This window comes from Vagococcus changpingensis (genome assembly GCF_058211775.1).
Genome location: NZ_JBYVZB010000003.1, coordinates 1 through 115,343, shown reverse-complemented (window position 1 = coordinate 115,343; position 115,343 = coordinate 1). Strand labels below are relative to the sequence as shown.

General features: G+C 33.5%; 94 protein-coding genes, 1 rRNA gene and 1 other RNA gene (1 of these 96 running past the window's edge). 65 read left to right on the top strand and 31 right to left on the bottom strand.

All coding sequences use genetic code 11. The annotated features are described in order from the left end of the window. Positions 1 to 614, bottom strand: partial view of a DUF871 domain-containing protein gene (locus tag AC37UB_RS07045; RefSeq protein WP_490685517.1) — the 5' portion only. It extends 451 nt beyond the left edge of the window; 614 of the gene's 1,065 nt are visible here — the first part of the coding sequence; it begins with the start codon at positions 612 to 614; its stop codon lies beyond the left edge, outside the window. Positions 615 to 822: 208 nt separating this feature from the next. Here AC37UB_RS07045 and msrA point away from each other — a divergent pair, with 208 nt between their 5' ends. Then, positions 823 to 1,338: a peptide-methionine (S)-S-oxide reductase MsrA gene (gene msrA, locus AC37UB_RS07040; protein ID WP_241699441.1), complete on the top strand. Its 516-nt coding sequence runs from the start codon at positions 823 to 825 to the stop codon at positions 1,336 to 1,338. 38 nt (positions 1,339 to 1,376) lie between these two features. Here the strand turns inward: msrA and AC37UB_RS07035 are convergent, their stop codons facing one another. After that, positions 1,377 to 2,018, bottom strand: coding sequence for a copper homeostasis protein CutC (locus AC37UB_RS07035; RefSeq protein WP_242093759.1), 642 nt, complete (start codon positions 2,016 to 2,018; stop codon positions 1,377 to 1,379). A 119-nt stretch (positions 2,019 to 2,137) separates the two neighbouring features. On the opposite strand from AC37UB_RS07035, the gene AC37UB_RS07030 reads away from it, so the two are divergent. The 4 genes from AC37UB_RS07030 (at position 2,138) to recD2 (ending at position 6,861) form a co-directional block, all read left to right on the top strand. Beyond that, positions 2,138 to 2,998 carry a methyltransferase domain-containing protein gene (locus AC37UB_RS07030; protein ID WP_490685516.1) on the top strand — a complete coding sequence of 287 codons (861 nt, stop codon included), beginning with the start codon at positions 2,138 to 2,140 and terminating at the stop codon, positions 2,996 to 2,998. Positions 2,999 to 3,193: 195 nt separating this feature from the next. After that, the gene (gene trmL / locus AC37UB_RS07025) at positions 3,194 to 3,700 is read left to right on the top strand and encodes a tRNA (uridine(34)/cytosine(34)/5-carboxymethylaminomethyluridine(34)-2'-O)-methyltransferase TrmL (RefSeq protein ID WP_490685588.1); all 507 of its coding nucleotides are present in this window, start codon (positions 3,194 to 3,196) and stop codon (positions 3,698 to 3,700) included. A gap of 11 nt (positions 3,701 to 3,711) precedes the next feature. Then, positions 3,712 to 4,332 (top strand): histidine phosphatase family protein, encoded by a 621-nt coding sequence (locus AC37UB_RS07020; RefSeq protein ID WP_242093755.1) that lies wholly within the window; start codon positions 3,712 to 3,714, stop codon positions 4,330 to 4,332. A gap of 18 nt (positions 4,333 to 4,350) precedes the next feature. After that, complete coding sequence (recD2, locus tag AC37UB_RS07015) at positions 4,351 to 6,861, top strand: SF1B family DNA helicase RecD2 (protein WP_490685515.1); 2,511 nt, start codon at positions 4,351 to 4,353, stop codon at positions 6,859 to 6,861. 26 nt (positions 6,862 to 6,887) lie between these two features. On the opposite strand, the gene AC37UB_RS07010 is transcribed toward recD2, so the two are convergent. Both AC37UB_RS07010 and AC37UB_RS07005 read right to left on the bottom strand, forming a co-directional pair. Beyond that, positions 6,888 to 7,841: a diacylglycerol/lipid kinase family protein gene (locus AC37UB_RS07010; protein ID WP_242093753.1), complete on the bottom strand. Its 954-nt coding sequence runs from the start codon at positions 7,839 to 7,841 to the stop codon at positions 6,888 to 6,890. Positions 7,842 to 7,889: 48 nt separating this feature from the next. Beyond that, positions 7,890 to 8,348 (bottom strand): GNAT family N-acetyltransferase, encoded by a 459-nt coding sequence (locus AC37UB_RS07005; protein WP_242093751.1) that lies wholly within the window; start codon positions 8,346 to 8,348, stop codon positions 7,890 to 7,892. A gap of 153 nt (positions 8,349 to 8,501) precedes the next feature. On the opposite strand from AC37UB_RS07005, the gene AC37UB_RS07000 reads away from it, so the two are divergent. After that, positions 8,502 to 9,020, top strand: coding sequence for a QueT transporter family protein (locus AC37UB_RS07000; protein WP_117973272.1), 519 nt, complete (start codon positions 8,502 to 8,504; stop codon positions 9,018 to 9,020). Positions 9,021 to 9,064: 44 nt separating this feature from the next. Here AC37UB_RS07000 and cbpA read toward each other — a convergent pair whose 3' ends face one another. Further along, positions 9,065 to 9,709 carry a cyclic di-AMP binding protein CbpA gene (cbpA, locus tag AC37UB_RS06995; protein ID WP_117973271.1) on the bottom strand — a complete coding sequence of 215 codons (645 nt, stop codon included), beginning with the start codon at positions 9,707 to 9,709 and terminating at the stop codon, positions 9,065 to 9,067. Between the two features lie 160 nt (positions 9,710 to 9,869). Between cbpA and rpmG the strand changes: the two genes are divergently transcribed. The 5 genes from rpmG (at position 9,870) to nhaC (ending at position 13,538) form a co-directional block, all read left to right on the top strand. Next, the gene (gene rpmG, locus AC37UB_RS06990) at positions 9,870 to 10,022 is read left to right on the top strand and encodes a 50S ribosomal protein L33 (protein ID WP_117973270.1); all 153 of its coding nucleotides are present in this window, start codon (positions 9,870 to 9,872) and stop codon (positions 10,020 to 10,022) included. Positions 10,023 to 10,046: 24 nt separating this feature from the next. Next, positions 10,047 to 10,223: a preprotein translocase subunit SecE gene (gene secE, locus AC37UB_RS06985; RefSeq protein WP_117973269.1), complete on the top strand. Its 177-nt coding sequence runs from the start codon at positions 10,047 to 10,049 to the stop codon at positions 10,221 to 10,223. A gap of 105 nt (positions 10,224 to 10,328) precedes the next feature. Beyond that, positions 10,329 to 10,871 carry a transcription termination/antitermination protein NusG gene (gene nusG, locus AC37UB_RS06980; RefSeq protein ID WP_117973268.1) on the top strand — a complete coding sequence of 181 codons (543 nt, stop codon included), beginning with the start codon at positions 10,329 to 10,331 and terminating at the stop codon, positions 10,869 to 10,871. A gap of 60 nt (positions 10,872 to 10,931) precedes the next feature. Then, a complete protein-coding gene (locus AC37UB_RS06975; RefSeq protein WP_117973267.1) occupies positions 10,932 to 11,807 on the top strand; it encodes an alpha/beta fold hydrolase in 876 nt (291 codons plus the stop codon). Positions 11,808 to 12,158: 351 nt separating this feature from the next. Beyond that, positions 12,159 to 13,538 carry a Na+/H+ antiporter NhaC gene (nhaC, locus tag AC37UB_RS06970; protein ID WP_370448237.1) on the top strand — a complete coding sequence of 460 codons (1,380 nt, stop codon included), beginning with the start codon at positions 12,159 to 12,161 and terminating at the stop codon, positions 13,536 to 13,538. Positions 13,539 to 13,556: 18 nt separating this feature from the next. Here nhaC and AC37UB_RS06965 read toward each other — a convergent pair whose 3' ends face one another. Further along, a complete protein-coding gene (locus AC37UB_RS06965; RefSeq protein WP_347247403.1) occupies positions 13,557 to 14,108 on the bottom strand; it encodes an ECF transporter S component in 552 nt (183 codons plus the stop codon). Next, complete coding sequence (gene thiD, locus AC37UB_RS06960; protein ID WP_490685514.1) at positions 14,105 to 14,938, bottom strand: bifunctional hydroxymethylpyrimidine kinase/phosphomethylpyrimidine kinase; 834 nt, start codon at positions 14,936 to 14,938, stop codon at positions 14,105 to 14,107. Before thiD ends, AC37UB_RS06965 begins: the two co-directional genes overlap by 4 nt. A gap of 123 nt (positions 14,939 to 15,061) precedes the next feature. On the opposite strand from thiD, the gene AC37UB_RS06955 reads away from it, so the two are divergent. From AC37UB_RS06955 to AC37UB_RS06940, 4 genes are all read left to right on the top strand, one after another. Further along, complete coding sequence (locus AC37UB_RS06955) at positions 15,062 to 16,501, top strand: aminotransferase-like domain-containing protein (protein ID WP_117973264.1); 1,440 nt, start codon at positions 15,062 to 15,064, stop codon at positions 16,499 to 16,501. 236 nt (positions 16,502 to 16,737) lie between these two features. Next, the gene (locus tag AC37UB_RS06950) at positions 16,738 to 18,411 is read left to right on the top strand and encodes a ribonuclease J (protein WP_241699433.1); all 1,674 of its coding nucleotides are present in this window, start codon (positions 16,738 to 16,740) and stop codon (positions 18,409 to 18,411) included. 200 nt (positions 18,412 to 18,611) lie between these two features. Then, positions 18,612 to 19,928: a DRTGG domain-containing protein gene (locus AC37UB_RS06945; protein ID WP_490685513.1), complete on the top strand. Its 1,317-nt coding sequence runs from the start codon at positions 18,612 to 18,614 to the stop codon at positions 19,926 to 19,928. Positions 19,929 to 19,938: 10 nt separating this feature from the next. Further along, positions 19,939 to 20,892 carry a DHH family phosphoesterase gene (locus AC37UB_RS06940; protein WP_490685512.1) on the top strand — a complete coding sequence of 318 codons (954 nt, stop codon included), beginning with the start codon at positions 19,939 to 19,941 and terminating at the stop codon, positions 20,890 to 20,892. 46 nt (positions 20,893 to 20,938) lie between these two features. Here AC37UB_RS06940 and AC37UB_RS06935 read toward each other — a convergent pair whose 3' ends face one another. After that, on the bottom strand, positions 20,939 to 21,457 hold the full coding sequence (locus AC37UB_RS06935; RefSeq protein WP_490685511.1) for a GNAT family N-acetyltransferase: 519 nt from the start codon (positions 21,455 to 21,457) through the stop codon (positions 20,939 to 20,941). A 235-nt stretch (positions 21,458 to 21,692) separates the two neighbouring features. On the opposite strand from AC37UB_RS06935, the gene AC37UB_RS06930 reads away from it, so the two are divergent. Beyond that, positions 21,693 to 22,409 carry a YebC/PmpR family DNA-binding transcriptional regulator gene (locus AC37UB_RS06930; RefSeq protein WP_117973260.1) on the top strand — a complete coding sequence of 239 codons (717 nt, stop codon included), beginning with the start codon at positions 21,693 to 21,695 and terminating at the stop codon, positions 22,407 to 22,409. Positions 22,410 to 22,431: 22 nt separating this feature from the next. On the opposite strand, the gene AC37UB_RS06925 is transcribed toward AC37UB_RS06930, so the two are convergent. After that, on the bottom strand, positions 22,432 to 23,208 hold the full coding sequence (locus AC37UB_RS06925) for a DUF6681 family protein (RefSeq protein ID WP_117973259.1): 777 nt from the start codon (positions 23,206 to 23,208) through the stop codon (positions 22,432 to 22,434). Next, positions 23,209 to 23,679, bottom strand: coding sequence for a hypothetical protein (locus tag AC37UB_RS06920; RefSeq protein ID WP_241699432.1), 471 nt, complete (start codon positions 23,677 to 23,679; stop codon positions 23,209 to 23,211). 591 nt (positions 23,680 to 24,270) lie between these two features. On the opposite strand from AC37UB_RS06920, the gene AC37UB_RS06915 reads away from it, so the two are divergent. Together AC37UB_RS06915 and AC37UB_RS06910 are read left to right on the top strand one after the other, a co-directional pair. Then, a complete protein-coding gene (locus AC37UB_RS06915) occupies positions 24,271 to 25,347 on the top strand; it encodes a S66 family peptidase (protein WP_490685510.1) in 1,077 nt (358 codons plus the stop codon). 255 nt (positions 25,348 to 25,602) lie between these two features. Next, complete coding sequence (locus AC37UB_RS06910) at positions 25,603 to 25,872, top strand: AIM24 family protein (RefSeq protein WP_490685509.1); 270 nt, start codon at positions 25,603 to 25,605, stop codon at positions 25,870 to 25,872. Positions 25,873 to 26,024: 152 nt separating this feature from the next. On the opposite strand, the gene groL is transcribed toward AC37UB_RS06910, so the two are convergent. Then, entirely contained in the window at positions 26,025 to 27,653 is a 1,629-nt protein-coding gene (gene groL, locus AC37UB_RS06905) for a chaperonin GroEL (RefSeq protein ID WP_241699430.1), read from the bottom strand. A gap of 26 nt (positions 27,654 to 27,679) precedes the next feature. Further along, positions 27,680 to 27,964: a co-chaperone GroES gene (gene groES / locus AC37UB_RS06900; protein WP_490685508.1), complete on the bottom strand. Its 285-nt coding sequence runs from the start codon at positions 27,962 to 27,964 to the stop codon at positions 27,680 to 27,682. A gap of 156 nt (positions 27,965 to 28,120) precedes the next feature. Here groES and AC37UB_RS06895 point away from each other — a divergent pair, with 156 nt between their 5' ends. Then, on the top strand, positions 28,121 to 28,711 hold the full coding sequence (locus tag AC37UB_RS06895; protein ID WP_117973254.1) for a CPBP family intramembrane glutamic endopeptidase: 591 nt from the start codon (positions 28,121 to 28,123) through the stop codon (positions 28,709 to 28,711). A gap of 35 nt (positions 28,712 to 28,746) precedes the next feature. Here the strand turns inward: AC37UB_RS06895 and AC37UB_RS06890 are convergent, their stop codons facing one another. Continuing rightward, positions 28,747 to 29,382, bottom strand: a complete 636-nt coding sequence (locus AC37UB_RS06890) for a redox-sensing transcriptional repressor Rex (RefSeq protein ID WP_071457448.1) — start codon at positions 29,380 to 29,382, stop codon at positions 28,747 to 28,749. 183 nt (positions 29,383 to 29,565) lie between these two features. On the opposite strand from AC37UB_RS06890, the gene AC37UB_RS06885 reads away from it, so the two are divergent. Continuing rightward, a complete protein-coding gene (locus AC37UB_RS06885) occupies positions 29,566 to 31,503 on the top strand; it encodes an ABC transporter ATP-binding protein (RefSeq protein ID WP_490685507.1) in 1,938 nt (645 codons plus the stop codon). Between the two features lie 144 nt (positions 31,504 to 31,647). On the opposite strand, the gene AC37UB_RS06880 is transcribed toward AC37UB_RS06885, so the two are convergent. From AC37UB_RS06880 to queG, 3 genes are all read right to left on the bottom strand, one after another. Further along, positions 31,648 to 33,639, bottom strand: a complete 1,992-nt coding sequence (locus tag AC37UB_RS06880) for a bifunctional metallophosphatase/5'-nucleotidase (protein WP_490685506.1) — start codon at positions 33,637 to 33,639, stop codon at positions 31,648 to 31,650. A 148-nt stretch (positions 33,640 to 33,787) separates the two neighbouring features. Next, positions 33,788 to 35,287: a glutamate/gamma-aminobutyrate family transporter YjeM gene (gene yjeM / locus AC37UB_RS06875; protein WP_490685505.1), complete on the bottom strand. Its 1,500-nt coding sequence runs from the start codon at positions 35,285 to 35,287 to the stop codon at positions 33,788 to 33,790. A 159-nt stretch (positions 35,288 to 35,446) separates the two neighbouring features. Beyond that, positions 35,447 to 36,625 carry a tRNA epoxyqueuosine(34) reductase QueG gene (gene queG, locus AC37UB_RS06870; RefSeq protein ID WP_241699427.1) on the bottom strand — a complete coding sequence of 393 codons (1,179 nt, stop codon included), beginning with the start codon at positions 36,623 to 36,625 and terminating at the stop codon, positions 35,447 to 35,449. A 105-nt stretch (positions 36,626 to 36,730) separates the two neighbouring features. Here queG and AC37UB_RS06865 point away from each other — a divergent pair, with 105 nt between their 5' ends. Both AC37UB_RS06865 and pepF read left to right on the top strand, forming a co-directional pair. Continuing rightward, positions 36,731 to 37,876, top strand: coding sequence for a competence protein CoiA (locus tag AC37UB_RS06865; protein ID WP_490685504.1), 1,146 nt, complete (start codon positions 36,731 to 36,733; stop codon positions 37,874 to 37,876). A gap of 24 nt (positions 37,877 to 37,900) precedes the next feature. After that, positions 37,901 to 39,715 (top strand): oligoendopeptidase F, encoded by a 1,815-nt coding sequence (gene pepF, locus AC37UB_RS06860; protein WP_490685503.1) that lies wholly within the window; start codon positions 37,901 to 37,903, stop codon positions 39,713 to 39,715. Between the two features lie 37 nt (positions 39,716 to 39,752). Here pepF and AC37UB_RS06855 read toward each other — a convergent pair whose 3' ends face one another. Together AC37UB_RS06855 and AC37UB_RS06850 are read right to left on the bottom strand one after the other, a co-directional pair. Next, entirely contained in the window at positions 39,753 to 40,352 is a 600-nt protein-coding gene (locus tag AC37UB_RS06855; protein WP_490685502.1) for a DsbA family protein, read from the bottom strand. 105 nt (positions 40,353 to 40,457) lie between these two features. Then, positions 40,458 to 41,039: a CYTH domain-containing protein gene (locus tag AC37UB_RS06850; protein WP_117973247.1), complete on the bottom strand. Its 582-nt coding sequence runs from the start codon at positions 41,037 to 41,039 to the stop codon at positions 40,458 to 40,460. 135 nt (positions 41,040 to 41,174) lie between these two features. Here AC37UB_RS06850 and yjbM point away from each other — a divergent pair, with 135 nt between their 5' ends. The 5 genes from yjbM (at position 41,175) to AC37UB_RS06825 (ending at position 45,903) form a co-directional block, all read left to right on the top strand. After that, positions 41,175 to 41,849, top strand: a complete 675-nt coding sequence (gene yjbM, locus AC37UB_RS06845) for a GTP diphosphokinase (protein ID WP_147590036.1) — start codon at positions 41,175 to 41,177, stop codon at positions 41,847 to 41,849. Further along, the gene (locus AC37UB_RS06840; protein WP_117973430.1) at positions 41,839 to 42,657 is read left to right on the top strand and encodes an NAD kinase; all 819 of its coding nucleotides are present in this window, start codon (positions 41,839 to 41,841) and stop codon (positions 42,655 to 42,657) included. The genes yjbM and AC37UB_RS06840 overlap by 11 nt, the downstream gene beginning before the upstream one ends. Beyond that, the gene (locus AC37UB_RS06835) at positions 42,654 to 43,538 is read left to right on the top strand and encodes an RluA family pseudouridine synthase (RefSeq protein ID WP_241699423.1); all 885 of its coding nucleotides are present in this window, start codon (positions 42,654 to 42,656) and stop codon (positions 43,536 to 43,538) included. The genes AC37UB_RS06840 and AC37UB_RS06835 overlap by 4 nt, the downstream gene beginning before the upstream one ends. Before the next feature lie 14 nt (positions 43,539 to 43,552). Further along, positions 43,553 to 44,923 carry a magnesium transporter gene (mgtE, locus tag AC37UB_RS06830; protein WP_241699422.1) on the top strand — a complete coding sequence of 457 codons (1,371 nt, stop codon included), beginning with the start codon at positions 43,553 to 43,555 and terminating at the stop codon, positions 44,921 to 44,923. Between the two features lie 77 nt (positions 44,924 to 45,000). Continuing rightward, a complete protein-coding gene (locus AC37UB_RS06825) occupies positions 45,001 to 45,903 on the top strand; it encodes a magnesium transporter CorA family protein (protein ID WP_490685501.1) in 903 nt (300 codons plus the stop codon). A 334-nt stretch (positions 45,904 to 46,237) separates the two neighbouring features. Here the strand turns inward: AC37UB_RS06825 and rpsD are convergent, their stop codons facing one another. Next, the gene (rpsD, locus tag AC37UB_RS06820) at positions 46,238 to 46,849 is read right to left on the bottom strand and encodes a 30S ribosomal protein S4 (RefSeq protein ID WP_117973242.1); all 612 of its coding nucleotides are present in this window, start codon (positions 46,847 to 46,849) and stop codon (positions 46,238 to 46,240) included. Between the two features lie 381 nt (positions 46,850 to 47,230). Here rpsD and AC37UB_RS06815 point away from each other — a divergent pair, with 381 nt between their 5' ends. Further along, on the top strand, positions 47,231 to 48,025 hold the full coding sequence (locus AC37UB_RS06815) for a formate/nitrite transporter family protein (protein WP_490685500.1): 795 nt from the start codon (positions 47,231 to 47,233) through the stop codon (positions 48,023 to 48,025). 48 nt (positions 48,026 to 48,073) lie between these two features. Here AC37UB_RS06815 and def read toward each other — a convergent pair whose 3' ends face one another. Further along, entirely contained in the window at positions 48,074 to 48,637 is a 564-nt protein-coding gene (def, locus tag AC37UB_RS06810) for a peptide deformylase (RefSeq protein WP_071457433.1), read from the bottom strand. Positions 48,638 to 48,868: 231 nt separating this feature from the next. Between def and gnd the strand changes: the two genes are divergently transcribed. From gnd to pnp, 3 genes are all read left to right on the top strand, one after another. Further along, positions 48,869 to 50,290 carry an NADP-dependent phosphogluconate dehydrogenase gene (gnd, locus tag AC37UB_RS06805; protein WP_490685499.1) on the top strand — a complete coding sequence of 474 codons (1,422 nt, stop codon included), beginning with the start codon at positions 48,869 to 48,871 and terminating at the stop codon, positions 50,288 to 50,290. A 153-nt stretch (positions 50,291 to 50,443) separates the two neighbouring features. Beyond that, entirely contained in the window at positions 50,444 to 50,713 is a 270-nt protein-coding gene (gene rpsO, locus AC37UB_RS06800) for a 30S ribosomal protein S15 (protein ID WP_071457431.1), read from the top strand. Positions 50,714 to 50,872: 159 nt separating this feature from the next. Next, complete coding sequence (gene pnp, locus AC37UB_RS06795; RefSeq protein WP_117973239.1) at positions 50,873 to 53,038, top strand: polyribonucleotide nucleotidyltransferase; 2,166 nt, start codon at positions 50,873 to 50,875, stop codon at positions 53,036 to 53,038. Between the two features lie 48 nt (positions 53,039 to 53,086). Here the strand turns inward: pnp and treR are convergent, their stop codons facing one another. Further along, positions 53,087 to 53,809: a trehalose operon repressor gene (gene treR / locus AC37UB_RS06790; protein ID WP_117973238.1), complete on the bottom strand. Its 723-nt coding sequence runs from the start codon at positions 53,807 to 53,809 to the stop codon at positions 53,087 to 53,089. A gap of 310 nt (positions 53,810 to 54,119) precedes the next feature. On the opposite strand from treR, the gene treP reads away from it, so the two are divergent. Continuing rightward, positions 54,120 to 56,081 carry a PTS system trehalose-specific EIIBC component gene (treP, locus tag AC37UB_RS06785; RefSeq protein ID WP_117973237.1) on the top strand — a complete coding sequence of 654 codons (1,962 nt, stop codon included), beginning with the start codon at positions 54,120 to 54,122 and terminating at the stop codon, positions 56,079 to 56,081. Positions 56,082 to 56,098: 17 nt separating this feature from the next. Then, positions 56,099 to 57,724 (top strand): alpha,alpha-phosphotrehalase, encoded by a 1,626-nt coding sequence (treC, locus tag AC37UB_RS06780; protein WP_117973236.1) that lies wholly within the window; start codon positions 56,099 to 56,101, stop codon positions 57,722 to 57,724. 42 nt (positions 57,725 to 57,766) lie between these two features. On the opposite strand, the gene AC37UB_RS06775 is transcribed toward treC, so the two are convergent. After that, on the bottom strand, positions 57,767 to 58,717 hold the full coding sequence (locus tag AC37UB_RS06775; RefSeq protein ID WP_490685498.1) for an AEC family transporter: 951 nt from the start codon (positions 58,715 to 58,717) through the stop codon (positions 57,767 to 57,769). Between the two features lie 189 nt (positions 58,718 to 58,906). On the opposite strand from AC37UB_RS06775, the gene AC37UB_RS06770 reads away from it, so the two are divergent. Continuing rightward, positions 58,907 to 60,703, top strand: a complete 1,797-nt coding sequence (locus AC37UB_RS06770) for a heavy metal translocating P-type ATPase (RefSeq protein WP_117973234.1) — start codon at positions 58,907 to 58,909, stop codon at positions 60,701 to 60,703. Positions 60,704 to 60,747: 44 nt separating this feature from the next. Here the strand turns inward: AC37UB_RS06770 and AC37UB_RS06765 are convergent, their stop codons facing one another. The 3 genes from AC37UB_RS06765 to AC37UB_RS06755 form a co-directional block, all read right to left on the bottom strand. Next, on the bottom strand, positions 60,748 to 61,530 hold the full coding sequence (locus AC37UB_RS06765; RefSeq protein WP_490685497.1) for a PHP domain-containing protein: 783 nt from the start codon (positions 61,528 to 61,530) through the stop codon (positions 60,748 to 60,750). A 64-nt stretch (positions 61,531 to 61,594) separates the two neighbouring features. Further along, a complete protein-coding gene (locus AC37UB_RS06760) occupies positions 61,595 to 62,773 on the bottom strand; it encodes a GGDEF domain-containing protein (RefSeq protein WP_117973232.1) in 1,179 nt (392 codons plus the stop codon). Between the two features lie 11 nt (positions 62,774 to 62,784). Beyond that, complete coding sequence (locus AC37UB_RS06755; protein WP_117973231.1) at positions 62,785 to 64,290, bottom strand: AcpB/EbpR/MafR family transcriptional regulator; 1,506 nt, start codon at positions 64,288 to 64,290, stop codon at positions 62,785 to 62,787. A 255-nt stretch (positions 64,291 to 64,545) separates the two neighbouring features. Here AC37UB_RS06755 and AC37UB_RS06750 point away from each other — a divergent pair, with 255 nt between their 5' ends. Then, positions 64,546 to 65,247, top strand: coding sequence for a zinc metallopeptidase (locus tag AC37UB_RS06750; protein WP_490685496.1), 702 nt, complete (start codon positions 64,546 to 64,548; stop codon positions 65,245 to 65,247). On the opposite strand, the gene AC37UB_RS06745 is transcribed toward AC37UB_RS06750, so the two are convergent. Next, positions 65,244 to 66,104 (bottom strand): helix-turn-helix domain-containing protein, encoded by an 861-nt coding sequence (locus tag AC37UB_RS06745; protein WP_117973229.1) that lies wholly within the window; start codon positions 66,102 to 66,104, stop codon positions 65,244 to 65,246. The genes AC37UB_RS06750 and AC37UB_RS06745 overlap by 4 nt on opposite strands. A gap of 83 nt (positions 66,105 to 66,187) precedes the next feature. Between AC37UB_RS06745 and tadA the strand changes: the two genes are divergently transcribed. Both tadA and ffs read left to right on the top strand, forming a co-directional pair. After that, positions 66,188 to 66,718 (top strand): tRNA adenosine(34) deaminase TadA, encoded by a 531-nt coding sequence (gene tadA, locus AC37UB_RS06740; protein WP_490685495.1) that lies wholly within the window; start codon positions 66,188 to 66,190, stop codon positions 66,716 to 66,718. Between the two features lie 7 nt (positions 66,719 to 66,725). Further along, an RNA gene (ffs, locus tag AC37UB_RS06735) (signal recognition particle sRNA small type) lies at positions 66,726 to 66,825 on the top strand. 78 nt (positions 66,826 to 66,903) lie between these two features. Here ffs and AC37UB_RS06730 read toward each other — a convergent pair. Further along, entirely contained in the window at positions 66,904 to 67,326 is a 423-nt protein-coding gene (locus AC37UB_RS06730) for a cupin domain-containing protein (RefSeq protein ID WP_117973227.1), read from the bottom strand. Positions 67,327 to 67,602: 276 nt separating this feature from the next. Here AC37UB_RS06730 and fadE point away from each other — a divergent pair, with 276 nt between their 5' ends. The 21 genes from fadE (at position 67,603) to efaA (ending at position 94,402) form a co-directional block, all read left to right on the top strand. Further along, positions 67,603 to 68,805, top strand: coding sequence for an acyl-CoA dehydrogenase FadE (gene fadE / locus AC37UB_RS06725; RefSeq protein ID WP_490685494.1), 1,203 nt, complete (start codon positions 67,603 to 67,605; stop codon positions 68,803 to 68,805). Positions 68,806 to 68,976: 171 nt separating this feature from the next. After that, positions 68,977 to 69,879, top strand: a complete 903-nt coding sequence (locus tag AC37UB_RS06720; RefSeq protein WP_117973225.1) for a LysR family transcriptional regulator — start codon at positions 68,977 to 68,979, stop codon at positions 69,877 to 69,879. A 263-nt stretch (positions 69,880 to 70,142) separates the two neighbouring features. After that, on the top strand, positions 70,143 to 71,324 hold the full coding sequence (locus AC37UB_RS06715) for an acetyl-CoA C-acetyltransferase (RefSeq protein ID WP_242093736.1): 1,182 nt from the start codon (positions 70,143 to 70,145) through the stop codon (positions 71,322 to 71,324). 26 nt (positions 71,325 to 71,350) lie between these two features. Further along, positions 71,351 to 72,469, top strand: a complete 1,119-nt coding sequence (locus tag AC37UB_RS06710) for an acyl-CoA dehydrogenase family protein (protein WP_117973223.1) — start codon at positions 71,351 to 71,353, stop codon at positions 72,467 to 72,469. Between the two features lie 18 nt (positions 72,470 to 72,487). Further along, complete coding sequence (locus tag AC37UB_RS06705; RefSeq protein ID WP_117973222.1) at positions 72,488 to 73,342, top strand: 3-hydroxybutyryl-CoA dehydrogenase; 855 nt, start codon at positions 72,488 to 72,490, stop codon at positions 73,340 to 73,342. Between the two features lie 14 nt (positions 73,343 to 73,356). After that, the gene (locus tag AC37UB_RS06700; RefSeq protein WP_117973221.1) at positions 73,357 to 74,142 is read left to right on the top strand and encodes an enoyl-CoA hydratase-related protein; all 786 of its coding nucleotides are present in this window, start codon (positions 73,357 to 73,359) and stop codon (positions 74,140 to 74,142) included. 40 nt (positions 74,143 to 74,182) lie between these two features. Continuing rightward, a complete protein-coding gene (locus AC37UB_RS06695; RefSeq protein ID WP_490685493.1) occupies positions 74,183 to 75,469 on the top strand; it encodes an acetyl-CoA hydrolase/transferase family protein in 1,287 nt (428 codons plus the stop codon). A gap of 22 nt (positions 75,470 to 75,491) precedes the next feature. Next, entirely contained in the window at positions 75,492 to 76,355 is an 864-nt protein-coding gene (locus AC37UB_RS06690; protein WP_490685492.1) for a YtnP family quorum-quenching lactonase, read from the top strand. A 27-nt stretch (positions 76,356 to 76,382) separates the two neighbouring features. Continuing rightward, a complete protein-coding gene (locus tag AC37UB_RS06685) occupies positions 76,383 to 77,039 on the top strand; it encodes an MIP/aquaporin family protein (RefSeq protein WP_490685587.1) in 657 nt (218 codons plus the stop codon). Positions 77,040 to 77,340: 301 nt separating this feature from the next. Beyond that, positions 77,341 to 79,947 (top strand): magnesium-translocating P-type ATPase, encoded by a 2,607-nt coding sequence (gene mgtA / locus AC37UB_RS06680; protein WP_490685491.1) that lies wholly within the window; start codon positions 77,341 to 77,343, stop codon positions 79,945 to 79,947. 439 nt (positions 79,948 to 80,386) lie between these two features. After that, positions 80,387 to 81,499 carry a pyruvate dehydrogenase (acetyl-transferring) E1 component subunit alpha gene (gene pdhA / locus AC37UB_RS06675; RefSeq protein WP_490685490.1) on the top strand — a complete coding sequence of 371 codons (1,113 nt, stop codon included), beginning with the start codon at positions 80,387 to 80,389 and terminating at the stop codon, positions 81,497 to 81,499. 3 nt (positions 81,500 to 81,502) lie between these two features. Then, the gene (locus tag AC37UB_RS06670) at positions 81,503 to 82,480 is read left to right on the top strand and encodes an alpha-ketoacid dehydrogenase subunit beta (RefSeq protein WP_117973216.1); all 978 of its coding nucleotides are present in this window, start codon (positions 81,503 to 81,505) and stop codon (positions 82,478 to 82,480) included. Between the two features lie 48 nt (positions 82,481 to 82,528). Beyond that, positions 82,529 to 84,136, top strand: coding sequence for a dihydrolipoyllysine-residue acetyltransferase (locus tag AC37UB_RS06665; RefSeq protein ID WP_117973215.1), 1,608 nt, complete (start codon positions 82,529 to 82,531; stop codon positions 84,134 to 84,136). A 12-nt stretch (positions 84,137 to 84,148) separates the two neighbouring features. After that, positions 84,149 to 85,555 carry a dihydrolipoyl dehydrogenase gene (gene lpdA, locus AC37UB_RS06660; protein WP_241699409.1) on the top strand — a complete coding sequence of 469 codons (1,407 nt, stop codon included), beginning with the start codon at positions 84,149 to 84,151 and terminating at the stop codon, positions 85,553 to 85,555. A 135-nt stretch (positions 85,556 to 85,690) separates the two neighbouring features. Further along, the gene (locus AC37UB_RS06655) at positions 85,691 to 86,857 is read left to right on the top strand and encodes a SulP family inorganic anion transporter (protein WP_490685489.1); all 1,167 of its coding nucleotides are present in this window, start codon (positions 85,691 to 85,693) and stop codon (positions 86,855 to 86,857) included. A 426-nt stretch (positions 86,858 to 87,283) separates the two neighbouring features. After that, entirely contained in the window at positions 87,284 to 88,882 is a 1,599-nt protein-coding gene (pyrG, locus tag AC37UB_RS06650; RefSeq protein ID WP_117973212.1) for a CTP synthase, read from the top strand. Between the two features lie 276 nt (positions 88,883 to 89,158). Beyond that, positions 89,159 to 90,676, top strand: a complete 1,518-nt coding sequence (locus AC37UB_RS06645) for a DUF1846 domain-containing protein (protein WP_117973211.1) — start codon at positions 89,159 to 89,161, stop codon at positions 90,674 to 90,676. 85 nt (positions 90,677 to 90,761) lie between these two features. After that, entirely contained in the window at positions 90,762 to 91,451 is a 690-nt protein-coding gene (locus tag AC37UB_RS06640; protein ID WP_071457402.1) for a CPBP family intramembrane glutamic endopeptidase, read from the top strand. A gap of 377 nt (positions 91,452 to 91,828) precedes the next feature. Further along, the gene (locus AC37UB_RS06635; RefSeq protein ID WP_233519182.1) at positions 91,829 to 92,611 is read left to right on the top strand and encodes a metal ABC transporter ATP-binding protein; all 783 of its coding nucleotides are present in this window, start codon (positions 91,829 to 91,831) and stop codon (positions 92,609 to 92,611) included. Beyond that, complete coding sequence (locus AC37UB_RS06630) at positions 92,611 to 93,468, top strand: metal ABC transporter permease (RefSeq protein WP_117973209.1); 858 nt, start codon at positions 92,611 to 92,613, stop codon at positions 93,466 to 93,468. Before AC37UB_RS06635 ends, AC37UB_RS06630 begins: the two co-directional genes overlap by 1 nt. Then, the gene (gene efaA, locus AC37UB_RS06625; protein WP_304466100.1) at positions 93,455 to 94,402 is read left to right on the top strand and encodes an Mn/Fe ABC transporter substrate-binding lipoprotein EfaA; all 948 of its coding nucleotides are present in this window, start codon (positions 93,455 to 93,457) and stop codon (positions 94,400 to 94,402) included. Before AC37UB_RS06630 ends, efaA begins: the two co-directional genes overlap by 14 nt. Before the next feature lie 46 nt (positions 94,403 to 94,448). On the opposite strand, the gene AC37UB_RS06620 is transcribed toward efaA, so the two are convergent. Further along, a complete protein-coding gene (locus AC37UB_RS06620) occupies positions 94,449 to 97,145 on the bottom strand; it encodes an alpha-mannosidase (protein ID WP_490685488.1) in 2,697 nt (898 codons plus the stop codon). A gap of 17 nt (positions 97,146 to 97,162) precedes the next feature. Then, on the bottom strand, positions 97,163 to 98,464 hold the full coding sequence (locus tag AC37UB_RS06615) for a glycoside hydrolase family 125 protein (protein WP_490685487.1): 1,302 nt from the start codon (positions 98,462 to 98,464) through the stop codon (positions 97,163 to 97,165). A 146-nt stretch (positions 98,465 to 98,610) separates the two neighbouring features. On the opposite strand from AC37UB_RS06615, the gene AC37UB_RS06610 reads away from it, so the two are divergent. Together AC37UB_RS06610 and AC37UB_RS06605 are read left to right on the top strand one after the other, a co-directional pair. Beyond that, a complete protein-coding gene (locus AC37UB_RS06610) occupies positions 98,611 to 99,666 on the top strand; it encodes a GntR family transcriptional regulator (protein ID WP_490685486.1) in 1,056 nt (351 codons plus the stop codon). A gap of 26 nt (positions 99,667 to 99,692) precedes the next feature. Further along, on the top strand, positions 99,693 to 101,354 hold the full coding sequence (locus AC37UB_RS06605) for a protein O-GlcNAcase (protein ID WP_490685485.1): 1,662 nt from the start codon (positions 99,693 to 99,695) through the stop codon (positions 101,352 to 101,354). Between the two features lie 15 nt (positions 101,355 to 101,369). On the opposite strand, the gene AC37UB_RS06600 is transcribed toward AC37UB_RS06605, so the two are convergent. Beyond that, a complete protein-coding gene (locus AC37UB_RS06600) occupies positions 101,370 to 103,556 on the bottom strand; it encodes a GH92 family glycosyl hydrolase (RefSeq protein ID WP_490685484.1) in 2,187 nt (728 codons plus the stop codon). A gap of 122 nt (positions 103,557 to 103,678) precedes the next feature. Beyond that, positions 103,679 to 104,995 (bottom strand): APC family permease, encoded by a 1,317-nt coding sequence (locus AC37UB_RS06595; RefSeq protein ID WP_347247404.1) that lies wholly within the window; start codon positions 104,993 to 104,995, stop codon positions 103,679 to 103,681. A 187-nt stretch (positions 104,996 to 105,182) separates the two neighbouring features. On the opposite strand from AC37UB_RS06595, the gene AC37UB_RS06590 reads away from it, so the two are divergent. From AC37UB_RS06590 to AC37UB_RS06570, 5 genes are all read left to right on the top strand, one after another. Further along, positions 105,183 to 108,749: a PD-(D/E)XK nuclease family protein gene (locus AC37UB_RS06590; RefSeq protein ID WP_241699398.1), complete on the top strand. Its 3,567-nt coding sequence runs from the start codon at positions 105,183 to 105,185 to the stop codon at positions 108,747 to 108,749. Beyond that, positions 108,742 to 112,488, top strand: coding sequence for a helicase-exonuclease AddAB subunit AddA (addA, locus tag AC37UB_RS06585; protein WP_490685483.1), 3,747 nt, complete (start codon positions 108,742 to 108,744; stop codon positions 112,486 to 112,488). Before AC37UB_RS06590 ends, addA begins: the two co-directional genes overlap by 8 nt. A gap of 66 nt (positions 112,489 to 112,554) precedes the next feature. After that, positions 112,555 to 113,400, top strand: a complete 846-nt coding sequence (locus tag AC37UB_RS06580; RefSeq protein ID WP_117973200.1) for a DUF975 family protein — start codon at positions 112,555 to 112,557, stop codon at positions 113,398 to 113,400. Between the two features lie 243 nt (positions 113,401 to 113,643). Continuing rightward, the gene (gene dinB / locus AC37UB_RS06575) at positions 113,644 to 114,765 is read left to right on the top strand and encodes a DNA polymerase IV (RefSeq protein WP_490685482.1); all 1,122 of its coding nucleotides are present in this window, start codon (positions 113,644 to 113,646) and stop codon (positions 114,763 to 114,765) included. A 377-nt stretch (positions 114,766 to 115,142) separates the two neighbouring features. Next, positions 115,143 to 115,343: ribosomal RNA gene (locus AC37UB_RS06570) — 16S ribosomal RNA — on the top strand; the annotation flags it as partial.

The window sequence follows — 115,343 nt, the reverse complement described above, 5'->3', positions numbered from 1 at the left end:
AAAGCACTTGCTAGAGGGTGGATATAACGATGTTCCTCTAGTGTAGGTAAGCCTTCATAAAGTGGACCTCGTAGATCATTATCACCTGGAACGAAACCTTGAATAGTAAATCCATTTTCTTTTAGCCACTGATTTTTTTCTAAATACCAGGTTTTATCTAATCCAGTTTCTGGTCGAGGATAGTAGTTATGCCATGCTTCTAAGTGTTTGAAATTTGCTTTGTGTTTGATTAGGTCATCAATATCATGTTGTGTAATAGTACTAGCATTTAATCCAACTGTCATATGATGAGAGCACTTGGCGATTGTATCATTTGAAATATGGTAATCCATTCGAAGAGCTGTCACACCAATATGTTTTAATTCATCAAGACGATCAATAGAAAATCCTGCTTTAGACAAAGCATCACCTGATATGTCAATCATTAAGTTAAGATTGTTTTTTTTAGCTTCCGTGCCAAGTTCAATTAGTCTGGAATAGTAGGTAGCGGCATCATCTTCTGGAATATGTAGCGAAGTGAAAATACCTGTAAATCCAATTGTTTTCATTTTTTCTATGTAACTCTTTTTTTCATTCGATAAAGGTTGATTCATAAAAATAGAAAAACCAAACATTATTTTTTAAACTCCTTTCTTGATTGTATTCGTTTTCATATGAGATAAGATTATTATACCTTATTGAAATTTTTTTTCAATTAAAATATTATATATTATAAAATAATATTCCTTTAAAAGAAGGAATATTTTGTGAATAAATCATATTATGTGACGAATAAAAGAAGATTGTTTAAAATGGTTAGAAAAAGATAAGGAGATGATTTTAATGGAAGAAAAAGCAATATTTGCTGGTGGATGCTTTTGGTGTATGGTAAAACCATTTGATGAGTTACCTGGAATTATTAAAGTAGTTTCGGGGTATACAGGTGGTCATACAGTTAATCCAACGTATGAACAAGTGTGTAGTGGAACAACAGGTCACACAGAAGCTGTTGAAATTACATTTGATCCTGAAATAATTAGTTATAAAGACTTGGTTGAGATTTATTGGCATCAAACAGATCCAACAGATGCTATGGGGCAATTTGTTGATAGAGGTGATTCTTATCGTCCAGTTATTTTTTATGAGAATGATGAACAATATGAGATAGCAAAAGAATCAAGAAAAGAGCTAGAGGAAAGTGGAAAATTTGATCAACCCATTGTAACGCAAATAGAAAAAGCTAAAACTTTTTATCCTGCAGAAGATTATCACCAAGATTTTTATCAAAAAAACGAAGAGCATTATCAAAATTATCGACGAACTTCTGGTCGTGATCAGTTTATTGAGAATAATTGGTAAAAGAAAAAGTGCTTTGCGTCTAAAACGCAAAGCACTTTTTAAAAATGAAAATCAACAATTCGAGTTCCGTGTACCTCTTTTACATTTAAAAAGGAAGTCACTGTATCAATATTCTTATAAGTAATTCCACCACCAGGTAGAATTGTAATTCGGTTATTAGCGTAGGAAATTAAATCATTAAGGTATTCTAAATGTTTTTCAATTGGTACGACACTTGCTCCACCATGAGTTAAAATCCGAGTAACGCCATGTTGGCTTAACCAGTCAATGGCTTCAAATTGGTCATCACGCTTCATTAAGTCAAACGCCATATGAAAGGTGACTTGCATACCTTCAGAAGCTTCTAATAAGATTAACATAGCCTCTTCATCGATTTTATTTTGTTCATTTAGACAACCAAATACTACCCCATCAACACCAAGTTGTCTTGCTTCTAAAATATCTGCTTCCATAATTTTTAATTCAATGTCAGTATAGACGAAATTTCCACCACGAGGTCTGATAATCGCCATCACAGGAACGCCTTTTTCACTACAGTAGGCCATGGTTTCTGCCAAGACACCCTTACTAACTGTTGTCCCACCGACAGCTAAATTGTCACAAAGTTCAATGCGTGTTGCACCTGAAGCAATCGCATTTGGAATATTCGTAAAGTTTTCAGCACAAAATTCTTTAATCATCACAAACAAATCCTCCGAGTTTCATTCATTCATTCTTGTAATATTAGTATAGCATAAACCATCATTTGTCGATGAAAATTATGGTATGATAGTCGTAACATTTATTTAGGAGTTTAAATATGCTAAAAAAGAAAAAAGAGTATGCGATAGATCACTTAAAAACGACAGTGGGTGCAATGGCATGTCCCAAATGTCATAGTGCATTTGAATTATTAGATAATGGCTTAGTTTGTCAGAATAATCATCATTTTGATTTGTCGAAAAAAGGAACGATCCATTTTCCACTTCACCATATGGAAAGTGATTATGATCATCAGATGCTTGAACATCGACGCAATATGATTCAAAAGGGATTATATCAGCCAATTGAAAAGGAAATAGCCCGTATTATTTCAAATCAAGGGGAAATTGGTTTAATAGTGGATATGGGAGCTGGAGAAGGAAGTATCTTAGAGAGGCTAATCAGAAACAATGATATTTCTGGCACTAAGATGGGATTTGATTTGTCCAAGGATGGTATGGTATTAGCAAGTGACTTTTCAAAAGAGGCTTTTTGGTTCATTGGAGATGTCACAAATATGCCATTTAAAGACGAGAGTGTAGATACTTTATTAAATATTTTTTCACCTAGTCACTATGAAGAGATGAGTCGTGTTTTAAAAAAAGAAGGGCTAGTGATTAAAGTTATTCCAGAAGAACATTATTTAAAAGAATTACGTGAGCTATTTTATTATGATGAGCAAGCTAAACAACAATATAGTAATGAAAAAGTGTATCAAAAATTTTTAAAAGATATGCAGTTAATAGAAGAAAAAAGAATAACCTATCAATTTGTTGTGGAAAAAGAAGATTTTCAAGATGTTTTGATGATGTCACCAATGCATTGGGGAGCCAGTATTCAGGCAAAAGAGCATGCTCGTGATAATTATTTTCAGAAATTAACAATAGATGTGAAAATATTGGTTGGTAAAAAATATTGATTTCCAAAACTAAGGTTGTTTTTTATAGTTGTTAGTGCTACAATAGCATCAAGTCATTTTCAGCGGTTTTTATCAGATTCCTGTTCTGATAAAAGTTGGTGAGATGGCAAACCGCCAACGTAGCGACTCGCAGTGAACTAACACCGAGACGATACGTTTTTTTTATGCAAAAAAATAGGAAAGAAGAGACCCAAAATAATGAATCATATCGTATTATTTGAGCCACAAATACCGGCAAATACCGGAAATATTGCACGAACTTGTGCTGCAACAAATTCCCCATTACATTTAATTGAGCCATTAGGATTTTCAACAGATGATAAACATTTAAAACGAGCAGGGCTTGATTATTGGAATGATGTGAATATTACATATCACAAAAGCTTAGATGCTTTTTTAGAAACATTAGGTGATTCGCCACTACATTTGGTCACAAAATTTGCTAGAAATACTTATAGCGATGTGGCGTTTAATGATGGGCGTGACCATTATTTTATTTTTGGAAAAGAAACAACAGGATTACCAGAAACATTTATGAGAGACAATGAAGAAAAATGCATCCGTATTCCAATGAATGATGAACACGTTCGATCATTGAATTTATCGAATACCGTTGCGTTAGTTGTTTATGAAGCATTAAGACAACAAGAGTTTCCCAATTTAGAAGCAGTCCATATCTATGACAATGATAAATTAAGCTAGGAGTTAGTTGAATGAAATTATATTTTGTCCGTCACGGAAAAACAGAATGGAATTTAGACGATCGGTTACAAGGAGTGAAAGACTCTCCTTTATTACCACAAAGTTATGAAGACATGAAAAAATGTGGTCAAGCGTTAAAAGAGATTCCGTTTAAAGCAGTGTATACAAGTCCTATTAAACGAGCAAAAGAAACGGCTGAGGGCATTGTGTCACAATTTGGCTATGATGTCCCTATGTATGAAAGACCAGGCTTTGTAGAGCTTAGTTTTGGCGATTTAGAAGGAGAAAAGTTTTTAACAGCAAAGGAAACGTTTCCTAATGAGATGTTTTATTTGAGAAATCACCCAGATAAGTATGATCCATCCGCTTTTAATGGAGAAAATTATGACTCGATGATTAAAAGAAGCACGACTGTTGTAAAAGAAGCAATAGAAGACAATGAAACAGGGCCATTGTTGTTTGTTGGGCATGGTGCCATGTTAATTGCCTGTATGCGGACGCTTTTAGGTGTACCAATTGAACGTATTCGTGAAGTTGAGGGAATGTTAGATAATAATAGTGTGACAGTTTTATCATTTAATGATGGAGAATTTACTTTAGATGATTGGAACAATACAGATTTCTTATCATGATAGATGGAGGTGACGACAATGGAAGAGATGCCAAAGACGCCTTTTCTAAAGGGAGTGGTTGAAGCAATTTTTTTTGAAAATGCCACAAATTTTTATAAGGTCATGTTGGTAAAAGTAAAAGAGACTAACACAACTTATGATGGTGATGAGATTGTTGTCACTGGAACATTTGGTCAGATTCAAGAGGGAGAACTGTATTGTTTTTATGGAGAAATCGTTAATCATCCAAGGTATGGAGAACAATTAAAAGTAGAACGATATGAACAAGATAAACCAACCTCAACAGAAGGATTGATAAACTATTTATCAAGTAGTAAGTTTCCTGGGATAGGGAAAAAAACGGCTCAGACAATTGTTGAGTTGCTTGGTGAAACGGCTATAGATGACATCTTAGATAATCCAGATTTACTTGATCAAGTTGCAGGACTTAATCAAAAAAAGAAAGAAACACTGGTGTCTTCTTTAAAAGAAAATTACGGCATGGAACAAATTGTTGTCGGCTTAAATCGTTATGGTTTTGGAAACCAGCTAGCTTTTACTATTTATCAATATTATAAAGGTGATACGTTAAATATTATCGAAGAGAATCCATATCAGTTGGTGGAAGATATTGAGGGAGTAGGGTTTAAAAAAGCTGATATGTTAGCAGAACGAATTGGAATTTCTGCTACTTCTTCAGAACGTATTCGAGCAGCATTGGTTCATGAGTTGTATCAAGGTTGCTTGAATGCTGGTGATACTTACATGGAAGCAAAGCAATTATTATCAGCTTCGATTCAGGTGTTAGAAAATAGTCGACCTGTTGAAATTGATCCACAATTAGTAGCAGATGAAGTAATTCGTCTAGCTGAAGAAGGTGTGATTATTCAAGAGGGAACTCGTTTGTTTGAAAAATCGTTGTATTTTTCTGAGGTTGGTACGGCTGCGTCTATCAAACGATTACTTGAAAAAAAGAAAAAGTTACCTTATAAAGAAAAAGAAATTGATGCCACGATTAAAATGATTGAAAAGCAAAATGGCATCAAGTATGGTAATAGTCAAAAAGAAGCATTGAAAGAAGCCATCATGTCACATTTTTTTATTTTAACAGGAGGACCTGGTACAGGTAAAACAACCGTAATTAATGGTTTGGTGTCTTTATATGCAGAATTAAATGGCTTTTCTCTAAATTTGGAGGATTACACGCAAAAGATATTTCCAATTCTTTTGGCCGCACCAACTGGTCGAGCAGCTAAACGGATGAATGACATGACGGGGCTTCCAGCTAGTACCATTCACCGCTTATTAGGTCTGACAGGTCGAGAAAAAGAAGGCGTAGAAGAGGCTAGAGAACTTGAAGGTGGACTTTTGATAGTCGATGAGTTGTCAATGGTTGATACATGGTTAGTTAATACTTTATTAAAATCTGTGCCAAATAATATGCAAGTTATTTTTGTAGGGGATAAGGATCAGTTGCCTTCAGTTGGACCAGGTCAAGTATTAACAGATTTATTAAGAGTAGAAGAAATACCCAAAAAAGAATTAGTGGATATTTATCGACAAGATGATGGTTCTTCTATCATTTCATTAGCACATCATATCAAAAATGGTAAGGTACCAAATGATTTAACAGAAAACAAAAAAGACCGGTCGTTTATTCAATGCCATGTTAGTCAAATCGAGTCAGTTGTTGAACAAGTGGTATCACGAGCGAAAGATAAAGGTTTTTCTAATCAAGAAGTCCAAGTATTAGCGCCAATGTATCGTGGAAAAGCAGGGATTGACCAACTAAACATTATGATGCAGCAGATTTTAAATAGCAATGATACTGGCGAAAGAAAAGAAGTAAAATGGTTGGACAAGTTATATCGTATTGGTGATAAGGTACTACATCTTGTGAATAGTCCAGAGATGAATGTTTTTAATGGTGACATGGGAGAAATTGTTGGGATTACTTATGGAAAAGATACAGATGATAAGGTCGATGAGATGACGATTTTATTTGATGAAACAGAAGTGGTTTATAAACGGAATGAATGGCAAAAAATTACATTAGCTTATGCGTGTTCGATTCATAAATCACAAGGTAGCGAGTTTCAAATGGTGATTTTACCATTAGTGAATCAATATGGTCGAATGCTTCAAAGAAAACTCCTTTATACAGCTGTGACAAGAAGCCGAGATTTTTTGATTTTACTTGGTGAACCTGATGCTTTTGTCAGAGCAATTGAAAGTCAGACATTAGAGCGACAAACAACTTTAGTGGAACGACTTGTTGAAAGCGATGAGTTATTAGTTAAACGAGCTAAAGAGGAAGAAAATTATTTAGATGAAAAAGAGCAAGAAGTTAAAGAAACTCTACATCATAAAGTAGAAGAAAAACTTGAACAGTTACCAAAAAAATCAAACGTTAAAGAAGTGTCTTTGTTTGAAAAAGTAGATGAAGAGACTCCTAAACCATATGTTTTAACACTAGATAATTATCTTACCATTGATCCAATGATTGGAATGAGTGACCAAACTCCTCACGATTTTGAAATAAAAAAATAAGCGATGGCTTTTGCCATGGCTTATTTTTACATCCAAAATAAATGTTGAGTGGTTTTAAAGTGTAGTTTAAAGTCTCTTTCTCCTAGTTCTTCACCATCTGCTTGTCCCACTTGTGCAAGAGGACAGGTTAGTGTCAATTCTGAATCGACAAAGCGATGTAGATGTGGGGAGGTTAAATGTTGTTTAAAAAATAATTTTATAATTAACCAAGCTAAAGATAAAGGGAAAATTTTTTCAACAATAATTAAGTGAACGTCATCTGTATAAGCTGAAGCGGTCGGATCAATCGCAACTCCTCCACCAAAATAAGGATGATTAGTAGTGGTACATAAAAAGGCACTTTCAAATTCTTTTTTTTCTGTGGTTGTTTCAATAATTAAGGGAAAAGAAGGTTGCTTAAACAGGGAAGATAGAGCCGCACTAACATACGATAGAGAGCCTAATTTCATCTGATTTAATAATGATTTAGCCTTTGAATGATTGGCGGTTGCCACAATTTTCGCATCAATCCCTACACCAACATTGTTTAAAATAAGACGAGTATCATTTGAGTCAACATCCATTGCCTCCATTAAACTAATTGGTTTTGGTTCGTTTACATCTAACAAGTGTGTTAAGGCCGCATTTATTTTTCTTGAAATGCCGACCCCCCGAGCAAAATCATTTCCAGAACCACTTGGGAGGTAGCCAATAGGAATAGTCGGCTCGTGTTTTAAAGCATTGACAACTTCATGTAAAGTACCATCACCACCTAATACGACTAATAAATTTTCAAATGGTTCATCTTGTTTATAAGGGGTAAGAATACCGTTTAATAGTTCTTGGACAATCTCTTTTTCATGACCAGCATATTCAGTAAAATAGGTTTTAAATGGAATGTTTTTTGCTATCAATTGTTTTTGAACTTCTTTATATTGTTTAGCTCCTTTTCCAGAACCAGCATGTTGATTAACTAATAAATGTAAGATTAATTTTTTCATAAAGTAACTCCTTAAATTCTGACGGTTCTACTAATAAACACGATATGATTAAACCACTTTCTTAAGACGTAGTTGGTCTTTTAATTGAATACCATGCTCAAAAATAGGTTCAGAATAGTTTTTGAGAAAGTAGTCAATCTGGATGTCTGTTATGCGAAAGCCGTGTTTTTGATAAAAATAAAGTTGCCAGATACTTGTAGAACCTGTACAAACTTCAAGTGTAGAGTAATGGTTTTCTTTTGCAAAATTTTCAGTAAAAACTAAGAGAGAAGACCCGATGCCTTGATGTTGATATTCTTCAAGGACAGAAATATTTAAAATTTCTAATGCGTTCCCTTTATTCTGATTTAATACTAGAACACCTACAATTTTATTATTATAAAGGCATTCGAACAAAAAAGCACGATAAATATATGAATTAATCATATCCTCATCTGGATCTGCTTGTTTTAATAAAGAGAAATGCTGTGTTGTAATCGTTTTGATTTTTTGAATAATAAGTGACATCATTTTCTTCCTTTTTGTTAGTCATGCTCTTATCATACCAAAAAACTTTGACATTTGGGTAAACAACAGGTAGGATAATATCGTTATGTTGAATAACCGCAGTTCGTTCATACCATCCTGCGATATCAAAACTAGGAAGGGAGAAAAAGAAAAATGGAAAAATCAGTATCACAATCAAAGACGACTACATTAGTTGTCAATGGGTTAATAGCAGCACTTTATGTTGTGTTAACACTTGTTGTAGCCCCTATTGCGCAAGGGCCGATTCAGTTTAGAGTATCTGAGAGTTTGAATCATTTAGTTGTGTTTAATAAAAAATTATTATGGGGTGTTCTTTTAGGAGTCGTGGCATTTAATTTGTTCTTTTCTGAAGGAGGCATGATGGATGTCTTGTTTGGTGGAGGTCAAACATTGTTGGCTTTAAGTATCACAGCTATATCTGCTAGATGGATTAAGAGTGAGAAAATACGAATGGTTATCAATACGATTGCTTTTTCAGTAAGTATGATACTAATTGCTATTATGATTTGCATTATTTCTAATCAATCGATTGGCTCAAACTTTTTCTGGGCAACATATGGCTCACTATTTTTGAGTGAATTAATTATTATGAGTATATCAGCACCAATTATGTTTGGAATTAATCGTATGGTTCACTTTGAAAAATTTTAATCATGAAAATAAAAATGCAACCAAATTTAATTGGCTGCATTTTTTTAATTTAAGGGTTGTTGTAAATCTTCGACCTGAGCGACAAAGAAATCTTTTTTGTTTAATGCTTTGATGATTAAATCACATGTTTCTTTATCAGTATCTGCTGGTAGTGTGATAATCGTTCGACGAATGTATTCATCGCGACCAACATCAAGTGTAATACAACTTGCAATATCAGAATATTTAGAAATAATTTTCGTCATGTTTGCTAGGTCACCTTTACGGCCAGTTGAAGCAATCGTTAATGCGAAGCGTCCTTCTTTAACGTTCCATGATTGAGATAAAATACCTAATAAACTACTATGTGTTAAAATGCCGTAAAATTGATCGTTGGCATCTAAAACAGCGATGTATGGTAACTCTTTAATAGTGAAAAAGATTTTGAAAAAAGATGAATTCAAATGAATAAATTTTGTCGCATTTTTTATTAAATGTGTGACAGGTAGAGTCATGTCACCGCCGTTTGATTTATGACGATATATATGCATTTTATAGATATTTCCTCTAAAGAATTTTCCAGTTTCGTCAAGTACAGGGACGCAACGAAAACCAGATTCTTCTAAGATATTCAACGCATCTTCTAGCGTACAAGTTTCACTAACGGTTGTTAGCAATCTTTTTGGAATACAGACTGATTCAATTAACATAATATGTAGCTCCCTTCATTTTTTATTATAATCTAATAATACCATAAACAAATGATTAAATAAAAGAACAATAACCTGTTCAGTAAATGAGCGTGTTTGACAAAACTTCTTTTAAACGTTATACTTTAAACGTTATTAATAAAGTGGGAGGATTCTACCCTTGGCTCAAAAAAAATCTGCACTTGCTTGTACCGCATGTGGTTCTCGTAACTATTCAAAAGCAGTTAGTGATTCACAACGTACTGAGCGTTTAGAAGTAAAAAAATTCTGTAAGTATTGTAAAAAGCATACACTTCATAAAGAGACGAAATAGTCATCATTAAGGAGGAGAAAAAGAATGAAATTTTTCAAAAGCGTTATTGAAGAAATGAAACTTGTTACTTGGCCTAGTCGTAAAAAATTAGTTAAAGATGTGATTACAGTGATTCAGTCAACTATCTTATTTGCTCTATTTTTCGCAGCGGTTGACTTTTTATTAGCAAAACTTTCATATCTTGGGCTAAAAGGTCTGTAGATATAACTAGAAAAATGCACATTTGAGTGTTACAATTAAGTTGAAAGAAAAACTTCGGCTCTCTGAGGTTTTTTTATTTTATCATGAAAAGGATGGTTGAATTCTGTGGAATCGTTTGAAAGACAGTGGTACGTATTACATACATATTCAGGTTATGAAAACAAAGTAAAAACAAATATTGAATCTCGTGCGCAAAGCATGGGGATGGAAGATTTTATTTTCCGTGTAGTTGTTCCTGAAGAAGAAGAAAGAGAAATCAAAAATGGTCAAGAGAAAGTAACAGCTAGAAAGACTTTCCCAGGCTATGTGTTAGTTGAAATGATTATGACTGATGAATCATGGTATATTGTACGTAATACACCAGGTGTAACAGGCTTTGTGGGATCACACGGTGCTGGTAGTAAGCCTGCTCCACTATTACCAGAAGAAGTGACTCATATTTTAGGTAAAATAGGAATGAGCAAACGTGTCACAGATTTAGATGTTGAGCTAGGTGAAACCGTGACAATTACAGAAGGAGCATTTTCTGGTTTAACTGGAGAGATTACTGAAATCGATTTAGAAAAACAAAAATTAAAAGTAAATATTGATATGTTTGGTCGCGAAACAAGTACAGAATTAGACTTTGATCAAGTAGATAAACTATAAAAACCGATATTTTTATCGGTTTTTATTTTCATGTTTTTTTTCTATTAAGGAGGGATTTTCATGCGTTTGAAACATTTTTTAATCCCTATGATTTTTTTATTAGTTGTTTTGACGTCTTGTCAAATAAATCAGCAGGAAAAAAAATCAGTAACGGGCGCGACTAATGAAAAAATAGAAAGTAACGTAAATTATACGAATGTCCCTACACTTTTTATCCATGGCGCTGGTGGTGGAAGAGGATCATTAGGACACATGATTAATCGTTTAGCTAGTCAAGATGTGGCGACAAAATCACTTGTTGTCATTGTGTCAAGTGACGGGAGTATTTCAACTGAAAATAAATTAGACTCAAATCAATTTTCTGAGGATAATCCAATGATACAAGTTTTATTTCGAGATAATCGAAATAATGAATGGGAACAAGCTAGATGGATAAAACTAGTATTAGAATTTTTGCAAAAAGAGTATGATATTCAAGAAGTAAATATTGTAGGACATTCTATGGGTGGAATTAGTGGATTGAGATATTTATTACAAGATAGCCAAACGACTGATTTGCCTAAAGTTAATAAGTTAGTAGCAATAGGATCACCATTTAATGAGTTTATTGATACGTTGACTAGTCAGAGTTTGGAGGATTTATTAACTAACGGACCAAATGAAAAAAGTGATCGTTACATTCTCTATGGGAATGAGTTAAGTGGGTTATCTAAAGAGGTTAGTCTGTTATTAGTTGCAGGGAAATTATCTGATGATAATTTGAGTGACAATGTAGTCCCACTTAGCAGTTCTTTTGCTGTTAATGCGATGTTATTAGAGCATGGTAATCAAGTAGAACACGTGTTGATAGAAGGAAAAGGTGCAGATCATAGTGGACTTCATGAAAATCAGGAAGTGGATGAGATAGTGAGTCAATTTTTATGGGATAAAAAATAAACTATTGACATTTATCAAATAAATAGATAGTATGAGTAAAAGTTTTACATTTTATGCAAGTAGGGAATAAGAACTGCGTTTAGAAAGTCGATGGTTGCTGAAAATCGATCCAGCTTATTTATCTGAATTACACATAAGATGAATCTAATTAAATATAACTAAAGAGATGAAGATAGATGGACTATCTTTAAATTAAGGTGGTACCGCGAAAAAAGTCGCCCTTATGTTTAAATGCATAAGGGCGACTTTTTTTATTATAAAAAAGGAGAATGGTCATGAGTTGTGGTGGGATGATACGATATCGTTGCATTTGATAAATAAAAAATTTATTAAATGAAAAGAGGTATTATCATGCAAAAGAGGATTAGTTTATTAGAAGCAAGTATTGTATTATTGATTATTCTATGTTGTATTTCAATGGGAGTTATAGTATTTAAACTCTCTCCTAATGTTGTGATATTATTTGCTATTGCATTGACCATTGGCTATATGGTCATAAAAAGAATGCCGTTAGAGTGGGTCAATGAAGGGATCGTTAGTGGTTTAAAACCAGGTATTATCCCTATCTTTATTTTTTTGTTGGTTGGTGCACTGATTGCAGTCTGGATACAAGCAGGTATTATCCCAACGATTATGGTGATAGGGTTTAAATTACTCAGTGTAAAATGGTTTATTCCATCTATTTTTCTTGTATGTGCGATAGTAGGGAGTGCAGTGGGGAGTGCATTTACTGTCATGTCAACAATCGGCATCGCCTTTTTTGGTATTGGCGTCACATTGGGACTAAATCCACCACTAATTGTAGGAGCAATTGCTTCAGGAGCAATCTTTGGAGATAAGATGTCGCCACTTTCTGAGTCAACTAACTTAGCCTCAGCTGTCGTAGAGGCAGATTTATTTGATCACATAAAAAATATGATGTGGTCTACTATTCCTGCTTTTTTAGTGTCATTGATTTTATTTACCATTATTGGTAAATCAGATGCTACAGTAGAATTAACAAACGTTAAAGAAGTGACACAAGTACTTGAAACACATTTTCATATATCCATGTGGTCGCTCATCCCTATTCTACTGATGCTAGTATGTGCTTGGAAGAAGTTACCAGCGATTATCACTATTTTATTAAATGTTATCGTGGCAGTGGTGATGATTGTAATCCAACAAGGAAATATTGATTTAGCTAATTTAGCGAGTGTCGTTGAGAATGGATTTGTATCAAAAACGGGTAATGAACAAGTGGATATGTTGTTAACTCGCGGTGGAATAAATAGCATGACGTTTACCGTATTATTAATAATTTTAACCTTATCTCTGGGTGGGATTTTGATGAAGATAGGGTTAGTTACAACAGTTATTGACTCATTGGCTAAATGTCTAGCTTCACCAAGTCAATTGATTATTGTCAGTTTGCTTTCTAGTATAGGTGTTAATATCTTTATTGGTGAACAGTTATTATCCGTTATTTTACCAGGTAATGCCTTTAAAGAAGTATACAAAAAAATGGGTTTAGACCCAGTTGTTTTAAGTAGAACGTTAGAAGACGGCGGAACGGTAATTAATTACTTAATTCCATGGGGAATAGCAGGAAGTTTTGTCGCCAATACATTTGGTGTTTCAACGATGAGTTATTTGCCATTTGTATTATTTAGTTTGTTATCACCTATTTTTTCTATTTTAAGTGCGTTAACTGGAATCGGAGTTAAGCACACAAAAAAAGTTGCCAATTAAGGCAACTTTTTTTATATCTTAGTAAAGCATCTTATTAGTTAAAGCTTTAATGGGTTTATATAGTAGTGACACAATGATAATAGCGGCAATAGCATTAATCACCGTAATATATAAAGTTGAAAAACTAGCGAATGCAGAAACGCTAAATTCATTTCCCATCATCAATTGAATTACTAAATTTTTCAGGAATGTCATCGAAATTTTTGCAATTGCAGCAATAATCATAATAACAGGGATAAACCAGGTTTTACTTTCATATTTTTCAAAACGGTGATAAGCAAATGTTAAAGTGGCACCCACAACAAAACTTTCTAAGATAAAGTAAGGTGCTTCAGCAGCAAATCCATTTAAAATATCAAAAATAGCAAATCCGATTCCTCCAGCTAATGAACCTTTGAAAAATCCAAGTGTTAAAACAGCTAATGAAAGAATAGGTAACCCAAAGTGAAAGAAAGGATTGCCCACAAGAGCTGGTAGAGGAACACGTATACTCGTTCCCACCACAGTTAATGCTGCAAATAATCCCATTAAAGTTGTTTCTTTGATACTCCATTTAGTACTTGTCATCATTTATATTCATCTCCTATAATCATTCGATCTGTTGCTTCTTGAAACGCACCATGCCAAACATATCCTGTGAAATCATTTAAATAAATTCCATGTTTTATGGCACTGGTGACATAATATTTTGCAAGTTTGACACTTGATTCGGTACTTAAACCTTTAGCCATTCCTGCTGTGATTGCTGCAGCAAATGAACATCCTGCACCATGATTAGTATTGGTCTCTAATTTATCTTCATGAATAAATAAAAATTGTTTTCCATCATAAAATAAATCAGTTGCACTATCTCCCTTTAATCGAGCGCCACCTTTGATAATAACTGATTTTGCTCCCAAATTAACTATCTTTTGTGCTGCTAATTTCATATCATCTTCAGTTTCAATAACTGACATATTGGCTAAAATACTTGTTTCAACCAAGTTTGGTGTGATGATATCAGCTAGGGGGATTAATTTCTTTATCATCGCTTCTACTAATTCAGGTTGTAAGACATCTTTATTTGTTTTGACAGCCATGACAGGATCTAAAACAATATGTGGTTGATTTACTTTTTTGATAGAGGCTTCTAATAAATCAATCACTGGTAAACTTCCAAGTAATCCAATCTTTAAAGCATCCAGTGGACCACCAGAAAAAGCTGTCTCTAATTGTTTTTCAACAATCTCAATCGGGATAGGATAAATAAAAGGTGTTTTTGTTTTAGGACTAACAGTTAAAATGCTAGTAATGGTACTTAAACCAAATGTGCCATACTCTTCAAATGTTTTTAAGTCAGCCTGGATTCCTGCGCCACCCCCAGCGTCAGATCCTGCGACTGTTAATATTTTTTTTACCATAAAAGTTTGCTCCTTAGTGATGTTGTACTAAAGTTTATCATGCTCATAAAAAAAAACTACATCCGGTTTTAGAAAACTGGACCCATCCAATTTATGATATACTAACATCAAAGAGGTGATTTTATGGAAATAAAAATCAACAAATCATCCCACACTCCTTTATATCGACAAATTATGAATCAATTAATTAATCAAATTAGTGATGGGCTTTTATATGAAGGGGATCGTTTACCATCAGAAAGAACATTAGCTAATCAGCTACTTATTAATCGAAGTACAGTCGTTCGAGCATATGATGAATTAGAAGCACAAGGATTCGTAGAAAAAAAGGCAAGTAGTGGAACGTATATTTTGAGTCAATCTGGAGAAAAACAGGAAAATCATTTAAGAAGGAGAATTCAATATAATGACGTTAAATATCAAAAAAGTGAGTACGAACAGCAATTAGAAAAATTATTGTTGAATGATAAATACAGTGTATTGGATGGTTACACTGGAGAATTACCTTATAGCTTAATCCCGAATATTAGTTTACCTAATGTTAATTGGCAATCTTTTTTATCGGAAGAAGTATCTAATTTGGGGTACCTCCCATTAAGAAACAAGATTGCCCAATTAGTGTATGATATGTATTCACATTATCCCAAATCACAAGAACTTATGTTAACTGCTGGAGGTCAACAAAGTTTGGTTTTATTGATTCAAGCTTTATTAAAGTCTGGGGATACAGTTGCCGTTGAAGATCCTTCTTTTTTTAATGGTATTTCTGTTTTAAATGCGATGTCGATAAAGGTGATTAAAATTCCAGTTGATAAAGACGGGATGAGTGTATCAGTTTTAGAAAAAATCGTGAAAAAAGAAAGTATTCAACTTGTTTTAACCAATCCTAATTTTCAAAATCCTACTGGTACCACTATGACTTTGACACGCAGAAAAAAATTGATTGAATTGTGTCAGAGGTATCGTATTCCAATTATTGAAGATGATGTGTTTGGTCAACTATCATTTCATTCGCTAAATCCATACCCATTGTTAAAAGAGCTAGAACCACAATCTGTTATTTATATAGGTTCTTTATCTAAAATATTGGGAAGTCGTATGCAATTAGGATGGATTGAAGCACCAAGCTATGTATTAGATAAAGTAGTTAAATTACGAGATGAGTATGAAACGCAGCTAAATATTTTTCCACAAGTTATGGCATCATTTGCATTAACTGATCCAAATTTTTCAAAAAAATTATCTCTTCTACAAGAAACACTTAAAAATCGAATGACTTATTTTGTTAATTTACTTCAAATGACTTTATCCAAAGATATTGACTTTACGTTACCAAAGGGTGGGTATTATATTTGGTTAACTTACAATAGGAGAATATTGACAAAAGAAGATTGGCTATTATTAATAGATAGCCGTTTGGCAGTATTACCTAGTTTTACGATTACCAAAAGCAGTCAAAGTTGTCGTGTGAATATAGCAAGATTAGATAAGAAAAAAATGGATTTATTTGTATTGAAACTGAAAGAGATCATTCTACAATGGAATAAACAAATACTAGAATGATACACTTATTTCATAATAAATGGGTAAGAAAGTATATCTTACAGAAATTTTTTGTTTTTTATGATAAAATGGTATCAACTTAAGACGTGTAAAATTTATTGATAAAAATAATTCGCACAAGAATTATGTAGGCAATTATTTTGTGGCATTATCAATAAATATAGATCGTGAACAAGAAAAATAATGAAAGTAGCTATATGAATGAATTGGTATAGCATAATTGAGGTGGAAATTTAGTGAGTCAAGTAAAAATAGTTCCTCTTGGTGGAGTCAGAGAGAATGGAAAAAGTATTTATGTAGCAGAAATTGAAGAAGAAATCTTTGTTTTAGATTGTGGATTAAAGTATCCAGAAAATGAACAATTAGGAATTGATATGGTTATTCCTGATTTTTCATACTTAATTGAAAAAAAAGATAATATTGCGGGTATCTTCTTAAGTCATGGACATGCAGATGCTATTGGAGCATTGCCCTATTTATTAGAAGAAGTTTCAGTTCCAGTATTTGGGTCAGAATTAACTATTGAATTAGCAAAAATTAATGTGAAAAATTATCCAAATACAAAAGATTTTAATGATTTTCATGTAATAGATGAAAATACTATTATAGAGTTTGCTCAATCTGAAGTGAGTTTCTTTAGGACAACACATACTGTTCCAGATTCAATGGGAATTGTCTTGACAACTCCTGAAGGACAAATTGTGTATACAGGTGATTTTAAATTTGATCAAAGTGCTAGCCCAATGTATCAAACGGACTTTGCAAGATTAGCAGAAATTGGTAAAAAAGGTGTTTTAGCCTTATTAAGTGATTCGACAAATGCTGAAAGTAATATGTTGTCAGCTTCTGAAAATGAAGTGGCTGATGAAGTTGTTGATACCTTTAGATATTGGGAAGGAAGAATCATTGTTGCTAGTGTGGCTAGTAACTTACAACGTATTCAACAAGTATTTGATGCAGCTTATTTAAGTGAACGTTTTGTTGTGTTAACAGGCAAAGACGTTGAACAAATTGTTCGGACAGCCATTCGTTTAGGAAAACTAACCTTACCAAATGACGAATTAATTATTACAGAAAAACAAATGAAAAATAAAGAGCCTCATGAGCTAGTTATTTTAGAAACTGGTCGTATGGGTGAGCCGTTAAACACATTACAAAAAATGGCTAGTGGTCGCCATCGTTTTATTCGCATTGCTGAAGGAGACTTAATCTACATCACAACAACACCATCAACTGCTGTTGAAACAATGGTAGCCAAAACAGAAGACATGGTTTATCGTGCCGGTGGAACAGTGCAAACTATTTCTGATACAGTAAAAGTGTCAGGTCATGCGAATCAAAATGATTTAAAATTAATGCTGAATTTGATGAAACCAACATTCTTTATCCCAATTCAAGGGGAGTATCGAGTGTTGGCAAAACATGCAGAGTTAGCTAATGAAATAGGCATTCCATTTAAAAATATCTTTATTTTAGGTCGAGGAGACGTTTTAGAGTTTGAAAACGGTCGTTTGCGTATGACAGGTTCCATTGAAGTTGAAAATGTCTTGATTGATGGATTAGGTGTTGGTGATATTGGAAACATTGTGTTACGCGATCGAAAAATCTTATCAGAAGACGGGATTATTATTGCAGCGATTACGATTAATCGCCGTGAGAAAAAAATTATTTCACCAGCTAGAATTACGTCACGCGGGTTTGTCTATATGAAATCAAGCAACAATTTGATGAAAGAAAGTGGCGACATAGTTGAAACCGTAGTTTTAGAAAACTTAGAGAAACAAGATTTTGATTGGGGAATTTTGAAACAAGAAATAAGAGACCAATTAAGTCGTTATCTCTATGAACAAACGAAACGTCGACCAGTTATTTTACCAGTTATTATGGAATCAAGTCAGAAAAGAAAATAAATTAAGTACAACACGTCAAAACGTGAATTTACGTTTTGACGTGTTGTTTTATATCAGTTATTTGTTTTCTGTTATAGGATTCAAATGTATTTTTAATGTGTTTTATGATAGAATATAAACATTACAAAAGGATTTGTATTAATACAGATTTTTTAAGTTAACTATAACAAGAAGAAAGCAATAAGGTGACACATATGAGCATGACAAAACATGATCAAATATTAGCACATATTGAGTCCTTGCCTGTAGGAGATAAAATTTCTGTTCGAGGCATTGCCAAAATGTTAAGCGTTAGTGAGGGAACGGCTTATCGTGCCATTAAAGAGGCAGAAAATGTGGGATTGGTATCCACTATACAGCGAGTTGGAACGATAAGAATTGAAACGAAAACAAAAGAGAACATAAAAAATCTAACCTTCAAAGAAATTGTTAAAATTATCGATGGTGATGTATTAGCGGGGAAAAAAGGATTAAAAAAACCATTAGATAAATTTATTATTGGGGCGATGACAGAAAAAAGCATGTTACGCTATATTACGCCAGGAGCTTTAATGATTGTTGGAGATAGAGAAGGTGTTCAGCGGTTAGCACTAAATAATGGTGCGGCTGTTCTGTTAACTGGTGGATTTGAAATCAGTCAAGATATTATAGACTTAGCAGATGAAGTTAAAATGCCTATTTTACGTACATCTCATGATACCTTTACTGTTGGAATGCTAATAAACCGTGCTATTAGTGATCAGATGATTAAAAAGGATATCGTGTTGGTAGAAGATATTCAAACACCTGAAAATGAAACATTCTATATGACAACGAAAGATACGGTTGAAGATTATGTTAAATTGGTTGAGAAAACTGGATACACACGTTTTCCTGTAGTAAATAAATCTAATCGCTTAGTGGGGATGGTAACAGCAAAAGACGTGTCTGATAAATCACTGACACAATCTATTGAAAAAGTTATGACGAAAGATCCACGACATGCTAAATCACATATGAGTGTAGCAAGTATCGGACATCAAATGATTTGGGATGGTTTGGAGATTATTCCTGTGGTGGAAGATGATCTAACGCTTGTCGGAATTATATCACGACAAGATGTGATGAGAACTGTTCAATTAGCACAAAAGCAACCGCAAGCTGCACATAAATTGACGGATCATATTACTAACCAGATTGTGGAAAAAGAAATGCCTGAAAAAGGAGATGCTATTTTTACATTTGTTGTCACACCACAGATGATTAATAATTTAGGAACGCTCTCTTTTGGTGTATTAAATCAAATTATTTCAAGTGTTGTTCGTTCAACGATGTTATCACGTTATAATTTTCATTCGGTTATTGAGCAAAGTAGCTTATATTATTTCAAATTAATCCAAATGGACAGTGAAATAGAAATCAGAACCCAAGTGATAGAAGTTGGTAGACGTTCAGGAAAAGTTGAAGTAAGTGTATATAAAGATAATATCGTTTCTGCAAAAGCAATTGCAGTTTGCCAGTTAATGGACCCAGTTTAGGAGGAAAAATATGACTATTAGTCAAGAAATTTTAAAAGAAATAGAACAATATGATACGATTATGATTCATCGCCATCAAAGTCCAGACCCAGATGCACTAGGCTCACAAGGTGGGTTAGGAGAAATATTAAAAGCAAGTTTTCCTAAGAAATCCATTTATTTAGTAGGTGGCCCTGTGAATGATTTAGACTACCTTGTCACGATGGATGATGTTAGTGATGAGATGTATCAAGATGCTTTAGTTATTGTGACAGATACAGCAAATGCTCCACGAATAAGTGGAGAGCAGTATTACTTAGGAAAAAAATTAATTAAAATAGATCACCATCCGGATGATGAGCCTTATGGTGATTTATCATGGGTAAACACACAAGCAAGTAGTACAAGTGAGTTGATTTATGACTTTTATGAAGAAAACAAAGAAAATCTTGTTATGACAGATAATGCTGCGAGATTACTTTATGCAGGTATTATTGGAGATACTGGACGATTTTTATACCCTGGAACAACGTCTCACACATTATGGGTAGCTAGTCAATTACTAACATACGACTTCGATGCGGCAAGATTAAGTCGATATATGGACGAAGTAGATGAAAAAATTTCGCGTTTGTCAGGATACATCTACGAAAATATGGTTTCGGATGAAAATGGTGCAGCGATGGTGTTATTAACACAGGATGCATTGAAAGAGTTTGATGTAGTTGATTCGGAAACACCAGCTATTATTCCTTTACCAGGAAAGATTCGTGGGATTTTATCGTGGGCAATTTTTGTTGAGCAGCCTGAAGGATTTTTTAGAGTTCGCTTGAGAAGTAAAGGTCCTGTGATTAATGGTGTTGCAAAACGACATCATGGTGGTGGTCACCCATTGGCTAGTGGAGCAAATGCTAAGGATATGGATGAAGTGGAAGAAATATTTGAAGAAATCAAAACAATTGTTAGTGAATATAAAATATCATAAGTAAAAAAGCGTAAAAATAAGTTAATCTTATTTTTACGCTTCTGTATTATCCAAGTATTTTTTCAACGACTAATTGTTTGCCATAGTCACCATTATGTGTAGAGATAGCTTTATAACCTTGTTTTTCCCAGAAACGAGAAGCACGTTTATCATCTTCTATAAACGTTAAATGCATGATTTTAGTTCCTATATCAGATACTGTTTTTTCTAAGGCATTATACAGTTCTTGAGCGAGTTTTGTTCCTCTGTATTCTTCTTCTAATATAAAGTAACCAAGTATGCCAGTTTCTTTTTGAGGATAATCTTCTACCCAGTCAATGAATCCCATTAATCTATCACGATCAAAGATACCATACATGTATTTTTGAGAAGGTAATACTTTGGGAGGTAACGAAGTGAAGAATTCTTTTACTTGTTCATCCGTTGGAACAGCAGTTACATAATCAGTAAAGTAGTCTTTGGTTCTTAATAAAAATTCTTTAAAGATAACCAAATCTGCTTCATTATTTCCATCAAGTAATCGAATATGAATGGATGGAAAATCAATTGTATTAAAATGTTTCATAAAATATATACCTCTTTCTATCTGTATGGAACAGTTATTACTACCTAAGAATAGCTCATATTATTGGGAAATAAAAGGTATTAGAGGAAAAAAGTTAAAAAACGTGTTGATAATCGGTGTTTTATGTTTAAGATTGAAAAAAATACTTTGCGAAATGCTAATAAGCAAGTATAATAAAACAGGACGTTTTTGCGTTACAACTGAAACAATTTATTAAGAAAGAGAAGTGAGACTATTGGGACGTAAATGGGCTAATATCGTAGCTAAGAAAACAGCTAAAGATGCAAACAACAGTAAAGTTTATGCCAAATTTGGAATTGAAATTTATGCAGCAGCAAAATCAGGTGATCCAGATCCGCACTCTAATCAAAAACTTCGTTTCGTTATTGATCGCGCAAAAACATACAATGTACCAAAACATATTATTGATCGTGCTATAGAAAAAGCAAAAGGTTCAGGAGATGAAAATTATTCTGAATTACGTTATGAAGGATTTGGGCCAAATGGTTCGATGGTGATTGTTGATACGTTGACAAATAATGTCAACCGTACAGCAGCAGACGTTCGAGCAGCATTTGGTAAAAATGGTGGGAACATGGGTGTATCAGGTGCTGTAGCATACATGTTTGACAATACAGCGATTTTTGGTTTTAAAGGCGAAGACGTGGATGAAATTTTTGAGTATCTATTAGAAAAAGATATTGAAGTCAAAGATGTGTTCGAAGAAGAAGACCAAATCATCGTTTACGGTGAATCAAGTGATTTCCACGCGATTCAAGAAGCATTAAAAGAAAAAGGAATTACAGAATTTTCAGTAGCTGAAATCCAAATGCTTGCTCAAAATGAAGTAGAATTATCAGAAGAAGATTTAGCTCAATTTGAAAAGATGATTGATGCGTTAGATGAATTAGAAGATGTTCAACAAATCTTCCACAATGTAGACATGGATTAATAAAAAAGTCAGAAGAATTGAATTATTTCTTCTGACTTTTTTTGCGTCGACTCATATGTGATACCTCTTTAGAAGACTTATTCTGACTAGATTGAGGGATGATATGTTCATCATTGTCTTTAACCCGTAATTCCAAAGTATAAGGTTCTTTGTAAATAATACCATCTTTTTCATAAGAACCACCATTAACAAAAACACCAAGTGGGATTAAAGAATCAGCCTCATCATTAATTTTAATGGTGGCAACTTTGGTTAAGTCTTTATAGCTACTACCAATAAATAATTCCCCTTTTGATATTTTATAAAATGGAATCAATGTATAATCTTCTAGCTCGTAAGCATAGTCATTTAATTTTTTTGCTTGAATGTAATTTTTATCAAGTAGATTATGAATAACAGTATCAATGACTTGATCACTATTATCTATTAATGTTAAAGTAAGCAACTTACCTTGTATTTTAGGAGTTGTTGATGAGGTTTGGACAGTCTCATCAAACGTTGCATCTTCGGGGACGATATTTTCTATTAAGTTAGTGACGTCCCATTTAACTTTTTGATTTTTAAAATAATAGATAAAGTTTAAAACTATAAAATAAGCTAATACAATAAATATTAGTAAATATAAACTCATTCTTAAGTAATTTCCATTTTGAAAATATCCTTTAACAATTCGTAAAATATAAAGTGTTGGAAAGACACTCACAACGGTTAATATTTTATTTTGTAGTCTTGGATTAATATTTAAATAATTTAAAAATTTAGTAATATTGCTTAAAATCAAGGTTAGTATTGCATCCATCTAATTATTTCCCCCAGTGACTGTTTTATTTTCATTTGTTTTAGGAGAAACTTGTTTTGTTTGAACATCTGGTGTTACGGTTTCTTCTGTTTTTTCCATATCATTTTGATTGTTCATTGACTCCTGAACATCAGAAGAAGGAGTGGTATTTTCAACCGAAGATTGTTCATCTTGTGTTTGATTTTGCTTGGTTTCTTTACTATTTCTCGTTTTATTTTGATTTTCAGATGTTGAGCTATCTGTTTGTTGAATAGGGCTATTGCTCGTTGTATCTGAATCGTTACTTTCTTTTGTTGTGTCTGTTTGATTTTGAGTTGTATGTGTTGTAGTTTGTGTTGTAGAAGTGTCTGTTTTTTTGGTTTTATAGTTACTTCCATCTACAACAGCAGTTGTTGCACTAATCCCCAAAGCAATACTGAAAATAGCAATAGGCTTCAAAAAAGGGGCAACAATTTTTTTATCTTTTGACATACATGGCTCTCCTTTCGTACTAAGTCATAATTCACTATTCTATCATAACAGATTTTTTTGTTTTTAAAAAAGTAAGAGATGGTTTTCTAATATATTTAAACTATTTTTAATAAGAGTGGCCTTATAATAACAGTCATATTTGATATTTTTTTACAAAATATGTCAGTATTTTTATGCAGTGAAGATTCCATTAAGGGTAGGAACTATCTGAAAGGATAATTCCTACCCTTTTTTTGCTGATTTTTAAGTTGAAAAAAGAGGAAAAAAGATTACTAATGACTAAAAAAGAAGGTTTTCTATATGGCATAGTGATTTTTGGTATTACTGCAATGACTATGTGTGTTTATAGTCTATACTTAGCATTTGGAGCAATTATTTACAGTAGCAGGATGTGTTTCTTGATGACGTTTATCGGGGATGTGGTCGGATAGGGGTTAGCAGTAATCTCTCGTAAAGTAACGGTACTCTTGCACTCAAAACAAGTAGAAGAGTCTGTTGAATATGATTAAACAGTAACTTTGGTGGAGACATCAAAGTTATTTTTTTATGGTATAATTTGTAGAATTAGTGACTAGTGTTAGGAGGAAAGATATGTTTAAACCAAGACGATTAAAACGTGGAGATAAAGTTGCGATTATCAGCTTATCAAAAGGATTATTGGGGGAAGAATTTGTTGAACATAACCTTATTTTAGGGAAAAAGAGATTGGAAGATTATGGGTTAGACGTTGTGTTTATGCCACATGCTTTAAAAGGGATAGATTTTGTTGATAGACATCCAGAAAAAAGGGCCAAGGATTTGATTCAAGCTTTTGAAGATGACTCTATCAAAGGGATTATTTGTGCGGTTGGAGGAGATGATACTTATCGAACACTTCCATATCTAATGGAGAATGAAAAATTTAAAAATTTAGTCAAAACTAAGCCAAAATTATTCACTGGATTTTCTGATTCTACGATTAATCATTTGATGTTTTATTGTCTTGGTTTAACCACTTATTATGGGATGGCTTTTATTCCTGATTTAGGCGAAATTAGTGATAGTATGTTGCCTTATACTGAAAAGTATTTTAGTTATTATTTTTCAGAAAGTCCGCTATATGAAGTAATAAAACCTAGTGAAGTTTGGTATGATGAACGGCTGGATTTTTCTAAAAATGCATTAGGGCAACAACGTATTAGCCATATTGAGACAAAAGGCTATGAGTTGCTACAAGGTAAGTCGGTATTTGAAGGAGAATTGTTAGGTGGTTGTATCGATAGTTTGTATGATATGTTAACACCATTTACAAATAGTGATGAACCAGAAGTGGTTGAACGATACGGTATTTTTCCAGATTTAACGAATTGGCAAGGAAAGATTTTATTTATTGAAACGTCAGAAGTGAAAGAGTCGCCAGAAACAGTTGAAAAAATGTTGGGAGTATTGAAAGACAAAGGTATATTTGATGTGGTGAATGGTGTTATTTTTGGTAAACCACAAGACGAAGTATTTTATGAAGAATACAAACAATCTTTAGTTAAAGTGATTGATAATAAAGAGTTGCCAATAGTTTACAATGTTAATTTTGGCCATGCGACGCCACGATGTGTATTGCCATATGGGGTTCGTGTACAAGTTGATAGTGAGAAACAAGAAATTAGATTGTTAGAGTTGGCGTTTATGTAAGAGGAAGGTCGATGGAGAAATTCGCTTAATAATAAAAGATTATTTAGACAAAAAAGCGGTGATTTGTGGCGCCGAATAAACAGATATCACTTTACAAGCTAGTGTTATGTAGTGGACAGTTGGAGATGTCAGTGCAACAACTGGTGTAAAAGGTGTAGGCAACTTTTTTAGTAACAATGTTCGAGGTGCTATAACGAAATAATCTGCGATTAAGTCTGAATATACAGGTAAAGGATTACTAGTGCTTGAACCAACGTGTATAAATATATTCTATTATTTGATGTAACACACTGGGATAATTCAATTGTACTTGATGATGGCTTATTCTTAGCCTGTGACTCAAGATTAAAACATAAAGCAATTATGCGTTCAAAGATGTCATCAGCTATGGTGGGAAACGAAGGATTGTTTAATTTAAATATAAAAGATAGTGGGGTTCTTTGTTTGGAATCTCCAACACCTTATGAAGAACTGATTGAAATTGAATTACAAGATGATGTATTAAAAGTAGAAAGATTAACATAATATGAGGGTTTTATCATATTATGTTATATAAAGATATAAAAAAGTTTAAAAAGAGTTATGAATAAAGTATTTTTGGATGAAATAAAAGGAACCACTTGAAACATAAAGTCTCAAGTGGTTCCTTTTATTTCAATATGTCTCCTTTAAAGAGTTTACATCATACCACCCATCATTGATGGGTCCATTCCACCAGGCATGCCGGCAGATTCTGGTTCTGGTTTGTCAGCAATAACCCCTTCAGTCGTTAAGATTAAAGCAGAAACACTTGCAGCATTTTGTAAAGCTGAACGTGATACTTTAGTTGGATCCACGATACCAGCATCAATCATGTTAACCCAAGTATCCTCTTTTGCATTGTATCCAACACCTGCATCAGCTTGTTTTAGTTTATCAACAACAACTGAGCCCTCCATACCAGCGTTTTCAGCGATTTGACGAACTGGTTCTTCTAAAGCACGGACAACAATGTTCACACCAGTTTTCTCGTCACCTGTTACATCAAGTTCAGCCACTTTTGGTAATACATTAACAAATGCCGTACCACCACCAGCAACAATCCCTTCTTCAACAGCAGCACGAGTTGCGTTTAACGCATCTTCAATACGTAGTTTTAATTCTTTTAATTCAGTTTCAGTTGCAGCACCAACTTTAATAACAGCAACACCACCAGCTAATTTAGCTAAGCGTTCTTGTAATTTTTCACGGTCAAAATCTGATGTTGTTTCAGCAATTTGAGAACGGATTAATGACACACGATTTTCAATTGCTTGTTTGTCACCATTTCCTTCAACAATTGTTGTGTTATCTTTGTCGATAACCACTTTACTTGCAGAACCTAGGGCATCAATTGTTGTGTCTTTTAAATCTAATCCTAAGTCTTCAGTGATAACAGTTGCGCCAGTTAAAGCAGCAATGTCTTGTAACATTTCTTTACGACGGTCACCAAAGCCAGGAGCTTTAACAGCAGCCACATTGAATGTACCACGGATTTTGTTTAAGACTAATGTTGGTAAAGCTTCACCATCAACATCATCAGCAATGATTAATAATGGTTTACCTTGTTGTAAAATTTGCTCTAATAAAGGTAAAATATCCTGAATATTAGAGATTTTTTTATCTGTAATTAAGATGTATGGATTTTCTAAAACAGCTTCCATTTTATCGTTGTCTGTTACCATGTATTGAGATAAATAACCACGGTCAAATTGCATTCCTTCAACAACGTCTAATTCAGTTTCAATCCCTTTAGATTCTTCGATTGTGATAACGCCATCGTTACCAACTTTTTCCATTGCTTCAGAGATTAATTCACCAATTTTTTCACTACCAGAAGAAACAGCAGCTACTTGTGCGATTGATTCTTTAGAGTCAATTTTTTTAGAAATAGCATGTAATTCTTCAACAGCTTTTTTAGTAGCAAGTTCAATCCCACGACGAATGCCAATTGGATTAGCACCCGCAGTGACATTTTTAAGCCCTTCACGAACGATTGCTTGAGTTAAAACAGTTGCAGTCGTTGTTCCATCACCTGCGATGTCATTTGTTTTAGAAGCTACTTCAGCCACCAATTGAGCCCCCATGTTTTCAAAACGATCTTCAAGTTCGACTTCTTTAGCGATAGTGACACCATCGTTTGTAATTAATGGAGAACCAAATGATTTATCTAAAACAACGTTACGTCCTTTAGGTCCTAATGTTACTTTTACAATATTTGCTAATGTATCAACACCACGTACCATTGAGCTACGAGCGTCTTCAGAGAATTTAATATCTTTTGCCATTTATTATTCACCTCATCATTTTATTTTTATTCTACGATTGCGATTATATCTTTGTCGTGTAGTACTAAGTAATCTTCACCAGAGTCACTGACTTCTTGACCGGCATATTTTTCGAATAGGACAGTTTGTCCAACGCTTACAGATACGGATAATTTTGTCCCATTTTCTAAAGTACGACCATCACCAATAGCAACGACCTCACCTGTTTGAGATTTTTCTTTTGAAGCTGATGTTAAAACTAGTCCACTGGCAGTTTTTTCTTCCGCTTCTTTTACTTTAATAACAACACGATCTCCTAATGGTTTTAACAATGTGTATCCCTCCATAATTTTATTTTTTAGCACTCTTGTTTAATGAGTGCTAATTACATCTTTTATAATACAGATAAATGTTTTTTTTTGCAAGTATTTTGATACAATAAGAAAAGATATCAAAATCAACGATAGAAAAGATAGGTGTAAGCACAGATGACATTGAATCGAAACATGATTTATACAAGTTTTCTATATTTATTTTTATTGAACAGTCATTTATTTTTTTCATTAAATAACAATCAAACTATGTTGCTTTATAGTGTCATAGTATGGTTAATTTTAGTTATTTATTTTAAAACGACAAAAAAAGATACGTTAACAAAATCAACTTCTTCTATAAAAAAAATAGCATGGTGGGGAGTTGTAGGTCTGTTGTTAAGTTTTATGGTCCAATGGGGATTTTTATTTATCACTAATATGATTTCTCCAAGTTTAAATCTCAACACAGATATATCCGGTCAATCAACTTATTTATTTTTGCTTGTCTCTATTTTATTTAATCCTATCATGGAAGAATTGGTTTTTCGGTTTAGTTTTGTCAATTGGATTGGACAAAAATTACCGATTTGGGTGGGGATTGTAGTAAGTTCGCTGATTTTTATGTTGATGCACACAAGTGGGAATCTGATGATTTACTTTGGTTTGGGTATGGTTTTTTCATATATTTATAAAAAAAGTGGAAGTATTTTAACATCTATTCTGGTACATATGGTGATGAATGGGATAGTGCTTTGGCTAAATTAAAAAAGCTTAGCGACAGCGGTCGATAAGCTTTTTATTTAGTCTTCTTTGTAGTTAGATAAGAAGTAGATTAATGTTTGCATTTCATTTGTTAGGTCAACATTTTGAATTTGCACATCCTTTGGAACGTTGATACGAATTGGTGTGAAATTCATAATGCCTTTGATTCCGGCTTCAACTAGACGGTCAGCATTTTCTTGTGCATGTGCTGGTGGGACAGTCAAAATGGCAACATCAATATGTTGTGCACGAATTTGTTCGACCATATCATTAGCATCATAGATAGGAACGCCATCAAGTATGCGACCAACAATATCAGGTTTAACATCAAATGCAGCACTGATACGAATACTATCACTTTGATGGAAACGGTAGTTCAATAATGCGTGTCCTAAATTACCAACACCGACAAGAGCTACATTTGTTAAACGATCTTCATTTAACGTTTTAGCAAAAAAAGTCATTAAACTTTCCACGTCATACCCGTAACCACGTTTACCTAGTTCCCCAAAATAAGAAAAGTCACGTCGAATAGTAGCACTGTCAACTTTCACAGCCTCACTTAACTCAGTTGAAGAGACTTTTTTCTTTCCTGAATCAAATAAAAATTTTAAATATCGATAATACAAAGGTAACCTTTTGGCAGTTGCCTTTGGAATAGTCGTGTCTTTCATAATAATTCCCCTCACTTTTCATATACCCTCATTGTTATAAAGTTCACGTTAATAGGATACCTTTACTAAGGGATAAAAGCAATTTTTACGCTTATATTTGAGTAATTCTGAACGATAAATATACCAAACATATCTTATGTTTTATGATAAACTGTTCTTATAAGTTAAAAGATGGAGGACGTCATGATTTTATTACAAGCTAACAATGTCTCTAGATTATTTGGAGATGACGTATTATTTGAAAATATACAATTAGATATACAAGATAAAAGTCGAATTGCGCTTGTTGGACGTAATGGTGCAGGAAAATCGACATTATTAAAAATATTAGCTGGCATTGAAGAGCCAGATACAGGTTTAGTTACGAAAACAAGAGATTTAACAATGGGTTATTTAGACCAACATACTGGTTTAGAATCAGATAAAACGATTTGGGAAGAGATGCTTAGTGTCTTTGACTATGTTCAAGAGATGGAAAAAAACTTACGACAATTAGAAAAAGACATCGCCGACCCAAACATTCATGATGATGATGACAAATACCAACAAGTACTAAAAGATTACGATAAATTACAACATGAGTTTAATGAAATGAATGGTTATGGTTATGAGTCTGAAATAAAATCTGTTTTACATGGATTTCGTTTTGATGAAAGCTATTTTGATGTCCCAATTCAAAATCTATCAGGTGGTCAAAAAACTCGTTTAGCATTGGCTCGTTTGTTATTGGAAAAACCTAATCTACTCATTTTAGATGAGCCGACTAACCATTTAGATATTGATACATTAAATTGGTTAGAAGGGTATTTACACGGCTATCGTGGGGCTATTTTGATGGTATCCCATGACCGTTATTTCTTAGATAAGATTGTGAATGAAGTATATGATATTAGTCGAAGAAAAATTAGTCATTATAAAGGTAATTATTCGAAGTTTTTAGAAATGAAAGCTGAGAGATTAGAACAAGAAGAAAAAGAATACGAAAAACAGCAGGATAAAATTGCAAAACTAGAGGACTTTGTGGCACGAAACATTGTACGCGCATCAACAACAAAACGAGCACAAAGTCGTCGTAAACAATTAGAAAAAATGGAAAAATTAGAGAAGCCTTTAGGTGATGAGAAATCAGCTCATTTTCTATTTAAAATCAATCGCACGTCAGGTAGAGAAGTGCTAACGCTGGATGATGTGGCAGTGGGGTATGATGATCTTATTTTGAGTGAACCTATTAATCTAGCTTTGCGTAAACAAGAATCCATTGCTTTAGTTGGCCCAAATGGAGTTGGTAAATCAACATTATTAAAGAGTATTATTGGAGATATTCCATTTATTAAAGGAACAGCTGATATTGGCCATAAAGTAGATATTGGTTACTATGACCAAGAACAAGGAAAACTTAGTGGAAGTCAAAGCGTGTTGGAAGAATTATGGCGTGAGCATCCAACGACACCAGAAAAAGATATTAGAACACTTTTAGGTAGTTTTTTATTTTCTGGAGAAGACGTTAAAAAAACGATTAACTTATTAAGTGGGGGGGAAAAAGCGAGAGTAGCATTAGCAAAATTAGCGATGCAAAAAGATAATTTCCTTATTCTTGATGAGCCGACTAACCATTTGGATATTGACAGTAAAGAAGTTTTAGAGAATGCGTTAATCGAGTATGATGGAACATTATTATTTGTTTCTCACGATCGTTACTTTATTAATCGAATCGCAACAGGCGTTTTAGAGTTGTCAGAACATGGTAGTACTTATTATCATGGGAATTATGATTACTACCTCGAGAAAAAAGCAGAAGAAGAAGAAAGACAAGCTTTATTGAATGAAACACAAGACAATGTAGTGAATCAAGTAACTAAAGATAAATTAAGTTACGAAGAATCAAAAGAGCGACAAAAAGAACAACGTAAACTGGTGCGATTAGTTGATTCATTGGAAGCTGAGTTGCAAGAAGCAGAAGAAAAAATAGAATCTATCCAAAAAGAGATGGAGCAACCAGAGATTTTAGAGGATCATGAACAACTCTTAGATTTAGATAAAGAATTACAAGAAACCTATGCTAAACAAGAAACGCTATTAGAATCTTGGGAACATGCTTCAGTGGAGTTAGAGTCATTTTAAAAAAGAGGCTGACCCAGAAGTCTTAAAATAGAAAAAATCCCGTGAAATCAGTTTATTAAAATATTGATTTCATGGGATTTCTGTTTTATTAGTTTGGTGATTTTTATTTAATAAATTACTTTTGGGCCAGCCTCTTTTTAGTGCCTATTTTTTTCGGAGTTGGTTTATTTGAGAATATAAATCTCCAGTTGTTTTAACATTTTTTAATTTTGTTTTATCAATGTTAACTTTTTTACTTAGTTTTGTTATATCATCGTCGTTGGCAACTTCATCCACATTTATTGATTTTATATTGGTTACTTTTCCGTCTTCCATACTTGGAATCTCAATAATATCATCATTAATCAATTCAGCAACGTCTTGATGAGCTTTAGAGTCAGTATCAATACCAACAATTTTCCAATTATTCAGTAACTTACCTTCATAGACACCATTTTTTTCTTCTTTAATATATCGAGCAGATAATTCACGAATACGACCTTCAACTTCACCAAAAGCATCAGGAGAAAAGGTTGAGTACACTTGGTTGAATTTTCTACCAGCTAAAGGACCTTCTTCTGAAGTTAGGAAATTCATTCGATATTGATTCATTCCAATTTTCAAAGGATCATTTAAATCAATAGGGGTGTCATCAAGTCGTCTTAAATTAGTAATGCGTTTACCAGCTGGTTGGGATAAATCAATGTCGTATTTTACATTGTAAAAGCGATCGTTTGTGTTGTATTTATTGATTCTTCTTTTTGGATTATAACTAATGGTGACATCTCCTGGTTGGCTTTGATTGTAGTAATCAGCTCCCCATTCCATGTAGTCTTTTAAGTCTTTTCCGGTAATATCAAAGACTGTCACTTCGCCATCGGTAAATTGATAGTTTCTGGCAATATCTTTTTTCTTAATGTCACCGATATCTAATGACGGTGTATCGGTATCGATTTGGAAAGCCACAACATCAGCATTTTTACTATAATGAAGCATCACTTCACCAAAGAAGTTAACTAAAGGTGTTTCTTCTATTTGAGCATTTGAAATCCCTTTAATATCGTTTTTAGGAACTAAGTCCATTCTAGTTAATTGACCAACGACAGTATTCGCGACTTTACGCGCTTTTTCATGAGATGATTTTAATAAATCATTGATTTCCTTATCTTCCTTATATTTAGCAACTTCAATCGCTGATCCTTTTTTATTTTTTACTTTGTAGCCATCTTTTGTTTTGTCTAATGTTAAATCAACGCGTGAGACAAATCGACCATACTTATCAGGTTCTACAATTAAGACATTATTAATGTATTCCTCTTCTACTAATTTATGCATGTGTCCGGCAAAAACCACATCTAATTCAGGAATGGCTTCAGCCATATCCGCAACACCAGTATTATGTACATCATTTTCATTATCTAATCCCATATGTACTACACCAACTAAAACATCGACTTTACTTTTCAACTCTTTTACAACGTTAATCGTTTCTTTGACTGGGTCTGTTAGTTTTTTTCCATCAAAAATTGTAGTATCTTTTTTAAATTCCGCAACCATTGGAGTGGTCATTCCAATAAAACCAACTTTAATCCCATCTTTTTCAATAACTTTGTAAGAATCAAAATAAGGTTGATCATTATCTAATTTAACATTACCTGCTAGGACAGCTCCATCAAATTGGTCAGTGATGTTGTCTAAAACATCAAAACCATAATCAAATTCATGATTTCCCATAGTCCAAACATCGTACTTAAGAGCTTTTAGTACAGTTGTTGCAGGGTGATTATCATCGTTTTTAAAAATTTCAGCTGAGTTGTCTTGAATTAAATCCCCGGCATCAACAAGTAGAGTATTCTTATTGTTATCTCTAACTTCTTTTACGATAGTTCCAATTTGAGAAAAACTACCGATTTTATTTTCGACATCTGTTGTATAATCCCAGGCCATATACCGACCGTGAATATCAGATGTTCCTAAAATGGTTAATTCTTTTTGTTCTGACTCTTTTTTCTTAGAAGAGTCTTCATTTGTTTTAGTTGTACAACCAACTAACCCGACAATCCCTAATAATGTGATTGTTGCTAATTTAACTTTTTTCATAATCTGTTGTATATCACCTTTATTTGATATACTTCTCCTTTCGATTTTTGGCGACATTTATGTATCCCCTTACAAAACCTAACATAGCTGTTTATAAATAACAATATCAAAAGATAAAGTGTTATATTTTTAGTATATTTGATATAACATAGTTGAATCATAAAAAAAAACCAAAGTGCGTATAAGCGTACTTTGGTTTTGGTATTTAGTCTTTTTTACGTTTCTCGTAGCGATTGAATAAAAGTAGGGCAATTAATGAAAATAATACGGGTCCGGCAATTTGCCATAGTGTATCTCCCCACACAGGACCACCTTTTCTAAATAAAGGCTCAATAATGGTAAAGATATTAGCAAACCCAATAACAGCCATGACGACTATTGTGCTCACCATATATTGTGTTTTTGTTTTAAAGATATTAATAGAATGATCAATATCTGTTTTTTGTTTAAATGCCGGAAATGCTCCTGTTAAAAATAGATAAGGAATTGTCATAGAAACATTAACCATTAAGGTTAAAACATTATAGAAAGATTGAGCATCTTTTCCGCCAAATGATACAAGTGCTAAGATGACAACAACAATCACACATTGAATCCACATAGCAAAAGCAGGCATTCCTTTATCATTTTCTCTGACCATTTTTTCTGGCCAAAGTCCTTTTGGTGTCCCTTCGATAATCGTTTTTAATGGCGAATAGATTAAAGTAAAGAAAGCACCTAAGTAAGCTAGAAACATGGATAAACCTGTAAATCTAGCAAATGCATGCCCAATGGCTAAAGCAGCATCTGTTGATAAATTAATTGCTCGTCCTAATTCAAATCCTAGATTATTCATTAAGACATAAGTGATATTACCAAGGTTCACATTGTCTCCGCTTAAAACAGAATTCCAGTTTGTTGACACACCCCATAGAAGAATGGTTAATGCATACCCAATAGAGATGATGATAGCTGAAAGAATAACTCCTTTAGGAAAGTTTTTTTCAGCGTTTTCTGTTTTATCAACTAAACCACCGACAGCTTCCAATCCTCCATAAGCAAAAATAGCAAATACTAAAAATGAAATAATGGCCAGTGGAGAATTAAATCCTGGATTAGGTGAATCAATAAAACTTTTCATGCCTTCGATTGGTTGAGCGACTTGTCCTTTGTTAAAAACTAAAATAATTAAGCTGACAACGATTAATACAACATTTAAAAATGTTACAGCAATCCCACCAACAGATGTGATTTTAGTGATTTTATCTAATCCTCTTGCTGCGAAAAAGGTGACAATAATAATAAATAAAATAGCAAGTAATCCAATTGTTTGAGTCGAATCAAGACCAAATAAACTCCAATAATTGGTGTGATCTGAACCTGAGTAAGTGGTTGATAGCGTAATGAATACCTTAGTTGATACATTAACCATCCAAATGATATAAGAGGTGTACCACATAAATGTCCCAATGAACGCATATTTTGGTCCAACAGATTTTTCCATCCAAGTGTACATCCCACCACTTTCATGTTTGAAAGTAGACCCATATTCAGCCATCATAAGTGCATATGGTATAAAGAAAAAGAGTGCAGCTAAAATATACCAAATGATTGCACCGTATCCCATACGATAAAAGGCGACTGGAGCATTACCAAACCCGAATACCGAGGTAAAAATCATTAAGATTAAACCGAACAGGGTTACTTTTTTTGTTGCTTTTGTCATAAAAAATCCTCCTTAAATTAAAATACATTGTTATACCCCATAGTTATAGTATCAAATATTCTGATAATAGATTAAAAGAACTGAGTAAAATGTTAGTAAATTTACTCAGTTCTTTTAATATGTTTATTAAATTATTACTTTTTTATTAGCCTATTCTTACTAAAAATCATCTATTATCTTATTTTTTTTTAAAATTCTCATTCTGTCGATTGCTTTTCTCATTTCTTCTTTTGCTTCATCGTCAGTTTCTTTGTTAAAGTATTCGATTAAAAAGTCAAGGATAGCCCGATTGTTTGGGTCAATTACACTGAGTGACCAGGCAGCTGTTCCTCTTATAACAGGACGAGGGTCATTTTCTATACAGCTTAATAGATTAGGAATACTTGTTTTATCTCTCACATTTGCTAATGCAATAATGGCATTTCGTTGGATTGGTTTTTTCCCCCGCCAAGATCCGGCAAGGTAACCAAAGCGTTCTTTAAATTCACGATTGGAGATTGTTAATATCGGTTTTAGTAAAGGCGTCACGATTTCAGGGTCTGGTTCCATTTCTTTATGAAAATGAAAGTTTTTCCCTTTATTAAAAGGACAGACTTCTTGGCAAATATCACAGCCATAAATAATTGACCGAATTTTTGGTCGGTATTCTTCAGGCATGAATCCTTTTGTTTGTGTTTGATAGGATAAACATTTTTGAGCATTCATCCTACCATCTCCTAGTAAAGCAGAAGTGGGACATTGATCGATACACTTAGTACAATCGCCACATTGATTTTCAATTGGCATGTCTGGTTCAAATGGAATATTTGTAATAATTTCACCTAAATAAACATAGGACCCAAACTCTTCTGTGATTAATAATCCGTTTTTTCCAATAAAACCAAGTCCTGCTCTTTGTGCCACAACAACGTCTATTAATTCACCAGTATCGACCATTGGTTTAAATGTTACGTTTAAGTTTTGAGATGCTTCTTCTTTGATAAAGTCGATTAGTTTATTCAGTCTGTCTTTTAAAATATCGTGGTAATCAATCCCCCAAGATGCTCGAGCAAATTTTCCACGTTTTTCACCTCGCACAGATTTTAAGCGGTTATTCATTCGTGTTGGGTATGCTAGGGCAATTGAAATAATAGATTGCGGTTGATCAAAAATTAATTCTGGAAAAAGGCGCTCATCAATGTTTCCATGTTCAAAGCCTGTTGTATGATGGTTTTCTTTTTGTTCGATGAGACTATCTTTTAAATGATCAAATGGTTCAGCAGTAGTAAACCCAATCTTATCAATGCCAATTTCTTTACTTGCTTCAATTATTTTTTGTTTTAATAAGTGAGTATCCAACGCATTATCCCTCCAGTTTGATTCTTTACTAAGTATCAAACAAACCTTTTTATATTTCAAGCTTTTTTCTGCTATTTGCGAATGTAGTTTAAAAGAGGTGAAAATATGCTTGTTGCAATCAATAAAAAAGAAGAGATGATTATGAGTCAACATGCTACTAAAAGAGAAACGTATTATTGTCCATGTTGTCATGGTGAAGTCATTTTAAAAAAAGGTGAGATTAAGTACCCACATTTTGCACATAAAAAAACAACTTTTTGTCAGACAGCTACTGAAAATGAGTCTTTTGAGCATGTAGCAGGAAAACTACTTATTGCTAAAAATTGTGAGATATTTGGTTCAGAGTACCAACTTGAGTCCTATTTACCAGAAATTAACCAACGAGCAGATGTATTGATTGATAAAACTCTGGCAATTGAATTTCAATGTAGTTCATTAAGTATTGAACGGTTAAAAGAAAGAACAACACATTATAAACAAAATGGTTACCAAGTTTTCTGGATTTTAGGCCAGAAGTTAGGACAGTTGACCAGTTTGACAGAATTGAAAAAACATTTTATTTATTTTGATAATGACAGAGGATATGTTGATTTTTGTTTGTTGATTGATAAAGAGATGTTAGTTATGACACATTATTTAGCCCATAATGGTAAAGATATGATTGTTCGAAGGAAAAGCTATTCGCTACAGGATTATAGCTTAAAAGAGTTGTTATTGAAACAGTGTGTGATCGCTAGTTATAGTGTTTTAAGTCCATTAAAAGAGGTGAGTCGAAGAAAAGATAGACTATCCAGGCGTTTGTTGCAATCAGATAAGTCATTAAGAGTGTTACAAGAGTATTTATATCAACAATCGTATCATTTATTGTATTTACCAGAAGTGGTGTATTTACCGAGTTTATATCATCCTTTCTTTAAAGAGACAGAGCTAGTAGTTCGTTTGATTATATTTAATGAATTAAAGCATCAAAAAAAGAGGTCTTATGTTGAATTAAAAGAAAGGATTATAAGTGAGATACCAGACGAAATGTTGGATGATTACGCTAATTTAGAAAAATATCAAGTCATAGATTATTGTTTATCTCTATATCTCCACTTTTTAAAAGAACTAACAGTCATTGAAGAAATATCTCAAAATGTATTTCATGTTAAAGAAGAGGAGGTATTGAATAACGCTCAATGGAAAAAATTTTTAAAAAAAAGAAGTGAAAGACTAACTCTTCCGTTAAAATATGATATGATTATTAAGTGATAATGAGAAAGGGGTTATTTAAAGATGAGTGAAACAAAACAATTACCAAATCGTTCGGAACTACCAGAGGAATTAACATGGGACTTAACACCTATTTTTGCATCAGATGATGCCTTTAACGATGCATTAGAGTCATTAACATCAGATTTAGAAAAAGCAAGCGAGTATCAAGGAACATTAAAAAATGGTGCAAAGGCTTTTCTATCAGCGATTGAATATGTATTATCTATTCATCGTACGACAGAAAAAATTTATGTGTACTCACATTTAAAAAATGATCAAGATACAAGCAATGCGACTTACCAAGGCGTGTATGCAAAAGCTAGCACGATTGCAGCTAAAGCAGGGGAGGCTGTTTCATGGTTTGGTCCAGAAGTTTTAACATTATCAGATGAGACAATAGAGGCATATTTTAAAGAAGAATCTGGTTTAGAAATCTATCGTCATTTTATTAATCAAATTACGGCAGATAGAGCACACACCTTATCTGAAAAAGAAGAAGCGTTACTAGCTGGGGCAAGTGAGATATTCTCAGCATCAAGTCATACTTTTTCTATACTAAATAATGCTGATTTAGAATTTCCAATTGTAACAGATGAAGAAGGTGAAAAAGTTCAATTATCTTCAGGAATGTATGGTCAATTAATGGAAAGTACTAATCGCGAAGTTCGTAAAGAAGCATTTGAAGGATTGTACAAAGTATATAAACAATTTAGAAACACGTTTGCAAGCACGTTATCTTCCCACGTGAAAAAACATAATTTTAACGCACAGATTAGAAATTATGAATCTGCTAGAGAAGCTTCTTTAAGTGCTAATCATATTCCAGAATCAGTCTATGATACATTGTTAGATGTGGTACATAAAAATTTACCATTATTACATCGTTATGTTGCATTGCGCAAAAAATTATTAAATGTTAGTGAGTTGCATATGTATGATATGTATACACCAATATTAGGTGATGCACCAATTCGTTACACTTATGACGAGGCAAAATTAAAATCACTTGAAGGGTTGTCTCCATTAGGTGAAGAATACTTAGAAATCGTTCAAGAAGCGTATGGTGACCGTTGGATTGATGTGGTTGAAAACAAAGGTAAACGTAGTGGGGCATATTCTTCAGGAAGTTATGACACAAAACCTTATATCTTATTAAATTGGCATGAAAGTTTAAATCATTTATTTACGCTAGTTCATGAAATGGGACATAGTGTTCATAGTTACTATACAAGAAAAAATCAGCCTTATGTGTATGGCGATTATTCCATCTTTTTAGCAGAAATTGCCTCAACAACTAATGAAAACTTACTAACAGATTATTTGTTAAAAACAGAAAAAGATCCGAAAGTTAAGGCCTTTATTTTAAATCATTACTTGGATGGTGTAAAAGGCACAATCTTTAGACAAACGCAATTTGCTGAATTTGAACATTTTATTCACACAGAAGATGCGAAGGGAACACCATTAACAAGTGATTATTTAAGTGAGTACTATGCTGATTTAAATGCGAAATACTATGGTGATTCGGTAGAGCGCGATCCAGAAATCGCGTATGAATGGAGTCGTATTCCTCATTTCTACTATAATTATTATGTGTATCAATACGCAACAGGTTTTTCTGCTGCAACTGCTTTAGCAGATAAAATCATTCGTAAAGAAGATGGGGCTTTGGAAAATTACTTAACTTTCTTGAAATCAGGAAATAGTGACTACCCTATTGATGTCATGAAACGCGCTGGTGTTGATATGACACAATCAGCTTATATTGAAGAAACGATGAAAGTATTTGAAGCGCGTCTTAATGAATTAGAAACATTAATTGAATCATTTGAATAACATAAAAGGAATGCTCTAGCATATAGGGCATTCCTTTTTAGTGTTCTAATAATTTTGCGTAATTTGTTTGTGTGTGTTCGACTTTTAATAATTGTTTGATTAAATCGGTTGAAGAAAAAGCATCAATTAACACACCAAAATTTCGAGTTGAGTCATAATTAAAAATGACAGCTTTGGCGAATCGATTGATACCCATCTCATTTGCTATTTGTTGATCTATTTTTAAAAATTCTTTAATTAGTTTAGATTGTCTATCTAATTTAAACGTCTCTTTATCAGCATTGATCTTAGTTAAAATCATATCAACTAATTCATCTGAATAAGCCATTTTTTCTTTTCCTACTAAATTTTGTAAATGAAATAAGAACTTTCGTCCCATCTTTTTTCCTTGAAGTTGTGCTGCTTTAACGTCTAAACAAGCAGAATAAACTGTTTCAATTAAGTGATTTCTAAAAACTAAATCGTTTGTAGGGTAGTTATTATCAATCAAGTAATGGTGGATAATTAAAGGATTTAATATAGGAATTAATTTCAAATAGACTTTAGTCTCTTCGTGTTCGATGGCTTCTAAAAAGCGTTGCTCAGACAAAAGACAAAGTTCATCTAACGGATTAACAAATAAATATATCTCTACCATTATGCCCCTCCCTTATATAAGAAAACTGTTTTACTACTAACGAATAATGTAACAAAGATTCACAAAAAATAAAAGGGAAAAGTCTTTCATATCAATGTTTTAAAATCAACTTCGATATTCTATCATACGTGCTATTTTTTTGCTAGCAGGACGCCTTTTTATCTCTTCTTTTATTAAAAAATCATTAAAAAATTGTTCTCCTTGTGAAGAAACAGTTACCTCCATTTCAAGTTCAAAATCAATCATCTTATCAAAATAGTTCTCATCAACGACTAGCAGAGTATTATTATTTAATTTTTTCTCGCGTCTATTAGTTGTTAATGATCCAATCATATTTAATTCATTTATCGGGACGTTAATTGATTCTAAATAACGAGCCACTTCTCCTTGTGCATAAATCCGCTTTTCTTTTATTAAATGAGTGATTTGCTCCTCGGTTAAATTATCGGTAATCTCTTGATAAGCATGTTCATTTTTAGTTGGGATTTTTAAGGTGCATTCATTTTTTCCAACACGTTTTCTAAGTCGCAACCCCATTGATAGCTCTTTTAATTGTGTATTTGGTGTATCGAAATAACAATTTGTTTGAGAAAAAGCTGGCGTTGTTGGAAAATATTTCATTATCAGTTGTTCAAATTCTATTTTAGTTAACATGTTTTTAAATTCGATTTCTAGTTCTTTAGACACAATCTTCACCTCGTTGATAGTGTAATGAAATCATTCTAAAAAAACAACTATAATGACCTTATTTGTAAGCTAACTTTTTAAGAACAATTATGTTAAAATATAGCATGTATGTTGATAACAAAGGTGGCGAATAGGATGGAAGAAAGAAATTGGCAATTATTTTTGGCACCATACGAACAAGCAGTTTCAGAATTAAAAGTTAAACTTCGAAATATTCGAACACAGTATAAAGAAAATAATTTGCATACTCCAATTGAATTTGTCACAGGTCGTGTAAAGCCTAAAGATAGTATTTTAACGAAAGCAACATTACGTGGTATTGAGTTGGATAGATTAGAGGAAGATATGCAAGATATTGCGGGACTCCGTGTAATGTGTCAGTTCGTTGAAGATATTTATGAAGTGGTGGCACTTCTTCGGAAACGAACAGATTTTAGAATTATTCAGGAAAGAGACTATATTACCAACAAAAAAGCAAGTGGATACAGATCTTATCATGTGGTAGTAGAATACCCTGTTCAACTTATTATGGGTGAAAAAAATATTTATGTTGAAATACAAATACGTACCTTAGCAATGAATTTTTGGGCAACGATTGAACATTCGCTTAATTACAAATATGATGGCGAATTTCCAGAAGAAATTAATAAGCGGTTAGAGCTAACAGCAGAAGCTGCCTATTTGTTGGATGAAGAAATGTCAAAAATACGTGATGAAATTCAAGAAGCCCAACATCTCTTTTCATATCGAGACTTGGATCACTTGGAAAGATACGTCAATGAAAAGAGGGAAGATAATGATGAGAATTAGAGTCTATTCTAATCGTAAACCAACCTCAAGAAAAGTTACGCAAGAACTTTTGTCAAAACTCCGAAAGGCAGGGTTTATTTTAGATAAAAAAAATCCAGATGTTGTTATAACAATTGGTGGAGATGGTACGTTATTAAGTGCATTTCATGCTTATGAAAATCAATTAGATACTGTTAGGTTTATTGGTGTTCACACGGGACATCTAGGATTTTATACTGATTGGCGAGATTATGAGATAGATGAATTAGTTCGAAGTTTGAAAGAAGAAAAGCAAAATAGTGTGAGTTATCCATTGTTAGATGTTTGTTTAACTTATACGAATAATATGGCAAACAGACATTTTTTAGCACTTAATGAAGCGACGATTAAAAATGTGGAACGAACTATGGTAGCAAATGTCTATATAAAAGATGAGTTGTTTGAATGCTACAGAGGAGACGGCTTATCTGTTTCAACGCCAACTGGTTCAACAGCGTATAGTAAAAGTTTAGGAGGCGCAGTTGTTCATCCACGAGTAAATACACTTCAATTAAATGAAATTGCCTCACTAAATAATCGAGTTTATCGTTCATTAGGTTCTCCGATGATTATTGCACCAGATGAATGGATTAAATTGGATATGAAAAAACGAGAAACATATAGTTTACATGTGGACAACTTGTCGTTAACTAATTCTAATATTAAACAAGTGACATTTCGTTTGTCAGAAAAAAGAATTCATTTTGCCTTGTATCGGCATACCCATTTTTGGCGCCGTGTGAATAACGCCTTTATAGGGACTTCAAAAGAAAGTAGCGAGAGAATATGAGATTTAGTTGGACAGTAGATGAAGAAAAAACTACGTTAAAACGTTTTTTAAATAATAAAGGAGTATCAAGGCGACTTTTAGCTAAAATAAAGTTTCAAGGTGGGACACTTTTAGTTAATAAGCAAGTTAGAAATACAAAGTTTGAAGTCAAATTAGATGATGTCGTGACGATTATCATTCCAGATGAAGGGGAGCACGAAACGATGCTTCCTTTTGAATCCAAACTAGATATTGTGTATGAAGATGAGCATTTGCTAATAGTTAATAAACCAACAGAAGTGGCCTCTATTCCATCGCAATATCATAAAAATGGTACGATGGCCAATTACGTTAAATATTATTACAATCAGCAACAATATGTTAATCGTATCATTCATGTCGTGACGCGCTTAGACAGAGATACAACAGGTTTGATGATGTTTGCAAAACATGGATTTGCCCATGCGATGATGGACAAGCAACTCCAATCAGGTGAGTTAAAAAAATATTATCATGCATTAGTTGGTGGTGATTTGTCTCGTTTAAAAAAACATGAAACCATTGATTTGCCGATTGGAAGAGATGAGACATCTATTATTAAACGTTGTGTCATCGAAAATGGTCAACGTGCAATTACGGAATATAAATTAGTTGAAATAAATCGCGATATTGCCCACGTTGCTGTACAGTTGCATACAGGAAGGACACATCAAATTCGTGTCCATTTTTCAGCAATTGGTTGTCCTTTAATCGGTGATGAGTTATATGGTGGGGACTTAACAAAAGGATTGAATAGGCAAGCACTTCATTGTCAGAAGTTGGTTTTCCTACATCCATTCACAAGAGAGGAATTAACATTTGAGTTGCCATTACCAAATGATATGGAAGAGTTAATAGAGTAAGGGGAGTCGTTGGTATGACAGAAGTGTTAAACAAAGAAGAGCAAGAAAAAGAGTTATTGTCCCTTTTACAGCGCCAAGATATGGAATTATTTAGGGAAAAATTCTTAGATTGGCATTTATATGAACAAGGACAATTTTATTTATCACTTGATAAAAAAGAACGACATCTAATGTATGCTTATCTTTCACCAAAAGAGATGGCAGATATGCTGGATGTGATTGAAGAAGACCATGAAGGATTGACTGACTATATTACAGAAATGTCACCTAACTATGTTGTAGCTATTTTAGAAAGTATGTACACCGATAACGCGGTGGATATTTTAAGTCAGCTAGAAGAAGAAACAGCGCGAAAATATCTAGACAGAATGAAACCTGAAACTTCTGTTAATATGAAAAAACTACTTCATTATGAGGACAAAACAGCTGGTTCAATCATGGCAACAGAATACGTATCCATTGTTGCTAATCAAACGGTACGTTCTGCTCTAACACTATTAAAGAAGAAAGCACAGGAAGCAGAAATTATTTATTATGTCTATGTGGTTAGTCCAAGTAATCAACTGGTGGGAGTTATTTCTTTAAGGGATTTAATTGTCAGTGATGATGATATGATGATTGAAGACATGATGGGTGAACGTGTAATTAGTGTGAATGTAAATGAAGATCAAGAAGAAGTGGCAAAAATGATTCGTGATTATGATTTTCTCGCTATCCCAGTTGTTGATGATAATAATCATTTACTTGGGATTATTACGGTAGATGATATTATTGATGTTATTGACGATGAAGCAGCGAGTGATTATTCTGGACTAGCTGGTGTCGACGTTGAAGCAACAACTGAAAGTTCATTTCAAGCTGCTTTGAAGCGCTTGCCGTGGCTTGTGACGTTGCTCTTTTTGGGAATGTCTACTGCCTCCTTAATCAGTCATTATGAAGTCTTGATTAGTGAAGCTAGCATTTTGGCTGTTTTTATATCTCTTATTACAGGAACTGCGGGGAATGCCGGAACACAATCTTTAGCTGTGGCAGTTAGAAAATTAGCAGTATCCGATGATAAAGAACTAAATTTTTTCTCACTTGTGATGAGTGAAATTTTGACAGGAATTATTACCGGAGCTGTAACAGGGGTAGTTATTTTTTTAGTAGTTGGATTTTGGAAGCAAAATTTTCCACTTGGACTTGTTATCGGAATAGCCATGCTTTGTGCCATTACGATTGCTAACTTAGCAGGAAGCTTGATTCCTATTTTAATGGAGAAGCTTGGTTTTGACCCTGCAGTTGCTAGTGGTCCGTTTATAACGACGTTGAGTGATTTGACTAGTGTGTTGATTTATTTTAATATTGCGGGTTTATTTATGCCTTTAATTATTGGTAGTGTATAATGAAAATAGAAATCTTAAGAAGTCATCATAAAATGGCTTCTTTTTTATTAGGATAATTAAAAAAAGGGGAAATGTCTATGTTGGTTGAACATCAAATAAATTCAAGATTTGAATGGATTGAGACACATCATTTATCATCAAGTGAAAAAAACATATTGAGAGAACAATATCATCTACCAGAAGAAACGCTAGAATATGTAATGGATATCTACGAAAGAAGTAACTATATTACCGATACAGTTAATGATTTGGAATTAATCGTTATTCATGTTCCAACAAAACAACCAAAAGAGATTCGTTATGTATCTCGCCCAGTTAGTTTTTTAGTAAAGGGCAATAAGTTATTTTCTTTTAATGAGGGTGAGAGCATAGTAAGTTATGATGGGATTAAAAATACGATTAATCAAGATATTCATTCAACACCAATGATATTTCTTTTCGAATTAATTCGAGAATTGATAGATCGATATTTACCAATTTTAAGAGAAATATCAAAAGAACGACATCAAATGGATGATTTGTTGACTGAAAAGGTAAAAAATAAAGATTTAGTTCGTTTGTCTTATTTACAACAAACATTAACATTTTTACTTAGCGCTTCAGAAAATAATTTAGAAATACTTGAACAAATAAAGCGTTCTAGATTGGGACAACGATTTGACGAGCAAACTTTAGAACGTTTAGATGATGCGCTCATTGAAGCAAATCAAGTAGCCCATATGACAGAATTAGAATCAGATATTGTGGACCGTATTGCTCGTATTTTTGATAGTATTATGAACAATAATTTAAATGATACCATGAAATTTTTAACTGTTTGGTCTTTAGCATTAGCTATTCCAACATTAATTACAGGTTTTTATGGAATGAATATTGATCTACCACGTTTTCCTTCTGATTATGAATGGATGTATGTGGTGATACTTTCTATTGTTTTAATTATGTGGTTAATTATGTTTATTAATCATAAAAGAAAATAAAGATATTTTTAAAGAAATAATCATTATCAAAAAAGAGTCGTTTAGAGATAGAAACAAATAGTTTAGTTTAGGTAACAATAAATTATAAGAAGCAGCGATATTTAGATCACTTATTGAGTAAAAATGAGTGGTCGTAAAAAAATTCCTTTTTAGTAGTTATTCTCTTAATCCTTTTTATAACGATATGATCAGACAGAATGGTGTTCTTGTAATAATATAGTGAATGATGTTTCACATCAGGTAAGACTACTAATGATTGATTTTTATTAATAAATAACAAACAAAAAAAGAGATGGGAACCATCTCTTTTTTTGCATAAAGATAATTGAAAATCTTATAGTAATTTGTTGTAGAATTCAACTACGTAAGATTCATCAACTTCTTGTGGTAATTCATCACGTTCTGGTAAACGAGTGATACTACCTTCTAATTTTTCAGCGTCAAAGCTTACAAATGAAGGACGACCTAAAGTTGATTCAACAGCATCTTTAATGATTGTTAAATCTTTAGATTTTTCACGGATAGAGATAATTTGTCCAACAGCCACTTCGTATGAAGGGATGTCAACACGTTTGCCATCAACTAAAACGTGACCATGGTTAACTAACTGACGTGCTTGACGACGAGTTGTAGCTAAACCTAGACGGTATACTACGTTGTCTAAACGTTGTTCTAAAAGAACCATAAAGTTAACACCGTGTTTACCTTCTTTAATTTTTCCGGCTCTCATGAAAAGATTACGGAATTGACGTTCATTTAAACCGTACATATGGCGTAATTTTTGTTTTTCAGTTAATTGCATACCATATTCTGATTTGTTTCTTCTTTGGTTTGGTCCGTGTTGTCCTGGTGCATATGGACGACGAGCTAATTCTTTACCAGTTCCTGATAAAGATACGCCTAAACGACGAGATAATTTCCAACTTGGTCCTGTATAACGAGACATTTAAAAATCCTCCAATATAATTTTTTATTTGGAGTAAAATAATTTCTTGAAAATATTAATAGACGCTTAGTTTATTCTTCAATCTTCACCTTTGCAGCCGCGGTTACGCAATTGAACCCATACAGGCAAACAAACTAATGAACGTGCTACTTATTTTCTAGCTGCATTATTTTACACAAATTTCATTATACTTTATCAATTTTGAAAAGACAAGAATTAATTGATGTTTTGTAGAAAAGTTTTAATAGAAAAATTTGACGTATTTTATCCACATTTTTATTAAACTTTTAGTAGATTTGGACGAGTTTTTAAGATATAGTATCTACTATAAATAAAAGTTTGATCAAAAAATAACAATGTATTAAAGGAAGGAATAAGACAATGGCACAACATTCAGAATTGATGGCCAAACTAGATGCGTCCATCGAAAAAAAAGATGAATTAATCCAAAAACATTTTGGAAAATACGCGATGCGTTCGGTATTAGCAACACTATATCTAAGCTTAGGATCAGCGATTGCAATAGGATTAGGATTGAAATTTACAGACCCAGCAGCGGGAAAAGCTTTGTACGCGATGGCGTTTGGTTTGGGATTAGCTTTAATCATTTTTCTTAATGCAGAACTTGGAACATCTAACATGATGTATATGACAGTTGCGACTTACCGAAAGAAATTAGCACCAAGTCGTGCGTTAAAAATATTGTTAGTTTGTGTGCTATTTAATTTAATCGGTGCACTCGTTATTGCTTATATGTTATCTCTTACAGGATCTTTTAAAGGATTACCAGCAGATAATTTTTTAACGCATTTGGTTGAGGGGAAATTTGAAAAGGGAATCCTTCAAACATTAATAGAAGGGATTTTTGCCAATGTGATTGTTAACCTGGCTGTTTTGATGTCGATGAAATTAAAAGATGATGTGGGTCGATTATTTGGTATCATTCTAGTTATTTTTATTTTTACCTTCTTAGGATTCGAGCACGTTATCGCCAATTTCATTTACTTCCCATTAGCCTATTTTTCATCAGGTGGAATAATTGCTGGGATGACGGTTGGTGCAGTAGCGACCAATTTGGTTTTTACTTTCATTGGTAACTTTATTGGTGGAGGATTGGTTATTGGGTTAACTTATTCTTGGTTGAATGAAGATGAATCTGTTCACTACTTAGATTAATCGAGTAAAACAAAAAAAGCTTGTCATACAATTTGTATGACAAGTTTTTTATTGGATAAAAATCACATCATCTGGTGCATAATTTGGATGCTCTTCATTAATATGATCATAGAACATAATACCATTGATATGATCAATCTCATGTTGTACCACAATGGCCATGTAATTTTTCAAACGAATTTTATGTTCTTCACCATTTATATCATGATAAGTAACTGTAATTCGTGCATTTCTAATAACGTAACCTGGCACTGGTCTGTCAACAGATAAACAACCTTCTCCTTCTTCAAGAGCAGCTTGTTGAACTGAGTGACTCACTATTTTGGGATTGTACATGACAGTGCTTAAAAGTGGTTCAGTATCTTCTTCTGACTGACTAGGAATTTCAATTGCAATAATGCGTTTTGAAATATTTAATTGTGGTGCGGCAAGTCCAACACCACCACGTAGTTTGTATTTTTCTGCAAGTTCTGGGTCTTGACTGTTTTTTAAAAACTCTTGCATACGTTTACCTAGTTCAATATCTTCTTCTGATAAAGGTAACTCAACTTCTTTGGCAACTTCACGAAGGGTAGGATGCCCCTCACGGATAATATCATCCATTGTAATCATCAATATCCCTTCCTTTCTATTCTAATATAGTACTTTTCATTTTACCATAAAATGAAAACCTTGAGAAATAAATAAATCGCTTAAACCCTTAATAAATGTTATTTTTACTTATTTTAATTTGGTAATAGAACGATGAAAACTTTCATATTTTTCTAAGAAACTAAATCAGTTATGTTATTATTTTAAAGGATTTATAACTAATGGAAAAAGCTACAGGAGGCAATTGATTAAATGAGTAAGCAGCAGTTTGGTATGGTCGGATTAGGTGTTATGGGAAAAAATTTGGCTTTAAATAGTGAAGGGAAAGGATATAGCGTGTCCGTTTACAGTCATTTTTATCATGAAACAGATGAGTTTTTAAAAAATCATCCAGAAAAAAACATTAAAGGATTTGAAACAATTGACTCTTTTATTGAATCAATTGAAACACCTCGAAAAATAATGCTGATGGTAACTGCTGGAAAGATAACAGATACTATCATTGAGCAGTTAGTACCTTATTTAGATAAAGATGATGTACTGATTGATGGAGGAAATACTCATTATACTGATACACTCAGACGAAGTAATTACTTGAAAGGGTTTGGAATTAAGTTTGTAGGTTCAGGTGTGTCTGGTGGAGAAGAGGGGGCACTAAACGGGCCATCACTCATGCCAGGTGGTCAACGTGAAGCATATGATTTAATTAAACCTTTGTTTGAAGATATCGCAGCTAAAGCTCATGATGGAAAACCTTGTGTGTCTTATATTGGACCAGACGGGGCTGGACATTTTGTTAAAATGGTTCATAACGGTATTGAGTATGGTGATATGCAGCTGATTGCTGAAAGTTATGATATTTTATCTAAAGGATTGGGTCTTAATATAGAAGAAATTTCTCAAATTTTTAATTCTTGGAATGATGGCGAACTAAACAGCTACTTAATGACGATTACATCTGAATTATTAATGAGGAAAGATGATTTAGACACGCAAGATTACATCGTCACACACATACTAGATAAAGCAGGCAATAAAGGAACTGGGAAATGGACCAGTCAGAATGCACTTGATTTAGGTGTCCCATTACCTCTTGTAACAGAAGCAGTTTTTGCTAGATTTATGTCAGCTTTAAAAGAAGAGCGATGCGAGGCAAGTCGTATTTTACCAGGACCAGATGCTGATATAGACATAGATAAAAACGTCATGATAGAAAAAGTCAGAAGAGCCTTATATTTTAGTAAGATTATGAGTTACGCACAAGGATTCTCACAAATGATGATGGCAAGTAATGAATACAATTGGTCATTAAACTATGGAGAAATCGCTCAAATATTTCGTGAGGGCTGTATTATACGTGCACAATTTTTACAAAAAATCACAGATGCTTATGAAAAGAATCCAACACTAAAAAATCTAATGTTAGATGACTACTTTTTAAGTATTGTATCAGAATACCAACGTGATATAAGAGAAGTTGTTTCTTTAGCAGTTAAACTAGGTGTACCAGTACCAAGCCTGTCTTCGGCGATTTCTTATTATGATTCATACCGCTCAAAAGACTTACCAGCCAACATTATTCAAGCACAAAGAGATTATTTTGGTGCACATACTTACGAGCGAAAAGATAGAGACGGAATATTTCATTATGATTGGTACAAAAAAGATAAATAAAACGAGAATTAAGTGTATGAAACAGTTGCTTTTATGCTAAAAATCATGTAAAGTACCATTGTGTGATAAATCGTCACATGCCTATTACTTGGTACATCGAATCACCAACGATATACTCAGTTTTGGGGAAATAATATAGAAGAGGTGAAAGACATGGCAATTTCAAAAGAACGCAAGAACGAAATCATTAAAGAATACGCACGTCACGAAGGAGATACTGGTTCTCCAGAAGTACAAATCGCTGTTTTAACTGCAGAAATTAATGCATTAAACGAGCATGCACACGTGCATAAAAAAGACCACCATTCATACCGTGGATTAATGAAAAAAGTTGGTCACCGTCGTAACTTATTAGCTTACTTACGTAAAAATGATGTTCAACGTTACCGTGAATTAATCAAACGTTTAGGCTTACGTCGTTAATCAATTGAGTCAAAAATAGGAGGATAAGTGAGGTCGTTTTGATCTCGCTTTTCTTTTAATAAAAAACCGAGGATGAGCTGATTGTCTACTATGCAAATATGAGTTTTCTTAAATTTTTGAGATGATTGATATTTGTTTAGTAGTCTGTTCACCTCGAGTATGCAAAGGAGAAAAATTATAGTGCATAGTGAAAAACGTGTTTTTGAAACAACTTGGGGAGGCCGTCCATTATCTGTTGAAATCGGACAATTAGCCAAGCAAGCAAATGGAGCAGTTTTAGTAAGATATGGTGACACGGTGGTATTAAGTGTCGCTGTAGCTTCAAAACAAGCGAAAGATGTTGATTTTTTCCCACTAACAGTTAATTATGAAGAAAAAATGTATGCTGTTGGAAAAGTACCAGGAGGATTCATTAAACGTGAAGGCCGTCCAAGTGAAACAGCAACATTAACTGCTCGTTTAATTGATAGACCAATCCGTCCAATGTTTGCTGAAGGATTCCGTAATGAAGTTCAAATTACGAACACTGTTATGAGTGTTGAGCAAGATTGCTCACCTGAAATGGCAGCAATGTTAGGCTCATCTTTAGCTCTATGTGTATCTGATATTCCATTTAATGGCCCAATTGCTGGTGTTGAAGTTGGTTTTGTTGACGGTGAGTATGTTATCAACCCAACTGTTGAACAAGCAGAACAAACAACGATTGAATTATCAGTAGCTGGAACAAAAGATGCGATTAACATGGTTGAAAGTGGTGCAAAAGAAGTATCTGAGGAAGATATGTTAGGTGCACTGTTATTTGGTCATGAAGAAATCAAACGTTTAGTGGCTTTCCAAGAAGAAATTGCCAATGAAATTGGCAAAGAAAAAATGGAAATCGAGTTATTACAAGTTGACGCTGAGCTAGAAAAAGAAATCAATGATACATATATGCCTCGTATGACACAAGCCATTCAAACAGAAGAAAAATTAGCTCGTGAAGACAATATTTCAGCTTTAAAAGATGAAGTGATTGCTGTTTACGAAGAAAAATTTGCTGAAGACGAAGAGTCTGCTAAATGGATGAAAGAAGTACGTCAAATTTTAGAAGACATGGAAAAAAATGAAGTTCGTCGTCTGATTACAGTTGAAAAAGTCCGTCCTGATGGTCGTAAAATTGACGAAATCCGTCCGTTATCATCAGAAGTTGGTATTCTACCACGTGTTCATGGTTCTGGATTATTTACTCGTGGGCAAACACAAGCTTTATCAGTTTGTACATTAGCACCACTTGGCGAACATCAAATTATTGATGGATTAGGTGTGGAAGAAAGTAAACGATTCATCCATCACTATAACTTCCCACAATACTCAGTTGGTTCAACTGGACCAATGAGATCACCAGGTCGTCGTGAAATCGGACATGGTGCATTAGGTGAACGTGCGATGGCACAAGTTATTCCAAATGAACAAGAATTTCCATATATGATTCGTGTGGTTTCAGAGGTATTAGAATCAAATGGATCTTCTTCTCAAGCAAGTATCTGTGCAGGAATTTTAGCCTTAATGGATGCTGGTGTTCCAATCAAAGCACCTGTTGCGGGTATTGCAATGGGACTTGTAATGGATGGGGATAACTACACTATCTTAACAGATATACAAGGTATGGAAGACCACTTGGGTGACATGGACTTTAAAGTTGCCGGAACAAAAGATGGTATTACAGCATTACAAATGGATATTAAAATCGAAGGAATTACAGAGGCTATCTTAACAGAAGCTCTAACTCAAGCGAAAAAAGCACGTATGGAAATTCTAGCTGAATTGACATCAACAATTGCTGAACCTCGTAAAGAGTTAAGTAAATATGCTCCTAAGATTGAAATGATTCAAATCAAACCTGAAAAAATTAAAGATGTTATCGGTAAAGGTGGCGAAACCATCAATAAAATTATCGAAGAAACTGATGTTAAAATTGATATCGATCAAGATGGTAATGTAAGTATTGCCCATCAAGATCAAGATAAAATCAACCGTGCGATTGAAATCATTAAAGACTTAGTTCGTGAAGTTGAAGTGGGACAAGTATACTTAGCTAAAGTTGTAAGAATTGAAAAATTCGGTGCTTTTGTTAACTTATTTAAAGGAAAAGATGCGTTAGTGCATATTTCTCAATTCTCACATGAACGTGTGAATAAAGTAGAAGATGTGGTTAAATTAGGCGATGAAATCCTTGTGAAAGTGACAGAAATTGACCGTCAAGGACGCGTTAATGCTTCACGTAAAGCAATGATTGAAAAACCTAAAGAAGAGAAAAAAGAAGAAACAAAAGAAAAATCTGAATAAAACCCAAAATCACCCATTAGAGTTATCTAGTGGGTGATTTTTGATTTGTTATATAGTTGAGGGATTTCTTCTAGCAAAGTCATAAAATAAAAATTTGTCCACACGATGCCTGCTGTCTGTATATTGAAATTGTTCTGCATTAGCTAAAAAGACGCGACTTTGAATGGAAACAATATTGGTATCTTGAGGATTTAAATCAAGGTATTGTTTTTCTTCTTGATTTAATTTCACTACGCGAATTTCTTTTTCCGCAAATGAAATTTGTAAATTTAAGTCTTTCTCGATGTGTTTATAAATAGAGTCTTCACCGATTTCTTTTGTGAGAGTAGGAATAAATCGACATAAAAGATAGTCCGTATCTAAAATAATTTTTTGTTTATCAATTTCACGAGTTCGAATCATTTTCCATGCTTGTTCTCCTACAGAAAATCCAGTGAGTGATTCAAGTTTTTTGTCAATAATGATTTTTTCTAAGAAAATAACGTTCGTAATACTTTGATAACCATAAGCATTTTGCAATTCTTTATAGCTTGTTAATCCAGATATAGGAAATCTTAACTGTTCTCGTTTTAAAACAAGCGACCCTTTTCCATGTATTTTTTGAATATAACCGTTAGTCATAAGAAGATTTAATGCTTTTCTTATAGTATCTCTAGATACTTTAAATTGTTTCACGTATTGATTTTCACTAGGTAAATAATCTCCAGGTAAAAATTCTCCTCTTAAAATACTATTTTCTATTGATTGGTAAATAACCTCATATGCTTTCATTCCTATTTTCCCCTTCAATTAAACTTGTATGAACAACTATACAAGTTAGTATAAAAGAAAAAAATAAAAGCGTTTTAATTATGAAAGAATTTTAATAAATCAATCATTAAATTGATAGCTTGTTAGTATTTGACTATACAAGTGTACAGTTATAGTGAAAATAAGCTATTTTATTAGATTTTTTATGACAAAATGATGTGAATTGGAATAATGAAAAATAAATAAAATGTGTTAGCGCTTTACAAAGTGGTGAGGAGGGTGTATATTTTATTTAAGATAACTTGTATGTACAAGTGAAAGGAGAAAGAAGATGGGAAAATTTAATCAAGATGCATTATTATTACTAGACTATGTTGGTGGTAAAGAAAATATTGCCGCAGTCACACATTGTGCCACACGTATGAGGTTTGTGTTAAACGATCCATCAAAAGCACAGGAAGATAAGATTGAAGATATTTCTTGTGTGAGAGGGATTTTTACAAATGCTGGACAGTTCCAAGTCATTATTGGGAATGAAGTACCAACATTTTATCAAGAATTTATGTCTATTTCAGGTATTCAAGGTGGAACAAAAGAGGAAATTAAATCAGCAGCAAAACAAAATCAAAACATGCTACAACGTGCAGTAACTGTTCTAGCGGAAATTTTTACGCCATTATTGCCAGCAATTATTGTTGGAGGATTAATTTTAGGTTTTAGAAATATTTTAGAAGCTGTTCCGATGGGATTTTTAAATGGTAAAACGATTACAGAGTCATCTACTTTTTGGAATGGAGTTAATGGATTTTTATGGTTACCAGGTGAAGCAATTTTCCATTTCTTACCAGTAGGAATTACATGGAGTATTGCTAAAAAAATGAAAGGAACTGAAATATTAGGGATTGTTTTAGGGATTACATTGGTTTCTCCACAACTTTTAAATGCCTATGCAGTAAACTCAACAAGTGCGGCAGATATTGCAGCTAATTGGAGTTGGGATTTTGGTTTCTTTACAATGGATAAAATTGGGTATCAAGCACAAGTTATTCCAGCGATGTTAGCAGGATTTATGTTAGTATATCTGGAACGATTTTTAAGAAAACATATTCCAGAAGCTGTTTCAATGATATTTGTTCCGTTTTTTGCTTTATTACCAACTATTTTAGCAGCTCATTTAATTTTAGGGCCAATTGGTTGGAAAATAGGTTCAGCTATTTCAACAGTGGTTAATACAGGTTTAACATCATCATTAAATTGGCTGTTTGCAGCGGTGTTTGGTACTTTTTATGCCCCACTTGTTATTACAGGATTACACCATACAACCTTAGCAATTGATCAACAACTAGTAGCAGATTTTGGGTCAACCAATCTTTGGCCAATGATTTGTTTATCAAATATTGCTCAAGGAGCAGCTGTTTTAGCTGTTGTTTATGCTCATAGAGGAAATAAAAAAGAAGAACAAGTATCTGTTCCATCAGTTATTTCAGCTTGGTTAGGTGTAACAGAACCTGCGATGTTTGGGATTAATTTAAAATATATGTACCCATTTGTTGCGGCAATGATTGGTAGTGGAATTGCTGGTTTGTTTGTGACGTTATTTGGTGTTAGAGCCCTATCAATTGGAGTGGGTGGATTACCAGGTATTTTAGCGATTGTGCCAAAATATTACGGTGTATTCTTTATCGGAATGATCATCGCTGTGGCAGTCCCATTCGTCTTAACCTTGTTCTTTAGAAGAGCAGGTATTTTTAATCAGTTGGATAGAGTAGGAGAAGCAATTTCGCCAATAGACGTTAGTTTAAGTGGGCCGATTGCTCCTGAAAAAGTAGTCAGTGAAGTCGTAACAGTTTATGCGCCATTGGTAGGAGATATGGCACCAATTACTGAATCAAAAGATCCAGTATTCTCACAAGGTACGATGGGACAAGGTGTTGTGATTGAACCAAGTGAAGGTCATGTTTATGCTCCAATGAATGGAACGATTAGTTTAGTCTTTCCAAGTAAACATGCCATTGGGATTACAGATGATCATGGAATCGACATGTTAATTCATGTTGGATTAGATACTGTCAATTTAAACGGTCAATATTTTGAAACACATGTCAAACAAGGTGATAGAGTGACTGTCGGTGATTTATTATTAGATTTTGATATTGAGGGCATTAAAGAATCAGGATTCTTAACCCAAACACAAATTGTGATTACAAATTCAGATAGTTATCAAGCAGATCCAATTATAAAAGAGGGTCAAGTAAATAAAAACACAAGTATTTTACAAGTAAAATCGATTTAGTAAAGGAAGTGGCGTCATTGAGTTTTAAGGATAAAGTAATTTATCAAATTTATCCAAAATCATTTTATGATAAAAATGGTGATGGAGTGGGTGATTTACAAGGTATTATTGAAAAATTACCCTATCTAGAAACGTTAGGAATAGATATGATTTGGTTAAACCCTATTTATCCAAGTCCACAAAAGGATAATGGCTATGACATTTCCAATTACATTGCGATTGATCCTGTTTTTGGAACAGAAAATGATTTTAAAGAATTAGTAAAAAAAGCACGTGAACGAAATATAGAAATCATGCTTGATATGGTACTAAATCATGTTTCAATTGAGCATGAATGGTTTAAAAAAGCAGTGAATGGTGATGCCTATTATCAAGATTTCTTTATATTAAGAAGTGAGCCGACAAATTGGGAGTCAAAATTTGGTGGAAATGCCTGGTCGCGATTTGGTCAGACCGATGATTACTTTTTACATTTATATGATAAAACACAAGCTGATTTAAATTGGCGAAATCCAAATGTTAGAAAAGAATTATATAAAGTCGTTGATTTTTGGACAAATCTAGGTGTAAAAGGGTTACGATTTGATGTTATTAATGTTATTGGAAAAGATGATGTATTAAAAGATGCGACTGATATGATTGGAAAAGCTGAGTACACGGACAAACCAATTGCCCACACGTTTATTCATGAAATGAATCGTGAGACATTTGGAAAAGACCCATCAATCATTACAGTGGGTGAGATGAGTTCAACTACCATTGAAAATGGTATTTTATATACTGCCCCTGAAAGAGAAGAGTTAAGTATGATTTTTAATTTTCACCATTTGAAAGTTGATTATAAGGATGGAAAAAAATGGACTATCATGCCATATAATTTTAACGAACTAAAATCAACGCTTCATGAATGGGGAACAGGAATGAGTAAAGGTAATGGTTGGAATGCCTTGTTTTGGAATAATCATGATCAACCGCGCGCTATTAATCGTTTTGTTGATTGGGAACATTATCGTGTACGTGGATCCAAAATGTTAGCAGCAGCGATTCATTTAAACCGAGGGACACCTTATGTTTATATGGGAGAAGAAATTGGTATGCTAGATCCTCAATTTGATAAGTTGACTTCTTATCAAGATGTTGAAACCCATAATGCGTATACTCAGTTATTAGAAGATGGATTGAGTCATGATGAAGCCATCGAGGTCATTCAACATAAGTCTAGAGATAACTCTAGAACACCTGTGCAGTGGGATAGTACGGACTATGCTGGATTTAGCAAACAAGAGCCCTGGTTATCTATAGGTAAATATGATGATATTACAGTTGAAAATGAATTAAAAAATGGCACTATCTTTTCCTTTTACCAACAACTGATTCAATTAAGGAAAGAATATCAGGTTATCTCAATGGGAAATTATGAACCATTTGAGGTTGAAAATAGTCGTATTTATGGATACATTCGTCGCTACGAAACGGATTCATTGCTTGTGCTAAATAATTTTTCTGATGCCCCAATTAACGTGACTATTCCAGATGAATTTCTTTCTGGAAATATTTTAATTAATAATGTGGCATGTGAAACAATAGAAAAAGAGTTAGATATTCAGCCCTATCAATCTTTAGCGATATACGTACAAAAATAATAAAAAACCAGTTACTTATAATAAAAGTAGCTGGTTTTTTGATTAAAAAAAGATAGATACTAACTTCATTAAGATAGGAAATGCTAAAAGATAAGCAAATAAAGAATAGGTTAATGAGGCATCTGTAAAACTGACATCTATTTGTTTTTCGCCAGCTAGTATTGCTACAGTATTTGACACAGGAATACTAAATTGAATCAAATAAATTGCACCCGCTATTGGAGGAAGATGAAAGAAAGTTGCTAGTAGTATGACTACTAATGGGGAAACGACAAAACGCCCTACTAAAATTCCAACAGTTTCTTTTGAAAAAGTTAAATTTTTTATTCCGGTTTCATAGATGGTTGTCCCAATGTATAGCATTGCCAAGGTAGAAGTTGTTTCCCCAATATAGCCAAATAAAGAGGTAGCGATTGAAGGAATTGGAATATTAAAGTAAACAAACATACTGGCGATTAAAAAGGCTATTATTGGAGGACTGCATAATTCTTTTACTGTTCGTTTGATATCAAAAGCATTATGTTTACTCGAGGTAAGATTACTATCTTGGTTAAGTAACATCACGCCAATTGTCCAAGTAGATACGCTAGTCACAATATAAGCTAATAAAGCATAAGGTAGACCTTTATCACCGTATAAGCCTAAAATAATTGGTAAACCAATAAATGCTGCACTAGGAGATGAAAAGCACAGAGTAAAGGCTCCAATTTGATGTTTAGCAATGTTTAATAGGTGGGCAATCAAATATCCGATAACAAATACTAAACTAATCGTTAATACTGGAAAAAAGGAGTCTTTGAATAATAAAAGGAGTCTTTGTTTGGTAAAATCACGAGTGATACGAAGAAATATTTCTAAAGGTAAGGCAAAATTAATAACGAAAAATGATAAGGCTGTTCCAACTTGTTTGGTAAAAATTCCCTTTTTTGATAGAAAATAACCTAATGAGATAATGATGAATAGAACGAGAATGGTTGAATAGCTTGTTAACATTGTGTCACTTCCTTTTTATAGTCAGTCGTTATTGTATAAGAAAATTATCACTCAATCACTAAAAAAATAAGAAGATTCTATGGCTTTTCAACACTTAAATGATTACTTTTCTCATTTAAGTATTATTTTTATTTGATTAAAGACATTAGTGATAAAATATGATAAAAGACTAATGATAGGAGAATTAATATGACAAATTTGAGGAAGTTTTTATTAACTATTTTTGCAGGTGTCATAGCGTTGATTGCTGAATTTGTATGTCATCAGTCTATGGTAGCATATTGGATTGTTATAGTTATTGGTGGTATGACAACTATTTCTATGTTTATTGGCATGATTAAAACCCTAAAATCAGGAAAATATGGTGTGGATATTTTAGCTATTACTGCTATTGTTGCTACTCTGGCCGTTGGACAATATTGGGCAAGTTTAATGGTTTTAGTGATGTTAACTGGTGGGGATAGTTTGGAAGATTATGCAGCAGGTCAAGCTGGGAAAGAACTAAAAACACTACTTAATAATACCCCTCAAATTGCTCATAAAGTAGAAAATAATAAGTTGGTAGATTACCGTGTGGAAGAAGTGAAGATAGGGGATGTGATTTTAGTAAAACCTGGAGAAATTGTTCCAGTAGATGGAACAATTATTGAGGGAATCTCTTCTTTTGATGAATCCTCATTGACGGGTGAGTCAAGACCCATTGAAAAAAAAGTGAATGATAGTGTCATGTCGGGTTCTGTTAATGGGGATGTGGCAATTAAATTTAAAGTGACAAAGATTGCTGCTGATAGTCAGTATCAAACGATTGTAAAATTAGTCAAAGAATCTGAATCTAAGCCAGCAAATTTTGTTCGTTTGGCTGATAGATATGCTGTTCCTTTTACAATTATTTCTTATTTAATTGGTGGTGTAGCATGGTTTATTTCAAAAGATCCTGTAAGATTTGCTCAAGTATTGGTTGTTGCGTCACCTTGTCCATTGATTTTAGCAGCACCTATAGCACTTGTAGCAGGTATGAGTCGATCAAGTCGACATGGCGTTGTAGTTAAAACAGGAACAACAATTGAAAAATTATCTGATGCGCAAAGTATTGCTTTTGATAAAACTGGAACGTTAACCGAAGGGAGTTTAGATGTTTATAGGATTACAAGTATTAAAGACACTTTATCAGATAAAGCACTGATTCAATTGGCAGCGAGTATCGAACAAGAATCAACTCATATCTTAGCACGTTCTTTAGTATTATATGCTCTATCACAGGGAATTGATTTGTTGGATGTGACAGAATTGAAAGAAGTGACGGGTGAAGGTGTACAAGGAAAGATAAAGGATCAATTAGTTAAAGTGGGAAAAGCTAACTATGTAGCTGACACTATACACTCTACAACTGAGAATACAGCAGTTTATGTATCTATTGATGATAAATACGTTGGAAACATCGAATTTGAAGATATTGTTCGGCCTGAATCACAAAAAACAATTAAACGATTAAGACAATTAGGCATCAATCGTATTTTAATGATTACAGGAGATAATCTACAAACAGCAAAAAAAATTGGGGATAACGTGGGTATCACAGAAATTCATGCAAAATGTTTACCACAAGAAAAAATAGACATCATTAAAGAATTAACGCAAACCAATTCTCCAGCTATTATGGTAGGAGATGGGATGAATGATGCACCAGCTCTTGCAATGGCAGATGTTGGAATAGCAATGGGAGCTCATGGTTCAAGCGCTGCTAGTGAAAGTGCAGATGCTGTTATTTTAAAAGATGATTTGTCCAAAGTGACAGATGCGATAGACATATCCAAAAACACAATGAGGATAGCAAAGCAATCAGTGTTGATTGGTATTTTTATTTGTGTTATCTTGATGCTTATTGCTAGTTTAGGAATTATTCCGACACTAATCGGTGCCATGTTGCAAGAAGTAGTGGATACTGTGTCTATTTTATCAGCATTAAGATCAAGAAAAGATAAATAGAAGAAACGGCAAACATTCATATGGTTCTTGAGTGTTTGCCGTTTTTATATGTTTACCATAATTAGTTGTTGCTTTTGATAGACAGCTAATTCAAAGATGCCGTTTTTAATTAATAAGTTTTTCATTTCTTTAAATCCTAATTCATAATCTTTTGCAACATGGGCGTCAGATCCTAAAGTGAATAATTTTCCTCCTAAAGAGATGTATAAAGGAATCGCATATTCATAAAGCTCTTTGTTACCATACTTGATAAAACTTTTAGCATTTAGTTCAAAGGCAATATTTTTTTCTATGATGTTTTTAAAAATATTAACTAAATAAGGTTCAGCTATTAGTCTAAACTCATTAACGGATAAATTAAGTCGCCTCACACCATAATCAAAGTGTGTCAAGATATTACCAAATTTAGCTGATTTAACAGCATCTAACATTCTAGAATAGTAATCACTGATTAAAACATCTGTATCTAATGTTAAAACATCGTCATCCATATAATCAAATACGCCATTTTGGTGAATACTAAGTAAAATAACGTCGTATTCTTTGCCTTTTAGAAAATCGTTAAGTAATGTAGCTTGAGTATTGACATAACCTATTTCTATTCCTTTGAGAAGATTGGTATGAGTGTTAAGAGACAGGCGGTTAATTTCTTCATTGTATAGGTGGTAATCAGGAATACTGTCTTTGCCATTGACACAGGGGTTCTTTAAATCTAGGTGTTCAGTTGTAACGAAAAAGTCAGGTGAGTAAGTGTTTAAATAATTTTCAAATGATTCTTCCGAGTCAAATGAATGATGAGTATGTAAATGTTGGTCATAATAATTCATACAATTTCCCTCTTTTAAGTTAATATAAAAGCTTTAAAATTGGAGTACCCATTTTTAAAGCTTTTTAAATAGTTCGATAAGTTGTAACGAGTTGGTTTTTTCCAATTTTTTTTGCTTTATAAAGCATGCTATCAGCTAATTTGAACATATCTTCAGTACTAAAATTTTTATTTTTAATACTTGTTTTTTTAATAATAGCTAAACCACAAGATAGTTCTATTGGAATCGTTAAGTTTTCATAAATACAAGGAGTTTGGTTTATTTGTATTAATTTTTTTTCGATAAACTCTTCAGGCTGAATTATAGGTGATTTAAAGATCATCGCGAATTCATCTCCTCCGATTCGACAAATTCTAGGAGATTCTAAAGATGGCTTATCTAGTGTTAATAGATTAGCAATATGAATTAAAACCTGGTCTCCAGCTAAGTGACCATGGTGATCGTTGATTTGTTTAAAATTATCAATATCTAATATGGCAACTCCACAAGTTGCTTGGTTCATAATTAAATCATGGTAAACATGATCTAAGAAAAAATAGAATGATTCTTTATTGTATAACTTTGTAAGATGGTCATAAATTGATGACGTTCGATAAACATGAATTGTTTTGGAAATTGAGATAGATGAATCAATTAACCATGCTGTAAATAAAAAGACTAATGAAAAAATCATAATGTATGATAAAACATTAATTAATACTTTAATCGACGTAGGTGGAGAAAAAAGGATACAAGATGTCCCTAATCGAATTGACAAGGCTACGACAAGAAAAATTAATACTGATTTTTTTTGTGAAAAATGTTGTTTCTTTATGATAGTAGCTAAAATAACGAGTGAAATAGTCAGAAAAATATTATTAAAAATTTCATACATATGTGCACTTCTAAGGCTGTATTGGATTAGTTTTAAAATAATCAGTGTGCCACCGTTAAATACTCCTATTAATGTTGAACCATAATAAATAGAAAAAAAGATGGGCAAATATCTAACATCAACGCTGATTCCACCATATAAAGGAACGGGTATTTTGTTTAATGAAATAAAAAAACAGAGTATGCCTACAATGATTCCTAAAAAAATCTGATGGTTTTTAGATAGCAAAAGGTGACCGGTATGATTCATAAAATCTGAATCAACTTGATTATCTGTCAAAGATTGTCTAACAGATAGGAAATAAAGAGTCAATGCAGTACTAACGATGATAGACAAGTTGATTAAAATAGCATTAACAAAATCTAACATGTATAAAACTCCTAGTAATAATTATTATTTAAGTAAGTGACTACTTTTTCATCTAGTTGATGAGTATTGTTAATTGCTCGCCGGATTGTCCCCCAATCGGAATTTGATGGAATATCATCAATAACAACTAATTTATCTTGCGGCAATATTTCAGAGTCAAATGTACTAATAATAATATCGTAAGATTGAAAATATTCTTTTGGAATATCATCAATAAAAATAACAGATTGTGTATATGCTTCAATGATAGCTTTGTTAACAAAGTTTTTTTGAATCATTTTAGATAAGAAGTCTGAATGGTCATACCCTAGGCTACTCATAACAAGAATTTTAGCTTTTTGTTTTTTATTTTCTAATAATGTTGGTAAGTCCGTCCATTGAATCATAATTGTACAAAGTACTTCATAAAAATAATCAGTATACCATGGGAAGTCAGTTGATTTTTCTAATTTGATTAATTCTTGTTCAATCACGAGTGCCATGGTAGGAAATAATTTTTTTATCGCTATAGCGTTATAAAATTTTTTATTAAAAATAATATAATTTGGATAGGGATAGATTGTATGTTTTAAATAAGTATGTTTCATTGAATTCTCAATTTTATCAGATAACTGATTGGTTAGAGTGAAATCAAACACATTTCGAATATTTTTCATTAAGTGCTTAATTTCTTTTGTAACGTGTAGATATTCCTCTTCAGAATGCCAATTAATTAAATGGTAATACAAGGAAAACATCAAATCATAGATGAGTTGATCGTTAATTAATAAGCCATAGTCTTTAGCAATATTAGCTAAGTCGTTTGCATTGCGATTGAGTGAGTGATACATCTCTTTTGTAAAGATATTTTTGTCATATCCTTCGATAAAAAATTCTTGGCTTTGACGAGTTAGTGATATGCAAAGAAGATAACTAATAAGTAGCAGGTCTTTTTCGGAGACCTCTTCATTAAAATACTCTACAATATCTTTCACAAATTGAATGGTTTTTTTCTTATCAGAAGGAAAAGGCCACTCATTAATTTGATATGCTTCGAAAAAATAATTTGTATAGAAAAATCGAACAAAAAACTCATCTTTCCCAATCACGCGACACGGTTTTTTTTCGAGAGTAAGTCCATATTTTTTTAATGATTTTGAAACATCCCCTGTGATTCTATACAAGGAAGATTCACTGATAAATAGCTTTTCACCCCATTTTTCTATACTAAGTGTGGTGTCAAAAAAAACAGATTCGATTAAACGAAAAGCTTCTGAATTTTTTAGGACGTATCGATAAACTACCTCAATATGACTACTGGGTTGTGTTTGTAAACGCACCCCATTTTTTTTAGATGTTTCAATGAGTAGATGTGGGTACCAATTTTCTTTTAAATAACTCACATCATTATTTATCGTTCTTAATGAGGCATTATTACTTTTTGCCAGTTCATTAGAGCTAATCCAATTAGAGACTTCATTAAGTTGTTCAAGTATGTGAAGTCGTCTCTGAGTGGGAGTATCTAGAAGTTCACGCATAGATGTATTCCTTTCATATGAGTTTTATTTATAATAGTCACGTGGTTATTAGGATTCAAAATAACCTTACCTTATAAAGATACCTTATTTTGTATAAAAAATCTACTTAACAAAAATACCCATGTAGAATATTAAGAATTTATTAAAACACTGTTAAGTAGAGGATTTCTACTACTAAATTTGATTTATTTTATAAATGTTTTTTATAAAATCTGTTACAATGTTATTGAGACAATAATAAGGGGGTATAGAAATATGTTTTATCCATTTTTTGATAGCACCTATATATTGGTGATTATTGGTATGTTATTATCAATGGTAGCATCTAGTTATGTGAATAGCACTTACCGAAAATTTGACAAAGTGATGAATAGAAAAGGGTACACAGCAACAGATGTTGCTCGTTTGATTTTACAAGACTCTGGTATCCATAATGTTGGTGTACAACAGATATCAGGAGACTTGACGGATAATTACAATTCAAGTACGAAAATACTTAGTTTATCACAAACTGTAGCAGATTCAAGGTCAGTTGCAGCGATTGGTGTCGCCGCCCATGAATGTGGACACGCTGTTCAAGATCAAAAACATTATGCTCCATTAAAATTAAGGATTGCGATGGTTCCAGTCGTTAACTTTGGCGCTAAACTATCTATTCCATTAATTTTAATTGGTGCCATATTTTTTAGTGCCACACCAGCATTAGTGACGATAGGGTTATGGTGTTTTGCTTTAACTTTTCTTTTTCAAGTTGTGACCTTACCGGTAGAGTTCAATGCTTCACGGCGAGCATTAGCTATATTGAGTGAAAATCATATTTTAGAAGATGATGAATTAGTTATGGCAAAAAAAGTACTAACGGCCGCTGCATTAACTTATGTCGCAGCAGCTGTAGCATCACTCTTACAAGTATTACGTCTATTTTTATTATTTGGAAATAATAATAATAGAAACTAGAGCGACAGTATCCATAAGTAACATAGCGTTAGTTCAGTCATATTTTTGAGAGAAATACCTGTTTGTTCCGAAAACTTATCAAGTTTATATTGTAAAGTATTTCGATGAGTATAGAGCTTCTTGGCACTGGAGGTAATATTACCTTTTTCATTCCATAATGTTTTAATCATTAGAATAGTATCTTTATCAAAAATAGTCGATGTGTATAATTTAGTCATTAAGGGGCTTTCCTTAATGGCTTTTTTGGTTAGATATTCTAATGCGACATCTTCAAAACTGAAAACATCATTTGGATGATAATTATAAACAAATTTATTAAAAATTATTTTTTCTTCTTTAAAATAGGTAATGAATTCTGGAGAGATCTGATAAAATTGACCAATAAAAGCTGTTGTTTGTATCAAAAATTCACTTTCCAAAGTTAGAAGCATAGCTTTAATATCTTGAAAAGAATAGGAAACAGAGGTTCGTTTTTCAATTAAAATAGCGGACGTTTCATCAATAAAAAACGAATCAACGATAGAATCAAATAGCTTTGACAAATGAGTAAGCCAAGATTTTTTATTAACTGAATCTTTTCTTATTTTAATCTGAATGATACGATAATAGTCAGGTGAAGTAGGGATTTCAGCTTGATTAAATAAATAATCATACCAAAGATGACCGCCAATTTTTTTTGTTAAGGGTTGTTTGATTAATAGTTCAGTTAGTAGGGTTTCTTCCCTAGGTGAGATGTCTTGTTTTGAAATGTAAAAGAATTCATTATCAATAGGAATTATCAACTTAGTTGATTCTTTGTGATACGCTGAGTTGAAATAACCATTAGGAAAAAGAGTTTGAAGTAGTTGTCTATTCAAATTAAATCATCCTTTATTTTATGTTAAAGTTATTCTAACATAAAACTAAAGTTTAAAAACATCTTTTATAGAGGGGTTAAAAAATGTTAGAGAAGTTAAATAAATTATCAGAACAAGAAAAAAAATATTATATGAATGAAGCCTTATTAGAGGCTAAAAAAGCTAATATGATGGGGGAAGTTCCTATTGGAGCGGTAGTTATTTTGGATGGGAAAATCATAGGGCGTGGACATAATGTACGTGAATTTTCACAAGATGCTACAACACATGCTGAAATGATTGCTATAAGAGAAGCAAACAGACAAGTGGAGAGCTGGCGATTAGAAAAAGCTCACTTGTTTGTCACTCTTGAACCTTGCCCAATGTGTAGCGGAGCAATTCTTTTATCGAGGATAGAAAACGTTTATTTTGGAGCGATGGATCCAAAAGGTGGCACAGTAGGTTCTTTGATGAATTTATTGCAAGATAGTCGCTTTAATCATGAGTGTTACGTCGAACAAGGAATTTTAGAAGAGGAATGTAGTACAATATTAACCCGTTTTTTTAAAGAAATAAGAAAAAGAAAGAAAGAAGCAAAAAAGACTAGTAATCTATTAAAAAATGTTGTACAATAATACATGCCGTTATGGCTAGGACAATGGTGGACCGATGAAGCGTGTCAGATCTGGAAGGAAGCAGCACTAAGTTGGTGCCGCCATGTGTCTGATTTTATATAGGTGTTAGGCCTATTTTTTTTGCTTAAAATTAATAAAAAACACGCCACAGTGAGTTGCTCGCTGTGGCATTTGTTTTATATTATTTAGTCTTCATTAGGGTCATCAATAGCATCTTGATGAGTTGGATGAACGGTTCCAGGTAAATGATCTGGACCAGCGTATAAAGTATAAAGTTTTAATGGTTTATCACCAATGTTTTCAACATTATGCCACATATCTGCTGGAACAAAAATGGCATCATCATCAGAAACTTCTTTAACAAATGTTAAATTATCTTCAGTATCTCCCATTTTGCATAACCCTTTTCCTTCTTCAATACGTAAAAATTGGTCAATACCATGGTGGACTTCTAAACCAATATCATCCCCAGGTAGAATGGACATTAAAGTCATTTGCATTTTTTTGCCTGTCCATACAGTTGTACGGTAATTGTCATTTGCCAAGGTCCATTCTTCAACGTTTTCTACTACTGGTTTTTGTCCTCTGTCTGTAAAATCAAAACTCATTATCTATTCCTCCAATGCTATTTTATATGTCTATCATAACATAAAATAATCCGTTTACAAGTAATTGTTATTATTTGATAATTATTATAATCTAAAAAAAGGCAACTCTTATCATAGAATAAAGAGCAAAAACTAAATAATGTAAAGGCTTTATAAAAGTATTAATAAAACTAATAGTTTACATAATTTTTGTTAAGTAGCAATGTTCGTGAAAACGGATTATTATTTGATTGTAAGTAGGAAATAACAAAAAATAAATTTTTGGAGGAACACAACATGTCATATTTAGAAGAATTGAAAGAGTTTTATTCGTTAGATTTGTATGCCTTTTCAAGAGGGTTGACTGAAGGTGAATTCACTGTTCTTAAAAATTTACGAAAAGTTCTAGAAGAAAAAGTAAAACCAGTTATTAATGAGCACTGGGAAAAAGCTGAATTCCCATTTGAAGCATTTGGTGAAATTGCTAAAGTTGGTGTAATGAACAGTCCATTATTATTTGAAGGACGTGAAGGAAAACGTAAACCAAGTGAATTATATAATGCCTTTTTATATTTAGAACTTGCTAAATTAGACGCTTCAATCGCAACATTCTATACAGTTCATGGTGGATTATGCTACAACACAATCTTAATGGGTGGTAGTGAAGAACAAATCGCTCATTACGCACCAAAAGTGGCGTCATTTGAATGGCAAGGATGTTTTGGTTTAACTGAACCAGATCATGGGTCAGATATTGCTGGTGGACTTGCAACAACTGCTGAGAAAAAAGGCGACAAATGGGTTATCAACGGAGAAAAACGTTGGATTGGTGGAGCAAACACTGCTGATATCTTACCAATTTTTGCTCGTGATACAGCTGATAACAAAATTAAGTGTTTCATCGTACCTGGTGGTTCAAAAGGACTTAGAGTTGATGTTATCCAAAATAAAGTTGCTTTAAGAGAAGTACAAAATGGTCATATCTATTTAGATAACGTTGAAGTTGACGACAGCACTCGCTTAGAAAATGTTAATGGATTTAAAGATGTTGCTCGTATTTTACGCGCAACACGTGCGGACATCGCTCATTTAGCAATGGGTATGACTTATGGTTCATTAGAAGCTGCACTTAAATATGTTAAAGAGCGTGACCAATTTGGTAAAAAAGTTTCTTCATTCCAATTAGTTCAAGAAAAATTAGCTCGTATGGAAGCAAACGTTGTCGCAACATTAGCTTACTCTGCACAATTAGCTAACTTACAAGAACAAGGTGAATTCTTAGAAGAAAACTCTGCATTGGCTAAAATGCATAATGCTTTAAGAATGAGAGAAACAGTTGCTTTAGGTCGTGAAGTATGTGGTGGTAACGGGATTACATTAGAAACTGACGTAGCTCGTTTCTTCGCTGATGGTGAAGCAATTTACTCTTATGAAGGAACTCACGAAATTAACGCACTAATTGTTGGGCGTTACTTAACTGGACAAGGAGCTTTCGTTTAATTTTTAATTATTAATTTTCCAATTATCACAAACTTTTGAATTAAATAGAGTATAAGCTGCTAAATTAGTCATGGATTTAGTAGCTTTTTTTGTCGGACAAACGCTTTTATGTTGATTTTTATTTAGCGTATGAGTATTCTTAAAAGAAAGAAGCTAGAAGGGGTTAACAGCATGGATATTCAACAGTTATATTATTTTATGAATATTGTCGAGTGTGGTTGTAATTTGTCTTTAGCAGCAAAAAAAATTCATATTACACAATCTGCATTGAGTCAGTTGATTATAAATTTTGAAGCCAATGAGGAATTGGTTTTGTTTTATCGAAAAAACGGTCGTTTAGATTCTCTTACGCCAAGTGGAGAGAAATTATATGCTTACGCTCAACAAATTACTAAGTTACATGAGCAAATGAATGATATGGTAAGAAAAGAAGCAGCAAAACAAAAAGGAACGATTCGTATAGGGCTTCCTTCGCTGATTTTACGTATTTTCTTTTCTTCGTTTTTCCCGAAATTCACTCTAGCCAATCCAGATATTCAAATTGAAATCATTGAAGGTGGGAGTAACCAATTAAGAAAAATGCTATTTCAAAATGATTTAGACTATGCTATTTTAATTGAGCCAACAAGTTTAGATCCTAAAGCATTTGAAGAACATGTCATTCAGATTGATGAAATGACGGCATTTGTGTATCATGATCATCCGCTTGCTTATAAAAAAATGTTGAACTGGGAAGATTTAGAACCTTATCCGATTGGAACTTTCAATGAGAGTTTTACCACAAATGAATTGGTTAGAAATAAATTAGCAAAAATAAAAAGTAAAGCAAAAATTATGTTTCAATCCTCTTCATGGGACTATTTAGTAGAAGCAACTCAAGAATCTAAAATTGTTACAATTCTACCTTCTCCAATTGAGAGAACAATGGATAAAACGTTGTTTAAGGAGATTCCATTTAAGGATCCAATTCCGTTTAATGTATTACTTTGTAGACCGATAAAAGCGACTTATTCTGAAGTTGAAAGTAAAGTATATGAATCCATTCTTAGTTACTTTTATCAACCAATGATTTAATTTTGTAGAAACATGACTCTTTTTGATTCATGTTTTTTTTATTAAAATATAAAATTATCAAATGTTAAAAGAAAATTATACTTATTATGCTAATATTTAATGAAAGAGTCTATAAAAACCTTGTTTAATAAGATTTTTAAAGTCTATTAGTTTAACTAATAGTATAAATTATATTTACTTGTTAGATTTTTGTTATGTTTCGATATAAAATAATAAGTGTAAATGAAGCGCTTTATTAATTGGCGCTATAGGAGGAAATATAAGTGAAAGAAGTAGTAATCGTATCAGCTAGAAGAAGTCCAATTGGAAGTTTTGGTGGAAGTCTTAAAAATATGTCAGCCGTTGAATTAGGAAAAAAAGTATTAGAAGCATCTTTAAAAGATATTAATTTAGATCCATCATTAGTTGACGAAGTGATTTTAGGAAATGTTTTATCAGGTGGGTTAGGACAAAACGTTTCACGTCAAGTCGCAATAAACGCTGGCATTCCTCAAGAAAAATCAGCCTTCACTATTAATAAAGTTTGTGGTTCAGGATTAAAAACAGTTGTTCTTGCTGCTCAATCTATCATGTTAGGTGACAATGAGATTGTTGTTGCTGGTGGGACTGAAAGTATGAGTCAAGCACCTTATGTTTTAGAAAGTGAACGTTGGGGTAAACGTATGGGAGATGCTAAAGTAATCGATACAATGTTATCAGATGGTTTAGTAGATGCTTTCCACGGAATCCACATGGGAATCACTGCAGAAAACATTGCAGAAAAATTTGGCTTTACAAGAGAACAACAAGATGAATTTGCTGCAAAAAGCCAAAATAAAGCAGAAGCAGCTGTTACATCAGGACGCTTTAAAGAAGAAATCGTTGAAATTGAAATTCCACAACGTAAAGGTGAACCAGTTATCTTTAAAGATGATGAATTCCCACGTTTTGGTTCTACTGTAGAAAAATTATCAAACTTACGTCCAGCCTTCAAAAAAGATGGCACTGTTACAGCGGGTAACGCATCTGGCGTGAATGATGGTGCAGCAATCCTAGTATTAATGTCACGTGAAAAAGCAGATGAGTTAGGCCTAGAAGTTTTAGCTTCAATCGAATCATATGCCTCAGCAGGTGTTGATCCAACAATTATGGGAACAGGTCCTATCCCTGCAACTAAAAAAGCATTAGAAAAAGCTGGTTTAACAGTGGAAGATTTAGATTTAGTGGAATCAAATGAAGCGTTTGCATCTCAAGCAATGAGTGTGATGCAAGAATTAGGATTAAATGAAGACATTACAAACGTTAATGGTGGCGCAATTGCTCTAGGACATCCAATCGGAGCAAGTGGTGCACGTATCTTAGTAACATTACTACATGAAATGAAAAAACGTGATGCGAAAAATGGATTAGCAACTCTATGTATCGGTGGCGGACAAGGTATCGCTTTAGTTGTTAAGCGTGGTTAATTAAGTGAAGTAAAGGGGTAAGCACAATGGAAAAAAGACATGAGCTAGTGCAACAAGTGATGAATTACTCTCATAAAGAATTAGCAAAAGTAGCAAGATATTACGATACGGTAGATAAATTTCCAGAAGAACAGATGAAACATTTATTTCAAATGAATATTTTGCCAAGTTTATATAAACAGTTAAATAATCTTACCTATCATGATTACTTAAGCGTTATTCGGCTAGTCTCTAAAAATTTTCCAGCACTTGGTAGTATTCTGCTCACACAAGAAAGTCATTGTGCTTGGCCTATTTCACAATTTGGAACAGAAGAACAAAAGAAACAGTACTTAGATAAAGCATTAACTGGTGAGTTTTATGGCTGTTTTGCTTTAAATGAACCTATTACAGGTAGCGAAATTGAAGAAATGAATACGATTGCCAGACAAACAGAAACAGGTTGGGTATTATCAGGAAACAAAGATTATATTTCAAATTCTCCTATTGCCAGTGTGTTACTGATTGCGGCTAAAACTATGAGTCTTGATGGCGATGAAGGCTATGCTGTGTTTGTCATTGATAAAAAGACCAATGGCATAAAAGTCGGTGAACTTGAAGAAAAGATGGGGATTAAAGCACTCCCTGTTGCCAGTGTGACCTTACAAAATGTTGAAGTATCAGATAAGCAGTTGTTAGGTGGCGTAACAGATGGATTAGTTCAGATTCAATCTATTTTAAATCGAAACCGTCTAGCAGTTGCAGCACAATCCTTAGGAATCGCAGGAGGAGCACTTGATAGAGGATTGAAATATGTATCTTATGATAGAAATTTAGGAAAACGCTTAATCGATATGACCTCTACACAATTTAAGCTAGCAGATATTGAAACAGGAATTTATTCTGCTAGGTCTTTACTGATGCAGGTAATTAATTCTGAGCAAGAACAAGATGAACGCATGGTCGCGATGACCAAATTGACTGCATCTAACTTAGCAATTGATGCAACAGAAAGTATTATAAATATGAGTGGTGGTTATGGTTATATGCGAAACAATGATATCGAGAGATTTGTACGAGATGCAAAAATTACAGCGATATATGGATCATCATCTAATCGATTAAGACGTATCATAGCAAAACCGTGGATAGATAATAAAATGTAAAGTAAAGGACGTATAAAAATGGAGATTAAAAAGGTAATGGTTGTCGGCGCAGGACAAATGGGAAATGGTATTGTTCAAGTCTTAGCAACAGTTGGCTACGATGTTTATATGAATGACATAACGGAAGAAGCAACACAAAACGGTTTGGAAAAAATTAAAGGGTTTTTAGCAAAATCAGTTAAACGTGGCTCTAAAACAGAAGATGAAGTAACAAAAATTTTAGATAGAATCACACTATCAACATCTTATGATGATGCAAAACACGTTGATTTGATTATTGAAGCTGCAACAGAAAATAAAAGAATTAAATTAGATATTTTTAAACAGTTAGACGCGATTGCACCAGAACATACAATTTTAGCCACAAACACATCTTCTTTATCAATTACTGAAATCGCTTCAGTAACAAGTAGACCAGAAAAAGTAGTCGGAATGCATTTCTTTAATCCAGTACCACTGATGAAATTAGTTGAGATTAACCATGGTATGGCAACAAGTGATGAAACAGCAAAATCTATTTTAGATGTAGCAAGTAAAATGAGAAAAGTATCAATTGATATTAAAGACTCACCAGGATTTGCAGTAAACCGTATTTTAATTCCAATGATTAATGAAGCAATATTTGTTTTAGGTGAAGGCGTTGCTACAGCTGAAGAAATTGATGAGTCAATGACACTCGGTGCAAACCATCCGATGGGACCTTTAGCATTAGCAGACTATATTGGACTAGATACGTGTTTAGCTATTATGAACGTGTTATATGATGGATTTAATGATTCTAAATATCGTCCAGCACCACTACTTAAAAAATACGTAGAAGCAGGATGGTTAGGAAATAAAACAGGAAAAGGTTTTTATAACTACAAAAAATAATGGAGGAATCATGAATGAAAACATATAAATACTTAAGTTTATCTGCTGAAAATGGTGTTGGGACATTAAAAATCGAACGACCTAAAATGTTGAATGCTCTAAGCACAGGAGTTTTAGAAGAAATAGATAAAGCCATTGATGAAGTGAGCTCTAGACAAGACATCGATGTGTTATTAGTAACAGGAACAGGTGAAAGAGCTTTTGTTGCTGGAGCAGATATTTCAGAGATGAAAGATAAAACAGTGTTTGAAGGACGTGCATTTTCAGAAATTGGGAATAATGTCTTTTTAAAACTAAGCACATTAAGACAACCAACGATTGCTTGTGTGAATGGATTTGCTTTAGGTGGCGGTTGTGAATTAGCTTTAGCGTGTGATATGAGAATTGCTTCAGACAATGCAAAATTCGGTCAACCAGAAGTTGGATTAGGGATTATACCAGGATTTGGTGGCACGCAACGATTAACAAGACTTGTGGGAATAGGTATAGCAAAAGAATTAATTTTCACAGGTAAAATTGTGTCAGCTGATGATGCTTTAAGAATAGGATTAGTAAATAAAGTGGTTAGTTTTGATGATTTACAAACAGAAGCAATGGATTTAGCTAATCAAATTAGAAAAAATGCTCTACTTGCGGTAGAACTAAGTAAAGAAGCAATTGATTCGGGTATTGAAATGAGTTTAGCTAATGGAGTAAGACTTGAAGCAGAAGTATTTGGCTCATTATTTTCAACGAATGATCAAACAGAAGGTATGGATGCATTCGTCAATAAACGTAAACCCAAGTTTGAAAAAAACTGAAAATTCAGAAAATACTGACAATAATAAGGAGAGTTTAACTATGAATTACGATAACTTATATAATGAAAAAATTAAGTCAGCAAAAGATGCAGTCAGCGTGATTGAACCAGGAGATGCTATTATTTTTCCAATTATGCCAGGTGAACCACCCGCATTATTAGATGCTATTCGTGAAATGGATACATTAGAGGGTAACTCTTTATATCGTATGCTACCTAGTTTTCCAACAGTTGATGTAGAAAAATCAAAATTACGCCAAATTTCAATCTTTTTATCAGGCATGGATAGAAAAGGAATGAATGCGGGAAACATTGATTTGCTACCAAATCATTTTTCTGACATCCCTTCTATTTTGAAAAAACGTGAAGGTGACAAATTAGTCATTATGGCAACAGTATCGCCAATGGATGAAGATGGAAACTTTTCATTAGGTACTAGTCCATCTTACGTTGCCTCATTAGTCGAAGGTGCTAAACGAATTGTTTTAGAAGTGAACGAAAATATGCCAAGAACATTTGGTGAAAAAAATACAATTCACATAAGCCAAGTCGATGCTTTAATTGAAAATAATGTTGAGTTACCAGAACTTGTTAGTCCAACACCAAATGAAAAAGATTTAGCTGTTGGTCGTGAAATTGCGAAAAAAGTAAAAGATGGTGACACATTGCAAATTGGTTTTGGTGCAATGCCTAATGCTGTAATGGAATATTTGACAGAGAAAAAACATTTAGGATTGCATACAGAAATGCTTCCTGAAAAATTAGTTGACTTAACTGAAAAAGGTGTTATTGACAATAGTGCAAAAGAAATTCATAATGGTAAGTCAGTTGCGACTTTTGCCATCGGAAGCAAGCGACTTTATGAATTCATGAATAATAATCCAGACATTTTAATGTTACCGTGTGATTACACAAATAGTTTTGACACAATTAGTCAGATGAAACACTTATTTGCGATTAATTCTGCTATTGAAGTTGATTTCCTTGGTCAATGTAATTCAGAAAGAGTGAAAGGGCTTTACTATTCGTCGACAGGCGGCCAATCTGATTTTATGAAAGGGGTACGTTTAACAGAGAGTGGTACTGGAGTTATTTGTTTATACTCGACAGCTAAAAATGATGAGATTTCGACAATCGTACCAACTTTATTCGAAGGTGCTCCTGTTGCAACATCAAAAAATGATATTGATACAGTTGTGACTGAATATGGTAGTGCAGAATTAAAGGGTAGTACAATTTTTGAACGAACTGAAAGATTAATCAATATTGCTCATCCTAAATTTAGAGATGAATTAAAAGAAAAAGCTAAAGAAATGAACTATATGTAATCAACTACTAGGAGGAAATCAGATGGATACATTAACGTTTCATGATATGACACTAACCTGGTTAGAAGGTGGAATGACTTGTTTGGATGGTGGAGCGATGTTTGGCGTTGTACCAAAACCAGTCTGGACAAGAAAATATCCAGTGAACGAAAAAAATCAGATTGAGTTACCGACAGACCCTATATTAATTCAATATCAAGGTAAAAATTACTTGATTGACGCTGGTGTAGGAAATGGAAAATTTACGGATAAACAAAAGAAGATTTTCGGTGTTGCTTGGGAGTCTGAAGTTGAGTCATCTTTAAAAGAATTAGGATTGACTTTTGAAGACATTGACTTTCTGTTAATGACTCACATGCACTTTGACCATGCAACTGGATTAACTAAACCAACTGACGATGGTGGTTATGTATCTGTCTTTCCAAATGCAAAAATATATGTTCAAGCCATTGAGTGGGAAGAAATGCAACATCCTAATATACGCTCGAAGAGTACTTATTGGGCCTATAATTGGGAACCAATCGTTGATCAAGTGGTTACTTATGACAAATCAATTGAAGTAGCAGAAGGTTTGACAATAATTCATACAGGTGGGCATAGTAATGGACATGCTGTGATAAAATTTGAACAACAAGGTGAGACGATGATTCATATGGCAGATATTATGCCAACACATGCTCATCAAAATCCTTTATGGGTTCTAGCTTATGATGATTACCCAATGACATCGATAACAAATAAAGAAAAATTATTAAAAGAAGCTTATGAAAACAACTATAAATTTATTTTCTATCATGATGCCTTTTATCGAATGATTCAGTGGGACAATGAAGGAAAAGAAATGATTGACACTTTGGAGAGGTCCAGAGAGAGAATTATAAGGTAAGTGTAAAATATAGGGGGAAGTATTTTGATAAAAAAAGGGTTAGCAGAAGTAATAGGGACATTCTTTTTAGTCTTTATTGGTACAGGTACTGCAGTATTAAGTGGTAATGTTGTTGGAACGTTGGGGATTGGTCTAGGGTTTGGTTTAGCGATTATGGTTGCTGCTAATACAATCGGACAAATTTCTGGGTCACATTTGAATCCAGCTGTAACACTAGCTTTTTTAGTAAATAAACGTCTTGGTGTCCAAGATTTTATTGTTTATGTCGTTGGACAAATTATTGGAGCGATACTTGGTACTGGGTTACTAAGATTGATTTTAGGAATGACTGATTTAGGTGTAGATAACCTAGCTCAAACAACTTATCAAGGTATTTCAACAACAGGCGCATTTATCATTGAAATGACGCTAACAGCCATTTTAGTATTTGTTATTATGTCTGTGACAAGTAAAAAAGGTGAAACCTCTTATAATGGTTTAGCAATTGGTTTAACTTTAACAATGTTACATTTTATTGGGGTTCCTTTAACAGGCATGTCAGTAAACCCTGTGAGAAGTTTATCGCCAGCAATATTTGTTGGAGGTGACGCGATGAGTCAACTATGGTTATACATTTTAGCACCATTAGTAGGTGGTTTAATCTCTGCAGTGATTGCAAAAACGTTACTACAAACAGAAGAATAGATAATACCAACAACCACAGTCAATTGATTGTGGTTGTTTTTTTATACAACAAATAAACAACAATTTAATAACGAGGTGTAGGACATAATAAAAATACTAATAACGCTACAATATGAAGTGGAAGATAGATTAAAACGTTATATTATAAGGAGTGTTTGTACAATAAATTGTTTATTATGAAGTTTTTTTATTGTTATTTTATAAATAATGTACACTTTATTTATAAAAACTCAGATTAAATGAAAAGAATTCTCATGCATGTTATGATAAAGGAGAGACTTTAGTTGTAGGAGGAATGCACATGGCAAAAGAAGAATCAGTAAATAAAAAGAATGACGAGTTAAAAAAGTTATCTAACTTAAGTGCTAGGGAATTAATGATGGAGTTTCGAACGTCACCTGATGGACTTAGCTCTGAAGATGCTGAAAAACGGCTAGATGAATTTGGCGAGAATAAGGTAAATGTACAAAAACCTAAACCTTGGTATAGAGTGTTATTTGAATCATTCATGGATCCATTTATTTATGTTTTAGCAGCATTATTAATCGTTTCAGCTTTAACAAAAGATTTTGAAGCGGTTCTTGTGATGAGTACGATGATTTTAATCAGTGCATTTATTCGATTTGCTCAAGATTTCAAAGCACAAAAAGAGTCACTGTCATTACAAAATTTGGTGAAACATACTAGTGCGGTTAAAAGAGATGGCGAAATAAAAGAAAGACCAATGGAAGATGTGGTACCTGGAGACATTGTATACTTATCAGCTGGAGATATGATACCAGCTGATGGGGTTCTTATTTGGACGAAAGACTTGTTCGTTAATCAGTCTTCTTTAACAGGGGAGTCGATGCCTGTTGAAAAATTTGAGTCAGATAAGGTCGATGTAAAAGTGGATGAAGATACCTCAGCGATTGATCTAAATAATTTAGTATTTATGGGGACAGATATCTTGAGTGGTCAAGGTGAAGTCATTATTTTAAGAACAGGTCAAGATACATTCTTTGGCGATATTGCGGAATCTGCTAGTACGGCCCGTGCGTTAACAAGTTTTGACCGTGATCTAAATCGTATCAGTAAATTATTATTAAAAATGGTAACAGTATTGTTCCCAGTCGTATTTTTGATAAATGGTTTATCAAAAGGGGATTGGACACAGGCGTTCTTCTTTGCGATAGCAGTTGCAGTTGGGTTAACACCAGAAATGTTACCGATGATTGTGACTAGTAACTTAGCCAAAGGGTCACAAACACTAGCTAAGAAAAAAGTAATTGTAAAAGAATTAAATGCTATTCAAAACTTAGGGTCAATGACCGTTCTTTGTACTGATAAGACAGGAACTATTACAGAAGATCGAGTGGTATTAGTAGAACATGTTAGTCCTTTAGGGGATTCAAATCAAAAAGTATTAGACATGGCCTATCTCAATTCAAACTATCAAACAGGTTGGAAAAATTTAATGGATCATGCCATTATTAATTATTATGAAACCAATCCAGATAAAATGATAACAGATAAAATTGAAAAAATAGATGAGATTCCATTTGATTTTTCTAGGCGTCGTTTGACAGTGGCACTAAAAAGAGATGGCCATCAATTGATGATAACTAAAGGAGCCGTTGAAGAGATGTCGGCCATTTGTTCATATGTTGAAATTGATGACGAGATTGTTCCACTCACTGATGAGTTGATTGAACAAATGTCAGATGTAAACAGACGAATGAATGAACAAGGGATGCGTGTGATTACGGTCGCTTATAAACGAGACGTCCATGACACACCGACTTATGCTGTTAGTGATGAATCTGATATGATACTAGTTGGGTTTGTTGGGTTTTTAGATCCAGCAAAACAATCAGCCGTTACAGCGATTTCTTCCTTGCATCAACATGGAGTTAACGTAAAAGTATTAACAGGAGACAATGAAATTGTGTCTCGAAAAGTGTGTCGTGATGTCGGCATTGAAGTCGGTAAATCCTATATAGGAACAGATATAGACGCTATGGAGGATGACGAATTAAAACAAGCAGTGAATGACGTGCAACTATTTGCGAAGTTAAACCCAATGCAAAAAGCAAGAATTATTAATACGTTAAAAGATCAAGGTGAAACAGTTGGGTTTATGGGAGATGGAATCAATGATGCTCCAGCGTTAAGAGCGGCAGATGTTGGGATTTCAGTTGATACTGCGGCTGATATTACAAAAGAAGCAAGTTCCATCATTCTTCTTGAAAAAAGTTTAGTTGTATTGGAAGATGGTGTGTTAGAAGGACGTAAAGTGTTTAAAAATATGATGAAGTATATCATGATTACGATTAGTTCTAACTTTGGGAATGTTTTTTCCGTTTTAGTTGCTAGTGCGTTTCTACCATTCTTACCTATGCTATCGATTCAATTGTTAATTCAAAATTTAGTGTATGATATTTCGCAACTTGCTATGCCATGGGATAATGTCGATGAAGAGCAAATCATGAAACCAGTAAGATTTGATATAAAAAATCTGTTGCATTTTACTCTCTTCATTGGGCCAATCAGTAGTGTTTTTGATATTATCACCTTTGCTGTGATGTGGTTTGTGATAAGTGCGAATACAGTTGCACAGCAAAGTGTGTTTCAATCTGGTTGGTTTTTAGTTGGATTATTTACGCAAACACTGGTTGTTCATGTCATTCGTACGGAAAAAATACCTTTCATCCAAAGTGTTGCTAGCCCACAAATGTTAACGATGAGTGCGTTAGCTATCGGGTCAGGGCTGTGTATTATTTTATTTGAACCATTAAGACAAGCATTTGATTTTGGCGAATTACCAAGGGAGTATTGGATTTGGTTGATTGTTATCAGCTTTTCTTATTTAATATTGCAACAGTTAATTAAAAAACTTTATATAAAAAAATATCATAAATGGATATAACGTGAATTTAATCACTTTCTTCATAAAAAAACAATAATGTTTTGAATTAAAAGAACTCTTTGGGATAAAGGGTTCTTTTTTTAGTAAATAGGGTAAATTTGTTGAGATAAGAGAATGAGTTAGTCTGGAACCATGTAAGATAGCGTTTTTAAAGAATTTTATATATAACAGATTTTTGTTTCAACTGATACAGTTTTTGTTTTTTTTACATAGAAATTAAATTTGATAGATAAAAAAACTTGTAAAGTGATATTTTTCACTATGTTTTCACAACGTTATTCAATAAGGTTTTTAAGATAAAAAAATCGAGCGGATTGCTTGCAATGTGAATAAAGTCATGTTAAATTGAATTTGTCAAATTGAAAAAAAGTAATACAGTTTTTTTTCCTGTTTGAGAAACCAATATGATTACGTAAAAAAGAGAGGAATGTGTAACAATATGGCTAAGAAAAAAGTAAACCCACTTGATTTTGCAGCATTGATGGAAGACATTAACGCAGATTTTCCAACGATTCAAGTGTTAGATAAAGATGGTAAGGTTGTTGATAAAGATTTATTACCTGATTTATCAGATGACGAATTAGTAGAATTAATGACAAGAATGGTATGGGCAAGAGTTTTAGACCAACGTTCAACTGCATTAAACCGTCAAGGACGTTTAGGATTCTACGCACCAACAGCTGGTCAAGAAGCAAGTCAATTAGCAAGTCAATTTGCTATGGATAAAGAAGATGTGTTATTACCAGGATATCGTGATGTTCCACAATTAATTCAACATGGTTTACCACTTAGAGATGCATTTTTATGGTCAAGAGGGCATGCAGCAGGTAGTGAATATGCTGAGAGCTTACAAGCTTTACCACCACAAATCATTATCGGAGCACAATATGTGCAAGCAGCTGGCGTAGCTTTAGGTCTTAAAAAACGCAACAAACCAAACGTTGCATTTACTTATACAGGTGATGGCGGTTCTTCACAAGGTGATTTCTATGAAGGAATCAACTTTGCAGGAGCTTACAAAGCAAACGCTGTATTCTTTATTCAAAACAATGGTTATGCCATCTCAACTCCACGTGAATTACAAACAGCCGCTAATACATTAGCTCAAAAAGGTATCGCAGCTGGTATTCCAAGTATTCAAGTAGATGGTATGGACGCATTAGCAGTATATAAAGTAACTAAAGCAGCTCGTGAATGGGCAGCAGCAGGAAACGGACCAGTTTTAATTGAAACATTAACATTCCGTTATGGACCACATACATTATCAGGGGACGATCCAACAAGATACCGTACTCAAGAAGTTGAAGATGAGTGGCATGCAAAAGATCCATTAACTCGTTTCAGAATTTACTTAACAGAAAAAGGTTTATGGTCTGAAGAAAAAGAAGAACAAATTATTGAACAAACTAAAGAAGAAATCAAAACAGCTATCAAAGCAGCTGATGCAGCACCAAAACAAAAAGTTTCAGATTTCTTGAAAAACATGTTTGAAGTAACACCTAAATTAATCCAAGAACAAATTGACACATTTGAAGCAAAGGAGTCGAACTAAATCATGGCACAAAAAACAATGATTCAAGCAATTACAGATGCTTTAGCAATAGAACTTGAAGCAAATCCAGATGTATTAGTATTTGGTGAAGATGTTGGTAATAACGGTGGGGTGTTCCGTGCCACTGAAGGATTACAAGAAAAATTTGGTGTGGATCGTGTATTCGATACACCATTAGCTGAGTCAGGTATCGGTGGTTTAGCATTCGGTTTAGCTTTAGAAAACTTCCGTCCAGTTGCAGAAATCCAATTCTTTGGTTTCGTATTTGAAGTAATGGATGAAATTATCGGGCAAATGGCTCGTACTCGTTACCGTATGAGTGGTACTCGTAATATTCCAGTTACAATCCGCGCCCCATTTGGTGGTGGTGTTCATACACCTGAAATGCATGCGGATAACTTAGAAGGTTTAATCGCTCAATCACCAGGTGTACGTGTGGTTATTCCAAGTAATCCATATGATGCAAAAGGATTATTAATTTCAGCTATTCGTGACAACGATCCAGTTGTTTTCTTAGAACACATGAAATTATACCGTTCATTCCGTGAAGAAGTTCCAGAAGAAGCTTATACCGTTCCTTTAGATAAAGCAGCTGTAACACGAGAAGGAACAGATGTTTCAGTTATTACTTACGGAGCAATGGTTCGTGAAGCAATCAAAGCAGCAGAAGCTTTAGAAAAAGATGGCATCTCTGTTGAAATCATTGACTTAAGAACAGTTGCTCCATTGGATGTGGATACAATTATTGCCTCTGTTGAAAAAACAGGACGTGTTGTAGTCGTTCAAGAAGCACAAAGACAAGCCGGAGTTGGCGCTCAAGTTGTTTCAGAAATTTCAGAAAGAGCGGTTCTTTCTTTAGAAGCACCAATCGGACGTGTTTCAGCACCTGATACAGTATATCCATTTGGTCAAGCAGAAGGTGCATGGTTACCAAATGCATCAGATATCGAAGCAAAAGTAAGAGAAATTCATTCATTCTAATTTAATTGAAATTAACTGAATGCACAACAGAAGGAGAGAAAATAACAGATGGCTTTTAAATTTAAATTACCAGACATTGGTGAAGGTATCGCAGAAGGCGAAATCGTTAAATTGTTTGTTAAAGAAGGCGACACAATCAACGAAGATGATACGTTATTAGAAGTACAAAATGATAAATCAGTAGAAGAAATTCCTTCTCCTGTAACAGGTAAAGTATTAAAAGTTCTTGTATCAGAAGGAACAGTAGCAAACGTTGGTGACGTGTTAGTTGAAATCGACGCACCAGGACATGAAGACGAAGAAGAAACAGTAGCTCCTGCTGAAGAAGTAGCTGCACCAGCAGCAAGTGCTCCTGCAGCTAACACAGGTGGCGTGTTCCAATTTAAATTACCAGATATCGGTGAAGGTATTGCTGAAGGTGAAATCGTAAAATGGTTTGTTTCTGCTGGAGATACAATCAACGAAGACGATACATTGTTAGAAGTACAAAATGATAAATCAGTAGAAGAAATTCCTTCTCCTGTAACAGGTAAAGTCGTTAACGTATTAGTGCCAGAAGGAACAGTAGCAAACGTTGGTGATGTATTAGTAGAAATTGATGCACCAGGACATAACGATGCTCCTGCAACAAGTGCATCAGCTACTGAAACGCCAGCAGCTGCAGCTCCAACTGCAAGTACACCAGCAGCACCAAGTGAGCCAACTGGTAAACCAAGTGCTCGTGTATTAGCAATGCCATCAGTACGTCAATATGCTCGTGCTAAAGGTGTTGATATTACGTTAGTAACACCAACAGGTAAAGGTGGACGTGTGGTTAAATCTGATATTGATAACTTTGGTTCAGCACCAGCAGCTCAATCAACTGAAAAAGTTGCTGTATCTGAAGAAAAAGTTGCTGTTGCACCAGCTAAAGAAACTGCTAAACCAGCAGCACCATTTGTTGGTATGCCTGAAGTTGAAGTTCGTGAAAAAATGACTCCAACACGTAAAGCAATTGCTAAAGCAATGGTAAACAGCAAACATACAGCTCCTCATGTAACATTACATGATGATGTTGAAGTATCTAAATTATGGGATCACCGTAAGAAATTTAAAGATGTTGCAGCAGCAAGAAATACTAAATTAACTTTCTTGCCATATGTTGTTAAAGCATTAACTGCAACTATGCAAAAATTCCCAACATTAAATGCATCAATTGATGATGCAACAAACGAAATTGTTTACAAACATTACTATAACATTGGTATCGCAACTGATACTGATCATGGTTTATATGTACCTAACGTTAAACAAGCAAACACTAAGAGCATGTTTGATATTGCAGATGAAATTAACGAAAAAGCAGCTTTAGCTACTGAAGGTAAATTAACTGCAGCTGATATGCGTGATGGTACTGTAACAATTAGTAATATTGGTTCTGTTGGTGGTGGCTGGTTTACACCGGTTATTAACTACCCAGAAGTTGCTATCTTAGGTGTTGGGACTATTACACAACAGCCTGTTGTGAATGCAGATGGAGAAATTGTTGTTGGAAGAATGATGAAATTATCATTAAGCTTTGACCACCGTATCGTTGATGGAGCAACAGCACAAAAAGCAATGAACAATATTAAACGTTTATTAGCTGATCCAGAATTATTATTAATGGAAGGATAAGGTGAATAGTTAATGGTTGTAGGAGATTTCGCATTAGAATTAGATACAGTAGTAATTGGTGCAGGACCTGGTGGATATGTTGCCGCAATTCGTGCAGCACAAATGGGTCAAAAAGTAGCCATTATTGAAAAAGAATACATTGGCGGCGTTTGTTTAAACGTCGGATGTATTCCATCAAAAGCACTAATTAGTGCAGGACATAAATATCAAGAAGCAATGCATTCAGCTATTTTTGGTGTAACTGCTGATAATGTGTCACTTGATTTTTCTAAAACTCAAGAATGGAAAAACAACCAAGTAGTTTCAAAATTAACTGGTGGGGTTGAATTCTTACTTAAGAAAAATAAAGTTGAAATTATCCGTGGGGAAGCATTCTTCGTTGATGAAAATACGTTACGTGTTATCGATGGTGACCATGCGCAAACTTATTCATTTAATCATGCTATTGTTGCAACTGGTAGTCGTCCAATCGAAATTAAAGGATTTAAATTTGGTGGACGTATTATTGATTCAACTGGTGGATTAAGCTTAACTGAAGTTCCTAAAAAATTAGTTATCGTCGGTGGTGGTGTTATCGGTGCTGAATTAGGTGGAGCATATGCTAACCTAGGTGCTGAAGTAACAATTTTAGAAGGTTCTCCACAAATTTTACCAACATTTGAAAAAGATATGGTTAAACTTGTTGAAAAAGAATTTGACAACAAAGGTATCAAAGTTGTAACAAAAGCAATGGCTAAAGAAGCTGTTGACAATGGCGATAGCGTGACTGTAACTTATGAAGTTGACGGTAAAGAAGAAAAAGTTGAAGCAGATTACGTTATGGTAACTGTAGGTCGTCGTCCAAACACTGATGATTTAGGTTTAGAAATCTTAGGCGTTGAGATGACTGATCGTGGATTAGTAAAAGTTGATAACCAAGGACGCACTAACGTAAAAAGTATTTTTGCCATTGGTGACATCGTTCCTGGAGCTGCACTTGCTCACAAAGCAAGTTATGAAGCTAAAATTGCTGCAGAAGCCATTGCTGGTGAACCAGTAGCAGTTGATTATCGTGCAATGCCAGCTGTAGCCTTTACAGATCCTGAATTGGCAACTGTTGGTATGACAGAAAAAGAAGCAAAAGAAGCTGGATTAAACGTGAAAGCATCTAAATTCTCATTAGGTGGAAATGGTCGTGCTTTATCATTAAACCAAACTGAAGGATTTGTACGTTTAGTTACAACTAAAGAAGACAACGTGATTGTTGGTGGACAAGTTGCTGGTATTAGTGCTAGTGATATTATTGCAGAAATTGGTTTAGCTGTTGAAGCTGGAATGAATGCTGAAGATATCGCTTTAACTATCCATTCACATCCATCATTATCTGAAGCTGTTATGGATACAGCTGAGTTAGCATTAGGTATGCCAATTCACATGTAATTTTAAATAAGCATTGTTTGTTCGGACGTATAAAGCATCTCTTTTCAGAGGTGCTTTTTTATTTTTTAAACGTGTATTATTCAAAAGTATATGTTATGATAATTTTCTTGGAAAAGAATTAAGGGAGGGAAAAAGGTGTTACTTAGTATAAAAAAGAATGAGTGGGTAGGGAACCCACGTGAAAATATTTTTGCTGGATTAGTGTCATCGGTCGCAATTTTACCTGAAGTAATAGGGTTTGCCATTATCGCAGGAGTTCATCCAATGTCGGCATTATTTGCTTCAGCTATTACCTTATTAGTCATTACGTTAACTGGTGGTAGACCTGCTATGGTATCTGCTGCAGCCGGATCGATGGCTTTAGTAATTGCAGGATTAGTACAGTCGCATGGGCTAAACTATATGATTGCTGCTACCATATTAACAGGTATATTTCAATTTATTTTAGGTTATTTGAATATTCATAAAATCATGAAACACATACCTAAAAGTGTCATGATAGGTTTTGTTAATGGATTAGCGATTTCAATTTTTTTAGCACAAGTTCAACAATTACCTGAACAAAATGTGATTGGCTATGTCATGGTTATTGTTAGTATATTAGCCATATATTTACTACCCAAAGTGATTAAAGTTGTGCCACCAGCACTTATTATTATTACGGTCATGACTATCTTATCATTTGTTTTTAAAGGTAGTTTCTTTACTGTTGGTGATTTAGGAGATATGTCCTCACTTGATGTATCATTTGGCTTATCACTTGTACCAATGAGTTTAGAAACACTGTGGATAATCTTACCAACAGCCATTTCATTAACGTTTATCGGACTAATGGAAACACTATTAACAGTTCCTATAGTAGATGAGATGACAAACTCAACTAGTGATAGTAAACGTGAAGTGAAAGCACAAGGACTGGCTAATTTTATTACGGGATTATTTGGTGGCCAAGCTGGATGTGCGATGATAGGGCAAGCTGTCATAAATGTTAAATCAGGTGGACGGACACGTTTGTCAACATTTGTATCAGGTACGACGTTATTACTGTTCATTTTTGTTTTAAACTCACTCATGATGGTGATTCCAACGGCAGCTTTGATTGGAATTATGATAACAGTTGCAGGGGATACATTTGATTGGAAAAGTTTACAGTTAGTAAAATCATGGGAAATGATTGAAAGTACTGCGATGTTAGTCACTGTCGTTGTTATTGTTTACACAGGAAACTTAGCAATTGGGATTTTGTGTGGTGTCGTATTAAATGGATTACTTATATTATTGACAAAATTAAATAAAAAATAGTAAAAAGGCAATGAGAACTCATCATAATTTTTATATCACAGAGAGAAAAAGTAAAAAAACTAAAGAGTTTGTTTGGTTATTATCCATTGATTTTGCAAGAGGATTATGTGAAACCCGTTGTGTTTGTGATTATCATACTATAATTAATATATTAGAAATAGAACAACACCAGTTGATAGAAAGAAGAGATTAATTTAGATAGTGATGGTTATGAAAAAGTTAGGGAAGATATGAAAATTATATGAATGTCATAATTAAATTCTTGACGAAACATCAAAACCCTTGTATCATACTTTTTGGGCACTCTTGAAAAATAGAGGCAGATAGACTTAAATGAAAGCTCCCTTATTCATACGAATAGGGGGCTTTTCTTTGTTTTTTATAAAAGTATCTTCCCCAAGAAATATATGAAAAGAGGCGAATGTTATGACAAAGTACATTTTTGTAACAGGTGGAGTGGTATCTTCAATTGGAAAAGGGATTGTAGCAGCATCGTTAGGTCGATTATTAAAAAATCGTGGATTGAATGTAACTATTCAAAAATTTGATCCCTATATTAACATTGATCCTGGAACAATGAGTCCTTACCAACATGGTGAGGTATTCGTCACTGAAGATGGGGCAGAAACAGATTTAGATTTAGGTCATTATGAGCGATTTATAGATATTAATTTAAATCAACACTCAAATGTGACCACAGGAAAAGTTTATTCTGAGGTAATCAGAAAAGAAAGAAAAGGAGAATATCTTGGTGCGACAGTCCAAGTAATCCCACATATTACCAATGAAATCAAAGAAAAAATGATGGCAGCAGCTGATACAAATGAAGCAGATGTGATTATCACTGAAGTCGGTGGAACAGTTGGCGATATTGAGTCTTTACCATTTTTAGAAGCACTAAGACAGATGAAAGCAGATGTTGGTAAAGATAATGTATTATATATCCACACAACATTGATTCCTTATTTAAGAGCAGCAGGGGAAATGAAAACCAAACCGACACAACATAGTGTGAAAGAATTACGTAGTCTTGGGATTCAACCAGATATTTTAGTTGTTAGAACAGAAGAAGAAGTGCCACAAGAAATGAAACAAAAGTTAGCACAATTTTGCGATGTGCCTGAAGAAGCAGTTATTGAATCAAGAGATGTGAAAACATTGTACGATATTCCATTAAATTTAGAAGCACAAGGATTGGATGATATTGTGTGTGATCATTTAGGGATTGAAGCGCCTAAAGCAGATATGGCAGAGTGGCAAGAAATGGCAAAACACGTGCTAAACTTAAAATACAAAACACGTATTGCATTAGTTGGGAAATATGTTGAGTTACCTGATGCTTATTTATCAGTTGTGGAAGCATTAAAACATGCTGGATATGAACATGATACAAACATCGAAATTGAGTGGATTCAATCAGAAAATGTCACAAAAGAAAATGTCTCTGATTATTTATCAACAGTAGACGGTGTTCTTGTGCCAGGTGGATTTGGCGACCGAGGAATTGAAGGGAAAATCGAAGCGATCCGCTACGCCAGAGAACATAATATTCCCTTCTTAGGTATTTGTTTGGGTATGCAAATGGCCTGTGTTGAATTTGCAAGAAACGTCTTGATGCTTGAAGGAGCAGATTCAAAAGAAACTGCACCAGAAACGCCTTATAACATCATTGATTTAATGTTAGATCAAGAAAGTGTAGAAGATATGGGAGGAACGTTACGTCTAGGAGCTTATCCATGTGAGTTGAAACCAGACACTAAAACACGTAACTTATATAATGGTGAAGAGTTAATCAGTGAACGTCATCGCCACCGTTATGAATTTAATAACGCATTTCGTGAGTCATTTGAACAAGCGGGAATGGTCTTTTCAGGTGTTTCACCAGACAATCGTTTAGTTGAAATAGTTGAAATTCCAGCAAATGATTTCTTTGTTGCAAGTCAATTTCATCCCGAATTCAAATCACGTCCAAATAGAAGTCATCCGTTATTTAATGGATTTATTAGAGCTAGCTTAAATAACTAGAACGTTAATAAAAAATACATATTATCATGATATATTTAGATTATAAAAAATGAGTATGATAATGTATGTATTATAGTAATGATTAGTTTAGGGATAAATTATTAAATGGGCAGTAGGATTAACATTGTACTAAAGAAGAGTAAAAATTTATTATTTTTTATGATCCAGATAAACGACACAAGATATGTTACAAAAATGAGAGAAAAAGTTAAGTTAAGTGTTAATCATTGTTGGTTGCAATGTTACCACTTATCCTAACTTTTAAGGAGGAAAACCATGAAAAAGCTAGGATTTGATTCTCAGAAATACATTGAAGAGCAATCAAAATTTATTTTAGAACGTGTAAATAATTATGATAAATTATATTTAGAGTTTGGTGGTAAATTAATCGGCGATAAACATGCAAAACGTGTGTTGCCAGGTTTTGATGAAGACTCAAAAATCAAAATACTACAAAAATTAAAAGATAAAGCAGAAGTCATTATTTGTGTGTATGCTGGAGATATTGAGCGCAATAAAATTCGCGGTGATTACAACATCACGTATGACATGGATATCTTAAAATCAATTGATGAGTTTAATGAGTATGGCTTATCTGTTAACAGTGTGTTAATCACACGTTACAGTGGCCAACCTTCAACGAAAATCTTTATTAACAAATTAGAAAAACGAAATATTAAAGTTTATACGCATGAAGCAATTGACGGTTACCCATATAACATTGACCAAATAGTCAGTGATGAAGGCTTTGGAAAAAACCCATATATACCAACAACAAAACCAATTGTCGTTATCACGGCTCCAGGAGCTGGTAGTGGAAAATTGGCAACAAGTTTAAGCCAAATCTATCATGAAAATCGTTTAGGACGAGTGGCAGGGTACTCAAAATTTGAAACATTTCCAGTTTGGAATATCCCATTAAAACACCCGTTAAATATCGCCTATGAAGCGGCAACTGTGGATTTGAAAGACGTGAACATGATTGATTCATTCCATTTTGAAGCCTATGGTGAGGTTGCAGTTAACTATAATCGTGATATCGAAACATTCCCAGTTATTAAGCGAATTATTGAACGAATCACTAACCAAGAGTCAGTCTTTAAATCACCGACAGATATGGGTGTAAACCGAGTTGGCTTTGGTATAATCGATGATGATGTGGTTAAAGAAGCTTCAAAAGAAGAAATTATTCGTCGTTGCTTTGATACAGAGTGTTTTTATAAACGTGGAATGGTTGACGAGGACGTGGTTAATCGTATTCAACTTATTATGGAAGAGATGGAACTTAAAAAAGAAGATCGTCGTCCAGTACTTCCTGCAAGAGAGTATGCTGACAAGTTGAAAGAAATGACTGAAGGTGAAGAGGCTGTTAACCCAATGTCAGTTATGGCGTTTGAATTATCAACTGGAGAAATTGTAACAGGTCGTACATCAGATTTGATGGATGCCTCAGCTGCTGCTATTTTAAACTCAATTAAACGTTTAGCTAATATTTCAGATGACATTTTATTATTGTCTCCTGTTATTTTAGAAACCATCCAAAAAATGAAAGTGGACGAATTAGGCAATAAAATGACTGCTTTAAACGCCAATGAAGTCCTAATTGCGTTATCAATAAGCGCTGTAACGAACCCAACAGCTCAACTAGCTTATGAACAATTGGCTAATCTTGACGGAGTTGAAGCACACTCAACCGTTATGCTGAACAAAGATGATGAACAGGTTCTTAAAAAATTGGGCATAAATGTGACCAGTGACCCAGTCTTTTCATCAGAAAATCTTTTCTATATCTAAAAGTAAATACTTGAAATAATAAGCAAACCTAGATACACTATGTAAGTTAGGTTTACTTGTTGTTTTTTGAAGGGAGAAATGAACAATGAAAGACAGTAGTATGAGAAAATCTTTTATATCAGTCATCATTATTTTTATAGGAACATTGTTAATATTAACCTTGTCAAGAACGATAGCAGGGACAAATGGTTATATCTATTTTTTTATTTCAGTATTTTGGTTTATTGGTTTATTTTTAAGAGATATCAACACAAAAAAAGAAATGTTATCACATCAATGGAAAGACTTTAAAAAGATGAAATGGCGCCATATATTATACGTTGTGATCACATTAATTTTAGTTTCATTTATTATTCAAATCACTAGACCGTTTTTTAATCAATTTATTCCAAAAAATCCGGTGTATAGTTATGCTTATGATATTAATACAGCATTAGGACTTTTGTTTTCTGTATTAGCTGGTATAGTTGATTTAATTGTAGCCTTTGTTGAAGAAATAACTTATCGCTATGAAGGTATGTATGTATACAAATCTAATAAGATGTTAGTATCTATCATGTTAATTTTATCTAGTATATTATTTGGTTTTTCTCATTACTATAATTTTGGTGGCAGTTTTATAGCTAGTATGCCGTATGCTTTCGCTGGTTTGGTATTTGGTTTAATGTATTTGCTATCAAAAAATATTTGGGTACCAGTTATTGCCCATTTATTGTTTAATAGTACAGCTATTTTATCTAGTTTATTTTTAGTGATTGTTAAGTTAATTAGTTAAGAAAGGTGTAAGCATAATGGAAGAGACGTACCATCTAATAGGTTTTATTGCGATTACAATCGGTATTATTTTTGGTATATTAGCTCAATCGTGGGTTAAAACTAGGTTATTATTATTTAGAGATACAAGCATGGTTAAACAATATATAATAAGTATTATTTTTATTATGATAGGCATATATTTCTTTTATATAAGCGGTTCTTTTAATTAAATAAACATCTATTGAGGCGACTGTATGTTATAGTCGCCTATTTTTTTATGTATTTTTATAAACAATAGAGTTGTGAAAATGATTCTCATTTGTTATAATAGTTTTTAGTTTAGGTTAGCCTAAAAAATATTTAAACTAATCCAAAAAAACAGAAAAGGTGAAAGAAATGCAAGAAGAAGCATTAACAATGTCTTATGAGTATTTAACTCATGAACCAATAGATGTACAACATATATCAGTATCATATCAAGCTAAAGTAGCTTTAGAAGATATCAGTTTATCCATTGAGCCTGGAAAAATCACAGGGATTATCGGACCTAATGGTGCAGGTAAGTCGACTTTTTTAAAAAGTATTATTGGACTGATTAAAACAGACAGTGGTCGTGTCACGATAGGTGGTCAGTCCATTGATTTAATCAGAAAGAAAGTGGCTTACGTTGAACAACGAAGTGTCATAGATTTAACTTTTCCAATAAAAGTTGATGAAACGGTCCTGTTAGGCACATATCCTAATTTAGGATTATTTCGTCGACCTAAAAAAGAGGATCGACAAAAAGTAAAAGAATCGCTTGAAAAAGTAAAAATGGATAACTTTGCTAAACGACAAATAGGAAATCTATCAGGTGGACAATTACAACGCGTATTTATTGCAAGAGCTTTAACACAAGATGCAGATATTATCTTTTTAGACGAACCATTTGTAGGGATTGACATGGTGAGTGAAAAATTAATTGTTGAACTATTACAAGAGTTGAGAGATGAAGGAAAAACAATTGTGATTGTTCATCATGATTTACATAAAACCAAAGAGTACTTTGACAACTTAATTATTTTAAATAAAAAGTTAATCGCCAGTGGTCCAGTATCAAAAACATTTACGACCTCAACAATCCAACAAGCTTACGGGGAAACAATGGGTGAAATTGTAATTAAAGGAGTGAATGACTAATGATACAACATTTTATTGAAGGTTTAGTAAAATATGATTTTCTACAAAACGCCTTAATCACGTCTGTCATCGTAGGTGTTGTATCAGGTGTGATTGGGAGCTTTATTATTTTAAGAGGAATGTCTCTGATGGGAGATGCGATTTCTCATGCAGTATTACCTGGAGTTGCGGTGTCTTATATGCTTGGTGGTAGCTACATGATAGGAGCATCAATTTTTGGAATAATGGCAGCAGGATTGATTGGTTTTGTGACACAAAAAAGTAAATTAAAAAACGATACAGCTATCGGGATTGTCTTTAGTTCATTTTTTGCTTTAGGGATTATTTTAATCTCATTTGCCGAAAGCTCGACCGATTTATATCATATTTTATTTGGAAATGTTTTAGCAGTTAGACCAAGTGATATGTACACAACATTAGCTGTTGCAGTTGCGGTCATTTTATTTGTGGTTTTATTTTATAAAGAATTATTAGTCAGCTCATTTGATCCTGTCATGGCACAAGCCTATGGATTAAAAGTTCAAGTCATTCATTATGCGTTAATGTTTTTCTTAACGCTTGTTGCAGTATCATCCCTACAAACAGTAGGAACTATTTTGGTGGTTGCTATGCTTGTGACACCTGCTGCAACAGCTTATCTGTTAACGGATAAGCTATCAACGATGATTGTGCTTGCTAGTAGTTTAGGTGCCATTAGTGCCGTGATTGGCTTATTCTTTAGCTATTCCTATAACTTAGCTTCAGGAGCCACTATTGTTCTGACCACTGTTGTATTTTTTATCATGGCGTTTATATTTTCCCCAAAACAAGGATTTATTTTTAAAAGAAAAGAGGAAGTTGTCATTGAAGAAGTCTAGTCTTATTTTATCAAGTCTTATAGCAGGGTTAATGGTATTCTTTTTAGCTGGATGCTCAACGGGAGAATCATCTACAGAGAAAAATTCAGCGAATGATAAGTTTAAAGTAGTAGCAACGAATTCGATTATTGCAGATATGGTTGAAAATGTGGGTGGGGAACATGTTGATGTTCACAGTATTGTTTCTAGGGGTACAGACCCACATGAATATGAGCCACTTCCTGAGGATATCTCAAAATCAACCGATGCGGATGTGATTTTCTATAATGGGTTGAATCTTGAAACAGGTGGCAATGGCTGGTTCTTAAAATTAATGCAAACAAGTAAGAAAAAAGAAAATGAAGATTATTTTGTTGTCAGTAAAAATGTTGAGCCAATGTATCTAACGAGTGAGGGGCAAGAAAGTGAGCAAGACCCTCATGCTTGGCTATCATTAAAAAATGGTATCACTTATGTGAATAATATCAAGGATGTTTTAGTTGAGAAAGATGCGAAACATAAAGAAGATTATGAAAAAAATGCCAAAGCTTATACAGAAAAACTAGAAGCCTTACATAATGAAAATACCAGTCGATTTGCCGATATTCCAAAAGATAAAAATCTACTTGTAACCAGTGAGGGCGCATTTAAATATTTTTCTAAAGCTTACGGGGTGAATGCAGCGTATATTTGGGAAATCAACACAGAAAACCAAGGGACACCTGATCAGATGAGTCAAATCATTGATAAGATTAAACAAACAAAAGTGCCCAATCTATTTGTTGAACAAAGTGTGGATGCTCGCAGTATGGAGACTGTCTCACGAGAAACAGGTATTCCAATTTATGATACGATATTTACTGATTCACTAGCAAAAAAAGGTGAAACAGGAGACACTTATTATGATATGTTGAAATGGAATTTAGATACCATTCATGAAGGATTAATGAAATAACGAATAACACTCTATTTAATCATCTGACTAAATAGAGTGTTATTTTTTATTTCTTTTTCCAACGTAATGTTTGGATTTTCGCAGGTTCCATAATAGTAGAGACCGACGTATTTTCTTTAAATTCTTCAATCATATTGGCTTCAAATGGTGTGTACTCATTTATTTCTAGATTAAGAGTAGAAGAGGTTTGATTGGATAAGTTAAATCCTCTTGTAATAATATCTTCTCCAAACTCTTGTCTTTTAAGAGCAGTCAATGCAAACTGTTTACCATCAATGGATAAGAATTGATAATTAGGAGCTAACACGCCTGTGTGATGTATTGTTTGTTTGACTGTTGTTGGGATTTGCAAACTTTGAGCACGTTTGTAAGAATCAAATAATGTGTTTTCAGTTGTGACTTCTATGGCAAAATCAACCGATTGTTTGCCAAGACACTGAGCTTCTGGCGTTGGGAAATACCCCCAATCCCCTAATTCACCAACAGCACGTAGCAATGTCACAGCAATAGTATTGTTAGTTAGAATTTCATACTCATTTAAACCGTAATTTGATATGGTGATACCATTTTTTTCATCTCTTAACGCTACAAACGAGTGTTGATGTTGTGGATTTGTTGGGTTCTCCCAATGTTTATTTTGTACAGTATTTGGTCTTTCAACTACTTCAAAAATACTTTCGGCAACATGAGTTTCTGTAGTTAAATCAGTCGGGAAAAGAACGCGTAAGCGATGGTCTCGCATTTGATTATCAAATTCAGTGTGACATTTAATTTGACGATTATTCTTTTCTACCCTTAAAGTTGTTTTAAGAGTAAGTGTGCCTAAATCTTTGCTGCGTTGTGCTTGTCTATCCCGCATTTCAATGACAGCTTTCATTTCCTCTTGTAATAAGTCTTCCGCTGAAAGTGGAATCATCATTTGCTGTTCAATCAACACTTCACATACTAATGGTGTATCTGTTACGACGTTAATTGTTGTAGGAAAATCATGTGCATATAAAGGAGTATCATTTTCTGGCTGTTTAAAAATATATTCATTTCCAACATCTCCTACATTTTCAAATATTAATCCACTTGGGTAAGTGATGTTGGTTTCTTTATTGGTTATATCAATCAGTCCATTATTTTGTATAGCCACTTTAATATAATCATTTTCAATCGTTTGAGTGTTTTTATCAAACAAAGTCTTATCCTTAGCTTGGGATGCCCCTTCGACTAAGGCAAATGACTGCCAACTCATTTCATTGAATGACGCAAGAGATAATCTGATTGTTACAAAAATTGCCATATAAGGAATTCTAAAACGATCAGTTGGTAAATCGTAATCAAAAGAGACATCCACAGTCACTAATTCACTTGGAATAATAGTTCCATCACTATCTACTACATGAAATTCATTTAATGTTTTGGCGATTTGTTTTAATTCATCATATAACTCATTCGGCTTCCCTTGAGAAAACGGGCGACGCATCCATTCAATCGTTGTTTCAATGACTTCATTTTTTTCGACACCAGCTGTATTAAAAACAACAAACGGTTTACTATTTGTTGGTAAGTTACTTGTGTCAATATTGCTTGTTAAAGCCAAAGTAGCCTCATCTGCTAAGTATTTACCAACTTCTAGAGCCTTATCAAAACGTGACATCATTTCACGATGAACCTCATCCACACTGCATCCACAAATACTATCGTGTGGGTGGTTTTGCATTAAGGTTTTCCAAGCATAACGAAGCTCATCATGTGGATAAGATTTTGTCATGTCATAGGCCATAGTTGCCAATGGTTCTGTGATATTTTCTAATTGTCGTTGGACTTCAGTATTTTTTTGTTTGATATAAATTCTAGCAGAAGCCGTGTTAGCTAATGTGTACCAACCATCCGTTTCTTGTGACGTTAATTCCCCAGTCACGGTACTCAAGTTGTCAGGTAAATCAGACATGACAGCAGCTAAATAATCATCAAAATTACTATGAATAAAGTCAATGTCTGGATAGAGCTCGTTAGCTAAAGCGATGGCTTGTGTCACATCTTTTTGAACAGGTTGATGATCCACACCATTCATCATTAAAAGATGATCCGTTGAAGCATATTGGTTAGCGTCTGCCAATTTTTTCTCCCAAAATTCAATTGCTTCTTTTTTCGTTGTTGGAATTTCATTGCCGTTACTGTACCAGTTGGCAAATAATAAGCCAAATATTTTAGTGCTATCAGGTCCTTCCCACCACATTTCAGAAAATTGAGATGCGTATTTTTCGTCATTGATCACAGCGTTGTTGAATCCAGTTGGCTTGACACCACGTCCAAAGGCAGCCGCTTTAATCCCTGCTTCTTTCATCATTTGAGGTGTTTGTCCCATGTTTCCAAAGGTATCAGGGAAGTAACCCAACATGACAGGCTTTCCCCATTTTTTACTTTCTTCTAGACCAATCAGCGTATTACGTGTATTGGCTTCACTGCTAATAAGAAAATCGTCTTGTAAAATATAAAATGGACCAATCCGTAATTTTCCGTTTTTAATGGCACGTTCTACCGCTTCTTTTTTTTCAGGACGTACTTGTAGGTAGTCATCTAAAATAATCGTTTGGCCATCCAAGTGAAAACTATTGAAATCTGGATTGGTTTCAAAAATTTCTAGTAAATCATCCATCAAACGAATCAGTCTCATATGATGTTGCTCGTAAGGTAAGTACCATTCTCTATCCCAATGACTATGAGATATGATATACACTTTTTTATTTTTCATGTCAGAATCTCCCTTGTTTAGTTGTAATGTGCCTCAATGGTGATATCAAAGTAATCCATAACGAGTTCGCAAAACATCATATTCGCCCAAGAAAACCATTCTCGGGTAAAGTGATTTGGATTATTAACGTCAAATCCTTCGTGCATCAAGTGTGTGCCACCATCGCAATCAACGAGTAAATTTAAAATCTGTTCTTTTTCTTGTTTATCATCTGTGGTTAGACCTTCTATAGCTAAAGCAATCGGCCAAACATAGTTTTCTGGTGTGTGCGAACTGCCAATCCCTTTAGCAAATTCACCCTCATAAAAATAAGGATTTTCTTTACTTAGTAACGTTTTTCTAGTTGAAAGATAGAGTGGATCGTTTTTATCTAGATAGCCAAGGTAAGGAGCGGCCATTAAACTCGGCACATTTGAATCATCCATAATAGAATAATGTCCTTTTCCGTCTACTTCATAAGCAAAGATATTCTCGCCATCATTATTTTCTACAATAGCATGCTCTTTAATCCCATCATCGATTTCTTTTTTTAGTTTATTTGCTTGTTCTAGTACAGCATTGTCTGTAAATAAAGTTGAATAGAGTTCAACAATATAGCCTAAAACCACCACAGCAAACATATTTGATGGGACAAGATAACCATATTGACACGCATCATCGCTTGGTCTAAAACCAGACCATGTCATCCCAGTATAGTCAACAGGTGTGCCTTTTCCGTCATGAGTTAACGTATCCTCCAATCGTGTTGTGTCTCTTTCAAAACAATAAGGAGATTGGTCATGGTGTTGTTCTGTTTCCCATACGGATAGTATTTTTTTTACGCCTTCATGGAATTCTTCATTAAACTGAGAGGTTTCGCCTGTTTGTTTATATAAAAGATAAGCTAATTGGACAGGATAACATAATGAATCAATTTCATATTTTCTCTCCCAAATCCAAGGAGTCATCTCAGTATGATCGGTTTGATGTCCTTTATTGTTAGGGGTTTCATTAAAAGCATTGGCATAAGGATCCATGTTAATGTATTTAAATTGTCGTTTAACTAGACCAGTAATAAGCGAACGAATGTCGTCATCTTCTTTAGCAATGACTAGGTAGGGACGAAATTGAGCTGTTGAGTCTCTTAACCACATAGCAGGAATATCACCTGTTAAAAGAAACGTAGTTCCATCATCATAGCGACGAACAGTCGTTAACAATGTGTTAGCAAATCCAGCATTGAAGTTTTCTGCCCATCTAGGTTGATTTGCTTCGTGGCATTTTTGTGTCATTTGTTCCATAAAGTGTTGAATAGATTGTGGTATTTCAGTATAAGCCATAATAGCCCTCCTAATGATATATCTTTTATTTACAATTCTTATTATATGATATATCATTATAAGTGTCTAGTGCTTCATCATATTTTTTATTTTGATATATATGGTATGATGTACAATGAAAATAAGGAGTCAGGAGTGGGGAAGAGATGCCAAAGCAGCCATTATATAAAAAAATATATCAAGAATTAAAAAAAGATATACTAACTGGCGTGTACCAAGAAGAAACGCAAGTACCAACAGAATTAGAATTATCTGAAAAATATGATGTTAGTCGGATTACGTCTAAGCGAGCACTAATGGAACTTGAAACAGAAGGACTAATTTATCGAGTACGAGGAAAAGGAAGTTTTGTCAAAAAACGTCAAGAAGTAGCACAGCAAGAAAAAAATAATACCTTACTGTTTGTTATGCCGTTTGCTCAAAACGAGGGGTTAGGAAATTATGCAGAAGGAATACTTGCCTCACTTAACGCATCAGATTATCGTTTACACATGCAATCTCATGATTGGTTACAGACTGAGGATGCTCTGTATTTATCAAGTGACTATGCGGGAGTGGTTTATTACCCAATTAATATGCAAGAAAGCATTGATTTTTTATACCAATGTCAGATGCAACAGCTACCAGTTGTTTTATTAGATAAACAAATCGAAAAAATTCATTACCCTTGCGTTGTGGCAGATAATGAATCTGGTGGCTCTCTTGCAACAAAAGAGTTAATCAGTAAAGGCTATGATGAGGTTATTTTTGTTAGTGGGACGGGTCTAACAGAAAGTTCATCTGTTCGTGATCGTTACATGGGCTATTTATCAGCAATTTATGAGGCCTCTTTAATACCTCAACATATTGTGAAAACCCCTTTACAAACTATGGACCAGTTCTTTAAGTCAGTCTATGACGTTATTTGTTATAACAAAAAAGAATCTGTTGGTTTAGTCTGTGAAAATGATATTGTTGCTATTAGATTAATGACGTATTTAAAACAACAAGGCATGGATATTGGAGATGAAATTGGTATTATTGGGTTTGATAATATTCAAGCCACACAATTAGTTGATCCACCTTTGACAACTATTGCACAAGATTTCTATCGTATGGGGGAAGTCGCTGGAGAGCTGTTATTAAAACAGTTAAACGGAGAGCCAGTTGACTCATTAGTTAATGTGATTCCTGTTTCCATTATTCCAAGACAAAGTACATAAAAGAATAGTAGAAAAGAGATGACCATATGATGATAGACCAAACGTTGAAAGTATTAGCTGAATATGATGATGTGGTGTTTACAAAACAATATCATGTAGTAGAAGATAAAAATATATCAATGACTTTTTCAGGAACGTTTTTTCGATTTGAAAGTTTAGACAATTGTTTTGACCAGTTCAATTTAGCTCATCCATTTATTTTATGGGAGAAAGAACACGGAGAATTTCAAGTAAAGCATCGATTTAACAGAAACTTATCAAATGATGGCTTTATGTTATCTATCACGGAAGATAAGACAATTTTGATTGACAGTCGCACGATGAACGGTTGCCGTTTTGCTATCGAATTATTACAAAGATTGATTGTTAAAAATAAAAGTCAATTATTTCTACCGATAGTAAAAGTGACACATACTCCGTCATTTGAAGTGAGGGGAGTAATCGAAGGGTTTTATGGTATTCCGTGGTCACATGAGATGAGAAAAGATTGTCTTACTTTTTTATCTTCAAAGAGAATGAACACTTATATGTATGCCCCAAAAGATGATGAGTATCAACGAAAACTTTGGCGAGAGTTATATTCCAAAGAGAAACTAGATGAGTTTAGAGAGTTATTAAATCTATCAACAGCTAATCGCATTGACTTTTGGTATATGATAAGCCCAGGAAATGACTTGAATTATTTAGATAACACAGATTTATCCGTGTTAAAACATAAATTGAAACAAATGGTGCAATTAGGTGTGACACATTTTGGGTTATTAATGGATGATATTGCTTATGAATTAAGTGATGATGTGAAGAAAAAATTTAAAACAAGTGCTCAAGCGCATGCGTATTTGATGAACGTTGTTTATGATTATTTAGTAGAAGAGATTCCTTATGTTAAATTTGTTGCGTGTCCAACAGAATATGATAATCACTATGATTCCCCTTATTTAGAAGAATTGACAAGATTGTTACATCAAGATATTCCACTATTTTGGACAGGACCGACAACACTATCTCGACATATTACGACTGAAGATATAAAAAAAATGTCTGATATTTATCAACGTCAGATGATTATTTGGGATAATGTACCAGTTAATGATTTTGAACAAGATAATGAATTAATTTTTTTAAGTCAGTATAGCAATCGAAGTAAACAGTTATCAGATAATCAGTATAATGTATTAGGAATTGTACTCAATCCAATGGCCCAGTGGGAACTATCTAAAATAACAGTTGGACATAGTGCAAAATATATGTGGCAAACAGATCGAGCAAATGATTTAGCGATGTGGCATCAAGTATTACAGGAGTATGGTCAAACAAAAGAGAATGGTCGAGCATTAGATATTTTATCAAAACATTTTACCAATAGACATCTTGAACCAAGCATACCAGTAGAGTGGCAGCAGTTAGTAAAGCAACAAGATATTGATGCCTTGACAGATATTTTGAAAGAATTAAGTCAAGCGGTTGAAACACTGAAAAAAATGAACAATCCTAACTTTTTGATAGAGATTAAGCCTTGGTTTGAAAGAGTGATGTTAGAAGACCAGTTATGGCAAGCAATGATATCAAAAAATAATAAAAAAGCACATACTCTGTATCAGGAGTTAATGACTAAAAAACATCGTGTGGGAAGTCAGATACCTATTATTTATTATGAAACCTATCTAAAAAAATCTAGCGGAGAATAGTTCCGCTAGATTTTTTTATGTTAATGAGAAAGGTAAATCAGTTTCTGTGTAGTGTTTAATTGGTGGAACTAAGCATAAGTCAAACTCTATGTTTCCACCTGTCATTAAATCATTATGTGTAAAGAAGAGGTGGTTGTAAGGCTGATTATTTCTCAAGATATTTTTTGAATAGTGATATTGTGGGACATTATTGTTTGTCTGAATGGTTAAGTCATTGCCATTTGATAAATGAATCACCGCTTTATCAACAATAGGAATACCTATGACATATTCACCACTACCTGGAGTCACAGGATAAAACCCTAAACTGTTCAAGACAAACCAAGCACTCATGCTACCGTTATCTTCATCTCCTGGATAGCCATCAAATCCTAATTTAAAGGCTTTTGATAGTAATTCTTTTACAATGTGTTGGGTAGTTGGTAGTTCTGCAATATAGTTAAATAAAAATGGCAGATGGAAACTAGGTTGGTTAGAAATGGCAATTTGTCCAAAATCAATGGCTGCCATCTCACTCATTTCATGAATTTCAAACCCGTAGCCATCAACATCAAAAATAGGGTAAGTATTGCACAAATCCGTGATGATTTCTTTAAATCGATCTTTTCCACCAAGTGATTGAATCAATCCACCAAAGTCATGATATGCAGCAAAACTATTTTGATAAGCACTTCCTTCAGCATAATCACGTCCCCAAGCGTAAGGATTAAAAGGTGTTCTTGGTTGTCCATCTTTATCTTTTGAACGTAAGATACCATAGTCAAAGTCAATTAAGTTTCGATAATTAAGTGATTGTTTAGCATATTTTTTTGCCAAGTCTTTATCATCTAACAACTCAGCCACTTGTGAAATACAAAAATCACTATAAGCATAATCTTGAGTGTGGTTGACGCTTTCGTGATAGTGATTTGGTACATAGCCATAAGTTAGATAGTCAAGTGTACCAGATCGACCATAATTATCCTTTCCACTAACGGTTGTGGCACTTTTTAACATGGCTTCAAGGAAATCAGGCATCTTGTCTGTGGCAATATGTTTTACTGCAGCGTCAGCGATGACAGCATCAATCAATGTGCCAGGCATTAAACCTCTTTCATCAGGAGAGAGCCATTTGGGTAAATAGCCACTATTTTTGTACGCGTTATAGAAACCTGCCAGCATTTTTTCATATTCTTCTGTTGCGATAAGTGAATACAGAGGGAAAAGCGAACGACAAGTATCCCAAAAACCATTATTAGTATAATAATAACCTGATTTAATGGTTTTACTTAACGTGTCATAGTGAATTGGTTGGTTGTCTTTGTCTAATTCGTACCACGTTTGTGGGAATAAAAAACAACGGTACATCATTTGATAAAATAGTGAAATTTTATCCTTACTTTTGTCGCTCACTTCAATTCGATTGAGATAATTTAGCCATTTATCTGCAGCTAGATTTTTATGTTCCTCAAAAGTATGAGGTAATTCGCGTTCTAGATTGAGTGTCGCTTGTTCTTGACTAATAAATGATGTCGCAAGTTGTACATCAAGCACTCCATCAGAAGCTAATTTGTCAAATGACAGATAAAGTGTTTCTTCTTCTCCTTTGTAGTGAGTTCCTAAATCAATCATGTGATTATGTTCATGGTATTTTAAAGACTCAATGTTTGTAGAAAAAGAAAGGTCGATATACATTTTTAACTTTTTATCTTCACAACCAGCTATATTAGAAATATAGCCAGTTAAATGATTGTTTTTAATGGTGAGTGATTTAATACCAGGAGCGGTAAAAAGCATTCCGGCCGTCATATCTTTTCGGTTAAAGGTAAATCTTATATGTGCACCATAAGTATGCGCTGTCAATTCTGTTAAGATACGATGCCTTTCAGAATAAATCGATAGATAATGTGGTTGAAAAGTTGCTTCTTCAGGTCGATAAGATCCTTGGTTAAAAAATAAATCAGTGGAATTTATAGCTCCTGATACAGGTAAAAGTAATAAATGAGAAAAGTCCCCCATCCACGGACTTGGTTGATGGGTTAAACGAATGCCTTGGAAAGTATGATCTCTTGGATGAAACCACCAACTCCCATTTTGATGTGCGGTTTGCGGGCAGAAGTAATTCATTGCAAATGGCACACCGGTATAAGGTAAGGTATTCCCATTAGAGTAGCTATGTTGATTAGCTGTCCCGTGACGTGTATCGATGTTTGAAAGTAACATTTAAACTCTCCTTTGATATATCATTTTTATTTTATTTTTATATGATATATCATAACATTTTGATTGAGAAATAAAAAGAGGGTATAAAAAAAGAAACGAAAAAAATCGTTTCTTTTTTACTGTTATATCATATTGTTGGATTGATTTTTTCTAAAGATGATATAACCAAATAAACAAAATAAAAAGCAAATTCCAAAAGAGATAAATTCAAAGACTGGATTATTATAAAATCCACCAAATAAAATAATTAATCCCCCAAGGATTGCTAAAATAGGTGAAATAAGTCCCGTAAAGGTTTCTTTAATGTCTTTGTCTAAATAAAGTTTAATGACTTTAAAATAAAGTGCGATGTACCACAAATAACCAAACACAATCGCAATTTCACCAATGTCACCCAATCCCATTAACTGGAAGTATTGTGTGATGTAGTGAATAATAAACCAACCGCAAGAAGTCAATAAGGCAATAATAGCAGACTGACTACCTAATTTTTTTTGATGATAATTATCTACTATTTTTTGACTATTTGGTAACATATTTTTTGTTGCTAAAGCATATGGCATGCGGATATGTCCCAAAGTAACCCCATTTATTACCCCAAATAATGCTACAAGGATGAATAATAAAATAATTTTTTGACCAATATTGCCAAATAGCATGTCACCAATTTTCATAACAGCCCCTTCACCCATAGATAAGATATATTCGGGACCTAGAATATGTGTGAGACCTAGAAAATAGGATAGATAGACAACTAGAACGATAATCGGACCAAAACATAAGGCTTTTTTCATCGTTTGACTACCACCTTTGACTTCATGTGAGATGGATAAAGCAATAGGCCATCCATCATAGGAAAAAGCCATAGGAGCAAGTGCTGCTAACCATCCAAGACCAACATTTGTTGGTTCAACTAATGGAACAGTTGGTGGAACGACAGGTGTTTCTTTTGACCAAAACAATGCGATAAGCCCAATACCAAGTAAAGGAATTAGTTTAGTAATTGTGGAAATAATTTGAAACCACCCAGCAAATTGACTTGATAAGATATTCAAGCAATAAAAAAATAACATATATCCAAAACCAATTCCCATTTGATAAGTCATCGTTTGAGGTAAATTTAGTAGCATAGTAGTGTAAGTTCCAGCTGCCCATGATACCACGACACCAATGGTAGGAAAATATAAAAATGTCTGATACCAACCAAAGGCACTTGCTGTAGACTCTGAAAAAAATTCTTCAAAATAGGCAACCATTCCACCATTTTTAGTAGTACGCTGTGCTAGATTTGTGAGTGATAAACTTCCAAAAATAATACAAAGAGCTCCAATAATAAATACCAATACACCTAAAAATATGTTTCCACCAGTAAAAGCTAAAATATTTCCAACTTTGAAAAATATTCCAGATCCTACACAAATACCGATAATCATGGCAATTGCTGTGCCAAGACCATATTGTTTTTTCTCGTCGATAATAAAACCTCCATTTCAATATTAGCAATATATCATAAATAGCAAAAAAGTGAATGAAAATTTTATGAAATTTAAAAAAGTCATGAGAGAGTTTTGATGTGTGAGATATGTTAAAATAAGGAAGATAAATAAAGGGATTGAGGTGGTATGTTTGAGTCTTCAATTTATATTAAATACAGCAGACAAAGAAGTGTTAGAAGATTTATTAGGTATGTCGATAGACTGGTTAGAAAAGTCGATGCATCATGAGGTGTTTTATCTTGTGCCTAATCACGTTAAATTTGAAACGGAAATAAATGTATTGAAAAAAATGCATACGTTACCTAAATTTAGCAAACAGAAGTATATGGCAAGTATGAGATTACAAGTCTTTAGTTTTTCTAGATTGGCTTGGTATTACATGCAACAAACTAAAAGTTATCAAGCAACGAGACTAAGTGATTCTGGAAAGTTTATGCTGATAAGAAAAAGTTTAATAAGTTGTAAAGATAACTTGGTGTTATTTAAGCGTGAAGTCGATAGACCAGGTTTTATCCAACAATTGCTTGATTTATTTGATGAGTTACAACAAGGAAATGTTTCGCCATCTGATTTACAAGAAGTTGTGGAAGATATTGCAACAACTGAAAAGACCAGTCAAGAAGATTATGTCACAAAATTAATCGATATACAGTTAATTTATCAAACGTATCAAGAGATGTTAATCACTCATCATATTGCTGATAAAGAATTATTAACAGAATTAGCTGAGTATTTGAGTGAGAAAGATTTATCTCATGTTCAATTTATTGTGTCAGGATTTACTAATTTTACAGCAGTAGAAAAACAACTAATAGAAGTACTAATGAAAGTGTCTGGTGAAATAAAAATAAATTTAGTTCTTGATGAGGCACCAAAAGAAACTTCTTTAGATAGTTATCAATTGTTTTTTAATACGTCAAAAATGTATCAAGAATTATATGATGTCGCTAGAGACAATCAAGTGAAAGTATTATTTGATATTAAATGTCACTCAAAAAGTCAGACATCAATGAGTGAATTAGCACATGGGTGGCAAAATTTACAAGAGTTAGTGCCAAATAAGGTAGAAAAATCGACCGTTTTGAATGTGTTATCACTTTGGACTTGTACAGATACGTATCAAGAAGTAAAAGCTATTGGGACAAAAATTAGAGAATTAGTAGCAACAGAAGGTTATCGTTATGAAGAGATTGCCTTAATTAGTCGAGATATTGAAACATATGCTTCAGAAATTATGGCAGTGTTTGATGATATGGCGATACCTTATTATATTAATGAAGAAGAAGATATGGCAAATCACCCTTTAGTCGAATGGTTGCGCTCATTATTTAAAATAGATGAATCATTTTATCAATACCGAGATGTGATGCGCTTTTTAAGGACAGAATTATGCTTTCCAGATACTAATTTGACAGACGATTTGGAAACGTGGTCTGAAAAAATGAGTGTATTTAGACAAGCAACAGACTATACAGAAAATGTGGTGCTTGCTTATGGATATAGTGGAAGTGACTGGATTAAAAAAGAAGATTGGGTGTATGTGGCCTATCAATATAATACAGATGATGATACTTTGGATAATCAACAAGTTATTCAAGAACAATCTAATGATATCAGACGATTGATTGCGACCCATTTACCTAAGTTCTTTGAGAAATTAAAACAATCTACTACTAATAAAGAAGCTATTGTAACGTTCTATCAATTTTTACTAGAAATTGGTGTCGATAAACAGCTTCAAGCAATGCAACAACAAGAAATTGAAAGGGGACATTTAACTGAAGCAAAAAATCATGAGCAAACATGGCGAGCATTGATGGATTTATTAGATGAATATTATGATGTATTAGGTGATGATACTTTTGAATTTGAGATTTTTAAGGACATTTTACTTAGTGGTTTAGAAGGCGTTAGCTATAGTAAAGTCCCGGCTTCAATTGATGAAGTAGTGGTAACATCATTAGACAGGGTTCGAGCAAAAAAATATCGTGTGACGTTTATTTTTGGGGCAACAGATCAAGTGTTACCTAAAAAAATTGATAATAAAACACTATTAAGTAATGAAGAACGAGATGTGTTTTCTCAATTATTAAGATCAGACAGTTTTTTAAATAATAGTTTAACTGAATCAATGGCTAATGAACCATTTATCTTTTATTTGGCGTTACTGTCAGCCACAGACAAAATTATTCTTAGTGCACCTAAAAATCGTGACCAAGTCAAAGATGTTAAACTATCACCATACATTGAACAGTTAAGTCGATATTTTGCTATTCCTATTATTCATCATGACGCCATTTTAACAGCAGATGAACAGGTATTAAATTCAATTTCGACAGACAAACTATTACTCAGTGATTTGGTGAGTACTTATAGAGAGTATGACGAAAAGAAAGAAAGTGTTCCTTGGCTATTTTTACAACTAGAAAAACGTGTTCGTAAACAATTACCTGTTGAAACAAATCGTTTGTTTATGAGTTTATCGCATAAAAATATTCCCGAAACCTTAAACAATCAATCCGTTGATACATTATATGGCGAAACAATTTATGCGTCTGTTTCAAAAATTGAAAATTTCTATCAATGTCAGTATAAGTACTTTTTACGTTATGGACTTGGTATTCAAGAAAGAGAGCAGTTTGAGTTATCCCCCGCAGCAGCAGGAGAATTTTATCATGACGCCTTGGATTTATTCTTTAAGGAACTAATTAAACAGAAAATCCAACTAACAGAGATTTCAGATGATGAAGTGAAGAAACTTGCTCAAACGGTGTTACAGGAAATACTAGGAGATAAACGATTTACTATTTTGTCCACAACCAATCGAATGAAATATGTGTCGTATCAGTTAGAAAAAACCATTCAAAGAGTGTGCTTATCGCTAAAAAATCAAGCTAAACGAAGTAATATGACCCCTATCCAAACAGAAGTCTTGTTTGGTGAGTCGTTAAAACAAGCTGGATTAAATAGTTTAGAAATTGTTTTAAACAATAATAAAAAAGTAAAAGTACGAGGTAAAATTGATCGCTTGGATAAATTAGTTATTGAAGATGATGTGTATTTAAGCGTGATTGACTACAAATCGAGTAAGCATAATTTTGATTTTGTTGATGCTTATTATGGATTAGCCATGCAAATGATTACGTACTTAGATGTTGCCTTAAGTAATGCAGTAGAGTTAGTTGGAAAAACAGCTAAACCAGCTGGAGCACTATACATGCATATTAAAAATCCAGTTATCAATGTTAACGAAAAATTCTCATTAGATACGCTAGATGAACAACTACTAAAAGAGTATCAATATGATGGGTTGTTAGTAGAAGATGATGTGATTTTAGAAAAATTAGATAAAACCATTGACCCTCAGGTAAAATCGCTAGTTTACCCATACGAGCAGTTAAAAAGTGGAAAAATGAAATCATCACGATTTATCACATCAGATGAATTATCTCATTTAGTTGCTCATAATCGTGATAATTTCAAACAAGCTGGAGAAAAAATTTATGAAGGTAGCACGGAGTTAAATCCAGTCTATAAAGAACAAAAACGATTAGCTTGTGGTTTTTGTCCATATAAAAGTGTGTGTCAATTTGACGTGATGTTACCAGAAAATAATTATCACCGAATTGAGTCCTTGAAAAAAGAAACGATTATGGAAAAACTGCAACCTGAATCAAAGGAGGAGACAAATGAGTAACATAGATATTCCAGTAAAACCAGAAAATAGCCATTTTACAGATAAACAATGGCAAGCAGTGTATGACTCTGGGGATAATTTATTGATTTCTGCCTCTGCTGGTTCTGGTAAAACAACGGTATTAGTTGAGCGAGTGATTCAAAAAATTAAGTCGGGCGTTAATGTCGATGAATTATTGATTGTGACTTATACAGAAGCCGCTGCAAAAGAGATGAAACAACGAATTAAAGTAGCCATTCAAACAGCTATTACAGAAGAAGTTGATACCGCACAAAAAGAGCATTTGGTAAAACAACTGGGACTACTTCCAACAGCTACCATCAGCACACTTCATGCTTTTTGTTTACGTGTCATTCAAAGATACTATTATCTTATTCATATCGATCCTGTTTTTCGTTTATTGACTGATGAAACAGAAAATTTACTATTAAAGGAAGATGTCTGGGATGAGCTAAGAGAAGAACTATATGGTGAAGAAAGAGAAGCGTTTTATCAATTAACTGAAAATTTTTCTAACGACCGTAATGATAATGGGTTGATGGAACTCATTTTTTCGATACACTTATTTGCTCAAGCGAATTCTGAACCGGAAAATTGGTTAGATAGTTTGCTTGAAAATTATCAAATAACAGACAGCTTAGTCAACTCGCCACTCTATCAACAATACATGAAACCAGATGTATTAAATCAATTACTGTTAGCTCAAGTAACGATAGATGAGTTAGTGAATCGTTGTCAAAGTGATGAAGAACTAAAGAAAACACTAGAAACAGTCAGTGACGATAAACAATTAATTGATACATTATTATTTTTAATTACCGAAGATAGACTTGATGACTTTTATGATTATTTGATAAGCACACCATTTAAGCGTATTAAAGCGCCGTCTAAAAAAACAGCATCAGAAGAAGTTCAAGAAGAATACCAGGAAATAAAATTGGTACGAGATGGTGTAAAAGAAAGTATTGGAAAGTTAAGAAGTCAGTATTTCAAACAAAGTCCTGAAGAGATGTTAGAGATATTAGAAAAATCACAGTCAGTGGTTGAAGAGCTAATTAGTGTGACCAAGCGATTTATTAACCGATTTTCTAAAGAAAAAGAATCTCGTCATGTACTTGATTTTAACGATTTAGAACATTTGACGTTGGCAATTTTAAGAAAACAAGTTGAAGGTCAATGGGTAGAATCTGAAGCCTCTACCTATTATCGTCATAAATTCAATGAAATTTTGGTAGACGAGTATCAAGATATTAATAGACTACAAGAAACGATTTTGTATTGGCTACGTCGTCCTGAAAAACATAATGGTAATCTATTTATGGTAGGGGACGTTAAACAATCAATTTATGGGTTCCGTTTAGCTGATCCTACTTTGTTTATTGAAAAATATGAACAATTTGCGACAGAAGAAGATGGTCGTCGCATTATCCTAGCAGAAAATTTTCGTTCAAGAAGTAATGTCTTAGATTTTACGAACCTTGTCTTTACACAATTAATGGATAAAGAATTAGGGCAATTAGATTATGATACGACTGCTGAATTAATTGTTGGAAATAAGTCATTTCCTGAAAGTAAGGATTATGATACAGAGTTATTAATTTATCAAACCACATCAGAAGAAAAAAATCAGGAGTCATTAGAATTTAGACTAGATGGAAAAACAGAAGGTGAGTTACGACTTGTTGCGTTAAAAATTCGAGAATTAATTGATAAGAAATTTGAGTTGTTTGATAAAAAAGAAGAAAAAATGCGTTCAATCACCTATAAAGATATTGTATTGTTAACACCAACGAAAAAAAATAACTTAGATATCTTAGATATTTTTAAAGAGTATGATATCCCTTTAATGGTGAATGATACACAAAATTATTTTCAAGCAACTGAGATTAGAATCATGATTTCTTTACTACAACTAATCGACAACCCTTATCAAGATATTCCGTTAGCGGCTATTTTACGCTCGCCGATTGTTGGGATTGGTGAAAATGATATGGTTCTATTAAAAAGCTATGACATGACAGGCTATTATTATGACGCCTTGCAGAAATTTTTAATAGACGGGGATAAATCCAGTCAGTTATATCAAATTATCGAGACGTTTAATCAACAGTTTAATTATTGGCGTGAGTTGGCTAGAAGAAAACGATTAGTTGAATTGATTTGGCAAATATATAAAGATACCGACTTACTTGATTATGTAGCAGGACTTCCATCTGGTCTGCAACGAAAAGCAAATCTTCATGCGTTGTATCATCGTGCATCGAGTTATGAAGAGATGAGTTTTAAGGGGCTATTTCAATTTATTCGGTTTATCGAAAAAATGCAGCAAAAAAATAAAGATTTAGCGGAAGCCTCTAACATTAATGAAGAAGCAGATGCGGTTAGAGTGATGACCATTCATGCTAGTAAAGGCTTAGAATTTCCTGTTGTATTTTTATTAGATATGTCAAAACAATTCAATCTTATGGATGTTAGACAACGAAAATTTGTTTTCGATGAAGAACTTGGTATGGGAATCAAATACAAAGACATTGAAAAACGATTAGAATATGATACTTTTCCTTTCAATGTGATTAGAGAATATAAAAAACAAAAACTTTTGGCTGAAGAGATGCGTAAATTATATGTGGCGCTAACTCGTGCAGAAGAAAAGCTCTACTTAGTCGGTTCCTATAAAAGTAAAGATGATGCTTATAAGAAATGGGCAACTTCAACCAGTACTGAGCATATAGTGTTACCGACCGCAAGTAGACAGTCAACATCAAGTTTGATGGACTGGATAGGCATGTCTTTAGTAAGGCATCCAGACTTTGAAACTTATTTTCCAACGAGTGATGTGGCTGTTTTACCAGGACTAAAGAAACATCCAGGTCAGTTTTCAATTCATTTTTATCAAGAAAAGGATATTCTAGCTAGACATATGGTTCAAGGAGGGCAAGAAGAAGGGTTAAAAATATCTGATGTGAAACCAAATGTTAAATTACTAAAAGAAGTAGTAGATCGCTTAAATTTTTCTTATCCTGAAAAAGATGCCACTATGACGGCAAGTTATCAGTCTGTTTCTGAGGTTAAACGATTATTTGAAGAACCTGATATGAAGGATGTACCAACACTTAATTTCTCAAAAGAGAAACAAATAAAAGCACATAGGGAAGTATTGAGTGATAGTGCTAAGCCTAAATTTATGGAAGGTGATATCCAAATTAAATCGACAGATATTGGTTCAGCAGTACATTTATTGATGCAATTGCTACCTCTTGATAAAAAGCCAACAGAACAAGATATAGAGGCACAAATAGAGACAATGATACAAAATGGTGTTTTTACAGAAAAATTAGCAGCTATATTACCTATCAATAGAATAAAGTCGTTTTTTGATACAACATTTGGCGAATATCTATTAGCACACCATGAATTTACTAGAAGAGAACAACCCTTTTCCTTACTATTACCAGCTAAAGAGCTGTATCAAGATTATGTGACTAAAGAAGAGGATACTGTATTGATTCATGGGATTATTGATGGATTTGTCTTAACAGACTCAGAGCTTATTTTATATGATTTTAAAACAGATTATGTGCCTAAAGATGCTAGTATTGAAGAATTAGAAAAATTAAAACAACGTTATGTTGGTCAATTAACACTTTATCAATTAGCGTTAGAAGAAATTTATCAAAGAAACGTGACATCTTCTAAATTGATTCTATTAAATAGTGGAGACATTATTGATATGATATAAATGTTATTCATTTGAAAAAAAAAATGATAAAATAAGTGTCAATAAAAGGAGAGGGATGTGATATGTATGTATAAATCCTCTAAAGAACTTAAAATGCAAGCAAAAGAATCACTCAGAGGACGATGGAAAGAAGCAGTAATGTTGAATTTGGTACCATCAATCATTCAAATGATTTCAATGTTCTTTCTTACTATAATAATAGTGGTGTTTGGATTATTTATTGTCACGACGGCAAGTGACCAATCAAATTATTCAAAAATAGCGGGAGACGACTATGATAGTATTCAACATGAATATACATGGGAGGAAGACTTCGATGATGAATCACCTGCTTCAGACGTAGTAGCGGCAATTGCTTCAGTAGGATCTGCTCCATTAGCAGGACCTATATTTAGTTTTGTTATAACATTTTTAACAATTGGTATTTCATTTACTTTTTTAGATGTCATAAGGCGTGGAAAATCACAAGATATGTCGTTTAAAGAATCGTTTAGATTATTTAATGGAAATGATTTTGTTCCAGTATTATTGATTAATATTTTGACATATGTTTTCCAATACTTGTGGACTTTATTATTTATTATTCCAGGTATTGTAAAAGGATATTCTTATTCACAAGCAAACTTTATTTATAAAGATTTATCTTCATCTCGTGATACAAGGAGTATGGGCGCTACAAGTTTTATAACTGAAAGTCGTGAATTAATGGATGGGCATAAAGGTCGATTATTTTGGTTAGATATTAGTTTTATTGGGTGGTATTTTGTGGGAATGCTAACAATGGGAATAGGATTATTATGGATTAATCCATATATTAATGCGACGAAAGCAGCGTTCTATGATGATTTATCTAAAGGAAAATTTTTAGAAGAAGAAGTAATGGAAGAAGATGAAATTTGGACAAGTTTTTAAAGAATGAGATGATTCTCATTCTTTTTTTATTATATTGATACCTTAAAGTCAGATGAATTTAATGCATAAGTCGTATGATGAATGGCATACCAATTATCCCGAATTGGTTTTTGAATTCTATTTATAAGTAAAATAGAATCATTTACAACCTTCATTTCCACTAGAGCGACGGCTTTGGTGGTTTTTTTGTGTCTTCGTGGTATAATTGATACGAACGTATATTCTTTTTTTGGAGGTTAGTTTATGTCAAATGGGTTAAGGTTTCCGTTAATCAATGATTTATCTCGGAAAATTATTCATATTGATATGGATGCTTTTTATGCTTCTATAGAAGAAAGAGATAATCCTAGTCTAAAAGGTAAGCCGTTAGTCATTGCCAAACACCCTAATGATACAAATGGACGCGGAGTTGTCACTACAGCGAATTATGAAGCAAGAAAATACGGTATTCATTCAGCTATGAGCGCAAAAAAAGCATATGAACTATGTCCACATGCCGTGTTTGTTTCAGGAAATCGGGAATATTATGCTGAAGTTTCTAAACAAATTCATGAAGTTTTTAGAGAGTACACTGATGTAGTTGAACCTCTTTCTCTTGATGAGGCTTACCTTGACGTAACGCTTAATAAACAAGATATTAAAAGTGCAATAAAAATAGCCCGACTTATTCAATCTAAAATTTATGAGAAAGTCGAACTAACTAGTTCTGCAGGAGTCAGCTATAATAAATTTTTAGCTAAAATTGCGTCAGATTACGATAAACCTAAAGGATTAACCGTTATACTACCGGAAGAGGCACAAAAGTTTTTGTTTGAGTTACCAATTGAAAAATTTTATGGTATTGGAAAGAAGACAATTCCATTCATGCATGAAATGGGCATATACACAGGAAAAGATTTATATGACATACCCGAATTGACGTTAATCGATTGGTTTGGTAAAAAAGGATATAGCTTATATCGTAAAGTTAGAGGAATCCATAATGATCCAGTAGAAAATAATCGAGAGAGAAAATCAATAGGTAGAGAAAGAACTTTTGGAAAAATACTTATCCAAGAATTGGATGTACTAAATCATTTAAGAGAATTGTCAGAAGAAGTTAGTCAAAAACTATTGAAAAATGAATTAAAAGGAAAAACAATCGTTCTAAAGGTAAGAACTAATTCTTATGAAACAGTTACAAGAAGGATGACATTAAATAAATATATTTGTCAAACGGAAGAAATTTATTTTTATGTTAATCAATTGTGGGAAGAATTAAATTGGATAAATAGTGGTATTAGACTAGTAGGAGTAACAATCACATCTTTAGAAAAGTCTGTTTATGAAGTAATAGAATTACCTTTATTCATTAAAAAAGGATAAATAAATAAGTAATATTGAAAAAAATAAAAAAAACTGTTGACGAATTGTGACATAATTGTTATATTAGTAAATGTCCTTGAGACACAGCTTTTAAAAAGTACAACTTTTAACATTTAGCTAATAGGATTTTTATTCTAGCGAACGAATTTTCAGAAAATTTAAAAAATTCAAAAAACTGTTGACAAGTTATTATAAACTTGTTATGATATAAAAGTTGTTACGACAACAAAGTTTAGACCTTTGAAAACTGAACAAAGTAAGACGAACCAAATGTGTAGGGCGTTTCTACTATGTAGAAACAAACCATATTTAGTGAATACAATTCGCTAGCAAGTTTTAAAACAAATGAGCTAAACATCGCAAGATGTTATCAACTTTTTATTGAGAGTTTGATCCTGGCTCAGGACGAACGCTGGCGGCGTGCCTAATACATGCAAGTCGAACGCACTTCTTTTCACCGGAGCTTGCTCCACCGAAAAGAAGTGAGTGGCGGACGGGTGAGTAACACGTGGGCAACCTGCCCACCAGAGGGGGATAACACTTGGAAACAGGTGCTAATACCGCATAATTGCTTTTGC

Bases quoted from the DNA above. Each gene is read 5' to 3' on its own strand.
- AC37UB_RS06720 (WP_117973225.1), top strand. From the start codon at position 68,977: ATGGATATTCAACAGTTATATTATTTTATGAATATTGTCGAGTGTGGT.
- AC37UB_RS06690 (WP_490685492.1), top strand. From the start codon at position 75,492: ATGGATACATTAACGTTTCATGATATGACACTAACCTGGTTAGAAGGT.
- AC37UB_RS06635 (WP_233519182.1), top strand. From the start codon at position 91,829: ATGCAAGAAGAAGCATTAACAATGTCTTATGAGTATTTAACTCATGAA.
- AC37UB_RS06835 (WP_241699423.1), top strand. From the start codon at position 42,654: ATGAGATTTAGTTGGACAGTAGATGAAGAAAAAACTACGTTAAAACGT.
- rpsO (WP_071457431.1), top strand. From the start codon at position 50,444: ATGGCAATTTCAAAAGAACGCAAGAACGAAATCATTAAAGAATACGCA.
- thiD (WP_490685514.1), bottom strand. From the start codon at position 14,938: ATGGTAAAAAAAATATTAACAGTCGCAGGATCTGACGCTGGGGGTGGC.
- nhaC (WP_370448237.1), top strand. From the start codon at position 12,159: ATGCAAAAGAGGATTAGTTTATTAGAAGCAAGTATTGTATTATTGATT.
- AC37UB_RS06750 (WP_490685496.1), top strand. From the start codon at position 64,546: ATGTTTTATCCATTTTTTGATAGCACCTATATATTGGTGATTATTGGT.
- AC37UB_RS06645 (WP_117973211.1), top strand. From the start codon at position 89,159: ATGAAAAAGCTAGGATTTGATTCTCAGAAATACATTGAAGAGCAATCA.
- AC37UB_RS06925 (WP_117973259.1), bottom strand. From the start codon at position 23,208: ATGGATGCAATACTAACCTTGATTTTAAGCAATATTACTAAATTTTTA.
- lpdA (WP_241699409.1), top strand. From the start codon at position 84,149: ATGGTTGTAGGAGATTTCGCATTAGAATTAGATACAGTAGTAATTGGT.
- AC37UB_RS06705 (WP_117973222.1), top strand. From the start codon at position 72,488: ATGGAGATTAAAAAGGTAATGGTTGTCGGCGCAGGACAAATGGGAAAT.
- AC37UB_RS06615 (WP_490685487.1), bottom strand. From the start codon at position 98,464: ATGGCTTATACTGAAATACCACAATCTATTCAACACTTTATGGAACAA.
- AC37UB_RS06730 (WP_117973227.1), bottom strand. From the start codon at position 67,326: ATGAGTTTTGATTTTACAGACAGAGGACAAAAACCAGTAGTAGAAAAC.
- AC37UB_RS06640 (WP_071457402.1), top strand. From the start codon at position 90,762: ATGAAAGACAGTAGTATGAGAAAATCTTTTATATCAGTCATCATTATT.
- rpsD (WP_117973242.1), bottom strand. From the start codon at position 46,849: ATGTCTCGTTATACAGGACCAAGTTGGAAATTATCTCGTCGTTTAGGC.
- fadE (WP_490685494.1), top strand. From the start codon at position 67,603: ATGTCATATTTAGAAGAATTGAAAGAGTTTTATTCGTTAGATTTGTAT.
- recD2 (WP_490685515.1), top strand. From the start codon at position 4,351: ATGGAAGAGATGCCAAAGACGCCTTTTCTAAAGGGAGTGGTTGAAGCA.
- dinB (WP_490685482.1), top strand. From the start codon at position 113,644: ATGTCAAATGGGTTAAGGTTTCCGTTAATCAATGATTTATCTCGGAAA.
- pepF (WP_490685503.1), top strand. From the start codon at position 37,901: ATGAGTGAAACAAAACAATTACCAAATCGTTCGGAACTACCAGAGGAA.
- AC37UB_RS07030 (WP_490685516.1), top strand. From the start codon at position 2,138: ATGCTAAAAAAGAAAAAAGAGTATGCGATAGATCACTTAAAAACGACA.
- AC37UB_RS07010 (WP_242093753.1), bottom strand. From the start codon at position 7,841: ATGAAAAAATTAATCTTACATTTATTAGTTAATCAACATGCTGGTTCT.
- tadA (WP_490685495.1), top strand. From the start codon at position 66,188: ATGTTAGAGAAGTTAAATAAATTATCAGAACAAGAAAAAAAATATTAT.
- addA (WP_490685483.1), top strand. From the start codon at position 108,742: ATGAGTAACATAGATATTCCAGTAAAACCAGAAAATAGCCATTTTACA.
- pdhA (WP_490685490.1), top strand. From the start codon at position 80,387: ATGGCTAAGAAAAAAGTAAACCCACTTGATTTTGCAGCATTGATGGAA.
- cbpA (WP_117973271.1), bottom strand. From the start codon at position 9,709: ATGTTAATTGAATCAGTCTGTATTCCAAAAAGATTGCTAACAACCGTT.
- AC37UB_RS06755 (WP_117973231.1), bottom strand. From the start codon at position 64,290: ATGCGTGAACTTCTAGATACTCCCACTCAGAGACGACTTCACATACTT.
- yjbM (WP_147590036.1), top strand. From the start codon at position 41,175: ATGGAAGAAAGAAATTGGCAATTATTTTTGGCACCATACGAACAAGCA.
- AC37UB_RS06620 (WP_490685488.1), bottom strand. From the start codon at position 97,145: ATGAAAAATAAAAAAGTGTATATCATATCTCATAGTCATTGGGATAGA.
- AC37UB_RS06670 (WP_117973216.1), top strand. From the start codon at position 81,503: ATGGCACAAAAAACAATGATTCAAGCAATTACAGATGCTTTAGCAATA.
- AC37UB_RS06890 (WP_071457448.1), bottom strand. From the start codon at position 29,382: ATGAAAGACACGACTATTCCAAAGGCAACTGCCAAAAGGTTACCTTTG.
- AC37UB_RS06965 (WP_347247403.1), bottom strand. From the start codon at position 14,108: ATGATGACAAGTACTAAATGGAGTATCAAAGAAACAACTTTAATGGGA.
- AC37UB_RS06935 (WP_490685511.1), bottom strand. From the start codon at position 21,457: ATGAAACATTTTAATACAATTGATTTTCCATCCATTCATATTCGATTA.
- AC37UB_RS06600 (WP_490685484.1), bottom strand. From the start codon at position 103,556: ATGTTACTTTCAAACATCGATACACGTCACGGGACAGCTAATCAACAT.
- pnp (WP_117973239.1), top strand. From the start codon at position 50,873: ATGCAAAGGAGAAAAATTATAGTGCATAGTGAAAAACGTGTTTTTGAA.
- AC37UB_RS06945 (WP_490685513.1), top strand. From the start codon at position 18,612: ATGACAAAACATGATCAAATATTAGCACATATTGAGTCCTTGCCTGTA.
- msrA (WP_241699441.1), top strand. From the start codon at position 823: ATGGAAGAAAAAGCAATATTTGCTGGTGGATGCTTTTGGTGTATGGTA.
- AC37UB_RS06580 (WP_117973200.1), top strand. From the start codon at position 112,555: ATGTATAAATCCTCTAAAGAACTTAAAATGCAAGCAAAAGAATCACTC.
- AC37UB_RS06865 (WP_490685504.1), top strand. From the start codon at position 36,731: ATGCTTGTTGCAATCAATAAAAAAGAAGAGATGATTATGAGTCAACAT.
- treR (WP_117973238.1), bottom strand. From the start codon at position 53,809: ATGAAAGCATATGAGGTTATTTACCAATCAATAGAAAATAGTATTTTA.
- AC37UB_RS06665 (WP_117973215.1), top strand. From the start codon at position 82,529: ATGGCTTTTAAATTTAAATTACCAGACATTGGTGAAGGTATCGCAGAA.
- AC37UB_RS06825 (WP_490685501.1), top strand. From the start codon at position 45,001: ATGTTGGTTGAACATCAAATAAATTCAAGATTTGAATGGATTGAGACA.
- AC37UB_RS06815 (WP_490685500.1), top strand. From the start codon at position 47,231: ATGGCACAACATTCAGAATTGATGGCCAAACTAGATGCGTCCATCGAA.
- AC37UB_RS06710 (WP_117973223.1), top strand. From the start codon at position 71,351: ATGGAAAAAAGACATGAGCTAGTGCAACAAGTGATGAATTACTCTCAT.
- AC37UB_RS07035 (WP_242093759.1), bottom strand. From the start codon at position 2,018: ATGATTAAAGAATTTTGTGCTGAAAACTTTACGAATATTCCAAATGCG.
- AC37UB_RS06765 (WP_490685497.1), bottom strand. From the start codon at position 61,530: ATGAATTATTATGACCAACATTTACATACTCATCATTCATTTGACTCG.
- AC37UB_RS06695 (WP_490685493.1), top strand. From the start codon at position 74,183: ATGAATTACGATAACTTATATAATGAAAAAATTAAGTCAGCAAAAGAT.
- AC37UB_RS07000 (WP_117973272.1), top strand. From the start codon at position 8,502: ATGGAAAAATCAGTATCACAATCAAAGACGACTACATTAGTTGTCAAT.
- AC37UB_RS06610 (WP_490685486.1), top strand. From the start codon at position 98,611: ATGCCAAAGCAGCCATTATATAAAAAAATATATCAAGAATTAAAAAAA.
- AC37UB_RS06895 (WP_117973254.1), top strand. From the start codon at position 28,121: ATGACATTGAATCGAAACATGATTTATACAAGTTTTCTATATTTATTT.
- AC37UB_RS06840 (WP_117973430.1), top strand. From the start codon at position 41,839: ATGAGAATTAGAGTCTATTCTAATCGTAAACCAACCTCAAGAAAAGTT.
- AC37UB_RS07020 (WP_242093755.1), top strand. From the start codon at position 3,712: ATGAAATTATATTTTGTCCGTCACGGAAAAACAGAATGGAATTTAGAC.
- AC37UB_RS06920 (WP_241699432.1), bottom strand. From the start codon at position 23,679: ATGTCAAAAGATAAAAAAATTGTTGCCCCTTTTTTGAAGCCTATTGCT.
- AC37UB_RS06760 (WP_117973232.1), bottom strand. From the start codon at position 62,773: ATGTTAGATTTTGTTAATGCTATTTTAATCAACTTGTCTATCATCGTT.
- pyrG (WP_117973212.1), top strand. From the start codon at position 87,284: ATGACAAAGTACATTTTTGTAACAGGTGGAGTGGTATCTTCAATTGGA.
- mgtA (WP_490685491.1), top strand. From the start codon at position 77,341: ATGGCAAAAGAAGAATCAGTAAATAAAAAGAATGACGAGTTAAAAAAG.
- AC37UB_RS06915 (WP_490685510.1), top strand. From the start codon at position 24,271: ATGTTTAAACCAAGACGATTAAAACGTGGAGATAAAGTTGCGATTATC.
- treP (WP_117973237.1), top strand. From the start codon at position 54,120: ATGGGAAAATTTAATCAAGATGCATTATTATTACTAGACTATGTTGGT.
- groL (WP_241699430.1), bottom strand. From the start codon at position 27,653: ATGGCAAAAGATATTAAATTCTCTGAAGACGCTCGTAGCTCAATGGTA.
- AC37UB_RS06855 (WP_490685502.1), bottom strand. From the start codon at position 40,352: ATGGTAGAGATATATTTATTTGTTAATCCGTTAGATGAACTTTGTCTT.
- AC37UB_RS06880 (WP_490685506.1), bottom strand. From the start codon at position 33,639: ATGTCGCCAAAAATCGAAAGGAGAAGTATATCAAATAAAGGTGATATA.
- secE (WP_117973269.1), top strand. From the start codon at position 10,047: ATGAAATTTTTCAAAAGCGTTATTGAAGAAATGAAACTTGTTACTTGG.
- AC37UB_RS06885 (WP_490685507.1), top strand. From the start codon at position 29,566: ATGATTTTATTACAAGCTAACAATGTCTCTAGATTATTTGGAGATGAC.
- AC37UB_RS06770 (WP_117973234.1), top strand. From the start codon at position 58,907: ATGACAAATTTGAGGAAGTTTTTATTAACTATTTTTGCAGGTGTCATA.
- gnd (WP_490685499.1), top strand. From the start codon at position 48,869: ATGAGTAAGCAGCAGTTTGGTATGGTCGGATTAGGTGTTATGGGAAAA.
- AC37UB_RS06605 (WP_490685485.1), top strand. From the start codon at position 99,693: ATGATGATAGACCAAACGTTGAAAGTATTAGCTGAATATGATGATGTG.
- AC37UB_RS06940 (WP_490685512.1), top strand. From the start codon at position 19,939: ATGACTATTAGTCAAGAAATTTTAAAAGAAATAGAACAATATGATACG.
- AC37UB_RS06955 (WP_117973264.1), top strand. From the start codon at position 15,062: ATGGAAATAAAAATCAACAAATCATCCCACACTCCTTTATATCGACAA.
- yjeM (WP_490685505.1), bottom strand. From the start codon at position 35,287: ATGACAAAAGCAACAAAAAAAGTAACCCTGTTCGGTTTAATCTTAATG.
- AC37UB_RS06775 (WP_490685498.1), bottom strand. From the start codon at position 58,717: ATGTTAACAAGCTATTCAACCATTCTCGTTCTATTCATCATTATCTCA.
- mgtE (WP_241699422.1), top strand. From the start codon at position 43,553: ATGACAGAAGTGTTAAACAAAGAAGAGCAAGAAAAAGAGTTATTGTCC.
- AC37UB_RS06630 (WP_117973209.1), top strand. From the start codon at position 92,611: ATGATACAACATTTTATTGAAGGTTTAGTAAAATATGATTTTCTACAA.
- AC37UB_RS07005 (WP_242093751.1), bottom strand. From the start codon at position 8,348: ATGTCACTTATTATTCAAAAAATCAAAACGATTACAACACAGCATTTC.
- def (WP_071457433.1), bottom strand. From the start codon at position 48,637: ATGATTACAATGGATGATATTATCCGTGAGGGGCATCCTACCCTTCGT.
- AC37UB_RS06975 (WP_117973267.1), top strand. From the start codon at position 10,932: ATGCGTTTGAAACATTTTTTAATCCCTATGATTTTTTTATTAGTTGTT.
- AC37UB_RS06700 (WP_117973221.1), top strand. From the start codon at position 73,357: ATGAAAACATATAAATACTTAAGTTTATCTGCTGAAAATGGTGTTGGG.